Annotated in this window: 111 protein-coding genes, 1 tRNA gene, 2 pseudogenes and 1 riboswitch (2 of these 115 cut by a window edge); of the genes and pseudogenes, 66 read left to right on the top strand and 48 right to left on the bottom strand. The window is 72.0% G+C overall.

Going from position 1 to position 110732, the window contains the following annotated elements:
• Nucleotides 1–828, top strand: the 3' portion of a protein-coding gene (locus ACNAVT_RS03120; protein WP_416292575.1) for a type VII secretion protein EccE. The gene continues 345 nt to the left of window position 1, outside the view; 828 of the gene's 1173 nt are visible here — the last part of the coding sequence; its start codon lies off the left edge, out of view; the stop codon is at nucleotides 826–828.
• On the opposite strand, the gene eccD is transcribed toward ACNAVT_RS03120, so the two are convergent.
• Complete coding sequence (gene eccD / locus ACNAVT_RS03115; RefSeq protein WP_416292573.1) at nucleotides 812–2209, bottom strand: type VII secretion integral membrane protein EccD; 1398 nt, start codon at nucleotides 2207–2209, stop codon at nucleotides 812–814. The two genes, ACNAVT_RS03120 and eccD, sit on opposite strands and share 17 nt — an antisense overlap.
• 172 nt (nucleotides 2210–2381) lie before the next feature.
• Between eccD and eccCa the strand changes: the two genes are divergently transcribed.
• The 3 genes from eccCa to ACNAVT_RS03100 all read left to right on the top strand — a co-directional run bounded on the left by eccCa (nucleotide 2382) and on the right by ACNAVT_RS03100 (nucleotide 7192).
• The gene (gene eccCa / locus ACNAVT_RS03110; RefSeq protein WP_416292571.1) at nucleotides 2382–6344 is read left to right on the top strand and encodes a type VII secretion protein EccCa; all 3963 of its coding nucleotides are present in this window, start codon (nucleotides 2382–2384) and stop codon (nucleotides 6342–6344) included.
• A 229-nt stretch (nucleotides 6345–6573) separates the two neighbouring features.
• Nucleotides 6574–6882 carry a WXG100 family type VII secretion target gene (locus ACNAVT_RS03105; RefSeq protein ID WP_416292569.1) on the top strand — a complete coding sequence of 103 codons (309 nt, stop codon included), beginning with the start codon at nucleotides 6574–6576 and terminating at the stop codon, nucleotides 6880–6882.
• 28 nt (nucleotides 6883–6910) lie between these two features.
• Nucleotides 6911–7192, top strand: a complete 282-nt coding sequence (locus tag ACNAVT_RS03100; protein ID WP_416292567.1) for a WXG100 family type VII secretion target — start codon at nucleotides 6911–6913, stop codon at nucleotides 7190–7192.
• Nucleotides 7193–7306: 114 nt separating this feature from the next.
• Here the strand turns inward: ACNAVT_RS03100 and mycP are convergent, their stop codons facing one another.
• Nucleotides 7307–8548 carry a type VII secretion-associated serine protease mycosin gene (mycP, locus tag ACNAVT_RS03095; protein WP_416292566.1) on the bottom strand — a complete coding sequence of 414 codons (1242 nt, stop codon included), beginning with the start codon at nucleotides 8546–8548 and terminating at the stop codon, nucleotides 7307–7309.
• A gap of 125 nt (nucleotides 8549–8673) precedes the next feature.
• Nucleotides 8674–9015: a helix-turn-helix transcriptional regulator gene (locus ACNAVT_RS03090; protein ID WP_416292564.1), complete on the bottom strand. Its 342-nt coding sequence runs from the start codon at nucleotides 9013–9015 to the stop codon at nucleotides 8674–8676.
• 221 nt (nucleotides 9016–9236) lie between these two features.
• On the opposite strand from ACNAVT_RS03090, the gene ACNAVT_RS03085 reads away from it, so the two are divergent.
• Nucleotides 9237–9899, top strand: coding sequence for a carbonic anhydrase (locus ACNAVT_RS03085; RefSeq protein ID WP_416292853.1), 663 nt, complete (start codon nucleotides 9237–9239; stop codon nucleotides 9897–9899).
• 65 nt (nucleotides 9900–9964) lie between these two features.
• Here ACNAVT_RS03085 and ACNAVT_RS03080 read toward each other — a convergent pair whose 3' ends face one another.
• A complete protein-coding gene (locus ACNAVT_RS03080) occupies nucleotides 9965–10984 on the bottom strand; it encodes a coiled-coil domain-containing protein (RefSeq protein WP_416292562.1) in 1020 nt (339 codons plus the stop codon).
• A gap of 5 nt (nucleotides 10985–10989) precedes the next feature.
• Nucleotides 10990–11120: riboswitch (cyclic di-AMP (ydaO/yuaA leader) on the bottom strand.
• Between the two features lie 154 nt (nucleotides 11121–11274).
• On the bottom strand, nucleotides 11275–12588 hold the full coding sequence (locus tag ACNAVT_RS03075; protein ID WP_416292561.1) for a YibE/F family protein: 1314 nt from the start codon (nucleotides 12586–12588) through the stop codon (nucleotides 11275–11277).
• A gap of 198 nt (nucleotides 12589–12786) precedes the next feature.
• Here ACNAVT_RS03075 and ACNAVT_RS03070 point away from each other — a divergent pair, with 198 nt between their 5' ends.
• A complete protein-coding gene (locus ACNAVT_RS03070) occupies nucleotides 12787–13218 on the top strand; it encodes a DUF6153 family protein (protein WP_416292559.1) in 432 nt (143 codons plus the stop codon).
• 85 nt (nucleotides 13219–13303) lie between these two features.
• Nucleotides 13304–13933: a DUF305 domain-containing protein gene (locus ACNAVT_RS03065; protein ID WP_416292558.1), complete on the top strand. Its 630-nt coding sequence runs from the start codon at nucleotides 13304–13306 to the stop codon at nucleotides 13931–13933.
• Nucleotides 13934–14035: 102 nt separating this feature from the next.
• On the opposite strand, the gene ACNAVT_RS03060 is transcribed toward ACNAVT_RS03065, so the two are convergent.
• Nucleotides 14036–14335: a metal-sensitive transcriptional regulator gene (locus ACNAVT_RS03060; protein WP_416292556.1), complete on the bottom strand. Its 300-nt coding sequence runs from the start codon at nucleotides 14333–14335 to the stop codon at nucleotides 14036–14038.
• A gap of 153 nt (nucleotides 14336–14488) precedes the next feature.
• On the opposite strand from ACNAVT_RS03060, the gene ACNAVT_RS03055 reads away from it, so the two are divergent.
• The 9 genes from ACNAVT_RS03055 (at nucleotide 14489) to ACNAVT_RS03015 (ending at nucleotide 20674) form a co-directional block, all read left to right on the top strand.
• Nucleotides 14489–14698, top strand: a complete 210-nt coding sequence (locus ACNAVT_RS03055; RefSeq protein WP_416292554.1) for a heavy-metal-associated domain-containing protein — start codon at nucleotides 14489–14491, stop codon at nucleotides 14696–14698.
• A 35-nt stretch (nucleotides 14699–14733) separates the two neighbouring features.
• On the top strand, nucleotides 14734–15693 hold the full coding sequence (locus tag ACNAVT_RS03050; protein WP_416292552.1) for a hypothetical protein: 960 nt from the start codon (nucleotides 14734–14736) through the stop codon (nucleotides 15691–15693).
• Between the two features lie 14 nt (nucleotides 15694–15707).
• Entirely contained in the window at nucleotides 15708–17960 is a 2253-nt protein-coding gene (locus ACNAVT_RS03045) for a heavy metal translocating P-type ATPase (RefSeq protein WP_416292550.1), read from the top strand.
• A 141-nt stretch (nucleotides 17961–18101) separates the two neighbouring features.
• Nucleotides 18102–18275 (top strand): CsbD family protein, encoded by a 174-nt coding sequence (locus ACNAVT_RS03040; RefSeq protein ID WP_416292548.1) that lies wholly within the window; start codon nucleotides 18102–18104, stop codon nucleotides 18273–18275.
• Nucleotides 18276–18445: 170 nt separating this feature from the next.
• A complete protein-coding gene (locus ACNAVT_RS03035) occupies nucleotides 18446–18868 on the top strand; it encodes a YbaB/EbfC family nucleoid-associated protein (RefSeq protein ID WP_416292546.1) in 423 nt (140 codons plus the stop codon).
• The gene (locus tag ACNAVT_RS03030) at nucleotides 18868–19191 is read left to right on the top strand and encodes a hypothetical protein (RefSeq protein ID WP_416292545.1); all 324 of its coding nucleotides are present in this window, start codon (nucleotides 18868–18870) and stop codon (nucleotides 19189–19191) included. The genes ACNAVT_RS03035 and ACNAVT_RS03030 overlap by 1 nt, the downstream gene beginning before the upstream one ends.
• Nucleotides 19192–19194: 3 nt before the next feature.
• Nucleotides 19195–19689 carry a hypothetical protein gene (locus ACNAVT_RS03025; protein ID WP_416292543.1) on the top strand — a complete coding sequence of 165 codons (495 nt, stop codon included), beginning with the start codon at nucleotides 19195–19197 and terminating at the stop codon, nucleotides 19687–19689.
• A gap of 7 nt (nucleotides 19690–19696) precedes the next feature.
• Entirely contained in the window at nucleotides 19697–20215 is a 519-nt protein-coding gene (locus tag ACNAVT_RS03020) for an EndoU domain-containing protein (RefSeq protein WP_416292541.1), read from the top strand.
• A 15-nt stretch (nucleotides 20216–20230) separates the two neighbouring features.
• Nucleotides 20231–20674: a hypothetical protein gene (locus ACNAVT_RS03015; RefSeq protein WP_416292539.1), complete on the top strand. Its 444-nt coding sequence runs from the start codon at nucleotides 20231–20233 to the stop codon at nucleotides 20672–20674.
• Between the two features lies 1 nt (nucleotide 20675).
• Here ACNAVT_RS03015 and ACNAVT_RS03010 read toward each other — a convergent pair whose 3' ends face one another.
• From ACNAVT_RS03010 to ACNAVT_RS02985, 6 genes are all read right to left on the bottom strand, one after another.
• Nucleotides 20676–21920 carry an RNA polymerase sigma factor gene (locus ACNAVT_RS03010; RefSeq protein ID WP_416292537.1) on the bottom strand — a complete coding sequence of 415 codons (1245 nt, stop codon included), beginning with the start codon at nucleotides 21918–21920 and terminating at the stop codon, nucleotides 20676–20678.
• Entirely contained in the window at nucleotides 21917–22279 is a 363-nt protein-coding gene (locus tag ACNAVT_RS03005) for a YciI family protein (RefSeq protein ID WP_416292852.1), read from the bottom strand. The genes ACNAVT_RS03010 and ACNAVT_RS03005 overlap by 4 nt, the downstream gene beginning before the upstream one ends.
• A 102-nt stretch (nucleotides 22280–22381) precedes the next feature.
• Nucleotides 22382–23635, bottom strand: coding sequence for a DUF2786 domain-containing protein (locus tag ACNAVT_RS03000; RefSeq protein ID WP_416292535.1), 1254 nt, complete (start codon nucleotides 23633–23635; stop codon nucleotides 22382–22384).
• An 84-nt stretch (nucleotides 23636–23719) separates the two neighbouring features.
• Nucleotides 23720–24181, bottom strand: a complete 462-nt coding sequence (locus ACNAVT_RS02995) for an ATP-binding protein (RefSeq protein ID WP_416292534.1) — start codon at nucleotides 24179–24181, stop codon at nucleotides 23720–23722.
• Between the two features lie 112 nt (nucleotides 24182–24293).
• Nucleotides 24294–25049 carry an SAM-dependent methyltransferase gene (locus ACNAVT_RS02990; RefSeq protein WP_416292532.1) on the bottom strand — a complete coding sequence of 252 codons (756 nt, stop codon included), beginning with the start codon at nucleotides 25047–25049 and terminating at the stop codon, nucleotides 24294–24296.
• A gap of 138 nt (nucleotides 25050–25187) precedes the next feature.
• The gene (locus tag ACNAVT_RS02985) at nucleotides 25188–25370 is read right to left on the bottom strand and encodes a hypothetical protein (RefSeq protein WP_416292530.1); all 183 of its coding nucleotides are present in this window, start codon (nucleotides 25368–25370) and stop codon (nucleotides 25188–25190) included.
• A 179-nt stretch (nucleotides 25371–25549) separates the two neighbouring features.
• On the opposite strand from ACNAVT_RS02985, the gene ACNAVT_RS02980 reads away from it, so the two are divergent.
• From ACNAVT_RS02980 to ACNAVT_RS02945, 8 genes and pseudogenes are all read left to right on the top strand, one after another.
• Nucleotides 25550–26584 (top strand): poly(3-hydroxybutyrate) depolymerase, encoded by a 1035-nt coding sequence (locus ACNAVT_RS02980; protein WP_416292528.1) that lies wholly within the window; start codon nucleotides 25550–25552, stop codon nucleotides 26582–26584.
• Between the two features lie 84 nt (nucleotides 26585–26668).
• Nucleotides 26669–26890 (top strand): hypothetical protein, encoded by a 222-nt coding sequence (locus ACNAVT_RS02975; RefSeq protein WP_416292526.1) that lies wholly within the window; start codon nucleotides 26669–26671, stop codon nucleotides 26888–26890.
• Between the two features lie 317 nt (nucleotides 26891–27207).
• The gene (kdpF, locus tag ACNAVT_RS02970; RefSeq protein ID WP_073839165.1) at nucleotides 27208–27297 is read left to right on the top strand and encodes a K(+)-transporting ATPase subunit F; all 90 of its coding nucleotides are present in this window, start codon (nucleotides 27208–27210) and stop codon (nucleotides 27295–27297) included.
• Complete coding sequence (gene kdpA, locus ACNAVT_RS02965; RefSeq protein ID WP_416292523.1) at nucleotides 27297–28952, top strand: potassium-transporting ATPase subunit KdpA; 1656 nt, start codon at nucleotides 27297–27299, stop codon at nucleotides 28950–28952. The genes kdpF and kdpA overlap by 1 nt, the downstream gene beginning before the upstream one ends.
• A 20-nt stretch (nucleotides 28953–28972) precedes the next feature.
• Nucleotides 28973–31183: pseudogene (kdpB, locus tag ACNAVT_RS02960) on the top strand (potassium-transporting ATPase subunit KdpB).
• Entirely contained in the window at nucleotides 31183–32064 is an 882-nt protein-coding gene (locus tag ACNAVT_RS02955; protein WP_416292521.1) for a potassium-transporting ATPase subunit C, read from the top strand. Before kdpB ends, ACNAVT_RS02955 begins: the two are co-directional and overlap by 1 nt.
• 81 nt (nucleotides 32065–32145) lie before the next feature.
• Nucleotides 32146–34686, top strand: a complete 2541-nt coding sequence (locus ACNAVT_RS02950) for a DUF4118 domain-containing protein (RefSeq protein WP_416292519.1) — start codon at nucleotides 32146–32148, stop codon at nucleotides 34684–34686.
• Nucleotides 34683–35363, top strand: a complete 681-nt coding sequence (locus ACNAVT_RS02945) for a response regulator (protein WP_416292517.1) — start codon at nucleotides 34683–34685, stop codon at nucleotides 35361–35363. The genes ACNAVT_RS02950 and ACNAVT_RS02945 overlap by 4 nt, the downstream gene beginning before the upstream one ends.
• A 26-nt stretch (nucleotides 35364–35389) precedes the next feature.
• Here ACNAVT_RS02945 and ACNAVT_RS02940 read toward each other — a convergent pair whose 3' ends face one another.
• From ACNAVT_RS02940 to ACNAVT_RS02925, 4 genes are all read right to left on the bottom strand, one after another.
• The gene (locus ACNAVT_RS02940; protein WP_416292515.1) at nucleotides 35390–36139 is read right to left on the bottom strand and encodes a zf-HC2 domain-containing protein; all 750 of its coding nucleotides are present in this window, start codon (nucleotides 36137–36139) and stop codon (nucleotides 35390–35392) included.
• Between the two features lie 89 nt (nucleotides 36140–36228).
• Complete coding sequence (locus ACNAVT_RS02935) at nucleotides 36229–36798, bottom strand: sigma-70 family RNA polymerase sigma factor (RefSeq protein ID WP_416292513.1); 570 nt, start codon at nucleotides 36796–36798, stop codon at nucleotides 36229–36231.
• A 145-nt stretch (nucleotides 36799–36943) separates the two neighbouring features.
• Complete coding sequence (locus ACNAVT_RS02930) at nucleotides 36944–37351, bottom strand: RidA family protein (protein ID WP_416292511.1); 408 nt, start codon at nucleotides 37349–37351, stop codon at nucleotides 36944–36946.
• Nucleotides 37348–38193: an NAD(P)-dependent oxidoreductase gene (locus ACNAVT_RS02925; RefSeq protein WP_416292510.1), complete on the bottom strand. Its 846-nt coding sequence runs from the start codon at nucleotides 38191–38193 to the stop codon at nucleotides 37348–37350. Before ACNAVT_RS02925 ends, ACNAVT_RS02930 begins: the two co-directional genes overlap by 4 nt.
• 86 nt (nucleotides 38194–38279) lie before the next feature.
• On the opposite strand from ACNAVT_RS02925, the gene ACNAVT_RS02920 reads away from it, so the two are divergent.
• From ACNAVT_RS02920 to ACNAVT_RS02910, 3 genes are all read left to right on the top strand, one after another.
• Nucleotides 38280–39176, top strand: coding sequence for a LysR family transcriptional regulator (locus tag ACNAVT_RS02920; protein ID WP_416292508.1), 897 nt, complete (start codon nucleotides 38280–38282; stop codon nucleotides 39174–39176).
• Between the two features lie 480 nt (nucleotides 39177–39656).
• The gene (locus tag ACNAVT_RS02915) at nucleotides 39657–44030 is read left to right on the top strand and encodes an ExeM/NucH family extracellular endonuclease (protein WP_416292506.1); all 4374 of its coding nucleotides are present in this window, start codon (nucleotides 39657–39659) and stop codon (nucleotides 44028–44030) included.
• 320 nt (nucleotides 44031–44350) lie between these two features.
• Entirely contained in the window at nucleotides 44351–47455 is a 3105-nt protein-coding gene (locus tag ACNAVT_RS02910; RefSeq protein WP_416292504.1) for an ExeM/NucH family extracellular endonuclease, read from the top strand.
• 109 nt (nucleotides 47456–47564) lie between these two features.
• Here the strand turns inward: ACNAVT_RS02910 and ACNAVT_RS02905 are convergent, their stop codons facing one another.
• Nucleotides 47565–48827: an ATP-binding protein gene (locus tag ACNAVT_RS02905; protein ID WP_416292502.1), complete on the bottom strand. Its 1263-nt coding sequence runs from the start codon at nucleotides 48825–48827 to the stop codon at nucleotides 47565–47567.
• A 337-nt stretch (nucleotides 48828–49164) separates the two neighbouring features.
• On the opposite strand from ACNAVT_RS02905, the gene ACNAVT_RS02900 reads away from it, so the two are divergent.
• A tRNA-Arg gene (locus tag ACNAVT_RS02900) sits at nucleotides 49165–49240 on the top strand.
• Nucleotides 49241–49421: 181 nt separating this feature from the next.
• Here ACNAVT_RS02900 and ACNAVT_RS02895 read toward each other — a convergent pair.
• Nucleotides 49422–49826: pseudogene (locus ACNAVT_RS02895) on the bottom strand (tyrosine-type recombinase/integrase); the annotation flags it as partial.
• Between the two features lie 661 nt (nucleotides 49827–50487).
• Here ACNAVT_RS02895 and ACNAVT_RS02890 point away from each other — a divergent pair.
• Nucleotides 50488–50889, top strand: a complete 402-nt coding sequence (locus ACNAVT_RS02890; protein WP_416292500.1) for a hypothetical protein — start codon at nucleotides 50488–50490, stop codon at nucleotides 50887–50889.
• A gap of 101 nt (nucleotides 50890–50990) precedes the next feature.
• On the opposite strand, the gene ACNAVT_RS02885 is transcribed toward ACNAVT_RS02890, so the two are convergent.
• From ACNAVT_RS02885 to ACNAVT_RS02870, 4 genes are all read right to left on the bottom strand, one after another.
• Entirely contained in the window at nucleotides 50991–51725 is a 735-nt protein-coding gene (locus ACNAVT_RS02885) for an SDR family NAD(P)-dependent oxidoreductase (RefSeq protein ID WP_416292498.1), read from the bottom strand.
• Nucleotides 51726–52278: 553 nt separating this feature from the next.
• On the bottom strand, nucleotides 52279–52878 hold the full coding sequence (locus tag ACNAVT_RS02880; protein WP_416292496.1) for a hypothetical protein: 600 nt from the start codon (nucleotides 52876–52878) through the stop codon (nucleotides 52279–52281).
• 2034 nt (nucleotides 52879–54912) lie between these two features.
• Complete coding sequence (locus ACNAVT_RS02875; RefSeq protein WP_416292494.1) at nucleotides 54913–55179, bottom strand: hypothetical protein; 267 nt, start codon at nucleotides 55177–55179, stop codon at nucleotides 54913–54915.
• A 17-nt stretch (nucleotides 55180–55196) separates the two neighbouring features.
• A complete protein-coding gene (locus tag ACNAVT_RS02870; RefSeq protein ID WP_416292492.1) occupies nucleotides 55197–55496 on the bottom strand; it encodes an RNA polymerase sigma factor in 300 nt (99 codons plus the stop codon).
• A gap of 153 nt (nucleotides 55497–55649) precedes the next feature.
• On the opposite strand from ACNAVT_RS02870, the gene ACNAVT_RS02865 reads away from it, so the two are divergent.
• From ACNAVT_RS02865 to ACNAVT_RS02850, 4 genes are all read left to right on the top strand, one after another.
• Nucleotides 55650–56690 (top strand): alpha/beta fold hydrolase, encoded by a 1041-nt coding sequence (locus tag ACNAVT_RS02865; RefSeq protein WP_416292490.1) that lies wholly within the window; start codon nucleotides 55650–55652, stop codon nucleotides 56688–56690.
• A gap of 117 nt (nucleotides 56691–56807) precedes the next feature.
• A complete protein-coding gene (locus ACNAVT_RS02860; protein WP_416292488.1) occupies nucleotides 56808–57488 on the top strand; it encodes a VOC family protein in 681 nt (226 codons plus the stop codon).
• On the top strand, nucleotides 57485–58081 hold the full coding sequence (locus tag ACNAVT_RS02855; protein ID WP_416292487.1) for a GNAT family N-acetyltransferase: 597 nt from the start codon (nucleotides 57485–57487) through the stop codon (nucleotides 58079–58081). The genes ACNAVT_RS02860 and ACNAVT_RS02855 overlap by 4 nt, the downstream gene beginning before the upstream one ends.
• Before the next feature lie 194 nt (nucleotides 58082–58275).
• Nucleotides 58276–59052 (top strand): HAD-IIB family hydrolase, encoded by a 777-nt coding sequence (locus tag ACNAVT_RS02850; RefSeq protein WP_416292485.1) that lies wholly within the window; start codon nucleotides 58276–58278, stop codon nucleotides 59050–59052.
• A 101-nt stretch (nucleotides 59053–59153) separates the two neighbouring features.
• On the opposite strand, the gene ACNAVT_RS02845 is transcribed toward ACNAVT_RS02850, so the two are convergent.
• A complete protein-coding gene (locus ACNAVT_RS02845; RefSeq protein WP_416292483.1) occupies nucleotides 59154–59999 on the bottom strand; it encodes an SDR family oxidoreductase in 846 nt (281 codons plus the stop codon).
• 124 nt (nucleotides 60000–60123) lie between these two features.
• Here ACNAVT_RS02845 and ACNAVT_RS02840 point away from each other — a divergent pair, with 124 nt between their 5' ends.
• Both ACNAVT_RS02840 and ACNAVT_RS02835 read left to right on the top strand, forming a co-directional pair.
• A complete protein-coding gene (locus tag ACNAVT_RS02840; RefSeq protein WP_416292481.1) occupies nucleotides 60124–60477 on the top strand; it encodes a winged helix-turn-helix transcriptional regulator in 354 nt (117 codons plus the stop codon).
• A 121-nt stretch (nucleotides 60478–60598) separates the two neighbouring features.
• Nucleotides 60599–62389: an adenylyl cyclase gene (locus tag ACNAVT_RS02835; RefSeq protein WP_416292479.1), complete on the top strand. Its 1791-nt coding sequence runs from the start codon at nucleotides 60599–60601 to the stop codon at nucleotides 62387–62389.
• Between the two features lie 69 nt (nucleotides 62390–62458).
• Here the strand turns inward: ACNAVT_RS02835 and ACNAVT_RS02830 are convergent, their stop codons facing one another.
• The 3 genes from ACNAVT_RS02830 to ACNAVT_RS02820 form a co-directional block, all read right to left on the bottom strand.
• Nucleotides 62459–63052, bottom strand: a complete 594-nt coding sequence (locus ACNAVT_RS02830) for an ATP-dependent Clp protease proteolytic subunit (RefSeq protein WP_416292477.1) — start codon at nucleotides 63050–63052, stop codon at nucleotides 62459–62461.
• A 137-nt stretch (nucleotides 63053–63189) separates the two neighbouring features.
• Nucleotides 63190–63774 carry a helix-turn-helix domain-containing protein gene (locus ACNAVT_RS02825; protein WP_416292476.1) on the bottom strand — a complete coding sequence of 195 codons (585 nt, stop codon included), beginning with the start codon at nucleotides 63772–63774 and terminating at the stop codon, nucleotides 63190–63192.
• A 94-nt stretch (nucleotides 63775–63868) separates the two neighbouring features.
• Entirely contained in the window at nucleotides 63869–65053 is a 1185-nt protein-coding gene (locus ACNAVT_RS02820) for a hypothetical protein (RefSeq protein WP_416292475.1), read from the bottom strand.
• 184 nt (nucleotides 65054–65237) lie between these two features.
• Between ACNAVT_RS02820 and ACNAVT_RS02815 the strand changes: the two genes are divergently transcribed.
• Nucleotides 65238–66251: a potassium channel family protein gene (locus ACNAVT_RS02815; RefSeq protein ID WP_416292473.1), complete on the top strand. Its 1014-nt coding sequence runs from the start codon at nucleotides 65238–65240 to the stop codon at nucleotides 66249–66251.
• Nucleotides 66252–66297: 46 nt separating this feature from the next.
• Nucleotides 66298–67017: an alpha/beta fold hydrolase gene (locus ACNAVT_RS02810; protein ID WP_416292472.1), complete on the top strand. Its 720-nt coding sequence runs from the start codon at nucleotides 66298–66300 to the stop codon at nucleotides 67015–67017.
• Here the strand turns inward: ACNAVT_RS02810 and ACNAVT_RS02805 are convergent.
• Both ACNAVT_RS02805 and ACNAVT_RS02800 read right to left on the bottom strand, forming a co-directional pair.
• The gene (locus ACNAVT_RS02805) at nucleotides 67014–68048 is read right to left on the bottom strand and encodes a 2-oxoacid:ferredoxin oxidoreductase subunit beta (protein WP_416292470.1); all 1035 of its coding nucleotides are present in this window, start codon (nucleotides 68046–68048) and stop codon (nucleotides 67014–67016) included. The genes ACNAVT_RS02810 and ACNAVT_RS02805 overlap by 4 nt on opposite strands.
• Nucleotides 68041–69888: a 2-oxoacid:acceptor oxidoreductase subunit alpha gene (locus ACNAVT_RS02800; RefSeq protein ID WP_416292469.1), complete on the bottom strand. Its 1848-nt coding sequence runs from the start codon at nucleotides 69886–69888 to the stop codon at nucleotides 68041–68043. The genes ACNAVT_RS02805 and ACNAVT_RS02800 overlap by 8 nt, the downstream gene beginning before the upstream one ends.
• A gap of 290 nt (nucleotides 69889–70178) precedes the next feature.
• On the opposite strand from ACNAVT_RS02800, the gene ndhC reads away from it, so the two are divergent.
• Nucleotides 70179–70556, top strand: coding sequence for an NADH-quinone oxidoreductase subunit A (gene ndhC, locus ACNAVT_RS02795; protein ID WP_416292467.1), 378 nt, complete (start codon nucleotides 70179–70181; stop codon nucleotides 70554–70556).
• A gap of 28 nt (nucleotides 70557–70584) precedes the next feature.
• Here the strand turns inward: ndhC and folP are convergent, their stop codons facing one another.
• Nucleotides 70585–71454: a dihydropteroate synthase gene (gene folP / locus ACNAVT_RS02790; protein WP_416292465.1), complete on the bottom strand. Its 870-nt coding sequence runs from the start codon at nucleotides 71452–71454 to the stop codon at nucleotides 70585–70587.
• A gap of 150 nt (nucleotides 71455–71604) precedes the next feature.
• On the opposite strand from folP, the gene ACNAVT_RS02785 reads away from it, so the two are divergent.
• From ACNAVT_RS02785 to ACNAVT_RS02765, 5 genes are all read left to right on the top strand, one after another.
• Nucleotides 71605–72312: a DivIVA domain-containing protein gene (locus tag ACNAVT_RS02785; protein WP_416292464.1), complete on the top strand. Its 708-nt coding sequence runs from the start codon at nucleotides 71605–71607 to the stop codon at nucleotides 72310–72312.
• Entirely contained in the window at nucleotides 72309–72803 is a 495-nt protein-coding gene (locus ACNAVT_RS02780) for an SRPBCC family protein (RefSeq protein WP_416292462.1), read from the top strand. Before ACNAVT_RS02785 ends, ACNAVT_RS02780 begins: the two co-directional genes overlap by 4 nt.
• 44 nt (nucleotides 72804–72847) lie before the next feature.
• Nucleotides 72848–73432, top strand: a complete 585-nt coding sequence (locus tag ACNAVT_RS02775; RefSeq protein WP_416292460.1) for a DNA-3-methyladenine glycosylase I — start codon at nucleotides 72848–72850, stop codon at nucleotides 73430–73432.
• A gap of 54 nt (nucleotides 73433–73486) precedes the next feature.
• Nucleotides 73487–74107 (top strand): hypothetical protein, encoded by a 621-nt coding sequence (locus ACNAVT_RS02770; RefSeq protein WP_416292459.1) that lies wholly within the window; start codon nucleotides 73487–73489, stop codon nucleotides 74105–74107.
• A 64-nt stretch (nucleotides 74108–74171) separates the two neighbouring features.
• The gene (locus ACNAVT_RS02765) at nucleotides 74172–74924 is read left to right on the top strand and encodes an SDR family NAD(P)-dependent oxidoreductase (protein ID WP_416292457.1); all 753 of its coding nucleotides are present in this window, start codon (nucleotides 74172–74174) and stop codon (nucleotides 74922–74924) included.
• Nucleotides 74925–74956: 32 nt separating this feature from the next.
• Here ACNAVT_RS02765 and ACNAVT_RS02760 read toward each other — a convergent pair whose 3' ends face one another.
• Both ACNAVT_RS02760 and ACNAVT_RS02755 read right to left on the bottom strand, forming a co-directional pair.
• Nucleotides 74957–75748 (bottom strand): enoyl-CoA hydratase/isomerase family protein, encoded by a 792-nt coding sequence (locus tag ACNAVT_RS02760; RefSeq protein ID WP_416292455.1) that lies wholly within the window; start codon nucleotides 75746–75748, stop codon nucleotides 74957–74959.
• Between the two features lie 3 nt (nucleotides 75749–75751).
• Nucleotides 75752–76573 carry a PaaX family transcriptional regulator C-terminal domain-containing protein gene (locus ACNAVT_RS02755; protein WP_416292454.1) on the bottom strand — a complete coding sequence of 274 codons (822 nt, stop codon included), beginning with the start codon at nucleotides 76571–76573 and terminating at the stop codon, nucleotides 75752–75754.
• Nucleotides 76574–76762: 189 nt separating this feature from the next.
• Here ACNAVT_RS02755 and ACNAVT_RS02750 point away from each other — a divergent pair, with 189 nt between their 5' ends.
• Together ACNAVT_RS02750 and ACNAVT_RS02745 are read left to right on the top strand one after the other, a co-directional pair.
• Nucleotides 76763–76930 carry a DUF3117 domain-containing protein gene (locus ACNAVT_RS02750; protein WP_013283866.1) on the top strand — a complete coding sequence of 56 codons (168 nt, stop codon included), beginning with the start codon at nucleotides 76763–76765 and terminating at the stop codon, nucleotides 76928–76930.
• A gap of 144 nt (nucleotides 76931–77074) precedes the next feature.
• On the top strand, nucleotides 77075–78535 hold the full coding sequence (locus ACNAVT_RS02745; protein ID WP_416292450.1) for a leucyl aminopeptidase family protein: 1461 nt from the start codon (nucleotides 77075–77077) through the stop codon (nucleotides 78533–78535).
• A 42-nt stretch (nucleotides 78536–78577) separates the two neighbouring features.
• Here the strand turns inward: ACNAVT_RS02745 and ACNAVT_RS02740 are convergent, their stop codons facing one another.
• Nucleotides 78578–79165: an O-methyltransferase gene (locus tag ACNAVT_RS02740; protein WP_416292448.1), complete on the bottom strand. Its 588-nt coding sequence runs from the start codon at nucleotides 79163–79165 to the stop codon at nucleotides 78578–78580.
• A 286-nt stretch (nucleotides 79166–79451) separates the two neighbouring features.
• Here ACNAVT_RS02740 and ACNAVT_RS02735 point away from each other — a divergent pair, with 286 nt between their 5' ends.
• A complete protein-coding gene (locus ACNAVT_RS02735) occupies nucleotides 79452–80765 on the top strand; it encodes a S1C family serine protease (RefSeq protein WP_416292850.1) in 1314 nt (437 codons plus the stop codon).
• Nucleotides 80766–80837: 72 nt separating this feature from the next.
• Nucleotides 80838–81266, top strand: a complete 429-nt coding sequence (locus ACNAVT_RS02730) for a preprotein translocase subunit TatB (RefSeq protein ID WP_416292446.1) — start codon at nucleotides 80838–80840, stop codon at nucleotides 81264–81266.
• Nucleotides 81267–81404: 138 nt separating this feature from the next.
• Here ACNAVT_RS02730 and ACNAVT_RS02725 read toward each other — a convergent pair whose 3' ends face one another.
• From ACNAVT_RS02725 to ACNAVT_RS02715, 3 genes are all read right to left on the bottom strand, one after another.
• Nucleotides 81405–82550 (bottom strand): Mrp/NBP35 family ATP-binding protein, encoded by a 1146-nt coding sequence (locus tag ACNAVT_RS02725; protein ID WP_416292444.1) that lies wholly within the window; start codon nucleotides 82548–82550, stop codon nucleotides 81405–81407.
• Between the two features lie 175 nt (nucleotides 82551–82725).
• Nucleotides 82726–83334 (bottom strand): DUF1003 domain-containing protein, encoded by a 609-nt coding sequence (locus ACNAVT_RS02720; RefSeq protein WP_416292443.1) that lies wholly within the window; start codon nucleotides 83332–83334, stop codon nucleotides 82726–82728.
• Nucleotides 83327–84613, bottom strand: a complete 1287-nt coding sequence (locus tag ACNAVT_RS02715) for a magnesium transporter MgtE N-terminal domain-containing protein (RefSeq protein WP_416292441.1) — start codon at nucleotides 84611–84613, stop codon at nucleotides 83327–83329. The genes ACNAVT_RS02720 and ACNAVT_RS02715 overlap by 8 nt, the downstream gene beginning before the upstream one ends.
• 32 nt (nucleotides 84614–84645) lie before the next feature.
• Between ACNAVT_RS02715 and ACNAVT_RS02710 the strand changes: the two genes are divergently transcribed.
• Together ACNAVT_RS02710 and ACNAVT_RS02705 are read left to right on the top strand one after the other, a co-directional pair.
• Entirely contained in the window at nucleotides 84646–85515 is an 870-nt protein-coding gene (locus ACNAVT_RS02710) for a PhzF family phenazine biosynthesis protein (protein WP_416292439.1), read from the top strand.
• Between the two features lie 16 nt (nucleotides 85516–85531).
• Nucleotides 85532–86059, top strand: a complete 528-nt coding sequence (locus ACNAVT_RS02705) for a hypothetical protein (protein WP_416292438.1) — start codon at nucleotides 85532–85534, stop codon at nucleotides 86057–86059.
• Between the two features lie 15 nt (nucleotides 86060–86074).
• Here the strand turns inward: ACNAVT_RS02705 and ACNAVT_RS02700 are convergent, their stop codons facing one another.
• Nucleotides 86075–86776, bottom strand: coding sequence for an HAD family hydrolase (locus ACNAVT_RS02700; RefSeq protein ID WP_416292436.1), 702 nt, complete (start codon nucleotides 86774–86776; stop codon nucleotides 86075–86077).
• Nucleotides 86777–86884: 108 nt separating this feature from the next.
• Between ACNAVT_RS02700 and ACNAVT_RS02695 the strand changes: the two genes are divergently transcribed.
• Nucleotides 86885–87841, top strand: coding sequence for a DMT family transporter (locus tag ACNAVT_RS02695; protein WP_416292434.1), 957 nt, complete (start codon nucleotides 86885–86887; stop codon nucleotides 87839–87841).
• Between the two features lie 56 nt (nucleotides 87842–87897).
• On the opposite strand, the gene ACNAVT_RS02690 is transcribed toward ACNAVT_RS02695, so the two are convergent.
• Both ACNAVT_RS02690 and ACNAVT_RS02685 read right to left on the bottom strand, forming a co-directional pair.
• Nucleotides 87898–88641: a GNAT family N-acetyltransferase gene (locus tag ACNAVT_RS02690; protein WP_416292432.1), complete on the bottom strand. Its 744-nt coding sequence runs from the start codon at nucleotides 88639–88641 to the stop codon at nucleotides 87898–87900.
• Nucleotides 88642–88886: 245 nt separating this feature from the next.
• A complete protein-coding gene (locus ACNAVT_RS02685) occupies nucleotides 88887–89711 on the bottom strand; it encodes an SDR family NAD(P)-dependent oxidoreductase (RefSeq protein WP_416292430.1) in 825 nt (274 codons plus the stop codon).
• A gap of 127 nt (nucleotides 89712–89838) precedes the next feature.
• Between ACNAVT_RS02685 and ACNAVT_RS02680 the strand changes: the two genes are divergently transcribed.
• On the top strand, nucleotides 89839–90795 hold the full coding sequence (locus tag ACNAVT_RS02680) for an HpcH/HpaI aldolase/citrate lyase family protein (protein WP_416292428.1): 957 nt from the start codon (nucleotides 89839–89841) through the stop codon (nucleotides 90793–90795).
• 63 nt (nucleotides 90796–90858) lie between these two features.
• On the opposite strand, the gene ACNAVT_RS02675 is transcribed toward ACNAVT_RS02680, so the two are convergent.
• A complete protein-coding gene (locus tag ACNAVT_RS02675) occupies nucleotides 90859–91422 on the bottom strand; it encodes a DUF4190 domain-containing protein (RefSeq protein ID WP_416292427.1) in 564 nt (187 codons plus the stop codon).
• A 117-nt stretch (nucleotides 91423–91539) separates the two neighbouring features.
• On the opposite strand from ACNAVT_RS02675, the gene ACNAVT_RS02670 reads away from it, so the two are divergent.
• Nucleotides 91540–92430 carry an SDR family NAD(P)-dependent oxidoreductase gene (locus tag ACNAVT_RS02670; RefSeq protein ID WP_416292426.1) on the top strand — a complete coding sequence of 297 codons (891 nt, stop codon included), beginning with the start codon at nucleotides 91540–91542 and terminating at the stop codon, nucleotides 92428–92430.
• A 3-nt stretch (nucleotides 92431–92433) separates the two neighbouring features.
• Here ACNAVT_RS02670 and ACNAVT_RS02665 read toward each other — a convergent pair whose 3' ends face one another.
• On the bottom strand, nucleotides 92434–92889 hold the full coding sequence (locus ACNAVT_RS02665) for a DUF4190 domain-containing protein (RefSeq protein WP_416292425.1): 456 nt from the start codon (nucleotides 92887–92889) through the stop codon (nucleotides 92434–92436).
• A 175-nt stretch (nucleotides 92890–93064) separates the two neighbouring features.
• Between ACNAVT_RS02665 and ACNAVT_RS02660 the strand changes: the two genes are divergently transcribed.
• The gene (locus tag ACNAVT_RS02660; RefSeq protein ID WP_416292423.1) at nucleotides 93065–94261 is read left to right on the top strand and encodes an acyl-CoA dehydrogenase family protein; all 1197 of its coding nucleotides are present in this window, start codon (nucleotides 93065–93067) and stop codon (nucleotides 94259–94261) included.
• A 175-nt stretch (nucleotides 94262–94436) separates the two neighbouring features.
• On the opposite strand, the gene ACNAVT_RS02655 is transcribed toward ACNAVT_RS02660, so the two are convergent.
• Nucleotides 94437–95069 carry a hypothetical protein gene (locus tag ACNAVT_RS02655; RefSeq protein ID WP_416292422.1) on the bottom strand — a complete coding sequence of 211 codons (633 nt, stop codon included), beginning with the start codon at nucleotides 95067–95069 and terminating at the stop codon, nucleotides 94437–94439.
• Between the two features lie 120 nt (nucleotides 95070–95189).
• Between ACNAVT_RS02655 and ACNAVT_RS02650 the strand changes: the two genes are divergently transcribed.
• Nucleotides 95190–95804, top strand: coding sequence for a TetR/AcrR family transcriptional regulator (locus ACNAVT_RS02650; RefSeq protein ID WP_416292420.1), 615 nt, complete (start codon nucleotides 95190–95192; stop codon nucleotides 95802–95804).
• Between the two features lie 7 nt (nucleotides 95805–95811).
• Here the strand turns inward: ACNAVT_RS02650 and ACNAVT_RS02645 are convergent, their stop codons facing one another.
• Nucleotides 95812–96219: a CoA-binding protein gene (locus ACNAVT_RS02645; RefSeq protein WP_416292419.1), complete on the bottom strand. Its 408-nt coding sequence runs from the start codon at nucleotides 96217–96219 to the stop codon at nucleotides 95812–95814.
• Between the two features lie 53 nt (nucleotides 96220–96272).
• Complete coding sequence (locus ACNAVT_RS02640) at nucleotides 96273–98345, bottom strand: intein-containing Rv2578c family radical SAM protein (RefSeq protein WP_416292417.1); 2073 nt, start codon at nucleotides 98343–98345, stop codon at nucleotides 96273–96275.
• A gap of 91 nt (nucleotides 98346–98436) precedes the next feature.
• Here ACNAVT_RS02640 and ACNAVT_RS02635 point away from each other — a divergent pair, with 91 nt between their 5' ends.
• Nucleotides 98437–98856, top strand: a complete 420-nt coding sequence (locus ACNAVT_RS02635) for a thiol-disulfide oxidoreductase DCC family protein (RefSeq protein ID WP_416292416.1) — start codon at nucleotides 98437–98439, stop codon at nucleotides 98854–98856.
• Between the two features lie 35 nt (nucleotides 98857–98891).
• Here ACNAVT_RS02635 and ACNAVT_RS02630 read toward each other — a convergent pair whose 3' ends face one another.
• The 3 genes from ACNAVT_RS02630 to trxA form a co-directional block, all read right to left on the bottom strand.
• Nucleotides 98892–99809 carry an MFS transporter permease gene (locus ACNAVT_RS02630; RefSeq protein ID WP_416292414.1) on the bottom strand — a complete coding sequence of 306 codons (918 nt, stop codon included), beginning with the start codon at nucleotides 99807–99809 and terminating at the stop codon, nucleotides 98892–98894.
• Complete coding sequence (locus ACNAVT_RS02625) at nucleotides 99806–100246, bottom strand: hypothetical protein (protein ID WP_416292412.1); 441 nt, start codon at nucleotides 100244–100246, stop codon at nucleotides 99806–99808. Before ACNAVT_RS02625 ends, ACNAVT_RS02630 begins: the two co-directional genes overlap by 4 nt.
• Before the next feature lie 163 nt (nucleotides 100247–100409).
• Nucleotides 100410–100772, bottom strand: a complete 363-nt coding sequence (trxA, locus tag ACNAVT_RS02620; RefSeq protein ID WP_416292410.1) for a thioredoxin — start codon at nucleotides 100770–100772, stop codon at nucleotides 100410–100412.
• A gap of 544 nt (nucleotides 100773–101316) precedes the next feature.
• Between trxA and ACNAVT_RS02615 the strand changes: the two genes are divergently transcribed.
• The 11 genes from ACNAVT_RS02615 to ACNAVT_RS02565 all read left to right on the top strand — a co-directional run bounded on the left by ACNAVT_RS02615 (nucleotide 101317) and on the right by ACNAVT_RS02565 (nucleotide 109629).
• The gene (locus ACNAVT_RS02615) at nucleotides 101317–101832 is read left to right on the top strand and encodes a MaoC family dehydratase (protein WP_416292408.1); all 516 of its coding nucleotides are present in this window, start codon (nucleotides 101317–101319) and stop codon (nucleotides 101830–101832) included.
• Between the two features lie 91 nt (nucleotides 101833–101923).
• Nucleotides 101924–102385 carry a hypothetical protein gene (locus ACNAVT_RS02610; RefSeq protein WP_416292406.1) on the top strand — a complete coding sequence of 154 codons (462 nt, stop codon included), beginning with the start codon at nucleotides 101924–101926 and terminating at the stop codon, nucleotides 102383–102385.
• A gap of 99 nt (nucleotides 102386–102484) precedes the next feature.
• Nucleotides 102485–103108: a TrmH family RNA methyltransferase gene (locus tag ACNAVT_RS02605; RefSeq protein ID WP_416292404.1), complete on the top strand. Its 624-nt coding sequence runs from the start codon at nucleotides 102485–102487 to the stop codon at nucleotides 103106–103108.
• Between the two features lie 75 nt (nucleotides 103109–103183).
• Entirely contained in the window at nucleotides 103184–103870 is a 687-nt protein-coding gene (locus tag ACNAVT_RS02600) for a DUF6758 family protein (protein ID WP_416292848.1), read from the top strand.
• A 112-nt stretch (nucleotides 103871–103982) separates the two neighbouring features.
• Nucleotides 103983–104141, top strand: coding sequence for a hypothetical protein (locus ACNAVT_RS02595; RefSeq protein WP_007455302.1), 159 nt, complete (start codon nucleotides 103983–103985; stop codon nucleotides 104139–104141).
• Between the two features lie 6 nt (nucleotides 104142–104147).
• On the top strand, nucleotides 104148–105023 hold the full coding sequence (locus ACNAVT_RS02590) for a PH domain-containing protein (protein WP_416292402.1): 876 nt from the start codon (nucleotides 104148–104150) through the stop codon (nucleotides 105021–105023).
• A 105-nt stretch (nucleotides 105024–105128) separates the two neighbouring features.
• The gene (locus ACNAVT_RS02585; protein WP_416292401.1) at nucleotides 105129–105800 is read left to right on the top strand and encodes a SigE family RNA polymerase sigma factor; all 672 of its coding nucleotides are present in this window, start codon (nucleotides 105129–105131) and stop codon (nucleotides 105798–105800) included.
• Entirely contained in the window at nucleotides 105797–107062 is a 1266-nt protein-coding gene (locus ACNAVT_RS02580) for a hypothetical protein (protein WP_416292399.1), read from the top strand. The genes ACNAVT_RS02585 and ACNAVT_RS02580 overlap by 4 nt, the downstream gene beginning before the upstream one ends.
• Before the next feature lie 55 nt (nucleotides 107063–107117).
• Nucleotides 107118–107996 carry a PHP domain-containing protein gene (locus tag ACNAVT_RS02575; RefSeq protein WP_416292398.1) on the top strand — a complete coding sequence of 293 codons (879 nt, stop codon included), beginning with the start codon at nucleotides 107118–107120 and terminating at the stop codon, nucleotides 107994–107996.
• A 28-nt stretch (nucleotides 107997–108024) separates the two neighbouring features.
• Nucleotides 108025–108639: a MarC family protein gene (locus ACNAVT_RS02570; protein ID WP_416292397.1), complete on the top strand. Its 615-nt coding sequence runs from the start codon at nucleotides 108025–108027 to the stop codon at nucleotides 108637–108639.
• Between the two features lie 144 nt (nucleotides 108640–108783).
• Nucleotides 108784–109629, top strand: coding sequence for a PD-(D/E)XK nuclease family protein (locus ACNAVT_RS02565; RefSeq protein WP_416292846.1), 846 nt, complete (start codon nucleotides 108784–108786; stop codon nucleotides 109627–109629).
• A gap of 10 nt (nucleotides 109630–109639) precedes the next feature.
• Here the strand turns inward: ACNAVT_RS02565 and ACNAVT_RS02560 are convergent, their stop codons facing one another.
• Together ACNAVT_RS02560 and ACNAVT_RS02555 are read right to left on the bottom strand one after the other, a co-directional pair.
• The gene (locus ACNAVT_RS02560) at nucleotides 109640–110494 is read right to left on the bottom strand and encodes an oxygenase MpaB family protein (RefSeq protein ID WP_416292396.1); all 855 of its coding nucleotides are present in this window, start codon (nucleotides 110492–110494) and stop codon (nucleotides 109640–109642) included.
• Nucleotides 110495–110557: 63 nt separating this feature from the next.
• Nucleotides 110558–110732 carry the final stretch of a Fur family transcriptional regulator gene (locus ACNAVT_RS02555; protein ID WP_416292394.1) on the bottom strand. The gene runs 254 nt beyond the window's last position, so only the last 175 of its 429 coding nucleotides appear in the window; its start codon lies off the right edge, out of view — the gene reads right to left on this strand; its stop codon occupies nucleotides 110558–110560.

The following is a 110732-nucleotide window of genomic DNA, read 5'->3' as shown; positions in this document are numbered from 1 at the left end:
GCACTCGCCCCGGAGCTGACCGTCGTCGAGTTGACCGAGCGCGGCACCCGGCTCGGCATCGGCCAGGACGACCGGGGCTGGTTCGCCGCGGTCGCGCTCACCGGCCGCCCCGGCGCGCCCGCCGGTTCCGTCGAGGCGGCGGTGGTGGACCGCGCCCTCGCCGTGCTCGCCGACTTCACCGGCCCGGTCACCCAGACCCAGGTCGCCTCGCACACCCTGGTCTGGTACCCGGCGCCGGGCGCGCCGCCGGCGGCACACCGGAGCGTCTGGGTGGCGCTGCGGCTGTCGGTCTCCGACGCCCGTGCCGAGACGGTGAGCCGGGGCGGCGGCCTGCGCGGCGTGCACCGTACCGTCGCCGCCGGGATCGGCCGGCTCGGCAAGGCACTGAACGCCGCCGGCCTCAGCCACCGCGTCCTGGGCCGGGACGAACTGCACACGGCGGTGGTCTCCGGAGCCGGGCTCGACCTGGCCCCGGAGTCGCCGGTGGAGAGCTGGACCAGCCTGAGCGGCGGTGGCTGGACGCAGCGCTGCCTGGCCCTGCGGGTACGGCCCAACGGGTCGCTGAGTGCACTGGTGGACGCCGTCACGGCGACCTCCGCGCCGTCGCACACGGTCGCCGCGGTGGTGCTCCCCGGCGGGCGCCGGGTGCCGCCGCTGCTGCGGGTGGCGGCGATGGACAGCCACGCCGCAGCGCTGGTGAAGGCCGTCCGGGACGTGGCCGGCCGGTCCGGCGTGCCGGCCCGGCCGCTGGACGGGCAGCACGGTCCCGGTGTCTACGCCACCGCGCCGGTGGCGACCGCGATGGGCACGGTCACGGTCGAAGGTTGACGATCCAGCCGTAGGCGCCGCCCACCCAGACGGCCAGCGGCACCAGGGCGACGATCAGCAGGATCTCGACGATGTCCAGGAGGCGGCCCCAGACCGGCGAGATCCGCTTGCCCGCCACGGCGAGGCCGTAGATCAGGCTGATCACCGCCGCCACCAGCAGGCCGCCGAGGATCAGCCCGAGCCGGACCGGGAGCGCCCCGGCGCCGAAGGTGGCGGCGGCGGCCAGCCCCAGGCCGACGGTGCCGGTGAGGAGCACCGGGGTGCGCTGCCCGCGGCCGATGAACGGGCGGGCCCGCAGCAGCGACAACAGCGCCAGGACCAGGCAGAGCAGCACCGCCGGCGGCCGCCCGTTGCCGGCGAGCACCACCTGGCCGCCGAGCACCAGCAGCGAGACCGTCCACAGCAGGCCGGTGAGGAACGCGTCGGCGCGCTCGCTGTTGCGCAGCACCCGTGGGCCGTCCACCGACTCCGTGTCGGTCTTCAGGTCGTCCGGGCCGGTCGGGATCGACGGCACCGGCAGCCGGGCCAGCCGGTAGGCGATCATCGGCAGCGCCGGCAGGGCGGCGAACGCGAGGGTCGAGATCACCGCCGCGGCGGCCGCCGCGTCGAGGCCGAGGGCCAGGCAGAGCAACGCGCCGCAACCGACGGCCACGCCCACCGCGACCGCCCCGAGGAACAGCGGCAGCCGGTCGCCGACGGCGAGCGCCGCGACCGCGCCGAAGAGCACCACCGCGGTCGCGGCCAGCAGCACGTGCGGGCTGGCCAGGTCGGCCAGCTTCCGGTCCCCGGCGAGGACCAGCAGGCCGCCGATCGCGGCGAAGCCGAGGCCGCCCATGGCCAGCACCGCGCCGGTCCGGCTGTCCCCGACCGCCCGGGACAGCACGGCGGCGCACACCACCAGGGCGAGCGCGACCACGAGCGCGGCCAGCGCGCCGGGCAGCTGCGGCGGACCGGCGAAGAGCGTCGCCGCCGCGCCGGCGATCAGGGCCGCCCCGGTGAAGAGCACCGCGAACGCGCGGGTGGTGCCGACCTGCCACGTGCCGGGGCGCTGGCTCGTCGCCGTGGCGACGGCGTCCACCACGTCGTCGAAGACGATCTCGGGGGCGGCGGCGGCCCGCGGGTTGAAGTAGAGCACCTCGCCGTCCCGCACGCCGAGCTGAGCGGCGGTACGGCCACCGTCCAACGGCTGCCCGCCGAGCCGGGACAGGCTCCACCCCCCGTGCCGCACGCCCTCGTCGGCGAGGTCCTCACCGGCGTACCTGAGCAGCGTGGGCAGCAGATCGGCCAGCGGGACGTCCGACGGGAGCGCCAGGTCCATCCTGGTCCGTGGCGCCACGATGGTGATCCGGCTCAGCCCGCCGGTCGCGGTCTTCGTCGCCACTGTGGCCTCCTCGTGCTCGCCTACGATCCACCTCGGCCGGCGGCGTCGCCCCGACACGGGTCCACGGCGCCTCCGGGAGATTACCTACGATGGCGGTCGCACGGGTTGCCCACCCGACGACTCGGGTGAGTTGGCCGACCACGATCAGGGCCGCTTCTGGGGAGGAGACGCCGTGAGCACGGTGGTGTTCCGCCGACTTCCGCGTCAACCGGGGCCTGCGCTCCCGCGCGGCGAGGTGCTGCTGGAGTCCCCGCCCGAGCTGCCCGAGCAGCAGCCGCGCGGCATGGGCCAGGTGCTGATGATCCTGCCGATGCTCTGCGGTGTCGGCGCGATGGCCTTCCTCTACGCCGGCCGTGGTGGCGGCATGATGACGTACGTCGCCGGCGGTCTGTTCGGCGTGTCCATGCTGGGCATGGCGATCGGCAGCCTGGGCAACGGCGGCAAGGACAAGGCCGAGCTGAACGCCCAGCGGCGCGACTACATGCGCTACCTGGCCCAGATGCGCAAGCGCACCCGGCGGGCCGCCGAGCAGCAGCGCGCCGCGATGACCTGGCGGCACCCGGCCCCGGACGCGCTCTGGTCGATCGCCGCCTCCCGGCGGCTGTGGGAGCGGCGGATCACCGAGGACGACTTCGGCGAGGCCCGGATCGCGCTCGGCCCGCAGCGGCTGGCGGTCGAGATCGTGCCGCCGGAGACCAAGCCGGTGGACGACCTGGAGCCGATGAGCGCGATCGCGCTGCGCCGGTTCGTCCGGGCCCACTCCAGCGTGCCGGACCTGCCCACCGCGCTTTCGCTGCGCGCGTTCAGCCGGATCGTGCTCCGTGGCGACCGGGAGCCGGTGCTCGACCTGGCCCGGGCCGCCCTGGGCCAGCTGGTCACCTTCCACGCCCCGGAGGACCTGATCGTGGCGGTGGTGGCCGCGCCCGACCGGCAGCCGGTGTGGGACTGGGTGAAGTGGCTGCCGCACGCCCAGCACCCGAGTCGTACGGACGCGGGGGGCGCCCGCCGGATGGTCTTCGCCAGCCTCGCCGAGGCCGAGGCGGCGCTCGCCAGCGAGCTGAACGGCCGCCCGCGGTTCGCCCCGGAGGCGAAGCCCCTCACCACCGCCGCGCATCTCGTGGTGGTGCTCGACGGGGGTGAGGTCTCCCCGACCTGCGCGCTGATGGGTCCGGGCCTGCTCGGCGCCACGGTGATCGACCTCTCCGGCACCGTGCCCCGGGACGCCGGTCGCTGGCTGCTCTGCCTCGACACCGGCGACGGCAAGGGGCTGGACCTGGTCCGGGGCACCACGTCGTCCCGGCTCGGAGCGCCGGACCGGCTCAGCATGGCGGGCGCCGAGGGGCTGGCCCGGCAGATCGCCCCCTACCGGCTCTCCCAGCAGCAGGCCAGCGCCGAGGAGCCGCTGGCCCGCAGCATGGAGCTGCCGGACCTGCTCGGCGTCGGGGACGCGGCCGCGGTGGACGTGCGACAGACCTGGCGGCCGCGCAGCCACCGCGACCGGCTGCGCATCCCGCTCGGCGTCGGGCCGGACGGCAACGTGGTCGAGCTCGACTTCAAGGAGTCGGCGCACGAGGGCATGGGCCCGCACGGCCTGGTGATCGGCGCGACCGGCTCCGGCAAGAGCGAGCTGCTGCGTACGGTCGTGGGGGCGCTGGCCGTGACGCACTCGTCCGAGGAACTGAACTTCGTCCTGGTCGACTTCAAGGGTGGCGCCACCTTCGCCTCGCTGGACGCGTTGCCGCACACCAGCGCGGTGATCACCAACCTCTCCGACGAGCTGCCGCTGGTCGACCGGATGCGCGACGCCCTGGCCGGCGAGATGAACCGCCGCCAGGAGGTGCTCCGGGCGGCCGGAAACTACGTCTCCCGCTACGACTACGAGAAGGCCCGGGCGGCCGGCGAACAGCTGGAACCGATGCCCAGCCTGCTCATCATCTGCGACGAGTTCAGCGAGCTGCTCGCCGCCAAGCCGGACTTCATCGACCTGTTCGTGATGATCGGTCGGCTCGGCCGGTCGCTCGGCGTGCACCTGCTGCTGGCCTCCCAGCGGCTGGAGGAGGGGAAGCTCCGAGGACTCGACACCCACCTGTCGTACCGGATCGGTCTGCGGACCTTCTCGGCGGTGGAGAGCCGGATCGTGCTCGGCGTGCCGGACGCGTACGAGCTGCCGAACGCGCCCGGCCACGGCTACCTCAAGACCGACACCACCACCATGCTCCGGTTCCGGGCCGCGTACGTCTCCGGGCCGTACCGGGCGCCCGGGCAGGTGCAACGCTCCACCCGGGCGCAGGTGCAGCGTCGGATCGTCCCGTACGGCATCGACTACGTGCCGGTGCCGGCCCTGCCGAGCCCGGCGGAGACCACGCCGGAGCCCGAGCAGGCGGGCGACGGCAAGGCCGTGGCCATGCTGGACGTGCTGATCGACCGGCTCAAGGGGCGGGGCCGGGCGGCGCACCAGGTCTGGCTGCCGCCGCTGGCCGAGCCGCCGAGCCTGGGCGAGCTGCTGCCGCCGCTGAGCGTGCACCCGACGTTCGGCCTGTGCACCGCCAACTGGCCGGGGCGGGGCCGGCTCACCGTGCCGGTCGGCATCGTCGACCGCCCGTACGAGCAGCGGCGCGACCCGATGATGGTGGACCTGTCCGGCGCGGGCGGCAACGTGGTGATCGTCGGCGCCTCGCTGAGCGGCAAGAGCACCATGCTGCGCTCGATGCTCGCCTCGCTGGCGCTCACCCACACCCCGCGCGAGGTGCAGTTCTTCTGCCTCGACTTCGGCGGCGGCGCGCTGCGCAGCCTGGAGGGGCTGCCGCACATGTCCGGGGTGGCCGGCCGGCGGGACACCGAGGCGGTCCGGCGGACCATCGCCGAGGTGGTCGCGATCATCGACGACCGGGAGCTCCGGTTCACCCAGCACGGCATCGACTCGGTGGCCAGCTACCGCCGGCGCCGGGCGGCCGGGGAGTTCGCCGACGACCCGTTCGGCGACATCTTCCTCGTGGTCGACGGCTGGAACACCCTGCGCCAGGAGTACGAGGAGCTGGAGCAGACCATCACCAACCTGGCCAACCGGGGGCTGGGTTTCGGCGTACACGTGGTCGTCACGGCCGTGCGGTGGGCGGAGATCCGGATCAACATGCGGGATCTGCTCGGCACGAAGCTGGAGCTGCGGCTCGGCGACGCGGCCGAGTCGGAGATCGACCGGCGGGCCGCGCAGAACGTGCCGGTCGGTACGCCCGGCCGTGGTCTGACCCACGACAAGCTGCACTTCCTCAGCGCGGTCTCGCGGATCGACGGCAAGCACGACATCGACGACCTGGCCGAGGCCTCGGTCGCCCTGGCCGGGCACGTCGCGGCGAACTGGCCGGGCAGCCCGGCGCCGAAGGTTCGGCTGTTGCCGCGCAAGCTGCCGGTCAGCGAGCTGGCGAAGGTCGTCGACCGCGCGGTCCCGGGAATTCCGATCGGCGTCAACGAGTCGGCGCTCGCCCCGGTCCATCTGGACCTGGCGAGCGAGCCGCACCTGACCGTGTTCGGCGACGCCGAGTGCGGCAAGACCAACCTGTTGCGGCTGATCGCCCGGGGCATCGCCGAGCGGTACACCCCGGCCCAGGCCCGGCTGGTCATCGCCGACTACCGCCGCGGCCTGCTGGGCGCGGTGGAGGGTGACCACCTGCTCGACTACGCGCCGTCCAACCAGGTGTTCAGCCAGGGGCTGGGTTCGATCCGCAGCGCGTTGCAGAACCGGCTGCCCGGCCCGGACGTGACCACCGCCCAGCTGCGCGACCGGAGCTGGTGGAAGGGCCCCGACCTCTACATCATCGTGGACGACTACGACCTGGTCGCCTCCGGCGGCAACAACCCGCTCAGCGCGCTGCACGAGCTGCTGCCGCAGGCCCGGGACATCGGCCTCCACCTGATCATCACCCGTCGGGTGGGCGGCGTGGCCCGCGCCCTCTACGAGCCGGTGCTGCAACGCCTGCGCGAGCTGGACTCGCCAGGTCTGCTGATGTCCGGCAGCCGGGAGGAGGGTGCGGTCTTCGGCAACCTGCGCCCGAGCCCGCAGCCGCCGGGCCGGGGCACCCTGGTCCGCCGGCGGGACGGCCAGCAGCTGATCCAGACCGCCTGGACGGAGCCGTCCTGAGGCTGGGCGACGAGTCCGGACGGTTCGCCGTCCAACTCGTACGGTCCGCCCCGAAACGCGTTGTGGATCCCGGGTTGCCGGGAGACGACGATACGGATGGCAGGGCTGCACAGGTTGGATGTCGTCCGCTACCGTTCGGTTGAAGTGTCCGTCGGTGGGGTGTGTACGCCTTGCCGCGGGGGAGGGCGCGGCGGATCCGCCGCCACAAGATGACGGAAGGGTGTGAAGCATGGCGTTCGAGGTCAGTGCAGCGACTCTGCACACCGCCGCGAGTGACGTGCGGTCCACGCGCAGCGACGTCGACGGTGAGCTGAAGAAGCTGTGGAACGTCGTCGACGACCTGGCGATGGCCTGGAAGGGCCAGGCGTCCACGGGCTTCCAGCAGCTCATGACGCGTTGGAGCGAGGACACGAACAAGCTGCTGACGGCGATGGACAACATCGCTGACCTGCTGGACAAGTCGGGCACGACGCACCAGGTCAACGACGAAGAGCAGCAGCAGATGCTGGACAAGTTCCACGCTGCTCTCAACCCGTGATCCGCGAAGACAGGCAGAGGAGGAACTGATGAGCATCAAGGTTGACTACGCCGTTCTCGAGAGCAGCAACCAGCAGATGCAGGCCATCTCGCGGACCATCGACGAGAAGCTGGACACGCTGCGCTCGATGCTGACCAAGCTCGAGTGGGAGGGCCAGGACCGCGTCGCCTACCAGCAGCACCAGGCCCAGTGGGACGCCGCCGTGCGGGACATCAACAAGGTCCTGAACGAGATCGGCACGGCCGTCGGCATCGCCCGCGAGAACTACATGTCCACCGAGATGAGCAACTCGAAGGTCTGGGGCAACTGACCCGACCGACCTTCTGCGGCTCCGTTCCGGCTCGGCCGGGTCGGGGCCGCAGTGCGTTACGGAGGCCGTCGCGGCCGGTGCCGATGGCCGCCGGCACCGCGCACCAGGGCGGGATCAGGCGTCCAGCTCGGCCGGGCGACGCCCGGGGCGCCAGCCGCGCCGGCGGCCGAGGACCAGGATCGGCCGCAGCGCCAGCAGGCCGCCAGCCACGAGCGCGCCGACCACGGCCACCCAGACGGCCACGGTGCGTTGCCAGGCCAGCGGGTCGGCCGGCGGGGCCGGCTTCGGCATCGCCCCGAGCGGCGGGTCGGTGCGCGTCCCCAGCAGGCTGGTCACCGCCCGGTACGGGTTGACCATCCCGTACCCGACCTCGGCGTTGTGCCCGTCGGGCGGGTTGTCGGCGGTCCGGGTAAGCCGGTAGGCGACCTCCTTCGGGGTGATCTCCGGGTGGGCGGCGCGGACCAGCGCGGCCACCCCGGAGACGTACGCGGTGGCGAAGCTGGTGCCGCCCTGCTCCTCGGCGAGATACCCCGACCCCTGCGGTGCCGGACCGATGATGTTCAGCCCGGGCGCGGCGATGTCCACGTAGTCGCCGCTGATCGAACTGCCGACGTGTCCGCCGTTCTCGTCGATCCCGGCGACGGCGATGACCCCCGGGTACGCAGCGGGGTATCCGGGGCGGTCCTCGCGGTTCTCCTGCCGGTTGCCGGCGGCAGCCACCACGATCACTCCCTTGCCCACGGCGTAGTCGACGGCGCTCTTGAGCTGGGGGTGGTCCAGCGTCGTCACCAGGGACAGATTGATCACGTCGGCCCGGTGGTCGGTCGCCCAACGGATCGCCTGGCCGATCTCCACCGGGATCGACTCGTCGAAGCTCTCCTTGTTGTCGGCAAACACCCGGATCGGCAGGATCCTGGCCTCGGGTGCGATCCCGCTGTACGGCGAGCCGGTGCCCTCCCTGCCGGCGATGATGCCGGCGACCAGGGTGCCGTGGCCGACGAGGTCGCACTGTCCGTTGAAGTTGGCGAGGTTGTTGACGTCCGTGCCGGGAAGCACCCGGCCACGCAGCAGGGGGTGGCTGGGCGACACGCCGGAGTCGATGACCGCCACGGTGACGCCCTCGCCCCGGGTGACGCGCCAGGCCGCGGAGGGGTCGAGCCGATCCAGCGCCCAGGGTGCCTCGGTGGGGGCGGAATCGCCGGCCGGGCCGCACTTCGGCGCGGCTGCGGCGGGTGCGGGCGCGGCCAGCGCGCCGCCGAGCAGCGCCGCGACCGCGGATCCACAGAGGACGGACCGGAATCGGTGCCCGGCACGGACGCTCACCGTCGTCCCGTCCGGCCGCAAGCTGTCGCGCACGCGCTGAGATTACCGTCGCCGAGGCCGACCCATGGGGACGGGAGGGTTGGTGCACGCCCCGTGGGGTCGACGGTGGACGGCCCGCCGTCGGCACTCGGCACGGATCGGCAACTCGGGCGTGGCCGTCAGGCGTCGACGCCGGGCCCGGTTGCCGGCTCGGCGGTGAAGAGGGCCAGCAGGGCGCCGACCTGCTGGTCGGCCTCCGCCGGGTGACGGAAGTGGCCGCTCGGATTGATGGTGTATTCGTTGCGCCGCCCCACCCGGGTGCGGCGCAGGTAACCACCGGCTTCCAGGTCGGCGACGATCGCCTGGGCGGCCCGCTCGGTCACCCCCACCTCGTCGGCCACGTCCCGCAGCCGCGCAGTCGGGTTGCGCGCGATGGCCAGCAGCACGTGCCCGTGGTTGGTGAGGAAGGTCCAGTTCCGGCCGCTCCCGTTCTCGCCCGCTGTCGTCGCCATGGTGGTCATGGTATGGCCCCCGGGTGTGCTTCCCCTGCACCCGGCCTGATGGCTCCGGTTCCGCCCGACCGGGGCCGTGCGTAGAGGTGGTCAGGGGTCCGTCAACACATGAAATGCATATCACGTAAATCTTGACGTATCTTGACCTGCGTGTGACGGTGGTTTGCGAGGCCGTGTCCGCCGCCGGCCGGGCTGACCAGGTCGTTTCCCGCGAGGACGAGGTGACTGCATTGACGCCGCCCAATCCCGGACAGGCGCTCGCCGAGCTGTACGCCGGCAACAACCGTTTCGTCACCGGCGTACCTCGTCATCCCAATCAGGATGCCGGCCATCGGACCGCCGTCGCCGACGGCCAGCACCCCTTCGCGGTGATCGTCGGCTGCTCCGACTCCCGGCTCGCCGCCGAGATCATCTTCGACCGTGGGCTCGGCGACCTCTTCGTGGTCCGGACCGCCGGCCACACCGTCGGCCCCGAGGTGCTCGGCAGCGTCGAATACGCGGTCACCGTGCTCGGCGTCCCGCTGGTCGTGGTGCTCGGCCACGACTCCTGCGGGGCGGTGCAGGCCGCCCGCGAGGCGACCGCCACCGGTACGCCCCCGCCAGGGCACCTCGGTGCCCTGGTGGACGCCGTCGTGCCCAGCCTGCGCCGGGCCGCCCGGGAGGGCGTCGCGGACGTGGACGGGATCGTCGACATCCACATCGCGCAGACCGTGGAGGCGCTGCTGGCCAGGTCCGCCGTGCTCGCCGAGCGGGTGGCCGCCGGCCGGTGCGGGGTGGTCGGCATGTCGTACCGGCTCAGCGCGGGCGCGGTGCGGACGGTGGCCGAGGTCGCGGCCGGCACCCCGACCACGACGATGCCCAACCAGGTGCCGCCCACGGCCGTCTCCGGCTGACCCCGTCTTCGACGACGAGGGCCGCCCCGCGCGGTCGCGGGACGGCCCTCGTCGTGCCACGTCGACTAGAGCAGCGACATGTGTACGTGGTCGGTGTGGTTGGAGGGCCCGCTGTAGGACTTCCAGCCGGTCGCCGGGAACCAGATCTGCCGGTTCCAGATCACGTAGTAGATGCCCAGGCGGTCGGCGTTGCGGATGAGGAAGGCGGCGACGTTGTTGCCGTACATCCGCATGTCGTCGTTGTGCCAGGGCGCGAATCCGCTCTTCTGCAACGAGAAGTCGCAGGCCCTGCCCTTGGGATGCTCCCACGGGCCGCCGGGCCGGTAGCAGCCCGCGAAGCGGTTGAAGCCGGCTCGTCGGACCTCCTTGTAGGCGTGCAGGGTGCGTGGGGTGATGTAGCCCGAGGTGGTCGGGTCTTTCGCAGTGCGTGACTCGGGCTTCCAGTCCCCGTCGGCGGTCCGACCGGGACCGATCCGGGCGACCGGCGAGGTGGCCGAGACCAGGCCGCCGGTGAAGCCACGGCCGCCGACCAGCGCCAGCGCCTTCTCCACCTCGGCCTTCTCGCGGGCCATCGTGTTGTACTGCTTCTGCTGCTCGCGTACCTCGGCGTCGAGCGCGAGCTTGGCCTGCTCCGCGCGGGTCCGCGCCGCGTTGATCTCGGCGAGCTTCTGCGCGTTGACCATGTTCATCTCGTCCAGGGCGGCGGCTCGCTGGACGAACGAGTCGGGCGAGCGGCTCTCCAGCAGCACGGCCAGCGCGCCGATGCGGCCGGTACGGTACGACTGCGCGGCGAGCTGACTGACCTGGGGCCGCAGCGCGTCGTAATCGGCCCGCGCCGACTGGATCTCGAGGGCCAGTTGGAGTTGGCGCTTCTTCGACTTCTCCAGCTTCGCCTTGGCCTGGAGGTAGCCGCGGTTCGCGGTGCTGATGGCTTCGGTGATGAGCGGAGGATCGTCGTCCTCCTCGTGCCCGGACGGGGTGGGGCTGGGGGGCGCGGCCATGGCCGGGGTCGGCCCGGCGACGATGGCGAAGGCGGCGAGCACGGCCACCACAGGTGTCAACCAGCGGCGCAGGGGTGCCGTCAACAAAGTTCCCTTCCGTTGACCGCCGACCGGGTTAGCTGCCGGGTTCGGGACGGAAGTGGCCCCTACCGCTGGCGCGGATTCACCCCAGGTACCTGGTTCCCCGGCTCGCCCGCAGGCGATTGGGCGGTGGCACCGCAGGCGCCGCAGCGCGCCTTCGGCGGTGACCGGCAGTGAGGTTACCCGAGAGCACTCGCCGCGAGCTACGTCCGGAAGCCGACCAATAGCGCGATTCCGCCGTAGCCCTGCGTGACCCGTGTCGCGTTCGAAGTCGGTGGTCACGCTGCGGAGTTTCACCATGTGACCTCCGTGCTCCTCTCCGGGCCGTGCCGGCCGGCGACCGCCCCGCCGAGCGCCTCCAGCGCGTCGTTCCGTTCCACCGTCGGTCGGGCAGCCGGCGGCCTCGGCGGCTCGGTGTCCACCGCGCGCCGGCCGGCGGTGGTGACCAGCGCGGCCAGGCCGGTGGTCAGCGGTACGGCGGCGATCAGACCGATCGTGCCGACCGCGCTGCGGACGATCTCCTGAGCCATGAACTCGCTGGTCAGGATCTCGCTCATCGGGCGCGAGTCGGCGATCAGCAGGAGCAGCAGCGGCAGCGACGCGCCCGCGTACGCCAGCACGATGGTGTTGACCGTGGAGGCGATGTGCGCGCGGCCCACCCGGGTGGCGGCGCGGTAGAGCTGCCTGCGGGACAGCCCGGGGTTCGCGTGCGCCAGCTCGGTGACCGTGGCCGCCTGGGTGACGGTGACGTCGTCCAGCACACCCAGCGAGCCGATGATGATGCCGGCCAGGAGCAGCCCGTGCAGGTCGACGTCCTGCTGGAACATCGACAGCGTGGTGGCGTCCTCACTGCCGAAGCCGGTCAGGTGGGTGGCCGCGGTGGCCAGGGCGCCGAGGACCCCGGTCAGCACCAGGCTCCCCAGGGTGCCGAGCACCGCCACTGAGGTCTGCGCGCTGATCCCGTGGGTGAGGTAGAGGACCACGAACATGATCAGCGCGGAGCCGACGATCGCCACCAGCAGCGGTGGCTGGCCGGCACCGATCCCGGGCAGCACGAAGCCGAGCAGGACGGCGAAGCTCGCGACCAGACCACCCAGCGCGGCCAGCCCGCGCCAGCGGCCGAACGCCACGATGGCGACGGCGAACAGCACGGCCAGCCAGACCAGCGGCGTACCGCGCTGGTGCTCGGCGATGTGGTAGCTCTTCGTGGTCGGATCGGCCGGGTCCGTCAGCTCGACCAGCACGATCCGGTCGCCGACCTCGACCCGGGGCGCCCCGGGGCCGGCCGGGACGGGCGCCTCGACCTGCCGCCCGGCGTCCGGGCCCTGCTCGGCGGCCACGGTCACCGTGCCGCACGGGCCTGTGGAGCCGCCCGGGCCGCCCTCCGGCGTGTCCGGTGTCGGGGGGCAGGGCTCGGTCACCACCCGGGTCACCGTGCCGTGGTAGCGCGGCAGGTCCGCGTCGCCCGCCGGCTGCCGGGTGTCCCGGGGCCAGAGCACGAGCGCGGCGACCACCGTGACCAGGAAGAGCGGGACCACCGCCGCCACGAGGATCCGTCGTACCCGGGGCGGGGCGGACGGAGCGGGACGGGTGTGGTCGGCGCCCATGGCGTGTCTCCCAACGATTCACAACGGGATGCGTGGCACCGGCCCGGTCGGATGGCCGGGCCGGCGAAGGCGCGCGGCACACGGCGCCGGGGGTCGTCGCCGGGAATGGTAGCGAGGTCGGGGCAGGGCCCCTGGCGACGATCGGCCACCCGGCCGTTCCGTCCGGCCCGGCCGGCCGCACCCATTACCGTGGTCGACATGGGTACGCAGACGGCGATGACCGGACGGTGGGTCCGGCTCCTGCTGCTGCTCTGCACCCTGGTCGGGCTGACCGCCATGCACACTCTCGGTCACGGCGCGCACGCCTCCGCCGGCCACGCCATCGCGCACGGCGAGGGGCACCCGGTCGCGGGCTCGGTCGGCGTGGTCGAGGACTGCTCCGGCGACGGCTGCCACGGGAGCGCCCTGCCGCTGCGCGACCTCGGCGGCGATCCCTCCGGGTGGAGCGTCTGCCTGGCGGTGCTCGGCGCGTTCGCCGTCGCGCTGCTGGTCGCCGTGCTGCTGCGGGCCCGGTCGCGGGTCGCCGCCCCGACCCTCGGTGGCCCGTACCGGGCCGCTGCCGGGCCGCGCGCCCCGCCGCCCCGGCCGTACGGGCTGCGCCTGGCGACGGCGTCGGTGCTGCGCAGATAGGACGCCCCGGCGCGGGTGAACCGGAGGAGCCGGTGACCCGCGTCCGCCGTTCGCTGCGTCCGTTCCGACACCGAAAGGTTCAACCGTGTTCACTCGTACCCTCGTGCGTCGGGCCGCCCTGGCCGGCGCGACCGTCGCCGCCGCCTTCGCCCTGGCCGCCTGCGGCGGCACCGACCACTCGACCGCCCCCGGCGGCCACGGCACCGGCGCGGCGGGCAGCGGCTCGCCCTCCGCCGGCGCCTCGTTCGGGGACGCGGACGTGATGTTCGCCCAGATGATGATCCCGCACCACCAGCAGGCCGTGGAGATGGCCGGGCTGGCCGACGGCCGGGCCGCCGACCCCGAGGTGAAGAAGCTGGCCGCGCAGATCAGGGCGGCCCAGGCGCCGGAGATCGCCACCATGACCGGCTGGCTCGCCGCCTGGGGCCGGCCGGCACCGTCGGCGACCGCCGGTCACGGCAGGCCGGGAATGGACCACGGCATGCCCGGGATGATGTCCGACGCCGACCTGGCGAAGCTCGAGGCGTTCACCGGCGTCGACTTCGACCGGCAGTTCCTGACCATGATGATCGCCCACCACGAGGGCGCGATCACCATGGCGAAGGACGAGCTGGCCCGGGGCGTCAACCCGGAGGCCAGGGCGCTCGCCCAGCGGATCGTCGACGCCCAGCAGGCCGAGATCGACGCCATGAAGAAGCTGCTCGACCGGCTCTGAGCCGGCAGGGTCGGGTGCCCGGGCCGCGTGTGACCCGGGCACCCGACCGCGGGATCGGGCGAGCCCCCCGCACGACGGCCGCGGACGGGTCGAACGCCACGGTCAGCCGCGCTTCATCAGCCGGCCGACGGCGGCCATCATCTCGGTGGCCATCTCGTCGGCGCGGCCCTCGCGGGCGCCCTCGTGCATGCAGTGCCGGGCATGCCCGTCGAGCAGGCCGAGGCCGACCTTGTCCAGGGCGGCCTGGATGGCGGAGATCTGGGTCAGCACGTCGATGCAGTAGCGGTCGTCCTCGACCATCTTCTCGATGCCGCGGACCTGGCCCTCGATACGGCGGAGCCGCGCGAGCAGCTGGTCCTTGCTGGCGGTGTAGCCCCGGGTCGGGGTCGTCGGTGCGGTCATGACGTCCAGGATAGCGTACCCCTCGGGGGTATGGTACGTTCCTCGTTGTTGGCGGGTACCCCCACCGGGTACCGGTAGCAAGGAGTGGCAGCCGTCTCTCGTCCAAATACCCCTCCGGGGTATAGGCTGAGGGTCGGCGAGAGGGGAGTTGCGATGGTCACCACGACGTACCAGGTGCAGGGCATGACCTGCGGGCACTGCGTCAACTCGGTCAGCACCGAGGTGAGCGCGATCCCGGGCGTCACCGACGTCCAGGTCGACCTGGCCTCCGGCCAGGTCACCGTCAGCAGTGAGGGCCCGTTGGACACGGGCGCCGTCCGTGCCGCCGTCGACGAGGCCGGCTACGACCTCGTCGGGGCGTGACGGGTCCACGGACCCGAAGGAAACGAGGTGCCATCATGAACACGGCGACAAAGCTGAGCGGCTTCGCCCTCGGCCTCGTGGCGGTGTTCGGCGCGGCGTACGGGGTCGGTCACCTGGCCGGCCCCGTCACCCCCGCCGCCGAGACCCGCCACGACACCACCGAGCCCGGCCACGGCGAAGGTGGCCACCCGCCCGCCGCCACCGGCCACCTGCCCGGCGGGCTGCTCGTCTCCGACCGCGGCTACACCCTGCAACCGGTGGCCGCCCCCACCGGCCAGTTCGCCTTCCGGATCACCGGCCCGGACGGACGGCCGGTCACCCGTTACGACGTGGCGCACGACAAGCGCATGCACCTGATCGTCGCCCGCCGCGACCTCTCCGGCTTCCGGCACGTGCACCCGGAGCTGGGCGCCGACGGCACCTGGCGGGTCGCCTCGCCGCTCACCGGGCCCGGCGTCTGGCGGGCGTTCGCCGACTTCACCCCGACCGGTGGCGAGCCGCTGACGCTCGGGGTCGACGTCACCGTCCCCGGTGCCCTGGCGGAGCGGCCACTTCCGGCGCCCGCCACCAGCACCACCGTCGACGGCTTCACCGTCACGCTGACCGGGGCGCCGCAGCCTGGCCGCACCAGCCAGCTCACCCTGACCGTGAGCCGGGACGGCCGGCCGGTCACCGACCTCCAGCCCTACCTCGGGGCGTACGGGCACCTGGTGGCGTTGCGGCAGGGCGACCTGGCGTACCTGCACGTGCACCCGGAGGGCGCGCCCGGTGACGGGCGGACCCCGGCCGGGCCGGCGGTCACCTTCTCCGCGGAGGTGCCCTCGGCCGGGACGTACCGTCTCTTCCTGGACTTCCGGCACGGCGACGCGGTGCACACCGCGGAGTTCACCGTCGTGGCCGGTGACCAGGCCGCCCCGGCGTCGGACGCGCCGGCCACCACCACCGCACCGACCCCGGACGCCGGACACGGCGTCCCCGGTCACGGGCACAATTGACCGGAGGTGCCGCGATGACATCGACCGCCAAGTCCCTGCCGGTCGCGCCGAACCAGATCGAGCTCGCGATCGGCGGCATGACCTGTGCCTCCTGCGCTGCCCGGATCGAGAAGAAGCTCAACCGGATGGACGGCGTCGAGGCCACGGTCAACTACGCCACCGAGAAGGCCACCGTCCAGTACGCCGAGGACGTCACCCCGGCCGACCTGATCGCCACCGTGGAGAAGACCGGCTACACGGCCGTCGTACCGCCGCCGCCCGCACAGGCGGCCGAGGTGACCGCCGAGCCGGTGGACGAGCTGCGCGGACTGCGTACCCGGCTGTGGACGTCGGTCGCGCTGGCCGTGCCGGTGATCCTGCTGGCCATGGTGCCGGCCTGGCAGTTCACCTACTGGCAGTGGCTGTCGCTGACCCTGGCCGCCCCGGTCGTGGTCTACGGCGGGCTGCCGTTCCACCGGGCGGCCTGGGTCAACCTGCGGCACGGCGCGGCGACCATGGACACCCTGGTGTCGCTCGGCACCCTCGCCGCGTTCGGCTGGTCGCTCTGGGCCCTGTTCCTCGGCGACGCCGGGATGCCCGGCATGACCCACCCGTTCCGGCTCGACATCACCCGTACCGACGGGGCCGGCAACATCTACCTGGAGGCGGCTGCCGGGGTGACCGTCTTCATCCTCGCCGGTCGCTACTTCGAGGCCCGGTCCAAGCGGACCGCCGGCGCCGCCCTGCGCGCCCTGCTGGAGCTGGGCGCGAAGGACGTCGCGGTGCTCCGGGAGGGCCGGGAGACCCGGATCCCGGTGGACCAGCTCGCGGTGGGGGACCGGTTCGTGGTCCGGCCGGGCGAGAAGGTCGCCACCGACGGCGTCGTCGAGGAGGGCACCTCGGCGGTGGACGCCAGCATGCTCACCGGCGAGTCCGTCCCCGTCGAGGTCGGGCCGGGCGACGCCGTCGTCGGCGCCACCGTCAACGCCGGCGGTCGGCTGGTCGTCCGGGCCACCCGGGTCGGCAGTGACACCCAGCTCGCCCAGATGGCCAAGCTGGTCGAGGCGGCGCAGACCGGCAAGGCTGCCGTGCAGCGGCTCGCCGACCGGATCTCCGGGGTCTTCGTACCGATCGTGATCGCCCTGGCCGCCGGCACGCTGGGCTGGTGGTTCGGCACCGGCGCGGGGACGACGGCCGCCTTCACCGCGGCGGTGGCCGTCCTGATCATCGCCTGCCCATGCGCCCTCGGCCTGGCCACCCCGACCGCGCTGCTGGTCGGCACCGGGCGCGGTGCCCAGCTCGGCATCCTGATCAAGGGACCGGAGGTGCTGGAGTCCACCCGCCAGGTCCACACCGTGGTGCTGGACAAGACCGGCACCGTCACCACCGGGCGGATGACCCTGGTCGACGTGCTCCCCGCCCCCGGTCAGGACGCCGACGAGCTGCTGCGGCTGGCCGGCGCGTTGGAGGCCGCCTCCGAGCACCCGATCGCCCGGGCGATCGCCGACGGGGCGGCGGAGGCGGGGGCGCTGCCGGCGGTCACCGGCTTCGCCAACACGGAAGGCCTCGGCGTGACCGGTTCGGTCGACGGCCGGGCCGTGGTGGTCGGGCGGCTCCGGCTGCTGCGGGAGCGGGGTCTCGACGTACCCGACGAGGTCGTGCGGGCCGCGACCGACGCGGAGGCCACCGGCCGGACGGCGGTCCTCGCCGGCTGGGACGGCCAGGCCCGCGGGGTCCTCGCCGTGGCCGACGTGGTGAAGCCGACCAGCCGGGCCGCCGTCGGGCGACTGCGTGAGCTCGGCCTCACCCCGGTGCTGCTCACCGGCGACAACACCACCGTCGCGCGGGCGGTGGCCGCCGAGGTCGGCATCGACGAGGTGATCGCCGAGGTGCTGCCGGCCGACAAGGTCGACGTGGTGCGGCGACTCCAGGCCGAGGGGCGGACGGTCGCGATGGTCGGCGACGGCATCAACGACGCCGCCGCGCTGGCCCAGGCCGACCTCGGGCTGGCTATGGGCACCGGCACCGACGTGGCGATCGAGGCGTCCGACCTGACCCTGGTCCGGGGCGACCTGATGGCCGCCGTGGACGCCATCCGGCTCTCCCGACGGACGCTGCGCATCATCAAGGGCAACCTGTTCTGGGCCTTCGCCTACAACGTCGCCGCCCTGCCGCTGGCGGCCGCCGGCCTGCTCAACCCGATGATCGCCGGTGCCGCGATGGCCTTCTCGTCGGTCTTCGTGGTGGCGAACAGCCTCCGGCTGCGGCGCTTCCACCCGGTCGGCTGAGCTGCGGAATCCGCCGCCGGTCCCGGTCCGTCCGGGGCCGGCGGCGGCAGGTCGGGACATCCTCGGTGAGGTCCCCGGGGGTTGAGCCCCCCGCTGCGGGGTACCTCATCTGCACAGGAAGGCAGCTGAATGGAGGTTCCCATGGGCATCGACGACAAGATCGACAACACCGCCGAGAAGACCGCTGGCAAGGTCAAGGAGGGCGCCGGCCGGGCCACCGACAACGAGCGCCTCGAGGCCGAGGGCCGCACCGACCAGACCAAGGCCAACCTCAAGCAGGCCGGTGAGAAGGTCAAGGACGCCTTCAAGAGCTGACGTATCGCCAGACCACGCCGGGCCGGCACCACGCCGGCCCGGCGTGCTGCGCGTGGACCGCGTGTCTGCTGTCCCTGTCGGACACTGGATGTCGGCCCACCATCGGCCACCGTGGTTCGCGTCGGCCGCTTAGGATGCGAAGCGACCTCGACCCCGGAGGGAGCCACCCCATGGCCCACCCTGTCGACCCGTCCGGCCTCGGGCGAGTGCTGTCCGAGACGATGTCCGCGCTCGGGCAGTTCACCGGCGGCCCCGACTCCGACGCGCCACCGCCTGAGGGCCACGGCGAGGCGGCCGACGGGCTGGTCCAGGTGACGGTCGGTCCACCCGGGCGGATCACCGCGCTCACCCTCGACGCGCGGGCGATGCGCATGGCGAGCGAGTCACTCGCCGAAGAGATCACCGAGGCAGTCAACGCGGCGTTCGCCGACCTTCAGGAGAAGGCCACCGCCGCCGTATCCGAACAGGTTGACCTCGGATCGCTGGGCGACCGGCTGCGCAAGATCCAGGAGGACGCCGGCCGGCAGCTCACCGCGTTCACCGACGCTCTGGTGGAGGCGCAGGACCGGCTCGCCCGGCAGGGCGGCAAATGATGGCGATCGAGGTCGACCCGGACGGGCTGAGCGGGTCCGGTCGCGCGCTGGAAGGGGTTGCCGACCGGTTCGGCCAGGCGATCTCGGCGTTCCAGGCCGAGCTGGCCGCCTTCGGCCGGCCCTGGGGCTCGGACGACATCGGCTCGCTGATCGGGGCCGCCCACGACGAGGTGTCCGCCTTCGCGTTCGAGTGCTTCGACAGCGCCCTCCAGGAGATCGCCGCCGCCGGAACGGATCTCACCGGCATGGCCATCCAGTACGCCGAGATCGAGGCCGCCATCAAGGAGGGCTTCGACGGCCTGCACCAGGCCCTGGGCGGCTGACCGATGGGCCTCGAACTCCCCGGGGAACTGCGCTCGCTGCTGGGCATCCTCGGCTACAGCTGGCCCGAGGCGGACGAGGCCAAGCTCTTCGAGATGGGCAACGCCTGGATCCGCTTCTCCGGCACCCTCGCCGGCGTGGTCACCGAGGCGAACACCGGGGCCACCGCCGTCTGGTCCGGCCACATCGGTCAGGACATCACCGCCTTCCAGTCCTGGTGGAACCGGGAGGACAGCCCCGCCGACAGCCTGCGCGACGGGGTGACCGCGGCGGTGCTCACCGGCACCGGCCTGATCATCTGCGCCGCGATCGTCCTCGCCTTGAAGATCGCCGTGATCGTGCAACTGGTGCTCCTGGCCATCGAGATAGCGCAGGCGATCGCCACGGCCGCGGTCACCTTCGGCGCCTCGCTGCTGGAGATCCCGATCTTCCAGCAGCTCGCCCGGACCATCGTCGGCAACCTCATCCAAGAGGTCCTCTGGAAGCTCATCGACGGGTGACGCGGGGATGAGCGGAGGCAAGGCCGGCGGCCGGTTGATGCGGGCCGCGTTGCGCTTCCTGAAGCGGACCAAGGGACGCAGCCGCCCCGACCGGATGAACCCGCACTTCACTGAGCACGTGATCGGCGGGGGGCATGTCAAGCCGGGCATGCCCAAGGGAACCGGTTATCACTACCGCCCTGGTGGGCAGGACTTCCCGGGGCGCAGGCTGCAGCCGGGGACCATCGTCAGGGATCCGAGGACCGGGGCGTACCGCGCCAAGCCGGAGTTCTTCGATCCGACGATCAACCCGCCGCACGGGGCATGGAAGCCGAAGAAGGGACCCAACGGGGGGGAGAGCTCGTTCTTTCCCGACGACTGGACGCCTGCCCAGGTGGACAACGCCATCAGTGGGGCCTTCCAGAACGCCAGCCCCGTGCCGGGCACCAACAACAAGGTGTGGCGTGGGAAGCACAAGGACCTCGTGATCGAGGGCTTCTACAATGGCTCGGGCGGGTTCACGCACGGTTGGCCTATCGTCCCCTGATCCGAAGGACCTCTGTTGGCGTTCATCAGTTTCTCGCTCGACGAGTACCGCCTGCCGTTGTTCGAGGTGACGGATCAGCGGTACCGAGTGCTCGGCGCCTGGCTGATCATCGACATCTCGGTCTACCAGTCGGTCTGTCTGGACGCGCTGGCGATGATCGACGACGTGTCGCACGGCCGGGCGCTGGAGGACGAGTGGGACAGCGACAAGTACGACGTCAGCTTCACCGCCCACGGCGTCGAGTTCCAGAGCGAGTGGGCCGAGGATGAACGGGGCCGCTACTCGCTCGACGAGGTGCGCGAGGCGGTCGAGGCGTACTGGCGGTTTCTGGTGAGCCGCCCGGACAATCCCGAGCTCATCCGCGAGTACCGGCCCGATCTGCCGCTATGGCAGGCCGAACTGTTGCAGTGGGAAGAGCGATGGGGGCGGCCGCATCCGTACCGGGGGCGGCTGTTCTGAATCAACGGTCGGCGGCCAGGCGCGCGGCGCGTACCTCCAGGTAACGCTGCTCGGGCAGGCTGGTGGTCGCCCGGGCGGCGGCCAGGTACGCGGCCCGCGCCTCGTCCCGCTCGCCGGCCAGCTCCAGCAGGTGGGCGCGGACGGCGGCGAGCCGGTGGTGCCCGGCCGTGCGTTCGTCGGCGTCGAGCGGCGCCAGCAGGGTGAGCCCGGCCCGCGGACCGTCCACCATGGCCACCGCGGCGGCCTTGTTGAGGGTGACCATCGGGTTCGGCGCGATCCGGGCGAGCACCCGGTAGAGCGCGACGATCTGCCGCCAGTCCGTCTCCGCCGCCGTCGGCGCCTCGGCGTGCACCGCCGCGATCGCCGCCTGCACCTGGTACGGGCCGGGCGGTGACCAGGTCAGCGCCTCGGTCACCAGCGCGACCCCCTCCTTGATCTCGTTCCGGTCCCAGCGGGTTCGGTCCTGCTCGGCCAGCGGGACCAGCTCCCCGCCCGGGCCGGTCCGGGCCGCCCGGTGCGAGTCGGTGAGCAGCATCAACGCCAGCAGTCCGGTGATCTCGCCGTTGTCGGGGAGCAGCCGGTGCAGCTCCCGGGCCAGCCGGATCGCCTCCCCGGTCAGCTCCGCCCGGTGCAGTTCACCGCCGCTGGAGGCCGTGTAGCCCTCGTTGAAGATCAGGTAGAGCACATGCAGCACGGCGCGCAGCCGTTCGTCGCGGTCGGCGGCCGAGGGCAGTACGAAGCGGGCGCCCGCCGCCTCGATCCGCTGCTTGGCCCGGCGGATCCGCTGGCTCATCGTCGCCTCCGGCACCAGGTACGCCCGGGCGATCTCCGCGGTGCTCAGCCCGCCCACGGCCCGCAACGTGAGCGCCACCTGGGCGGAGCCGGTCAGCGCCGGATGGCAGCAGAGGAACAGCAGCTTCAGCGTGTCGTCCCCGGTGGGCGTCTCCTCGTCGGCGGGCGGCGCCACCGCCGCGTACGCCGGCTCCCGGACCGCCACCGCGACCTCGCGGTCCCGGCGGGCCCGCTCGCTGCGCCACTCGTCGGTGAGCCGGCGGGTCGCCACGGTGACCAGCCACGAGCGGGGATGGTCGGGGATCCCCTGCTCCGGCCACTGGGTGGCGGCGGCGAGCAGCGCCTCCTGCACGGCGTCCTCGCAGGCGTAGAACTGGCCGTGCCGTCGGACGAGCACGCCGAGGACCTGCGGCGCGAGGGCGCGCAGCAGGTCCTCGACGACGAGGGGTGTCACATCTCCGTCCCGGCCTGCTCCATCACCGGTCGGACCTCCAGCACCCCGACTCCGCGCCGCACGTCCGGCCAGCTCGCGGCGATCTCGGCGGCCCGCTCCGGGGTCTCGCAGTCGACCATCAGGTAGCCGGCGAACTGCTCCTTGCTCTCCACGAACGGCCCGTCGGTGATCTCGGCGCCGCCACCGGCGCCGGCTCGGACCGTCCGGGTCTGCGACGGGTGGGCCAGGGCGTCGCCGCCGACCAGCTCCCCGGACTCGGTCAGCTCCTTCATGATCTCGTCGACCTCGCCGAAGATCGCGTTCCGCTCCTCCTCGGACAGCTCCTCGACGAAGCCGGGCCGGTTCCAGATCAGCAGCATGTACTTCACGGTCCACTCCTCGGGTACGGGCCACCGGCGGTGGCGTCTCTCGCAGACGGGTCGGAGCTGGGACGTCCGATCCGACATCTTCCCCGAGAAAAGTCAGCGACCCCGCCGTAGCGGCCGGCGCGCCGGGGAGCCGACGTCGAGCGAGGCCCGATCGGCGGCGGAGGTGCCCGACGTCCAACCCTCGGCGTCGCGCACCTGGAGCCGGTGCCGGGTGACGCCGGGGAAGAGGTGGTCGACCCGTTCCCGGACCGCGTCCGAGCGGGCGGCGAGCACGGGGAGCAGCCGGTCACCGCCCCGTTCCCCGGCGGCCTCCCGGCCCGCCGCCGCGGTGGCCGCCTGCAGCCGCTCGCCGATCCGCAGCGCGAACGCGTTGAGGAAGGACTCGTCGTACCCCTTCGTGCGCCGGCCGCTGCCCGGGCGGCGCTCGCCCCGGCCGCGCAGCATCGCCGCGGTGGCCTGCACCAGCAGCGAGGTGTGCAGCAGCTCGACCGCCACCAGGTCGGCGGGGAAACCGAGCACGGTGGCGAAGCCGAGGTCGTCGGACCACACCGACTCGCACCGGTTCGCCGCCGCCACTTCCTGGATCAGCAGCGCCTTCGCCGCCGCGTACGGGGCGTCGGTGCCGAGCCGGACGCCGCCCGGCCGGTCCGGTCGTTCGGCGGTCGCGTCCAGCAGCGCCGCGTCGATGCTGTGCCGGGCCATCAGCTCCTGGGCCTTCCCGGTGAGCGCCTCCGCCTCCGCCGGGAAGGTGGTCGACTCGGCCTTGGCCAGTAGCGCGCGTACCCGGTCCAGCATCCGTGAGCCGGCGGCCGGGGCGGCGGCGCGCGGGGCGGCGGCCGGGTTGCCGGGCGGCGGGCGGAGCACCGCGATCGGCGGCAGCCCCTCGACCAGCACGAGCGCGTCGACCGCGTCCCGCAGTGCGGTGATCCGGTCGCCCTCGGCGCGGCGGTCCAGCCAGCCCGCGTCGGCGTCCCAGCGCGTGCCGAGTTCGGCGAGCTGGTCGTCGAACCACTGCGGGACGGTGCCGGACTGCTCCCGGCGCTGGGCGGCCAGCACGTCCCGGAGCAGCCGCGCCCCGCGCGGCGCCAGCCGCCGGGTCGCGATCCGGTCCAGGTCGACCGGCTGCCAGCCGCGGGGCCAGAGCCGTCCCACGCCGCGGACCAGGCGGGTGAGCAGTGCCGCGTCGATCACCGGGCCACTGCCGACCACCAGCCGGTCCAGCGCCCGCTCGGCCTCCCGTACGTCGGTGCCGCGCGCCGCCGCGAGGGCGGCGGCGAGTAGCTGCTCGGCGTCCGGCACCGGTCGGTCCTCTTCTCCGTGGTCGTCTCCGGGCGGCGGATCGCGCACCCGCCCGAACGGTACCGGCGCGTCCGTCCCGCCCGCCCGTGAGCGCCCTCACCACCGGCGCCGTGGACCCGGCCGAAGGGGTGATTACTGCGCGGTACGTGGCACGCGTCGCCCTCCGGCACAGCGCGGAAACGAGGCCCAGATGTTCTTGGTGCGCCCGGTGGCGTACCAACCGACCGCCAGGGAGACCGACTGCGCCAGCAGCAACCCGCGCCCGCCGGCGTCGAGCGGGCGGGTGTCGACCAGTTCGGGGACCCTGCCGAGGTCGTGGTCGGCCACCTCCAGGATGAGGCAGTCGTCGGCGGCGAGCAGGGTGACGATGGTCGGCGGGAGGCCGTGCCGCAGCGCGTTGCTCGCCAGTTCGGTGGCCACCAGGACGACCAGGTGCGGGATCTCGTCGAGCTCGTCGCCCTGGGCCAGGCCGTGCCGGGCCAGGGCCTCGCGCAGCGAGGCGCGCAGGTCGCGCAGCTCGGCGGGATTGCCGAGATCCCACCGCTCCAGCTCGGCGGCCCGCGGCGGTGGCGGCGAGGTGCGCAGCTGTCCCATGCTTCTGCTCTACCCTGCACAGCCCGCTGCTACGCCGTCCGGCTGTCCGCGACCGGCGCCGGCAGCGCTGGCGGGTCGGCTCCCCCGCCGCCGGGGGAGCCGACCCGGACGGTCAGCGGCGGAGCAGGGCGAAGACGCCCCAGCCGAGATACTCCCGCTGGTAGCGGACGTACCGCAGCGGGTCCTCGGTCAGTTCCCGGCGCAGTTCCCCGGCCAGTTCGTCGTCGGGGTTGGCGTCCAGCCAGCGGCGCAGGTTGAGCCAGTGCGCGGCCGCGTACCGGTCCCAGCTGTCCTGGTCGGCGAGGACGATCTCGACCAGGTCCCAGCCGCACTCGCCGAAGAGCCGGACCAGCCCGGGCAGGTCCTGGAACTCGTCCCGGGACCGGGCGTGGGAGCCGGTCACCGCCTCCTCGTCGGGCGGGTCGAGTCGCCAGTACGGCTCCCCGACCAGGACCATCCCGCCGGGGCGCAGGCTGCGGCAGAGGATCTCCAGGGTGCCGGGCACCCCGTCACCGATCCAGGTGGCGCCGACGCAGGCGGCCAGGTCGACCGGCTCCTCCGCGACGTACGTCGCGGCGTCACCGTGCAGGAACCGGACCCGGTCGGCGACGCCGAGCTCGGCGGCGCGCTCCCGGGCGGCGGCGGTGTTGACGGTGCTGATGTCGACCCCGGTGCCGGTCACGCCGTGGTCCCGGGCCCAGGTGCACAGCAGCTCGCCCTTGCCGCTGCACAGGTCGAGGATCGACGCGCCGCGTTCGAGCTTGATCGCCCGGCCCAGCGTGGCCAGCTTGCCGGCGTCGAACGGGTTGATGATCCGGAGGTCGCCCTCGCGGATGGTGAAGCTACGTGGCAGATCCAATGCGGTCACTCCAGTAGGTGGGTGCGGATGTCGGAACGGGCTGACGCAGGTCGGTTCGGCTCAGCGCGGTCGGCACGGGCACCAAAACACCCTCTTCGCGGTCTCGGAGTGACGTCGCGGGAAGGCTAGTCGTCCTCCTTCGGACTCTCAACGGAATACCTCGTGGGGCGGTGGTCGGGACGTGAGGAGTCGCTGATGGTGCGAGCGGAGCAGGGTCGCACCCCGGAAGGGATGCCGCAGCGAGGCGTACTCCGTACGGCCCCGCCCACATCCCGCGAGGGCGGCGACGAGTACGGCGGCCACGGCGGCGGCGAGCCGGAGGCGGCGCATCCGACCACCGTAGGTCCAGCCGTACGCCGCCGCAGCGCAAGACGTCGGGCTCGTCCGGTGGGTGACCCACACGGACGGCGACCCGGAGGTGTCGGCCGCGCGGATATCTGCTGTGGTCGATATCACGTTAGCTTCTGCGCACGCCGGCGACCGTGCCGGTGAGTCGACGGGAGAACGCGATGAAGACACCGTGGAAAGCCGCCGCCACCCTCGCCGCGGCCCTCCTCCTGGTCCTGCCCGGCGGCACCGCCGCCCGGGCGGCGGGCACGCCGTCCACCAAGACCCCGGTCGCCGGCTCGCTCCGCACCTACCCGGTCTCCGCCGTGTACGTAGCCGGGGTCTCCTCCGGCGGGTACCTGGCCACCCAGCTCCAGGTCGCCTACTCGGCGCGGATCCGGGGCGCTGCCGTCTTCGCCGCCGGCCCGTACTACTGCGCCCAGTACAACGTCGCCCAGGCGCTCTACGGCTGCGGCGACAACATCTACCCGACGTACGTGTCCACCCTGGAGGGCTACACCCGTACCTGGGCGTCGTACGGCTGGGTCGACCCGACCGGCAACCTCGCCGGCCAGCCGGTGTACGTCTACCACGGCGCCAACGACAACACCGTCAAGAAGTCCGTCACCGATGACCTGGTCCGCTACTACCAGGACTTCGGCGCCAGCGTCCGCTACGACAGCGGCAGCGCCGCCGGCCACGCCTGGGTCACCCCGTACGGCACGGTCGGCTGCACGGCGACCGCCTCGCCGTTCCTCAACGACTGCGGCACCGACCCGGAGGGCAGCTTCCTCGGCAAGCTGCTCGGCTCGGTGTCCGCGCCGAACACCGGCCCGCTCGGCGGGACCCTCATCCGGTTCAGCCAGGACACCTTCGCGGTCAACGGCTGGGCCAACGGGCTGAGCATGGACGCCAACGGCTTCGCGTACGTGCCGAGCACCTGCGCCGCCGGCCAGACCTGCCGGCTGCTGGTCGCCCTGCACGGCTGCGCCCAGGGGTACGCCAAGATCGGCACCGCCTTCGTCGATCGGGCCAACCTCAACCAGTACGCCGACACCAACCGGCTGATCGTCCTCTACCCGCAGGCGGTCGCGACCGGGGTCAACCCGAACGGCTGCTGGGACTGGTGGGGCTACCTCGGCGCCACCAACTATCCGATCAAGGGTGGCCTCCAGGTGGAGACCATCATGAACATGGTCCGTCGCCTGGACGGCTGACGAATCCACGGTCCGGTTCCCCGCCCCGGCTCCGACGTACCGGCAAAGGCCACCGGCAGTGGCCCGGTGGTCGGCGGGTTCGAGGTGGCTGGCGCACTCGGCCTGCTCGTCTCCCGGCTCGCCCGGTACGCCGCGCTCGGTCTCGTCGTCCTGCTGACCGGCGCGGTGGTCACCAACCTGGTCATCCTGCGCACCTGGCCGCTCAGCGCGCTGGTCCTGCTCGCGGTCGCCGCCCTGGTGGCGGTGGTCCGCTGGCGGCGCGCGTCGGCCGGTTCCGGGCGCCCTCGCAGCGTGAAACCGCGGTGAAACCGCGCTGATCGGCCGCCGGCACGCTCACCGGCAGGACGACGACAACCCCATCACGGCCGGCCATCGGGTGACCGGATTCACCTCCGAGAGGGCCGCCGTGAAAAGCGCGTCAAGAAACGGCGGGCCGGCGTCACGGTCCCGTTATGGCCCCTGTCCGTCGGGCCGGTACGGGGTTGTGATTGCCCGGCGCGACCGGGAGGCGGTCGCGGGGAACGTCCGCAGGAGGAGTCAGCCGTGTCTGACCTGGGGTTCGTGCTGTTGACGGTGGCGCTGTTCGCGGCGCTCGCCCTCGTCGTACGAGGGGTGGAGAAGCTGTGAGCGCGGTGAACGCGGTCGGTCTGGTGCTGGCGATCGGCCTCGGCGTGTTCATGGTCGTCGCCCTGCTGTTCCCGGAGCGCTTCTGATGACCACGGCAACAGCCGGCATCGTCTTCATGCTGTCCCTGGTGGTGGCGCTCGTCGCCGCCTTCAAGCCGTTCGGTGACTACATGTACCGGGTGGTCTCCGGCACCCGGCAGTCCCGCGTCGAGCGGGGAATCTATCGCCTGGTCGGGGTGAACGCCGCCGCCGAGCAGACCTGGGGCGTGTACGCCCGCAGCGTGCTCGCCTTCTCGGCCGTCTCGATCCTGTTCCTGTACACGTTCCAGCGCCTGCAGAACCACCTGTGGCTCTCGCTGGGTTTCGACGCGGTGGTCCCGCACGGCGCCTGGAACACCGCGGTCTCGTTCGTGACCAACACGAACTGGCAGTGGTACTCGGGCGAGTCGACCATGGGCCACCTGGTGCAGATGGCCGGCCTGGCGGTGCAGAACTTCGTCTCCGCCTCGGTCGGCATCGCCGTGGCGGTCGCCCTGGTCCGCGGGTTCGCCCGCAGCCGGAGCGGCGAGCTGGGCAACTTCTGGGTCGACCTGACCCGGATCACGCTGCGGATCCTGCTGCCGATCGCCGTGCTCGGCGCGCTGGCGCTGATGATCGGCGGCGCGGTGCAGAACCTGTCCGGCGGCACCGGCGTCACCACGTTGACCGGCGGCACCCAGCACCTCACCGGCGGCCCGGTGGCCAGCCAGGAGGCCATCAAGGAGCTGGGCACCAACGGTGGTGGCTTCTACAACACCAACAGCGCCCACCCGTTCGAGAACCCGACCACCTGGACGAACTGGCTCGAGATCTTCCTGATCCTGGTCATCCCGTTCAGCCTGCCCCGGGTCTTCGGCCGGCTGGTCGGGCAGAACCGGCAGGGCTACGCGATCGCCGCGGTCATGGCGATCCTGGCGCTGGCCAGCGTCACCCTGATCAACGTCTTCGAGTTGGCCGGGCACGGCACCGTGCCACAGGCGGTCGCCGCCGCCATGGAGGGCAAGGACGTCCGGTTCGGCGTTTCGGACTCGGCGACCTTCGCCGCCGCCACCACGCTCACCTCGACCGGTGCGGTGAACTCGTTCCACGACTCGTACACCTCGCTCGGCGGGATGATGACGCTGGGCAACATGATGCTCGGCGAGGTGGCCCCCGGCGGCGTCGGCTCCGGCCTCTACGGCCTGCTGGTCCTCGCCGTGATCACCGTGTTCGTGGCCGGGCTGATGGTGGGCCGCACCCCGGAGTACCTGGGCAAGAAGATCGGTTCCCGCGAGATCAAGCTCGCCTCGCTGTACTTCCTGATCACGCCGGCCCTGGTGCTGGTGGGTACCGCGGCGGCCTTCGCGACCGGCAACAACTCGACCGCGTTGAACGTCGGCCCGCACGGCCTCTCCGAGGTCCTCTACGCGTTCACCTCGGCGAGCAACAACAACGGCTCCGCGTTCGCCGGCATCACGGTCAACACGCCGTGGTGGAACACCGCGCTCGGGCTGTGCATGCTGCTCGGCCGGTTCCTGCCGATGATCTTCGTGCTCGCGCTGGCCGGTTCGCTGGCGCGCCAGAAACCCACCCCCACCTCCGAGGGCACCCTGCCGACCCACCGACCGCTCTTCGTCGGGATGGTCGTCGGCGTCACGGTGATCCTCGTGGCGCTGACCTTCCTGCCCGCGCTTGCGCTCGGCCCCCTCGCAGAGGGGCTGTGACCATCATGAGGAACGAGGACATGTCCGTCACGCCTGTGACATCCGGTGGCACCGGCGAGCAGCCGGTCGCCGGCACCCCGGCCACCCAGGGCAACCGGGTCGGCGGGGGCCTGCTCGACCCGAGGCAGCTGATCCGGTCCCTGCCGGACGCGCTGCGCAAGCTGGACCCGCGCACGCTGTGGCGCAACCCCGTGATGCTGATCGTCGAGATCGGCGCGATCTACACCACCGTGTTGGCCGTCGCCGACCCGTCGGTGTTCGCCTGGGCCGTCACGGTCTGGCTCTGGCTCACCGTGATCTTCGCGAACCTCGCCGAGGCGGTCGCCGAGGGCCGCGGCAAGGCGCAGGCCGCGACGCTGCGGCAGGCGAAGAAGGACACCATCGCCACCCGACTGATCGGCTGGACCCCGGGTGCCCGGGCCAACGGGTACCGCGACGAGGCGGTGCCCGCGCCGGAACTGAAGCTGGGCGACATCGTGCTGGTCGAGGCGGGCCAGGTCATCCCGGGCGACGGCGACGTGGTCGAGGGCATCGCCAGCGTCGACGAGTCCGCCATCACCGGCGAGTCGGCGCCCGTCATCCGTGAGTCCGGCGGCGACCGCAGCGCGGTCACCGGCGGCACCCGGGTGCTCTCCGACCGGATCATCGTCAAGATCACCCAGCGACCGGGCGAGAGCTTCATCGACCGGATGATCGCCCTGGTGGAGGGGGCGAACCGGCAGAAGACCCCGAACGAGATCGCGCTGAACATCCTGCTCGCCGCGCTCACGATCATCTTCCTGCTGGCCGTGGTGACCCTCCAGCCGCTGGCGATCTTCTCCAAGGGCTACCAGGCGGCCGCCCCTGACACCGGTGCGATCACCAACGCCGGGGTCACCGGGGTGGTTCTGGTGTCCCTGCTGGTCTGCCTGATCCCGACCACCATCGGGGCGTTGCTCTCGGCCATCGGCATCGCCGGCATGGACCGGCTCGTCCAACGCAACGTCCTGGCCATGAGCGGCCGGGCCGTCGAGGCGGCCGGCGACGTGAACACCCTGCTGCTCGACAAGACCGGCACCATCACCCTCGGCAACCGGCAGGCGGACGAGTTCCTCCCGGTCACCGGCGTGACCGCGGACGACGTCGCCGACGCGGCGCAGCTGTCCAGCCTCGCCGACGAGACACCCGAGGGTCGCTCGATCGTGGTGCTCGCGAAGAACGAGTTCGGGCTGCGTGAGCGCGAGCCCGGGCTGATCCCGCACGCCGCGTTCGTGCCGTTCACGGCGCAGAGCCGGATGAGCGGCGTCGACCTCACCCCGGACAGCACCGACGACGGCGGTGCCGGCGCACCGGCCCGGCGGATCCGTAAGGGCGCCGCCGCCGCCGTGATGAAGTGGGTCCGCGAGAACGGCGGCCACCCCACCGAGCAGGTGGGGCAGCTCGTCGACGAGATCAGTGGCATCGGTGGCACGCCACTCGTCGTCGCCGAGCACGTCGAGGGCGAACCGGCCCGGGCGCTCGGGGTCATCCACCTGAAGGACATCGTCAAGACGGGGATGCGTGAGCGCTTCGACGAGATGCGCCGGATGGGCATCCGCACCGTCATGATCACCGGCGACAACCCGCGTACGGCGAAGGCGATCGCGGACGAGGCCGGGGTGGACGACTTCCTCGCGGAGGCCACCCCGGAGGACAAGCTCGCCCTGATCAAGAAGGAGCAGGAGGGCGGCCGGCTGGTCGCGATGACCGGCGACGGCACCAACGACGCGCCCGCCCTCGCCTAGGCCGATGTCGGGGTGGCGATGAACACCGGCACGTCGGCCGCCAAGGAGGCCGGCAACATGGTCGACCTCGACTCCGACCCGACCAAGCTGATCGAGATCGTGGAGATCGGCAAGCAGTTGCTGATCACGCGGGGTTCACTGACGACGTTCAGCATCGCGAACGACGTGGCGAAGTACTTCGCGATCATCCCGGCCATGTTCGCCGGCATCTACCCGGGTCTGGACGCGCTGAACATCATGCGGCTGGCCGGCCCCGAGTCGGCGATCCTGTCCGCGGTCATCTTCAACGCGATCGTCATCGTCGCGCTGATCCCGCTGGCCCTGCGCGGCGTGCGCTACCGCCCGTCCAGCGCGTCGAAGCTGCTCAGCCGCAACCTGCTGGTGTACGGCCTGGGCGGCATCATCGTGCCGTTCATCGGCATCAAGCTCATCGACCTGCTCATCCAGTTCGTCCCGGGGATCTCGTGATGCGCCTCCCTAACTGGCTCGCTCAACACCTGGCCGCGCTGCGCGCGCTGCTCGTCTTCACCGTCCTGCTCGGCTTCGCGTACCCGCTGGCCCTGGTCGCCGTGGGCCGGATTCCCGGCCTGCAGGGCAAGGCCGACGGCTCCCTGGTCACGGTCGACGGCCGGACCGTCGGCAGCACCCTGATCGGACAGTCGTTCACCGACGCGGACGGCAACCCCGTGCCGCGCTACTTCCAGTCCCGGCCGTCGGCGGCCGGCGCCGGCTACGATCCCACCGCCACCGCGGCCAGCAACCTCGGCCCGGAGAGTGTGGTCGACACCATCGCCAGCAACCCCGACGACTCGAAGCACAGCCTGCTCACCCAGGTCTGCGCCCGGAGCAGGGCCATCGGCGAACTCGACGGCGTCGACGGGCGGCGGCCCTACTGCGCCCCGGACGGGGTCGGCGCGGTGCTGGCCGTGTTCCGTGCCGACGGGCTTACCGGCCGGATCACCCGGGTGGTCAGCGTCAACCAGGTCGCCCCGGCAACTCCCTTCCTCGCCAGCTACCAGGGGATGCCGGTGGAGCTGGCCCAGCCCGGCCACGACTACGTCGCCGAGGGCGGGGTGGTCATCCCGATCCGGGGTGACGCTCCGGCCGATCCGGCGGTGCCGGCCGACGCGGTCACCGCCAGCGGCAGCGGCCTCGACCCGCACATCAGCCCGGCGTACGCGCAGATCCAGGTGGCCCGCGTGGCGCGTGAGCGGGGCGCGGACCCGGCGGCGGTCCGGCGCCTGGTCGAGGAGCACACCACCGGGCGGGCGCTCGGGTTCATGGGCGAACCGGCGGTCAACGTGCTCGACCTCAACCTCGCCCTCGACGAGAAGTTTCCCGTCCGCTGACTGAGTCCAAGGAGGGGCCTCCTTCACCTCGCGGGGCGTCAAGAGGGCCTCTCCTGCCACCGATCGGGGAGGATGGTGACCGTGCCAAGGGGAGAACTTCGCATCTACCTCGGGGCCGCCCCCGGTGTCGGCAAGACCTACGCCATGCTCGAGGAGGCCCAGCGGCGCGCCGAACGCGGCACCGACGTGGTGATCGGCCTGGTCGAGACCCACGGGCGCCCGCACACCGCGGCGATGATCGGGGGGTTGGAGGTCGTACCCCGCCGCGCGATCACCTATCGGGGTGCCGGCTTCACCGAGATGGACCTCGACGCCGTCCTGGCCCGCCGCCCCGAGGTCGCGGTGGTCGACGAGCTGGCCCACACCAACGTGCCCGGCAGCCGCCACGACAAGCGCTGGCAGGACGTCCAGGAGCTGCTCGACGCCGGCATCAGCGTGCTGTCCACCGTCAACATCCAGCACCTCGAGTCGCTCAACGACGTGGTCGCGCAGATCACCGGCACCACCCAGCGGGAGACCCTGCCCGATCAGGTCGTCCGGGCCGCCGAGCAGGTCGAGCTGATCGACATGACCCCGGAGGCGCTGCGCCGCCGGATGGCTCACGGCAACATCTACCGCCCTGACAAGATCGACGCGGCGCTCGGCAACTACTTCCGGGTCGGCAACCTCACCGCCCTGCGCGAGCTGGCGCTGCTCTGGCTCGCCGACAAGGTCGACGAGCAGCTCGACGAATACCGCGCCCAGCAGGGCATCTCCGCCACCTGGGAGGCCCGGGAACGGGTGGTGGTGGCGCTCACCGGCGGGCCGGAGGGGGAGACGCTGATCCGTCGGGCGGCCCGGATCGCCGCCCGCAGCAAGGGCGCCGACCTGCTCGCCGTGCACGTGGCCCGCAGCGACGGCCTGGCCGGGGCGGACCCGGCTCAGCTCGCCCGGCAGCGGGTGCTGGTGGAGAGCCTCGGTGGGACGTACCACCACGTGCTAGGCACCGACATCCCGGCGGCCCTGCTGGATTTCGCCCGTGGCGTCAACGCCACCCAGCTCGTGCTCGGCGCGAGCCGGCGCGGACGCTTCGCCCAACTGGTGTCCCCGGGCGTCGGCGTCACCACCACCGCCCTGTCCGGCCCGATCGACGTCCACCTGGTGACCCACGCCGAGGCCGGGCGCGGCCGGCGCGGCGCGGCGATGCCCGCCGCGCTGTCCCGGCGGCGCCGGCTGCTCGGGTTCGCGCTCGCCGTGTTCGGCATGCCCGCCCTGGCCGGGCTGCTGCTGGCGCTGCCCAACCTCATGCTGACCAACGACATCCTGCTCTTCCTCGCCGGCGTGGTCGGCGTCGCCCTGGTGGGTGGGCTGTGGCCGGCGCTGGTCGCCGCCCTGGGCGGCTCCCTGCTGCTCAACTGGTTCTTCACCCCGCCGTACCACACGCTCACCATCGCCGAGGCGGACAACCTGCTCGCACTCGGCGTCTTCGTCGGTGTCGCGGTCGCGGTGAGCTGGGTGGTCGACGTGGCCGCCCGGCGTACCCGCGAGGCGGCGCGGGCCTCTGCCGACGCGCAGACCCTGGCCACCGTCGCCGGCGGCGTGCTGCGCGGCGAGCGACCGCTGCGGGCGCTCCTGGACCGGCTGCGGGAGACCTTCGCGCTGCGCGCGGTGAGCGTGCTGGAGCTGGTCGCGGAGGCCGAGGGACGCCCGGGCCGGGCACAGGAGGAGGCGGCCTGGCGGGTGGTGGCCGGCGTCGGCGAGGCGCCGCCGGGTAGCCCGGGCGCTGGGGAGACCGCCGTGCCGGTGGACGAGCGGCTCACCGTGGTGCTCTCCGGCCGTCGGCTGGAGGCCGCCGACCGGCGGGTGGTCGAGGCATTCGCCGCCCAGGCCGCCGTCGCGCTGCGCCAGGAACGCCTCGCCGAGGAGGTCGCCACCGCCCGGCCGCTCGCCGAGGCCGACCGGATGCGCACCGCGCTGCTTGCCGCGGTCAGCCACGACCTGCGTACGCCGCTGGCGTCCGCGAAGGCGGCGGTGAGCAGCCTGCGCAGCCATGACGTGGAGTTCGGCGCGGACGATCGCGAGGAGCTGCTGGCCACCGCCGACGAGTCGCTGGACCGGCTCGGCCGGTTGGTGGCGAACCTGCTCGACATGAGCCGGCTCCAGGCCGGCGTCCTCGGCGTCACCGCCACGGCGATCGGGCTGGAGGACGTCGTACCCCGGGCCCTGGACGAGCTGGGGCCGGCGGCCGCCGACGTCACCACCGACATCCCCGCCGACCTGCCGGCCGCCACGGCCGACCCCGGCCTGCTGGAACGGGTGCTGGTCAACATCGTGGCCAACGCCCTGCGGCACAGCCCGCCCGGGCAGCCGCCCACCATCACCGCCAGCGCCCACGCCGGGCAGGTCGAGCTGCGGGTCATCGACACCGGCCCCGGCATCCCTGAGGACCAGTGGGAGCACGTCTTCCTGCCGTTCCAACGCCTCGGCGACCGGGACAACCAGACCGGGGTCGGCCTGGGGCTCGCGCTGTCCCGGGGGCTCGCGGAGGCGATGGGTGGCAGCATCACCCCGGAGACCACGCCGGGCGGCGGGCTGACCATGGTGTTGCGGCTGCCCGCCGCCGAGCAGAGGGGTGCGGAGTGACCCGGATCCTGGTCGTGGACGACGAGCCGCAGATCCTGCGCGCCCTGCGGATCAACCTGCGCGCCCGGGGCTACGACGTGCAGGTCGTCGAGACCGGTGCGGCGGCGCTGCGAGCCGCCGCCGGCCACCCGCCCGACCTGGTGGTGCTCGACCTCGGTCTGCCCGACCTGGACGGCGTCGAGGTGATCCGGGGCCTGCGCGGCTGGACCACCGTGCCGATCATCGTCCTCTCCGGCCGGGCCGGCAGCGAGGACAAGGTCTCCGCCCTCGACGCCGGTGCCGACGACTACGTCACCAAGCCGTTCGGCGTGGACGAGCTGCTCGCCCGGATCCGCGCCGTCACCCGCCGGCTCGGCGGTGCCGCGCCCGGCGCCCCTTCGCTACGGGTCGGCCGGCACACCGTCGACCTGGCCGACCGGACCGTCATCCGCGACGACGGCGCCGAGGTCAAGCTCACCCCCACCCAGTGGGCCATGCTGGAGAAGCTGCTGCGCAACCCCGGCAAGCTGGTCAGCCAGCGCCAGCTGCTGCACGACGTGTGGGGCCCGGAGTATCACCACGAGACCAACTACCTGCGGCAGTACATGGCCCAACTACGGCGCAAGCTGGAGGACGATCCGGCCCGCCCCCGGCATCTGATCACCGAGCCGGGGATGGGCTACCGCTACCGCCCCTGAACGGATCGGCACCGCCCCGGCGGCGGTCAGGCCGCCCAGCGATCGGAGGCACGGGCCGAGCCGGGATACGGCGGCAGCAGCCGCAACCCTGGGGACTCGGGCTGCTCCGGGGCGGGCAGGTGCCAGCGCGGCTCGGCCGGGCGGCCCCGTTGCGCCGGGCCGCCGGGCCGCAGCCGGGGGCGGGACAGCGCGACGACGATCACGTATCCGGCGACCAGGAACCCGTGGCTGATCAGCCGGGTGGTGTCCACCCGCCCGGTGGCCAGGTCGTTGACCGACAGCAGCACCAGCGTGCCGACGAACGCGGACAGCATCGGCACCAGCCCCGTCGGTGTTGTGCGCCGGGCCGCGACGAACAGGAAGCCGGCACCGACGGCGACGTTCCACGCCGCCGACTCGTGCCACAGGTGCCCCGACGCCAGCGCACCGGTCGTCGTGTGGTCGTGGACGCCGGTCGCCCCCTGGCCGATCTGCGCCAGGCCGAGGACGAGCTGCAGCGTGCCGATCAGACCCAGCACCGTCCGCAGGGTGAGTGCGATCCGCTCCCGGCGGCGCGGAGCCGGCGCCGGGAGCGCGGCGAGGATGACGTCGGTGAGGTCGTCACCGGTCACACTGACCGACAGGCGCGCCCGGCGGGTCACCGCGGCGGCCCGGTCGTACCAGGCCCGGCAGTCGCCGCACCCGTCCAGGTGGGCCTCCGCGGCCACCCGCTCGGCGGCGGTCTCCTCCCCGTCCAACTGCGCCGACAGCACCTCGCGCCACTGCTCACACCCCATGTACCGATAGTCGGCCCGAGGGTGGCGTGAGTTCCCGCGGACCTCGCACGATCTGTCGCCTCGGCGCAGGTCACCCGGGCTGAGCCGGGTTACCCCGCGGCGCCGCCGTCCCGCCGCGCGCCCTCCCCGGACCGGCCGGCCGTGGCGGCGACGAGGTCCTCCCGGGCCCGGGCCACCCGGGAGCGGATGGTGCCGATCGGGCAGCCGCACACCTCCGCCGCCTCGGCGTAGGACATGCCGAGGATCTGGGTGGCGACGAAGGCCTCGCGCCGTTCCGCCGGCAACGCCGCGATGAGCTGCTCCAGCACCACCTGCCGGTCGAAGCCGCCGTGGTGCGCGTCGGGGGCGTCGTACCCGTCAGCCATCGGCACCGTCCGCGGGCGCGACGTCGCGGCCCGCGTGTGGTCCACCGCGACCCGGCGGGCGATGGCGAGCAGCCAGGTCCGCGCCGAGGACCGCCCGGCGAACGACGGCAGCGACCGCGCCGCGCGCAGGAAGGTCTCCTGGGCCAGGTCCTCGGCCTCGGACGGTGAGACCAGCGCGGCGAGGAAACGCCGGACCTGCTGCTGCGTCGCGCGGACGAACCGGGCGGCCGCGTCCCGGTCACCCTCGCCGGCGGCCAACGCCCACGCGGTGACCTCCGCGTCGTCGTCAGCCATCGGGCACCTCCGCTTCGGGCCGTTGGAGGATATGCACCCGGCCGCAATCACGACAAGTTGTAGTAGTAACCGATCGACAGCGTACCGCAATCGGCGCTGGCCACGGCTCCGTCGGTCGCCCTCGTCGTCGGTCGGGTGCCGGCGTTCAGCCGGTGGTCACGGCGGCAGTCACCTCGACCTCCAGCACCGCGCCGTCCAGGAACAGTCGGTTCACCTCCACCGTGGTGCTGGCGGGCTTGGCGTGCGGGAAGTACCGACTGCGGACTTCGGCATAGCCGGCCAGGTCACCGAGGTCGGTCATGAACGTCCGGACGTGCATGACGTCGGCGAACGTGGCGCCGTGTGCGGCGAGCAGGCCACCGACCAGCTCGAAGATCCGCTCGGACTGCGCCCGGACGTCGCCGGGCGCCACCACGGCGCCGTCGTCGTCGACGCCGACCTGGCCGGAGAGTAGCAGCAGGGCGCTGCCCGGCAGGTCGAGGCGGGCGACGTGGGCGAACCGGTCGCCGAACGGCGCGGAGACGGTCGCGGGGTTGTCCAGGGTCACGATCACGGCTGCTCCTTGTCGTGGGTGGTGGTGGGGCGGACACCGGTGAGGGCGGCGATGTCCTCGTGCGGGTGGGGCGCGGCCGCCAGTGCCGACGCGGCGGCGTGCAGGACGGGCGCGGGAACGTCGCCGAGCGCGTCGAGGGCGAGCCGGGCGTCCTTGGCGGCCAGGGCGACGGTGAACGCGGCATCCGTGGCGGTCGCCCGGGCGACCGCGCCGCGCAGCGGTCCGACCTCGAGCGCCTCGATCGCCGTACGCCGGTCCACGCCGACTGCCGCAGCGACCGCCAGCGCGTCGGCGGTGGCCGTGACGGCGGTGACCAGAGCGGTGTTGAGCACCAGTTTCAGCGCGGCGCCGCTGCCGAGGCCCCCGCACCGGCGGACCGTGCCGAGTAGTTCCAGCACCGGGGCGACCCGGTCGACGGCCGCCTCCGGGCCGCCGGCCAGCACCACGAGCCGACCCGCCTCGGCCGCGCCGGCGCTGCCGGCGACGGGCGCGTCCACGAGCGGTACGCCCGCCGGCAGCAGCCTGGTCAGCTCAGCCACGGCCCGAGGGCCGATCGTGGACATCTCGACCAGATGGGTGCCGGGCCGCAGGTCGGCCGCGGCCGGGTCGGCGCCGAATAGCACCTCCCGAACGGCGGTCGCGTCGGTCAGCATGGTGATCACCACGTCGGCGTCCCGGACGGCCTCGGCCGGGGTGGCGGCGGCCCGCGCCCCGGCCGCGACGAGCGAGCCCGTCCGGCCGGGGGTGCGGTTCCAGACCGTGAGGCGCTGCCCCGCGGCTAGCAACCGGCGGCCGACCGCCGCGCCCATCGTGCCCGTGCCCAGCAGTGCGATGACGTTCATGGCCGGAACGCTAGGTGGCGCACAATCATGCCACAAACGAATGATCAGCATTACTGCCATGCGCACACGGAATGTCAACATGGGGCATGCAGCCGCACGCACTCCAGGTCTTCCGCGTCGTCGCCGAGCACGGCTCCATCACGGCCGCGGCCCGGACCCTGCGTTACACCCAGTCGGCGGTGTCGCGGCAGATCGCCGCCCTGGAGGCCGAGGCCGGCTGCCCCCTGTTCGACCGGCTTCCGCGCGGTGTCGCGCTGACCGAGCAGGGCCGCTGTCTGCTCGGCCACGCCGAGGTGGTGCTCGACCGGCTCGACGTCGCCCGGCGCGACCTGGCCGCGCTCCGCGACCTGAGCGCCGGCCGGCTGCGGGTCGGCGCGTTCCCGACGGCGGTAGCCGCACTCGTGCCGCGTGCGCTGGCCGCGTTCCGGTCCGCCCACCCGCAGGTGGCACTGTCCCTGGTCGAGGGCCTGACACCCGGGCTGATGGACCGGCTGCTCGCCGGGGACGCCGACGTGGCCGTGGTGAGCGCGGCACCCGACCAGCCTCTCGACAGTGACCGGTTCGATCTGCACCACCTCGTGGACGAGGTCCTGTTGGTGGCGGTGCCCCGGGCGCACCGGCTCGCCCGCCGGCGGACCGTCCGGCTGCGTGAACTGGCCGACGACGCGTTCATCGCCGGCTCGGCCACCGCCGAGGAGACCCTGCTGCGGGCCACCCTGCCGGCGGGCTTCCGGCCGCGGATCGACATCGTGGCCGCGGAGTGGACCGGCAAGCTGGGCTGTGTCGCGGCCGGGTTGGGCGTCGCCCTGGTGCCCGCGCTGGCCGTCCGGGCCGCCCCGCCCGACCTCGCCCTGCTCCGCCTGCACCCCGACGACGCCTCGGTCCGGCGGGTCTTCGCCGCCACCGTCGCCGGTCGCAGCCGACCGCCGGCGGTGCAGCGGTTCCTCACCCATCTCGACGAGGTGGCCGCCGGGTTGGAGTGAGTCAGGTGGAGCAGGGCTGGCTGCCGGACCGCTGACCAGCGGACCGGCATTCCGGTCGACCACGAGTCTGGCCGCTGTGGACTGCACGGGTAGTCGGCGGGCGTTCACAGCCCCAGGCGTACGGGATTGGCAAATCGTGCCGTGGAGTTGGACCTCCTGCCCCGCGACAGTGAGGTATCCCCCACCCCCCGGCAGTTGCAACCCCGCCCTCTGTCACGATCATTCAACCCCGGCACCCGTATGATCACGGGCGTCACCCCTGGCGTGTTCCGAGTCGTTCGGTGGCGCGAGCGAATAATCGAAGCTTGCAAATATTTGCTCGCCTGCGTCCGTTTTATCGCTCGGCGCACCTTTGTCTGGCCTTTGTTGCTTTCGGGCCAACTGGCCAGCTTGCTCCGTACATCTGGCGGCTCCTGCAAAGACACCATTTGCGTTTAGGTTCCACCAGTCCACTCCCCCCCCCTCGGAGGTCCAGCTTTTATGCTCCGACCCAAGCGCCGACACCCGGTTTGGGTGTTGGGCGTACTCGCCACCAGCGGGGCGCTCGCTCTGAGCAGCAGCGCCACCGCCCTCGCCGCTGAGTCGGCGACACCATTCATCAGCGAGATCCACTACGACAACGCCGGCACCGACGTCGGTGAGGCGATCGAGATCGAGGCGCCGGTCGGCTTCGACCTGAGCGGCTGGCAGATCGTTCTCTACAACGGCGGGAACGGTGCGGCGTACAACACCCGTACGCTGAGCGGCGCCGTGCCGGCGGCTGGCGTCGTCGTCGCCGACTACCCGGTCAACGGCATCCAGAACGGTGACCCCGACGGTGTCGCGCTGGTCTCCCCGACTGGTTCGGTGGCGGAGTTCATCACCTACGGTGGAACGTTCGACGCGATCGGCGGCCCGGCCAACGGGTTGACCGGCACCGACATCGGGGTCAAGGAGAGCACCGCCACCCCGGTCGGCTACTCGCTGCAGAAGATCAACGGCACCTGGAATCAGCCGGCGACCAACACCTTCGGTGTCCGCAACGGCGCCGGCAACCCCGACCCGGGCCCGGACCCGGACCCGGGCATCGGCTGCACCGTCACCGTCGACCACACCATCGCGGAGGTCCAGGGCACCGGCAGCGCCACGCCGCTGTCGGGCACCCAGGTCACCGTCGAGGGCATCGTGACCGCCGACCACCGCACCGGTGGCTACAACGGCATCTACGTGCAGACCGCCGGCAGTGGCGGAGACCGTCCGGTCGCCGCCGGCACCGCCTCCGACGGCATCTTCGTCTACCTGACGACCAACACCGCCAACCACCCGCCGGTCGCGATCGGCGACCGGGTGCGGGTCAGCGGCACCCCGAGCGAGTACAGCGGCCTCACCCAGCTGAACATCGCCGCCAAGAGCGACGTGCAGATCTGCGCGCACGGCGCGGCCCTGCCCGCCCCGGTCCCGGTCAGCCTGCCGCTGGCCGACGGCGCCCGCGAGTCGGTCGAGTCGATGCTGGTGGCGCCGGTCGGCCAGTACACCGTCTCCGACGTGTACAACACCAACCGGTACGGCGAGGTCGTCCTCGCCGCCGGTGACCGTCCGGCCCTGAACTCGACCGACCTCGCCCGCCCGGGCTCGGACGCCGCCAAGCAGGTGATCGCCGACAACAAGCTCCGCCGGATCCTGGTCGACGACGGCAAGACCACCAACCTGGCCACCGCCGGGCTGCTGCCGCCGTACATCTCCAAGGCGAACCCGCTGCGGATCGGCGACTCGGTCGAGGCGTTCGGGCCGTCGGTGCTGTCCTACGGCTTCAACGAGTGGCGCCTGCAGCCGACCACCCCGGTCAGCGCGGACACCCCGGCCGCCGACCGGACCAGCTTCAAGGCCACCAACCCGCGTACGCCCGGGCCGGCGAACGTCGGCGGGGACGTGCGGGTGGCGAGCTTCAACGTCCTCAACTACTTCGTGCACTTCGGTGGCGACGCTCGCGGCGCCGCTGACGCGGCCGGGCTGGCCAAGCAGGAGGCGAAGATCGTTGCGGCGATCAGCTCCCTGGGCGCCGACGTGGTGGGTCTCGAGGAGATCGAGAACTCGGTCCGGTTCGACCCCAACGACCCGCAGCAGGCGCTGAAGCGGCTGGTCAACGCGCTCAACGCGAAGGACGGTGCGGGGACCTGGGACTACGTCCGTACCCCGGCCGAGCTGCCGGGCCCGGACCAGCAGGACTTCATCACCACGGCGATCATCTTCAAGCCGGCCAAGGTCCAGCCCAAGGGGCCGGGTCGGTCGATCAACGACGAGACCGTCTGGTTCAACGCCCGCGAGCCGATCGCGCAGACCTTCACGGCGGGGAAGACCTCCTTCACCGTGGTCGTCAACCACCTCAAGTCCAAGAGCGGCACCGGGACCGGCGACAACGCCGACGCCGGTGACGGTCAGGGCAACTGGAACGGCGACCGGGTCCGGCAGGCCAAGGCGCTGACCGCGTTCGTCGACCAGGTCAAGGCTGACAGCGGCACCGACGATGTGCTGCTGCTGGGTGACTTCAACGCGTACACCCAGGAGGACCCGATGCAGGTCCTCTACCAGGCCAAGTTCAAGGATCTGAACAACACCGGCAAGGCCACCTACGCCTTCGGTGGCGAGTCCGGCTCGCTCGACCACGCCCTCGCCTCGCCGTCGCTGGCGTCGCGGATCACCGGGGTCGACGTGTGGCAGATCAACTCGGTCGAGTCGTTCGCCTTCGAGTACGACGGTCTGGCCGCCTTCTACGAGCCGACCCCGTACCGGGCCAGCGACCACAACCCGGTCGTGGTGGGCATCAGCACCAGCGCGAAGCCGGTCAACCTGCAGCTGCTGGGCATCAACGACTTCCACGGCCGGCTGGAGTCCCCGGCCACCGTGGGTGGTCAGCCCGTCGGCGGCGCCGCTCAGCTCGCCGGCCTGGTCGGTCAGCTGCGGGCGCAGAACCCGAACACCGCGTTCATCTCCGCGGGTGACAACATCGGCGCGTCCACGTTCATCTCGGCGATCGACGGGGACACCCCGACGATCGACGCCCTGAACAAGGCCGGCCTGGTCGCCTCGGCGGTGGGCAACCACGAGTTCGACAAGGGCATCGCCGACCTCACCGGCCGGGTGTCCGACCGCGCGGCCTTCCCGTACCTGGGCGCCAACGTCTACCGGGGTGACACCCGGGTGCTGCCGGCGTACTCGGTCAGCACCATCGGTGGGGTCCGGGTCGGCTTCGTCGGCGTGGTGACCGAGCAGACCGCGTCGCTGGTCAGCCCGGACGGCATCGCCGGCCTGAGCTTCCACGACCCGGTCGCCGAGGCCAACCTGGTGGCCGGCCAGCTCAAGGACGGCAACCCGGACAACGGCGAGGCCGACGTGGTGGTGCTGCTCGCGCACGAGGGTGCCGCGACGGAGAACATCACCTCCGCCGAGGCGCTGGCCAACGACCCGGTCTTCGGCAAGTTCACCCGGGTCAACGCCACCATCGACGCGATCTTCAGCGGTCACACCCACCAGCCGTACGCGTTCAGGCTCCCGGTCCCCGGATCGGACAAGCTGCGTCCGGTGGTGCAGGCCGAGGACTACGGCATGCGGCTGGGCAAGGTCAACCTGACCTTCGACCCGAACACGAACTCGGTGACCACCTCCGACGCGCAGCTGGTCGACGTGGTCGGCGCGCCGCAGGACCAGGCCGTGGCCGACATCGTGGCCGCCGCCAAGGTCAAGGCGACTGAGCTGGGCAAGCAGAAGCTCGGCTCGATCACCGCGGACGCCAAGCGGGCGTACACCAACGGCAACGAGGACCGGGGCAAGGAGTCGGCGCTGGGCAACCTCATCGCCGACGTGCAGCTCGCCGGCACCAAGGACGCCGGCCGGGGTGGGGCGCAGATCGCGTTCATGAACCCCGGTGGCCTGCGGGCCGACCTGCTCTACCGGACCGACGGCACGGTGACCTACGCCGACGCCTTCGCCGTCCAGCCGTTCTCCAACGATGTGGTCACCAAGAGCTACACCGGTGCCCAGATCAAGCAGGTGCTGGAGGAGCAGTGGCAGCCGGACGGCGCGTCCCGCCCGGTGCTGTGGCTGGGTGTGTCGAAGGGCTTCACCTACACCTACAACCCGGACGCGCCGAAGGGCTCGCGGATCACCTCGGTCAAGCTCAACGGCACGCCGCTCAACCCGTCGGGCACCTACCGGGTCACGGTGAACTCGTTCCTCGCCGCCGGCGGTGACAACTTCACCACCCTCGGCAAGGGCACCAACCCGGCGACCACCGGCGACAACGACCTCACCATGCTGGTGAGCTACTTCGCGGCGAACTCGCCGGTCACCGCGGACACCCAGCCGCGGTCGACGATCGGCCAGGCCGGTCCGCAGTGCACCACGACGATCACCGGCAAGTACAGCAAGGCGCTGGTGGTCAGCGCGGGCCTGACCTGCCTGGAGAACGCCACGGTCTCCGGCGCGATCACGGTCAACCCGGGTGCCTCGCTGGTGGTCACCGGCGGCACCATCAGCGGCCCGGTGTCCGCCACCCGCCCGGTGCTGTTCGACATCTCCGGCGCGACGGTGTCCGGCCCGATCACGGTCACCGGTGCCACCGGCGACCTGAGCATCGTCAAGGGCAAGGTGAGCGGCCCGGTGTCGATCACCAACAGCACCGGTGGGGTACGGATCGACACGGTCACCGTCAGCGGTCCGGTCACCCTCACCGGCAACACCGGCAGCCAGCCGGTCGTTGTCGCCGCGAACACTGTCAGCGGGACGCTGGGTTGCTCGGGTAACACCCCGGCCCCGGTGAACGAGAGCCGGCCGAACAGCGTGAAGGGCACGGCCACGGGCCAGTGCGCAAAGCTGTAGTCCGGATGCGATAACCGGTCCGCGGCCGGAGCCGATCAGGCTCCGGCCGCGGATCGTTTTGTGGCAGGCATCCGCTGATCGGGGCACCAACGCCGGAACTCGGACCGGATATCCCAGTCGACAGTCGGATTGCCGGGGGCGAACGGGGCGAATCGTCGGGCGGGGTCTTTACGACTGACGTCAATTCCGCGAAGTTGTCTGAGGCTGTCATACGGCGTTCAGCTTTCGTCCGCCGATGGGTCGACGTCGGACGCTTACCGTCCGCACGTCGGCCCGCAGCATGTCGGAGCCGAATCACGACTATCTGGAGGTCCGGGTAGATGCCCCGTGCGCTCATCCGGCGAGTCACCGTCGCCTTGTCCTTGTCCATGACCGGCTTGGCCGGTCCGTTGCTCGCTGCCCCGGCGTCCGCCAGTCCGGCCGGGACGGGCCTGGTCATCAGTGAGACGTACGTCAACGGCGGCTCGTCCGGCGCGAGCTACCTCAACAAGTTCATCGAGCTCTACAACCCGACGTCGAACGCCGTCCCGCTCAGCGGCAAAACCCTGCAGTACCGCGCGCCCACGAGCACCGTGGTGCCGAGCGGTGCGCAGGTGTTCGCGCTGTCGGGGGCGGTGGCCGCGCACGGCCACTTCCTCATCCAGCTGCCGAGCAACGCCGCCCCCACCAATCCCGGCGAACCGCTGCCCACGCCCGACCTGAGCACCGGCAACAGCGTCAACCCGGGCGCGGGCGGTGGCACGCTCTACATCGCGGCCAGCGGCTCCGGCGTGCTCCCCACCGACAGTTCGGTCATCGACAAGATCGGCTGGGGGACCAGCAACTCTCCGGAGGGGACCGCCGCGACCGGTAACTCGCTCGTCCTGAGCTATCAGCGGGACGCGGCCGGTACGGACACGGACAACAACGCCGCCGACTTCCGCACCGCCACCCCGACGCCGCAGAACGCGGCGTCCGACGGCGGCACGACCCCCGTCACGGTGACGGACCCCGGCACCCAGAACGCGACGATCGGCACCGCGATCGCGCCGCTGACCCTCGGCGCCACGGGCGGCACCCCGCCGTACACCTGGACCGCGACCGGCCTGCCCGCAGGCCTGGCGATCTCCACGGACGGGGTCGTCACGGGCACCCCGACCGCAGCCGGCACGTCGTCGGTGACGGTCACTGTCACCGACTCGGAGGGCGCGAACGCCTCGGCGTCGTTCAGCTTCACCGTCGCGGCCACCACGACGGTCCTGTCGATCGCCGAAATCCAGGGCACGAACACCGACACGTCGCCGTACGCCAACAAGGAGGTGACGACCGAGGGCGTCGTGACCGCCACCTACACCACCGGCGGATTCAACGGCTTCTTCATGGAGACCGGCGGCGCCGGCGGCACCGAGGCGGAGGACGCCACGCCGGGCGCCTCCGACGCGATCTTCGTATTCGGTTCGGCCGCGGCCAGCCAGGTCAACATCGGCGACAGCGTCCGGGTCACCGGCACCGTGCAGGAGTACCAGGGCCTGACCGAGATCACCTTCCCGACCGTCACGAAGCTCGCCAACCCGCTGCCCCCCGTCAAGCCGGACGTGATCCCGTGGTCCGCCCTCACGACGGACGCCCAGAAGGAGGCACACGAGGGCGAGCTGATCCTGCCCCAGGGCGACTTCACCGTGTCGGACAACTACGACGCGAACTGGTACGGCTCCTTCACCCTCGCCGCCGGTGACACGCCGCTGCGCCAGCCCACCGACGTCGGACCCGCCGGCAGCGCCCAGGCGCAGGCCGTGGTCACCGAGAACGCCGCCCGGACGGTGACCCTGGACGACGGCGCGAGCACGAACTACAGCGGCAGCGCGAACACCGGCCAGCCGCTGCCGTGGTTCACGCCGGGCAACCCCGTCCGCGTCGGCTCGAAGGTCACCTTCCACCAGCCGGTGGTCCTCGAGTACCGGTTCTCGCTGTGGAACTTCCAGCCGGTCCGGCAGGTGAGCGACGACGGCGCCGCGGTCGCGACCTTCTCCGACACCCGTGCCCTGAACCAGCAGCCGGCCGCCGTCGGCGGTAACGTCCGCCTGGCGACGTTCAACGTCCAGAACTACTTCCCGACGACCGGGGAGGCGTACGTCGCCAAGGGCCTGGGTACCTGCACCTACTACACCGACCGGGCCGGCAACCGCATCACGGTGAAGAGCTGCACCGGCCCCGGCAACAGCGCAGGCCCGCGCGGCGCCGCCAACGACGCCAACTTCCAGCGGCAGCAGGCGAAGATCGTCACCGGCATCAACCGGCTCGGTGCCAGCATCGTGTCGCTGGAGGAAGTCGAGAACTCCGCGAAGTTCGGCCAGCCTCGGGACACCGCGCTCGCCGGCCTCGTCGACGCGCTCAACGCCGCCGCCGGCTCGACGGTGTGGGCGTACGTGCCCTCGCCGGCCGACGACAAGCTGCCGCCGCTCGGCCAGCAGGACGTGATCCGTACGGCGTTCATCTACAAGCCGGCGGAGGTCGCGCTCGTTGGGGAATCGGTGGTGCTCACCGGTGACTCGGGCCCCGGCCAGCCGTTCTCGATCGCCCGCCAGCCGCTGGCTCAGGGCTTCAAGAAGGCCGGCGCGATCGACGCCGACGCGTTCCTGGTCGTCGCCAACCACTGGAAGTCGAAGGGCAGCGGGACCCCGCTGTACGACGGCGACCTTGAGAACACGTCCTCGCCGGCGGTGAACCAGGGCTCGTTCAACGCGACCCGGGTGCGCCAGGCGCAGGACACGAGCGCGTTCGCCACGCAGGTGGCGGCGAGCCTGGGCACCAACCGGATCTTCCTGGTCGGCGACTTCAACGCCTACACCCAGGAGGACCCGATGCAGGTGCTGTACGCCAACGGCTACACCGACCTGGGTGCCACCCTCGACCCGTCGGAGTCGACGTACGCCTACAACGGTCTGCACGGCTCGCTCGACCACGTGCTGGCCAACGCGGCCGCCCGCGCGCTGGTCACCGGGGCGGACGTGTGGCAGATCAACGCCCAGGAGGCGGTGGCCTACAACTACAGCCGCTACAACTACAACGCCACCCTGCTGTTCAACGGCAGCGACCCGTTCGCGGCGGCGGACCACAACCCGGTCGTCGTCGGGCTGAACGCGCCGGTGACGCCGGCCGTGCCGGCCTGGAGCGCCTCGAAGGTGTACAACACCGGCGACAAGGTCTCCTACCAGGGCTCGACCTGGCAGGCGCTCTGGTGGACCCAGAACCAGACGCCTGGTGACCCGTACGGCCCGTGGCAGCAGATGGTGACCGCCGCCGACGGTACCGCCGTCTGGACCCCGTCACGCATCTTCGACACCGGAGACACGGTCGTCTACCAGGGCAAGAAGTACGTCGCCCAGTGGTGGACCCGCAACCAGGTCCCCGGCCAGCCCTACGGCCCGTGGAAGAGCGTCGGCTGATCCGGCGATAGTGCGATCGGGGCCGCCTTCCGCGTGGGAGGCGGCCCCGGTCGTCGTTCAGGCCACGATCTCCTCGCCCAACCCCGTGGGCCGGCCAACCTGAGCGAGGTCAGTCTGCTGTCGGGGCGGGAACCTGCCACAAAGCACTGATCGGCACGGCGCGGAGTCTGTCGCCGAACGGTAGCGTGGAGGTTCCTGTGTAGAGGACGATGCCGGCGATGAAGTCGTCGCCGAGGCGGTCGGCGAGTCGGCGTAGCCCGCGGAAGTCGTCGGGGCCGACGGTCGTGGCTGCTTTGACTTCGATCCCAACCACGTGGCCGGATCTGTTCTCGAGCACCGCGTCGACTTCATACCTGCTCTGGTCGCGGTAGTGGGACAGGTCAGCAAACTGCTCGGACCAGGTGAGCTGGCGGCAGAGCTCGGACAGGACAAATGATTCGAGCAGCGGGCCGAACGGGGCACCCGGCCGGAGCAGTGCCCGGGCGTCGGTCGCGATCTCGTTGGCGGCGATGCCCGAGTCGACGAAGATCAGTTTTGGCGCGGCGGTGGCGCGGGTGCCCAGGTTTCGGGACCAGCCGGGGATCCGCTTGACCAGGAAGATCTCTTCCAGGGCCTGGAGGTAGCGTGCGATCGTCGGCCGGCTCAGTCCGAGTGCGGATTCGAGGGAATTGGCGGCGATGATGGTCGCGGACCTGGCCGCGAGTAGACGTACCAGTTTGCGTAGCTCGCCCTTGCGCCGGATGTCGGACAGCTGCTGGACATCGCGATCGATGAGCGCTTGGACGTACGCGTCGAGGAACCGTTGGCGGCGCCGCGAGTCGGCGCGGGTCGTGGCCTCGGGCAGGCCGCCGCGCACGATTCTGGCCGCGTAGTCGGCGCGGGTCACGTCCGACTCGTGTCGCAGGTCCGGGCCGAGCGTGAAGATGGCGTCGACGAATCCGTCCGGCTTTCCGTCGAGTTCGCCTTGGGAGAACGGCCAGAGCTCGACGGTTTCCATCCGGCCGGGCAACGCGTCCGGGGCAGCCACCATGCCGAACAGCCGCGATGATCCGGTGAGCAGATACCGGCCGGGACGAGGGTCCTCGTCGACGGCTGCCTTGATGGCCAGCAGCAGCTCAGGAGCGCGCTGGATCTCGTCGACGACCAGCAGTTCGGAGGAGTCCACGAAGCCGACCGGGTCGGCGATCGCTGCGGCCCGGTCCTGGGTGCGGTCGAGATCGCGGCGCTCGGCGAGACGATCGCCGGCGACGATGCGAACCAGGGTGCTCTTGCCGGCTTGACGTGCTCCGCTGACCAGTACGACGCGGGTGTCGGCCAGGGCAGCGTCGACCCGCGCGGCGGCGCGGCGTGGGATCAGGCGCGGTGCGGGCACGGGTCATGATATCCGGTGCGGTTTCGATCTGCGGGGAGAATCGCTTTCGATCTGCGGCCAACCTATGTTCGATCTGCGGGACCTGGGTGTGCGATCTGCGCGCCGTCGACCGCGGGGTGTTCACAGTCCGGCAGCATGCACTCGGGTAGAGACTCCTCCAGCGGATGCCAACCGTGTCAACGCGGGTCACCGCGGCCAACCGCTGTTCGCAACCTGGGATTCGTGTGCTCGGGGTGTGGCCCTGGGCTGGGAGAACAGGGGTACGGGTGACGTGGGTGAACGTGGGCCACTCCCTGCCACCCCAGGTGAACCCCAGGTCGCTAGACTAGGCGCTCGCGCCCTCGTAGCTCAGGGGATAGAGCAACGGTTTCCTAAACCGTGTGTCGCAGGTTCGATTCCTGCCGGGGGCACCAGGTCACACCCTTGATCCACGATCACTGCTCCGCTTTCCGAGGCTTGCGCGCCCGATCGCCTCGCCACCTTTGCCCTGCTCGCGTCCAAAAGCTGAGCGACCTCAGCGTCTCGCCCATCGACGGCACGGGCGTAGTGGCGGGTCGTCACGCTGGCATTGGCGTGCCCGAGCCGGCGAGCGGCCACCAGGACGCCGTGGGAATCCGCGACCCAGCTCGCGTGCGTGGCCCGCAGATCATGAGGCGTCACGTCGCCCAACCCAGCCGACCGGGCTGCAGCCAGGAACCGGCGGCGGAAGCCGTGGTAGCTCTGCTGCCGCTCGCGCGTGTGCGGCTGCCGACCAGGGAAGACGAACACGTCCGGTCCCTCGGGCAGCGTCGCCAGGTGCTCCCCGAGCAACTGCACCACGAACGCCGGCACGGCCAGCTCCCGCCGCTGGTGATTCTTCGGAGTGTCGATGACCGGCCCGCCAGAGAGCTGCGCCACCGCCTGGGCGACGGTCACCCGGCCCGCCCGGATGTCGACGTGGCGACGGCGCAGCGCCAGCGCTTCCCCGATCCGCAGACCGCCGTAGGCCAGCAGCAGCACCAGGACCCGATCCGGAACGTCGCAAGCGGCGGCGAGCTTGTCGACCTGGGCGACGGTCAGGATGGGCCGGATCAGACTCCGGCAGCCGAGGCAGGCGCACCGACCGGCACGGACTCGACCCAATGATCTCGTTGTCCACGGCAGCCCGCATGATCTGCGCCAGCAGCCGATACGCCTGCCGCACCTGCGAGGCGCTGAGCCGATCGGACAGCTCACCCACCCACCGTGCCACCATGATCGGTCGCAACGAGGTCAGCGGCATCGCGCCGAACGCCGGCAAGACGATCCGGTCGAGGACCGAGACCGGTAGGTGTGCCGGGTCTTGGGCTTCCACGACCGGTTTGCCGAAACAAACCACTGCTCTGCCCACTCACTGACTGTCGTCCGCTGGGCATCCGGCAGCACCCACCGATCACGGGCAATGTCCGCCTCCGCCATTGCGAGAAACTGCTCAGCCTCACGGCGGGTGCCGAAGGTGCGAGGCGCGGCGTGATCCGACCCGTCCGGTCCCCGGTAGCGAGCCTGCCAGCGCCCGGAGGGCAGTTGCCGAACGCGGCCGAAACGGCGCTTCTTCGCGGGTGCCATCACGCCACCACCCGGCCGTCTCGCCAGGTCAGTTCGCGCATGGGTTCGACCATGCCGGCGACCTAGAGGCGGCAGGTTGGCCGCCGACGAAACGTCCTGTCATGCCGAGAAGAGTCGTCTACAGTCCGAGGCCTGGTCGATGATCGGAGTGCTGTTTCGTATGACAGACCGAATGGCGGCAGTCACCGAACTCTGGGAGGAGCACATGCAGGCCGCCTTCCCTGGCCGGCTGAGAGGTGCTGACGTGGCTGGCGTCGAGATGGTGATGCTTGATGCGGGTGTGGCGGGCTGCGTCAGTACCTGGCTGCGCAAGGGCGGAAACATCGATGACCAGCGGTGGGACTATCTTGCGACGTGCGAGCAGCAACTCATCCGGGTCATCCCGGAGTTGAACGGCCATGAGGCCGCCTACTACCAGAGACTGTTGGACATGACGATATTGGTCCTCGACTCGCCGGGCGACCGACCGTCCGGCTGATCGGTGTTCACGCATCTGCCGCGATCAGCGCGCCACGCAGTGTCACTACAACAGATCAAGCCAGCGCCCGGTAGCCGAAAAGCGGATGCCCCAACGCGGGTCTACGGGGCGTGCGCGACAGGCTGATCACCTCCCCACATCTCCACCACGGTTCCACCGACTCCCGCTTTGATGAGATTCAAGACGACGGAGACAACCTCGGCCGGAGGAATCAGCGGGCGAGATGCCGCACGTTCGTCGGCACTCATGCGCTCCCACTGGGCCTGGGCTCGGCTCAGCCCGATCAAGTCCGGCGCTACGCACATCATCCGGACCCCGTGGCTACTTTCCAAGCTGGCCAGACTGGCGGTGAAGCGAATCAGACCAGCCTTGGCGGCCCCGTACTCGGGCGAGCCGTAGGACGAGAAGCCAATGCCACCGCTGGAGGCGATGTTGATGATCGCGCCACCACCTTGGTCTCGCATGGGGTCCAGAACGAGCTGGCTGAGCAGCATCGGGGCGGTGAGGTTCAGGCTGATCGTCGCGGCCCACTCGGCAGCCGTCGCCTGCGGATACTGTCGCTGCGGGGTCCAGCCGCCGGCATTGTTGACGAGCACGTGAGGACCGCCGAGCTTCTGCGCTGCCGCCACGATGCGGTTCATGTCGCCACGCTCTCGTACGTCGGCGCCTAACGATTGTGCCGGCATTCCGCGCGCCTCGATCAAGCCTTCACACGCCTGCGCGGCGCGCTCATCGAGATCGGCTACGACGATGCCATAACCGGCGTGGGCAAGGCCAAGCGCGATGTCGCGTCCCAGTCCATTGCCGGCGCCTGTAACGATCGCGGTGCGAACCATGATCTCGCTCCCCCTGAAGTCGCCCGTCGTGGTCGGCTCTTCCTACCCGCGGACTTGCCATCTGAGACGCAAGCGGACACGGCCGATCGCGAGCCCCTCGGTGCCAACTGACCGGTTTGACCAAGCATCCGGATCTGCGACACCTCAGCGCGCTGAGGTGTCGCAGATCGGCTGGCGAACACGTGCCGCACGTCAGTCGACGGAGGACACCACGTCGGCCACGCGCACTGCCGAATTCCGCTTTATCAGATCAAGGCGGCCCGCAAAGCGGGCCGCGCCGGCCCGGCCCCGGCCTGCTGGCGACCTTCGGCCGGCATCGGCCGGGCCGGCCGGCCACGCTCAGGGACGACACGATCAGAAGACCTCGGGGCTCCGCCCCGAACCCCGGCCCTCCTCAGAGATGCCGCCGCGGATCACCTCGCCGGGCACTACAAGGGCTACCAGCCTCCCGGGACGGGGACCAGGTCGTTCGTCCGGTGGGGCGCTCCACCTGGTCCCCGTCCCGGGAGGCTGGACGGTCGGAGACTGCCCGACGAGGAGATCCGCTTCAGCGCTATCCACCGCGCTTCTCCATCTCACGGTAGTGCGCGCACATCGGCTCAGTCCTAACGTGCCAGATGCTCCCCAGCAGGGCGACGGGGTAGCTGACCTCTCTGATCTGTCGATCGCCGGTCTCGACCGAGAATCGCATCGACAACGGCTCACTCCCGAACGCGGTCGCGCATTCGAGGCGCAGCTTGACATCGATCCAGCCGGTACCGCCGGGGCGTAGCAACCGAGTCTTGCCGGTGTCACGGACCAGGGCACCCGGTAGTTGCCCCGTCGCCGCGCGAACCGTAATCGGCGCAGGGCCAGCGTTGGTCACTGCCAGTTGCGCGTCCATCTGGAGAACGCCGGGGACGTCCGAACCCCCGCCAGCGATGGATGCGGGGAAGGCCACGAGTGCGACTGAAGCATTTCGCTCCCGCTCCTCCCGTGAGTCCCGCAGCTCGTTGACACCAAAACCACCAAGCACAACGCCGACCACAAAGGCAGCGACGAGCCGGACGCTCATCTTCCGTCTGGCCAGGAGGCGGTCAGGAACGACGTTGCCCACCGTCGCCGACTGGTGGTTGTGCTCATCCAGGTCAATCACTTCACGCTCCGCCGACATGGCGTCAGCCTAGGGCGCTCCCTGACCGCACGTCGCCGGTCGTACAACCGCCTGTACAGCCAAGCCCGCCCGCTTACGCCGACGCTGGCCGACAACGACGGACGTGCTGACCAGCAGCGCCACCACCTGACCAGCCATCCGCGATCTTCTTCTAATCCCCGGGCCGGTCGTGCCCGTTGCGTGCCCGTTCGGACGGGTGCCGAGGGTCAACGGCGGTCAGCTCCTGGACGTGGCTCCCGGCATGACGGCGCAGGCCAAGCCAGGTCACTGCCGAGCGACTCCCGGCCGTGTCCACACTTCCTAAACCGTGTGTCGCAGGTTCGATTCCTGCCGGGGGCACCTCGAAGATCAGCGAAAAAGCTACCTGAGCTGGCAATACGCACAGGGCTCGATTGGCTGGCCTATGCAGCCGTAGGTCACTGGATGCGGCCGATTGTCGTAGGTCGCGGAATATACGCGGAATGATCTTGAGGGTGTCTGCCCAGGTCACCCGAGGTTCCCGGGGCAAGATCCGGAATGGCGGCCATCGTACGGGCCAGGCCACGCCGCACAACGCCTCGTCGAGCCGGCCGTTGACGGTGGCCTCTTCTCCATCGATGCACTTGGCGTAGACCTTGAGCAGGACGTCGACGGAGTGCCCGGCCCGCTCGGCGACCTCGGTTGCCGGCACGCCAGCGTAAAGCCACAACGAGACGGCAGCGTTGCCCAGCTCATCGACGGCTGATCATTCTTTCACACTGAAGAAGTCGGCATCGCGACGTGACGTCGTGGGCATATCTGCTGTTATGGCAGGGGTCGTTGCATCTTTCGGGTTGGCAGATGGGTTACTGCCGCGTGTGTCATGACGCCGAGCCAGCTTCCTGCGAGAAGCCCGATCAGCGCCGCCCAGTTTGCCCCGGCACTGGGCTGGAGCAGCGTGTTGATCGCCAGCCCAGCCGAGACCCCTGCCGCTGCGCCAGCGCTGAGAGCCCACCATCGATGCCGCACTCCCGCGATGTGCACTTGAAGGTAGGGCGACACAGTCATCAGGAGCACGATGGTCGGCGGGGTCGAGGGCGTCAACAGCACGAGGCCCGTGCCGAGGATCGCCCCGGGGATGAGACACACCAAACCGAGAACGAACGCATAACTCAGGTCAACCGGCGCGTGGCTCATGTCCGGCTGGCGTCGCCAGTTCCGCCTCCATCTGTCGGTGAATGTGCGCCCGGCTGCCAGGCTGTTGTCTGACGCGACCGCGTTGACCGGTGGAGAAATGCCGCTTGGGCCCGTCGTCTCGTCTGGAGCGGAAGGCGGCTCCGGCGTAGCCATGAGGCCGATCTTTGCGCATCATGGTTGACCCTGGGAAGGGCGGGCGCGATCATGCCAGCAGCGCTCATCCGGTGGCAGTCCCTGACGTGCCCGTTACATGCCCGCTCGACCGGTCACCACCGACGGCGACCGTGATCTCCCCGTCGACGAAGCTGCCGTCTGCGCACGCCGAAGAGGTGCGGCCGAGGTGGCAAGATCCGGGACATGCACGGAATGATCAGCTGTACCGCCGACGAGCAATAGCTGTCTGTCCTGCTTGGAGGCCTGGCCGAGCGGCTCGCGTTACTCCACTCCTAAACCGTGTGTCGCAGGTTCGATTCCTGCCGGGGGCACCAGGTCACATCGTTGATCAACGATCACTGGTTCGCCTTCCGGGACTGACGTGCTCGCTGCGTGCCCGATCGCCTCCCTCGCCTGGCTCGGCGCCCCGCGCTGGGCGTGGAACGTCGGGGGCGAGGGTGCGTTGGGCCTGCTCGCCAGCGCGGATGTGGGCCCACTGCCAGAACGACGGTGGCGCGGTCCTCCGCGCGGTCCAGAAGCACGCCGGCGACCCAGTAAAACCCGAGGGTCGCGACGAAGCTCACCAGCCCGAGCCCAACTTCATCCGGAGCTGAAGTCGGCGGAGTCGTGCCCTGCCGGAACGAGGGAGCGAGGGTGCCACGGCGTGGATTGTGGCCCAGGCGCGCACCGGGTAGATCCGCTTCCGCTGGTCTCAGCCAACGATGGTTAGTTGGTCTGGCCCGGCGCGTCCACGATCTTGCCGGTGACCCGGATCAGTTCCCCCTCGACCTCACCCGCCTTCAGCTTGACCCCCTCAGGCGTCGTGTGGTCCTTGACCACGATGATCCGACTTCCGAGGAACTCTTGGGTGGCCGGGTCGAGCAGAATGTCCAGGTGCTGCCAGCCGTCCTGCATGCCGACGGCGATCGCCGGGCGTCCGTCGAAGTCGACCGGCTCGGCGGACTGGGTGACACCCGGGATCATGGCCAGCACCCGAAGCAGCGTCGCCTTCACCTTGGACGGAAGGACGGGCCGGCGATCAGGTTCGACGCGATGCCGAACAACCAGGGCCGGGCGCTGTGGTGCGTGGTGTCATACCGCTGCCAGTGGTCGAACGCGACCAGAGACGTCTCCGCCGCCACGCCGTCGGCCAAGGCGCGGCCCAGCCGCCGGCTCGCGTAGCCATGGACCGCCGGGTAGTAGCGGTCGAAGATGGCGCCGAACAACTCCGGATCCCCGTGCATCCGGCTGATGATCTCGGCGTCGGTCTGCCCAGTGGCGGTGTGCACGTCTCGTGACACCACACCCATGAGTCCTCCTTCTGTCCGCACCCCCCGTACGCGGCGAGGGCCCATTCCTACTTCGCCGATGGCGACGGGAGTGTTCGCGGAGGACCCTGCCGCTGCCCCCTTGTGGCTCTGGCCGTCCGCAGTCGGTCCACAAGAGGGCGACGGGGTGGGGACGTGGCGAGCGATGCCTACCCTCTCGGCCATGGGATCTATCAAGCCGTGGCACCTGTTCGTTCTGACGATCTGCTGTCTCTTGCCGACCGTTGCGGCGATCATTGGTGGGGTCTGGGCGGCTCGCCGGTCTCGTGGCCGTCGCTGAGCGACGAGACCGACAGTCGAGGCTTCCTGCCCGACCGGCCAGAGCCCCGGACACGGAGACCACGCCGGCCCGGGGTGGTGACGGGAGATCGCGCCATACGCGGAAGGCCTGAGACTGCCATGAGCCCCGCAAGATCACCTTCTGCGCCCCTGTACTTCACCGAGCGCGGATCGGGGCCGCCCCTCCTGCTCGTGCACGGGTTGATGGTCACCGGCGAGATGTTCGAGCCGGTGATAGGGCATTTCGCCGCCCGGCATCGCGTGATCGTTCCCGACCTGCGCGGCCACGGGCGGAGTCGGGGACTTCCGCCGCCGTACACTCCGGCGCGGCTCGCAGCCGACCTGTCGCGGCTGCTCGACCATCTGGGCATCGACTCCACCGCCGTGCTCGGCTACTCGCAGGGCGGTGCGATCGCGCAGCAACTGGCCCTCGACTTCCCCGACCGATGTGACCGCCTGGTGCTCGCCTGCACCTTCGCGTTCAACATGGCGACCCGTCGCGAAAAGATTGAGGGCCATCTCCTGCCGCTGGTGCTCCGAGTCGTCGGCATGCGGCTGTCGGCGAAGTTGGTCTTCTCGCGGGCGGCTTCGCAGCTCGGCACGGAACGTGCCGACTGGCTCGTCGGCATCATGGCGGACCAGAACCGCGACCTGATGGTCGCCGCCTGGAAGGAGACGATGGCGTTCGACAGCAGACGCCGGCTTGCGGAGATCGCTTGTCCGACGCTCGTCATCGCCGCTTCGAACGATCGGGCTGTACCGATCCACCACGCGCAGATGCTCCACGACGGCGTCGCTGGTTCTCAGCTGATCGTCATCGACGATGCCGACCACGCGCTCATCTGGACGCACTCCGACGAGTTCGAGCGTGTGACGGACGACTTCCTCGGGGCCTGAGCGGGCATGGCCGCAGAGGGCACGGTTCTTCCCGGGCGCGGGCACCAGGCGGCGCAGGCGCGGATGTCGGGAGTTCGGGCGACACTCGACCGAGCCGCACGATCGAGGAGAGAGACATTGACCGAGCGGATCACACCGACGCAGTTCCACGCGGCCACGGGTGTCGAGGACTGGGGCGTGCTGAGCGACGGGGCGTGCACCTGGTTCCGTACCGGCTCGTTCGCGGCCGGTGCCCGGCTCGTGGGGGCGATCAGCGAGCTGCCGGGCCTCGACGACCATCGGCCCGACGTCGACCTGCGGTCCACCGGCGTGGCCGTACGGCTGGTCACGATCACGCCGGACCACTACGGGCTGACCGGGCGGGATCTCGACCTGGCCCGGCGGATCTCGGCGCTGGCGCGCGAGCTGGGCGTACCCGCCGACCCGTCGGCCGTGCAGAGCGTGCAGGTCGCCGTCGACGCGCTGGTCGGGCCAGGGGTGGCGGCGTTCTGGCGCGCCCTGCTCGGGTACGACCACCGCGCCGACAACCCGGAGGACCTGGTCGACCCGAACGGCCGTGGGCCGGCGTTCTGGTTTCAGCAGATGGACGCGCCGCGCCCGCAGCGCAACCGGGTCCACATCGACGTCTGGGTCCCGTACGACGAGGCAGAGGCGCGGATCGCGGCGGCGATCGCGGCCGGCGGACGCCTGGTGAACGACGCGTACGCCCCGTCGTTCTGGGTGCTGGCCGACCCGGAGGGCAATGAGGCCTGCCTCGGCACGGCCGGCTGGCCCGGCTCGGCGGGCGACGCGGAATGACGGACATCGACGTGGTTGCTGCCAACCAGGCGAGTTGGGACGACCTGCAGACCGTGTTCGGCGCCCGGGGCGAGGCCGCCCGCTGCCAGTGCCAGTGGTTCAAGATCCGGGACCGGGACTGGGCGTCGATGCCGGTCGAGGCGCGTGCCGAGGCGCTGCGCGACCAGACCGACTGCGGCAATCCGGGGTCCGACGCCACCAGCGGGCTCGTCGGCTACCTGGCGGGCGAGCCCGTCGGGTGGTGCGCGGTCGAGCCGCGCACCGCGTACCTGCGCCTGCTGTCCGCCCGCGTGCCCTGGACGGGCCGCGACGAGGACCGGACCGATCCGGGCGTCTGGGCGCTGACCTGCTTCGTCACCCGGGTGGGTTACCGGCGCCAGGGCGTCAGCCGGGCGCTCGCCCGGGCCGCCGTCGACTTCGCCCGGGAGCGTGGCGCCCGCGCCGTCGAGGGTTATCCGATGATCCTGCGGCCGGGGCAGGAGGCCGTCTGGGGCGAGCTGTACGTGGGCAGCCGGAGCATCTTCGCCGACGCCGGATTCGTCGAGGTCAGCCGGCCGACCGCCCGTCGCGTGGTGATGCGGATCGACTTCTGACGCCGTGGCGGCCGCAACTCGTCGAGGCCGGCCATCGACGCAGAGTACCGAACCGGCAGATTCCCATCCGGACCCGCTGTTACGCTCCGCGAGGGAGGACTGCGTAGCGTGACGCTCGGGGCTCACGGGTGCCGGAGGGGCACCGTCGGTACCCTGCTAGTCCTGGCCTGCCCGCGACGACATGGTGGTACTTGATGAACGATCTTCGAGTGGTGGCGTTCGACCTCGACGACACCCTGGCGGTTTCCAAGTCCCAGATCGATCGTCGGATGGCGGAACTCCTCGGCCACCTGCTCACCGAGGTGGACGTGCTGATCATCTCCGGTGGCCGGTTCGAGCAGTTCGAGGCGCAGGTGCTGGCCCACCTCGAGCTGACCGAGGAGCAGCGCCGGCGGCTGCACCTGATGCCGACCTGTGGCACCCGCTACTACCGCTGGCAGGACGGCCAGTGGCGACTGGTCTACGCCGAGGACCTGAGCGAGGCGGACAAGGCGCGCATCGTCGCGGCGCTCACCGAGTCGGCGAAGGCGCTGGGCCTCTGGGAGACGAAGACCTGGGGGGACATCGTCGAGGACCGGGGCAGCCAGATCACCTTCTCCGCGCTGGGCCAGTCCGCCCCGCCGGCCGAGAAGTACGGCTGGGACCCGGACGGCAGCAAGAAGAAGCGGCTCCGGGGCGCGGTCGCCGAGAAGCTTTCCGACCTGGAGGTGCGTGGCGGCGGCTCGACCTCGATCGACGTCACCCGCAAGGGCGTGGACAAGGCGTACGGCATGCGCAAGCTGCTGGAGTGCCTGGACCTGAAGATCGACAACGTGCTCTTCGTCGGCGACCGGCTGGACCACGGCGGCAACGACTACCCGGTCAAGGCGATGGGCATCCAGTGCTACGCCGTCACCTGCTGGGAGGAGACGGCCGACTACGTGGAGGCTCTCGTCGACGGCCTGGTCAGGCGGCGCACGGAGCCCGCGTAGCCGTCGCCGGCTCGCCCGCCGGCGAGCGCAAACTTCGGGGAGGTCGGGGCCACCGGCGCGTGCCGAGGCCCCAACCTCACCGATCAAACCGTGGGCGAACGTCAGAGCGCCGCGCGGATCGCCGCGGCGAGTGTCGTCGGCGCGCGGCCGAGCAGCTTCGCCAGGGCGTCGCCGACCTCCAGCTCGCCCTGGGCGAGTCCGCGGTCGCCGTCGGCGAGCGCGGCCGCGTACCCCTCCGGCAGGCCGGCCGCGACCAGCAGCTCGGTGTACTTGTCGACCGGCAGGTCGAGGTACGACACGGCGGTGCCCTTCTGCCGCGAGATCTCGGCGGCCAGCTCGGTCATGGTGAACGGCGCGCCGCCCAGCTCGTACACCTGGTTGGTGTGGCCCTCGGTGGTGAGCACCACGGCGGCGGCCTCGGCGAAGTCGGCGCGGGTGGCCGCGCTGACCCGGCCGTCACCCGCCGCGCCCGCCACACCGTGCCGGAGGTACGTGGGGAGCTGGGCGGTGTAGTTCTCCAGGTACCAGCTGTTGCGCAGGAAGACGTACGGCAGGCCGGACGCGCCGATCGCCTTCTCGGTGGCCTTGTGCTCGGCGGCGAGCACCAGGCTGGAGGTGTCCGCGTTGGCGATGCTGGTGTAGGCGACCAGCCCGACGCCGGCCTCCTCGGCGGCGGTGATCACGTTGCCGTGCTGCACCGTGCGGCGGCCGACCTCGCTGCCGGAGACGAACATCAGCCGGTCGGCGCCGGCGAACGCGGCCCGAAGCGAGTCGAGGTCGTCGTAGTCGGCCCGCCGGGTGACCACCCCACGCCCGGCCAGGTCGGCCAGGCGGTCGGTGTCGCGGCCGAGCGCCACGATCTCGCCGGCGGGTACGCCCCGCCGTAGCAGCGCGGAGACGATCAGGCGGCCCAGGTGGCCGGTGGCGCCGGTGACGACGATGGACATGGAAACTCCCGTGGTGCTTCTCGGAGGGAACTGTCACCGGGGACCAACGGGAACAGCGGTAGGCTACTTCCCGTTGGAGAGTAGGCACCTTAAAGTTCGGTACGCACCGAAAGAGAGTGATGCTGTGCAGGCGGACCCGTTCAACCGGAACTGCGGCAGCCGGAAGGTCCTCGACCGGATCGGCGACCGCTGGAGCGTGCTGATCGTGCTCACCCTCGCCGCGGGCGACAAGCGCTACGGCGAACTGGCCGAGCGGATCGACGGGATCAGCCAGAAGATGCTCACCCAGACCCTGCGCGGCCTGGAGCGCGACGGCATCGTCACCCGTACCGTGCACGCCAGCGTGCCGCCCCGGGTCGACTACGCGCTCACCGACCTCGGCCACAGCCTGCTCGACCTGGTCGCCGGCCTGGAGGCGTGGGCCACCACCCACCTCACCGAGGTCGAGGCCGCGCGCGCCCGCTACGACACCCGCTGAGGTTCCGGAACCACGCGCCCTGGCGCGATCGGCGTCGATGGGGTAGGAACAGGGCAGCCCGGCCTGAGAGCGCTCTCTGGCCCTCGTGGTCGGCCCCTATCCCACCACAGAAGGCAGGCAGATGAGATCACTCGACCACTCCCGCCGCCGCTTCCTCACCCTCACCGCCGCCTCGGCGGCCTCCCTCACCGCCCTCGGGCTCCCGGCCCGCTCGGCCGCGGCCGAGCCCACCGTCCGCGACGCCGCCGACCCCGACTTCGGCCCGAACGTCTTCGTGTACGACCCGTCCACCCCGACCGAGGAGATCCAGTCCACCCTGGACCGGCTCTTCGCCGCCCAGGAGCGCAACGAGATGGGCGCCGACCGGTACGCCGTGCTCTTCAAGCCCGGCCGGTACGAGGTCAACGCGAAGCTCGGCTACTACACCACCGTCGCCGGCCTCGGCGCCCACCCTGACGACGTGGAGATCCACGGCGCGGTACGCGTGATCGGCCAGCCCGACCCGAACTCGCAGGCCGGAATCTCCGCCCTCACCAACTTCTGGCGCTCGGTGGAGAACCTCGCCGTCACCCCGACCGACTGGTCGAACCAGTGGGCGGTCTCCCAGGCGGCTCCGATGCGCCGGGTGCACATCAAGGGCATCCTGTGGCTGGAGCCGGGCAACGGCGGCTACTCCAGCGGCGGCTACATCGCCGACTCCAAGGTGGACGGCATCACCATCAACGGTTCCCAGCAGCAGTGGCTGACCCGGGACAGCGAACTCGGCGGCGACTGGACCAACGGGGTCTGGAACCAGGTTTTTTCCGGCGTGGTCGGCGCACCCGCGCAGGGCTTCCCCAATCCGCCCTACACCACCCTGCCCACCAGCCCGGTGACCCGGGAGAAGCCGTACCTCCTCGTCGACGACGCGGGCCGCTGGCGGGTGGCCGTACCCGGGCTGCGGCGTGACACCGCCGGCACCACCTGGGGTGCGGGCCCCCGGCCGGTGCCCACACTGCCGCTGACCGACTTCTTCGTCGCCAGGCCCACCGACTCGGCCAAGCGGATCAACCAGGAGCTGTCCCAGGGCCGCCACCTGCTGCTCACCCCGGGCGTCTACCACCTGGACCGGGCGCTGCGGGTCAAGCACCCGGACACCGTCGTGCTCGGCCTCGGCATGCCCAGCCTCGCCCCGACGACCGGCGACGCGGCGCTGCGGATCGAGGACGTGGACGGCGTACGGATCGCCGGGGTGCTGGTCGACGCCGGGCCGGTCGAGTCGGAGGTTCTGGTCGAGGTCGGCAAGCGCAACAGCCACCGGTCGCACGCGACGAACCCGATCTCGCTCCAGGACGTCTTCTTCCGGATCGGTGGGCCGTTGGCCGGCAAGGCGGCCACCAGCCTCGTGGTGAACAGCCGGCACACCCTGATCGACAACATCTGGGCCTGGCGGGGCGACCACGGCAAGCCGGGCACCATCGGCTGGACCGTCAACACCGCCGGCACTGGGGTGGTGGTCAACGGCGACGACGTGACCGCGTACGGGCTCTTCGTCGAGCACTACCAGCAGTGGCAGACGGTGTGGAACGGCGAGCGCGGGCGCACCGTCTTCTACCAGAGCGAGCTGCCGTACGACCCGCCGAGCCAGGCCGCCTGGCAGAGCCCGACCGGGCAGGGCTGGGCCTCGTACAAGGTCGCCGAGCACGTACGCGAGCACGAGGCGTGGGGGCTGGGCGTGTACTCGTACTTCAACCAGAAGGTGGACATCCGCTGCGATCGGGCGATCGAGGCGCCACGTCGGGCCGGTGTGCGCTTCCACGACGCGATCACCGTCTTCCTCGACGGCAGCGGCGGCATCGAGCGCACCATCAACGAGGCCGGCACCCCGGTCGTCGGCTCGTACGGCACCAGCCCCGTGGTCAGCTACCCCTGACCTGGGCGGGAGCCCGGCGGCCGGCGGGATCAACCCGCCGGCCGCCCCCGATTCCGGGCGCCCCGTGGGTCACGCCGGGAGCTGCTCCGCCTGGGCGATCACCTGGTCGATCAGGCCGTACTCGCGGGCCTGCTCGGCGGTGAACCAGCGGTCCCGGTCCCAGTCGCGCTGGATCTCCTCCAGCGCGTGCCCGCTGTGCTCGGCGATCAGCTCCTGCATGGTCCGCTTCACGTGCAGCATGTTCTCCGCCTGGATGGTGATGTCGGCGGCCGTGCCGCCGATCCCGCCGGAGGGCTGGTGCATCATGATCCGCGAGTGGGGGAGCGCGAAACGCTTCCCGGCCGTGCCGGCGCAGAGCAGGAACTGCCCCATCGAGCCGGCCATCCCCAGCGCCAGGGTCGCCACGTCGTTCTTGACGTACCGCATGGTGTCGTAGACGGCCATCCCGGCGCTGACCGAGCCGCCGGGCGAGTTGATGTAGAGGAAGATGTCCCGCTCCGAGTCCTCGGCGGCGAGGAGCAGGATCTGCGCGCAGATCTGGTTGGCCGAGACGTCGGTGACCTCGGTGCCGAGAAAGACGATGCGCTCCTTGAGCAGCCGCTCGAAGACCTGGTCTCCGAAGGACGGCTGCCCCCCGTCCAGCATCCAGATGCCGTACCCCATGACCTGACCACCCTCCGTGCCGCCGGTGGGCGACGAAACCGCCCGGCAACCGGCGGTCTCCAGCCTCCGGCGGGCGGTGACCCCGGGCCCAGGGTTTCTGCCGGCGGCAGATCCGCCGTGGGCAGAACCGCCCGGGCCTACGCGGCGGTCAGCCGCCGCCGGCCGGCCCGGGCCCGCTGGCGGGCCAGCGCCACCGAGGTACGCGGACGACGGCGCGCGGCCGGCGGGGACGGGATCATCCAGACCCGCGTGCCCGTCCCGAGGATCGTCGGCGACGCGTACCCGATCGCGGGGCCCACCGGCGCCGGCATGGTGGCCGGCAGCCGCAGCGACCCGCCGAGGAGCGGGGTCGGGGTGGCTGGACGCCGGGTGACGTGCAGCCGCGGCCCACCGCCGACCCGCAGCTGCGGGCCGGTGCGCTCGCCGCGCACCACGGGTGCCCGGTCCAGCCGGGCCAGCACCATCCCGGAGGCCACCGGCGCCCGCCGTTCGACCCGGCGCAGCTCGTCGCGGGCCTCCTCCAGCAGATCGGAGAGGTGGATCCCGAGCGCGCGGCAGATCGCCGCCAGCACCTCCGAGGAGGCCTCCTTGCGGCCGCGCTCCACCTCTGAGAGGTACGGCAGCGAGACGCCCGCCGCCTGGGCGACCTCACGCAGCGTGCGGCCCTGCCGCAGCCGTACCCGGCGGAGCACCCCGCCGATCACGCGTCGCAGCAACGACATGCGGCCCTCCTCGCGGTCGTCGTCCCCCGGGTCCCATCATGCCGCGTTCGCCCGCGGCACACCGGCCCGGTCCGCCCGACCGGGCCGGCCCCGGTCACCGCCAGACGACCGCGCGCGGGTGCCAGCTCGGCGAGAGGTAGTCGGCCTCGCCGACGATCACGCCCTGGTCGTTGACGTTGATCGCCCGGCTGCCCACCGCCTCGGGCGGCAGCGGCAGGAGCTGCGACGCCGACGACGGGTCCGGCCAGACCATGGCCCGGCTGCCCCGGCCGTCCGTGCCGACCACCAGGTCCGAGTCGTTGACCGCCTGGGCGGTCGGGGAGGGGGAGGAGCTGGCCAGCCGGCACATCGCCGTGCCGTCCCAGAAGAACGCGCCGGACTCGCCGGTCGCGGTGTTGCTGGTGCCGACCACGTGGCCGAGGTCGTTGATGCCGTTGGCGACGCTGGTGGCGCCGCCGAGCGTGCCGAGCGTCCGGGTCACCCCGTGCTGCCAGACGAATGCCTGGTTGACGTCCGGCGCCGGGTCGTTCCAGTCCTGCCAGCCGTGGGTGCCGGCCACCATCCCCGCGCTGTTCACCGCAGTGGCGCTGGCCCCCGGGGGCACGTCGATGGTGACCTGGGTTTCGCCGGTACGGACGAAGGCCCGCCGGCCGGCGAAACCGTCGGTGACGTGGTAGACGCCGACCACCCGATCGCCGGCCGTGTCGTACGCGATCGAGGTCAGCCCCTTCACGCCGAGGTCCTGGATCCTGCCGTCGACCCAGGCGACCGCGTGGCTGTCGCCCTGGGCGTCCTGGCTCGTCCCGACGATCCGGCCCTGGTCGTCGATCGCCTCGGCCTGGCTGTTCGGGCCGCCGAGGGTGCCGAGGTCCTCGATCTGGCCGTCCACCCACCGCACCGCGTGCCAGTAGCCGGTGGCCAGCTTGGCGGCGCCGACCACCACTCCCTGCGCGTTGGCGTCCCTCGCGGTTGAGCCGAGCCCGTCGACAAGCGAGGGCAGCAGGACGACGGTCCGGTCCGCCGTCGGCATCGGTGTCGGCGTGGGTGGGGGTGTCGTCGTGTCCGTGGGTGAGGCGGTCGGTGTGGGTGAGGTGGTCGGTGTCGGTGAGGAGGTCGGCGTGGGCGTGGGACTGGACGTCGGTGTGGGTTTGGGTGTCGTCGTCCGCGTCGGCTTCGGCTTGGGCCCCTTCGCGGGCGCGTCCGCCAGCGCGGGTGGCGCGGCGGCCAGCAGCATCCCGAAGAGCACCGCCCCCGTGGTCAGTGCCGTACGTGTCCGCATCCGGTTCTCCCTCATCAGGACGGGTGAAGTGCCCCGAGTCTCACCCGATGCGACGCGGATAAATGTGACGAGATCCTTACCGCTGGTGCGGCGATCGCGGCGACCACCCACCCGGAGGGCCGGAACGCGTCGTACCCGTTATCTTTGGGCACGTGCGAGCGACGATGGCGGAGCGGGACCGACGGTGATCCATTTTCCGGCGCACCGGCGGGCGCCGTTGCGTGCCCTCAGCCTGCGCGTGTTCGCCGCCGTGGCCCTGGTCTGCGCCACGGTGGCGGTGGTATGGCTGGACCGGGACGGCTACCACGACGCGAACGAGGACGGGATGACCCTCCTCGACTGCTTCTACTACGCGGTGGTCTCGCTCTCCACCACCGGCTACGGCGATGTCACGCCGGCCAGCCAGTCGGCGCGGCTGGCCAACGTCCTGTTCGTCACCCCGGCCCGGGTGCTCTTCCTGATCATCCTGGTCGGCACCACCCTGGAAGTCCTGACCGATCAGTACCGCAACGGCCGTCGCACGACCCGGTGGAGGAGGACCGTGAAGGACCACGTGATCATCTGCGGCTACGGCACCAAGGGCCGCAGTGCCGTCTCCGCGCTGCTGGAGAACGGGATGGACAAGTCCCGGATCGTGGTGGTGGAGCGGAACGGCGCCGCGCTACGGCAGGCCGCCTCGGCCGGGTTGGTCGGCATCGAGGGCTCGGCGACCCGCTCGGCGGTGCTGGAGGAGGCACACGTACGGACGGCCAAGGCGGTGATCATCGCGACCGACAGCGACGACGCCTCGGTGATGGTGGCGCTGACCGCCCGGCAGCTCACCGCCGGCCAGGTCCGGATCATCGCCGCCGTACGCGAGGCGGAGAACGCGCCGCTGCTCAAGCAGAGCGGCGCGCACCACGTGATCGTCTCCTCGGCGACCGCCGGCCGGCTGCTCGGCCTCTCCACCTCCGCCCCGCCACTGATCGACGTGGTGGAGGACCTGCTCACCCCCGGGCAGGGCATGGCGCTGGCCATGCGCTCGGCCGAGCGCGACGAGGTGGGCCGGTGCCCGCGCGAGCTGGACTCGCTGGTCATCGCCCTGGTCCGCCGGGGCAAGGTGGTGACGCTGACCGACCGGGCCGGCGCCGAGATCGAGACCGGCGACATGATCGTGTACGTGCGCGACGACCGACCCCAGCCGGCCACCACAGGCTGAGCCGCAGGGGCGGCGGCGACCGGCGATTGCTGGTAGAGACGACGTCGTGGAGACGATCATCCTGCTGCCGTCGCTCGCCGCCACCAACCGCACCTGGCGCCGCCAGGTGGATACGCTCGGTGCGGACCACTCGGTGCTGGCTCCGGACCTGCCCGGCCACGGAAGCAGTCCCGGGCCGTTCACCCTCGAGCGGGCGGTCGCGGACGTGACCGGCCTGATCGACGACGTGCCCGGCCCGGTGCACCTCGTGGGGCTGTCGCTGTCCGCCACGGTCGCCGTGCTGGCCTGCCTGGCCCGCCCGGGGCGGCTCGACAGCCTGGTGCTCTCCGGCGGCATCGCCGCCCCGCCGCCCGCACTGGCGGTGCAGCGGGCGGTTGCCACCCTGCTGCCAGGGCGTGTCATGGCGCGGCTGGCCGCCGGCCTGCTCGCTCCGGCTCTCGGCGGGCTGCCGGAGCGCGAACGAGCGCGACTTGTCGGCGAGGCGACCGAGGACTTCCGGGCCGTCGGCCGCCGCACCTACCTGGACGCCCTCCGGGAACTCGCCCGTACGGACCTGCGTCCGCGGCTCGGCGAGGTGGCCACGCCGACCCTGGTGCTCTGCGGGTCACGCGACAAGGCCAACCTGCGGGGCGCCCGGGAACTGGCCGACGGGATTCCCCGGGCGCGGCTGGAGATCGTCCCCGGTGTCGGGCACCTGTGGCACCTGGAGCAGCCGGAGCTGTTCTCCCGGACGGTCGGAGACTTTGTCCGGGAGAACAGGCACTAGACGATCGTCCAGGTGTCGCCGCTGGCGAGGAGACCTGCGAGCTGCTGCTCCGGGGTTTCGTCGACCTTCGCCTTCGCGGTGGCGACCTGCTCCTGCACCACCCTGTCGTAGCTGGGGCGGGTCACCGAGCGGAACACGCCGATCGGGGTGTTGCGCAGGTCCAGGCCGGGCAGCCGGGACAGGGCGAAGGCGTACGCCGGGTCGGTGACGCCCGCGTCGTGGACCACGATCTGGTCGGCCGGGGTGGTGGCGGTGTCGCGCACCTCCAGCCCGAAGCCGCCCGGCGGGTGGACGACGCAGTGCTGTCCGTCCTTGCCGAAGGTGATCGGCTGTCCGTGTTCGAGCCGGATCAGGTAGTCGTCGCGGGTGTCCGGCTCCTTGAGCTGGTCGAACGCGCCGTCGTTGAAGATGTTGCAGTTCTGGTAGATCTCCACGAACGCCGAGCCGGTGTGTTCGGCCGCGGCCCGCAGCACCGACTGGAGATGCTTGCGGTCGGAGTCGATGGTCCGGGCCACGAAGGTGGCTTCCGCGCCCAACGCCAGGGACAGTGGGTTGAACGGGGCGTCGGCGGAGCCGACCGGGGTCGACTTGGTGATCTTCCCGATCTCTGAGGTCGGCGAGTACTGACCCTTGGTCAGGCCGTAGATCCGGTTGTTGAACAGCAGGATCTTCAGGTTGACGTTGCGGCGCAGCGCGTGGATCAGGTGGTTGCCGCCGATGGACAGCGCGTCGCCGTCGCCGGTGACCACCCAGACCGACAGGTCCGGGCGGGTGACGGACAGGCCGGTGGCGATCGCCGGGGCGCGGCCGTGGATGGAGTGCATCCCGTAGGTGTTCATGTAGTACGGGAAGCGGGAGGAGCAGCCGATCCCGGAGATGAACACGATGTTCTCGCGGGGGATGTTCAGCTCCGGCATGAACTGCTGGACGGCGGCGAGGATCGCGTAGTCACCGCAGCCGGGGCACCAGCGCACTTCCTGGTCGGACTTGAAGTCCTTGGCGGTGAGCTTGAGGGCGACGGGCTCAGACATTCTTGCAGACCTCTTCCAGCATCGTCTCCAGCTCGGCGGCGGTGAACGGCAGGCCCCGGACCTGGTTGTAGCCGATCGCGTCGACGAGGTACTTGGACCGGATCACCTGGGCGAGCTGACCGAGGTTCATCTCCGGGATCACCACCCGGTCGTAGGCGCGCAGCACCTCGCCGAGGTTGGCCGGCATCGGCGCCAGGTGCCGCAGGTGGGCCTGGGCGACGGACAGCCCCCGCTGGCGCAGGCTGCGGCACGCCGCGCCGATCGGCCCGTAGGTGGAGCCCCAGCCGAGCACCAGCACCCGCGCGTCGCCGTCCGGGTCCTCGACCTCGAGGTCCGGCACCGGGATCGTCTCGATCCGGGCCGCCCGGGTACGGACCATGAAGTCGTGGTTGGCCGGGTCGTAGGAGATGTCTCCGGTCTTGTCGGCCTTCTCCAGCCCGCCGATGCGGTGCTCCAGCCCCTTGGTGCCCGGGATGGCCCACGGCCGGGCCAGGGTCTCCGGGTCCCGCAGGTACGGCAGGAACGTTGCGCCGTCCTCACCGTTGGGGGCGGTGGCGAACTCGACCCGCAGGTCGGGCAGCGACGCCACGTCGGGCAGCAGCCAGGGCTCGGAGCCGTTGGCGACGTAGTTGTCCGACAGCAGGATCACCGGCGTGCGGTAGGTCAACGCGATCCGCGCCGCCTCCAGGGCGGCGTGGAAACAGTCCGCCGGGGACTTCGGCGCGATCACCGCGACCGGCGCCTCGCCGTGCCGGCCGTAGAGGGCCATGTTGAGGTCGGCCTGCTCGGTCTTGGTCGGCATGCCGGTGGACGGTCCGGCCCGCTGCACGTCCACGATCACCAGCGGCAGCTCCAGCGCCACGGCCAGGGAGATCGTCTCGCTCTTCAGCGCCACGCCCGGGCCGCTGGTCGTGGTGATCCCGAGCGACCCGCCGTACGAGGCGCCCAACGCCGCACCGACCGCCGCGATCTCGTCCTCGGCCTGCATGGTGACCACGCCGAACCGCTTGTGCTTGCTCAGCTCGTGCAGGATGTCCGATGCCGGAGTGATCGGGTACGCCCCGAGGAAGACGGGCAGCCCGGAACGGACCCCTGCGGCCACCAGGCCCAGCGAGAGCGCGGCGTTGCCGGTGATGTTCCGGTAGGTGCCCGGCACCATCCGGGCCGGCTTCACCTCGTATCGCACCGAGAAGTCCTCGGTGGTCTCCCCGAAGTTCCACCCGGCGCGGAACGCGGCCACGTTCGCGGCGACCAGCTCGGGACGGGCGGCGAACTTCCGCTCGAGGAACCGCAACGTCGACTCGTACGGGCGCGAGTACATCCAGCTCAACAAACCGAGCGCGAACATGTTCTTCGCCCGCTCGGCGTCCTTCTTCGACACCGCCAGCTCCGCCAACGCGCCGATCGTCATCGACGTCAACGCCACCGGGTGGACCACGTAGCCGTCGAGGGAGTCGTCCTCCAGCGGGCTGGACGCGTAACCCACCTTCGCCAGATTCCGCTTGGTGAACTCGTCGGTGTTCACGATGATGTCCGCCCCACGCGGCAGGTCGGCCAGATTGGCCTTGAGCGCCGCCGGGTTCATCGCCACCAGCACGTTCGGCGCGTCGCCGGGGGTCAGAATGTCGTAGTCGGCGAAATGCACCTGGAAACTCGACACGCCGGGCAGGGTGCCTGCGGGGGCCCGGATCTCGGCCGGGAAGTTGGGCAGCGTGGAGATGTCATTACCCAACTGCGCCGTCTCCGAGGTGAACCGGTCACCGGTCAGCTGCATGCCGTCCCCGGAGTCCCCCGCGAACCGGATCACCACCCGGTCCAGCTGACGGATCTGCTTGGTCACGCCCGCACCTCGCTTCGCTCGGCGCCGTCGTACGGGCGGCTGAACCTGATGGTGACCCCGCCTTGCCCGGCCACGTGCCCTCCTAGACGCGCTGTCGCCGCCGGCCGTCCGTCGCTGGCCCGGCCCGCTCCATTTCTCACGTCAGAGCCTACGTCGACCCCTTAGGGCAACCTTGGTGGAGGTCCGACGTATGAGACCTGATCGGGCCACTGTATGCCCGCTTTTGCGGCGTTTAGTGACCCTCGCTCGTAATTCACGTCACCGCACGAGGGAACGGTAGGCTCCCGACCGTGACCGGTTACCTCGGCTCGTACGCCACGCTCGGTCTCCTGCTGCTCGCCGCCGTGCTCTTCTTCGTCACGGCGTTCTCGGCGAATCGGGTGTTACGCCCCGGCCGTCCGGCCGAACCCTGGGGAAAGCGGGCCAACTACGAGTGCGGTCTCGACCCGGTCGGTGGCGACTGGGCCCAGATGCAGATCCGCTACTACGTCTACGCGTACCTGTACGTGCTCTTCGCGGTGGAGGCGGTCTTCCTCTTCCCCTGGGCGCTGGTCTTCGACCGGCCCGGTTTCGGCGTGACCACCGTGGTGGAGATGGCGGTCTTCGTCGCCGTGGTGGCGCTCGGCATCCTCTACGCCTGGCGCAAGAACATCCTCCGCTGGACCTGACGCCGGCCGCGCTGGAGTTGTCGTCGGCTCAGGCCAGGCCGCGGCGGGTCAGCGTCGGCGGCCGATCACCCTTGATCGAGGCCACCATGTCCAGCACGCGGCGGGTCTCGCGGACCTGGTGGGCGCGGAACACCCGGGCGCCCAGCCAGGCCGACACGGCGGTGGCGGCCAGCGTGCCCTCCAACCGCTCCGGCACCGGTAGGTCCAGCGTCTCGCCGATGAAGTCCTTGTTCGACAGGGCGACCAGCAGCGGCCACCCGGTGTCGGTGAGTTCCGTCAACCGCCGGGTGATCTCCAGCGAGTGCCGGGTGTTCTTGCCGAAGTCGTGCGCCGGGTCGATCAGGATCCCGTCCGGGCGTACGCCGAGACCGACCGCGCGCTCGGCGAGCCCGGCCACCGTCGCGACCACGTCGGTCACCACGTCGTCGAACGCGGCCCGGTGCGGTCGGGTCCGGGGGGTGAGGCCGCCCGCGTGCGAGCAGACCAGCCCGGCGCCGGTCTCCGCGGCGACCCGGGCCAGCGCGGGATCCGCCCCCGACCAGGTGTCGTTGAGCAGGTCGGCGCCGGCCGCCACCGCCTCCACCGCCACCTCGGCCCGCCAGGTGTCGATCGAGATGACCACCTCGGGGAAGGCGGCCCGGACCGCGGCGATGGTGTCCACCGTCCGGCGGATCTCCTCGGTCACGTCGACCTCGTCGCCCGGCCCGGCCTTCACCCCGCCGATGTCGATGATCTCCGCGCCGTCGGCCACCGCCCGCTCGACCGCGCGCAGCGCGCTGTCCTGGGCGAAGGTGGCGCCCCGATCGAAGAACGAGTCCGGCGTGCGGTTGACGATCGCCATCACCAGCAGCTCACCGGGGGAGAACGTCCGCCCACCGAGCCGCAGCGCCCCGGCCATGTACGCCTCCTGATCCCCGGTCGTCCGCCGGCCGCCCCCGACGCTATCCGGTCCCGCCTCGGCTGCCCCGCCCGGTACGCCGGGTTGCGAATCATGATCGGAGCGGGTGGAGGGCTCGCCCGATGCCGGCCCGCGTGCCACGATCTCCCCATGGGTCAGGTTTTGCTCCTCTTGGTCGTCGCGCTGACCGTCGCGGCGGTGGTGTTCGGGGTGACGGTGCTGGTCTCCGGGCGCGATCCGGGCCTGGTGCCGACCGAGCCGGACGGGCGGGCCGTGCCCCTGCCGGGCAGCCGCCCGCTGCACGAGTCGGACGTCGCCGAGGTGCGCTTCGACACCGCGCTGCGCGGCTACCGGATGGCCCAGGTCGACCAGGCGATGCGCCGGGCCGCGTACGACATCGGCTACAAGTCCGAGCTGATCGGCGTGCTGGAGGCCGAGGTCGCCGCGCTCCGCGAGGGGCGGACCGAGGAGGCCGACGCGCTGCGCCGCACCCGGGCGGAGGCCGCCGGAGCGGCCCCCGCCGGCACCCCGGCCGACGCGGTGCCCTCGTCCGCCGACCGCCCGGCCGACGCGCCGGCCGCCGAGGCCGGGGTGGCCGACGCGCCCGCCGCGGCCGCAGTCGAGGACGAGACGGTGCCCGCCGCGGACGCGCCGGCGACGCCGGCCGGTCCGCTCGCGCCGGTCGCCGCGTCCGTCGACCAGGAGGCGGACGACCGTCCGCTCTCCCTGCGTTCGCCGGCGGACCCCGCCTCCACCGCGTCGGCCGCCGAGTCCACCGACCAGAACGACCCCGGCGTCGAGGCCGACGCCGACGGTGACCGGGAGCGCGGCGGGGTGGTCCGGTCGGAGTCGGCGTGACCGGCCCGGAGGGCGACGGATTCGCCGAGGCGGCCCAGCCCGGTGCCGCGGAGGTCAGCGCGACGGTGATCGTCAACGCTCCGGCCCCGCGGGTCTTCGCCGCGCTGACCGACTGGGAGCGGCAGTCCGACTGGATCCCGCTCACCACCGTCCGGCTGGTCGAGGGGGACGGCGGCGAGGGGAGCCTGGTCGAGGCGGTCACCACGCTCGGCCCGGCGGTGCTGCGGGACGAGATGCGGGTGGTTCGGGTGGACGCTCCGTACGAGGTCGGGGTGGTGCACTGCGGCAAGCTGCTGCGTGGCCCCGGCGTGCTGCGTTGCACCCCGGTGGAACGGGGCCGGACCCAGGTGGTCTGGCACGAGTGGTTCCACCTGCCCGGCGGGACCGCCGGCCGGGTGGCGTGGCCGGTGCTCTGGCCCGGCTCGAAGTTCAGCCTCACCCAGGCGCTGAAGAAGTTCGCTCGGCTGGTGGAGCAGGGCCGGCTGCCCTGACCGGTGCGCGCTGCCTGTCGGTGGGCTGGCCTACCGTGTACGCCGTGACTGACCTGGTGACCGGCGCCGACGGGCTGCCCCGCTGCGCCTGGGGGGCGAGCACCCCGGACTACGCCGTCTACCACGACCGGGAGTGGGGCCGGGCGCTGCGCGGCGACGACGCGCTCTACGAGCGGCTGACCCTGGAGGCGTTCCAGTCGGGCCTGTCGTGGCTGACCATCCTGCGCAAGCGTCCCGCGTTCCGGCTCGCCTTCGACGAGTTCCGGATCGAGAAGGTCGCCGGCTACGGCGAGGCCGACGTCGCCCGGCTGCTCGCCGACGCCGGGATCGTGCGCAACCGGGCCAAGATCGAGGCGGCCGTCGCCAACGCCCGCGCCGCCCTGGAGTTGCCCGACGGCCTCTCCGCCCTGCTCTGGTCGTACGCGCCGCCGCCCCGGCCGGCCCGGCCGCAGTCGTTCGCCTCGGTGCCGGCGCTCACCCCGGAGTCCACCGCGCTGGCCAAGGCGCTCAAGAAGCGGGGCTTCCGTTTTGTCGGCCCCACCACCGCGTACGCGCTGATGCAGGCCACCGGCATGGTGGACGACCACCTCGTCGGCTGCCACGTCGTTGTCGAGCCGGTCGGGCCGTGACCCGGCGGTAGCCGTGCCGGGACCGGCACCGGCCGGGCGTGATGGGATTGGCCAATGACCGACACCGAGCTCCGTACGAGCGGGACGATCGAGGGCACCACTCCCGGCGCCTGGGCGGTGCTGCTGCCCGCCGAGCGGTACGAGGCCGAGCGGCTGGTGCACCACGACACGCTGGAGCTGACCGGCCTGGACGGCCGGGCCCGGCCCCGGCCGGGTGACCCGGTCGCGGTGCTGGTTGACGAGCCGCTGCGGCTGGTGGCCCTCGGTCGGGTCGCCCTGGCCACCACGGAGATCCGGGAGGACCCGGATGACCCGCAGTCCGAGGCCGGCCCGGGGACGCTCGTGGTGACGTACACCCGGCGGGCGCTCGACGAGCCGGTGCCGGTCGGCGGCCTGGCCCTCGACGGGCCGGTGACCGGGCTCGACCCGGCGGTCTGGCGGGAGCTGGCGGCCCGGCTGGGCCCGCCCCCGGCCCGTCGGTCCTGGCTGGTCAGCCTCGACCTGCCGATCGAGGCGGCCTCGCCCGCCGAGGCGGTCCGGATCTTCTGGTCGTACGTGCAGGAGCTGGGCCCGCGGGAGTTGCCCGCCTTCGTCTCGCCCAGCGGCGACGAGCTGGCCATGCAGGCGTTCGTGCTCGGCGTCGAGGCCAACCAGGATCCGGAAGAGGACGACTGACCCTCCCCGGCCCGGTTACCGTGCCGGAAGGGGCCGGCGACGGCCGGCCGCGCGAGGGGGGCGGATGCGGTTCCAGGACAAGGTCGCGTTCATCACGGGCGGTGCGTCCGGGCTCGGCGCGGCGGCCGCCCGCCGCTTCGCCGGCGAGGGCGCCAAGGTGGTGATCGCCGACATCGACGCCGAGGGCGCCGAGCGGGTGGCCGCGGGCCTGCCCGACGCCTACGCGGTGCGGGTGGACACCGGCGAGGCCACCTCCGTCGAGCAGGGCATCGCCGACGCCATGCAGCGGTACGGCCGGATCGACGTCATCTTCAACAACGCCGGCATCGACGGCCAACAGCAGGCGCTGCACGAGATGGACGTGGCGAACTGGGAGCGGGTCCGCCGGATCAACGGCGACGGGGTCTTCTTCGTCCTCCGCTACGGCATCGACGCGATGTTGCGCGGCGGCGGGGGCGCGATCGTCAACACCTCGTCCACCACGGCGCTGGCCGCGCAGGAGAACATCTCCCCGTACACCTTCACCAAGGCCGGCATCGTCGGCCTGACCCGCTCGGCGGCGATCGAGTACGCGGCGCGCGGCATCCGGGTCAACGCGGTCGCCCCGACCGTGGTGATGACCCCGCTGGTGGAGCACTTCATCGACACCGCGCCCGATCCGGGGCAGATGCGCCGGCAGATGGAGTCGTTCAACCCGAAACCCGGCATCCCCACCCCCGACGACGTCGCCGGCGTGGTCCTCTTCCTCGCCTCCGACGACGCCGCCTGGATCACCGGCCACACCATCCCGATCGACGGCGGCTACGTCGCCCGCTGATCCCGCCCCGCCCGCCGAGCACGCCCCGGACGTCAGTGGCCCGCGAAGGTGGGCTTCTGCTTGTTGACGAAGGCCAGGGTGGCGGCCTTGTGGTCGGCGGTGGCGCCGCAGATCGACTGGGCCCGTGCCTCGGCGGCGAGCGCGTCGGCGAGGGTGCCGGCGTCGGCGATGGAGAGCTGGCGCTTGATCGCCCCGTACGCGACGGTCGGGCCGGTGGCGAGCCGGGCGGCCAGCTCCTGCGCGGTCGGCAGCACCTTCTCGTCGTCGTCGACCAGGCGGGTGAGCAGGCCGAGCCGGCAGGCCTCCTCGGCGCCCACCGGCTCGGCGAGCATCAGCAGCTCGACGGCCTTGGCGTGGCCGACCAGCCGGGGCAGCGTCCAGGAGGCGCCGGTGTCGGCGGCGAGCCCGACCCCGGCGAAGGCCATCAGGAACTTCGTCTTCGGCCCGCCGATCCGGAAGTCGGCGAGGAACGCCAGCGAGGCGCCGGCCCCGGCGGCCATGCCCCGGACCGCGGCGATCACCGGCTTGGGCAGGTTGGCCAGCCGGGCGGCGATCGGGTTGTAGTGGGCCCGCACAGTGCCCAGCGGGTCGGCGTCGCCGGACTCGAGGGTCTGCACGTGCTCCCGCAGGTCCTGCCCGGCGCTGAACGAGCTGCCCGCGCCGGCCAGCACGACCGCCCGGCAGGACCGGTCGGTCTCCAGCTCGGCCAGGGTGTCCCGGAGCGCCTCCTTGAGCGCCACGTCGAGCGAGTTCATCGCCGTCGGGCGGTTCAGCGTCAGGGTGACGACGGCGTCGGTGCGGTCGACGAGCAGCGGCTCGGTCACGTTCTAATGACCCTTCTGTCGGGCTAGGCGGTTGTTGCTGGCGTCGAGGCACTGCTCGACGTACCGGTCGGCGGCCGGCCGGAGTCGGGCCGCGTGCCGGTCGAAGAAACTGGCCGCGCTGCTGCCCGGCCAGCGCTCGGGAAGTAGCGCCGGGGGCAGCTGCGGGTCCTGGAAGAGGAAGGTACGCCACGCGTGCACGAGCCGGAACCGGACCGCGTACGCGTCCTCGTCGCTGCTGCGCACGGTGACGCCGGTGAGGAGCGGCTTCTGCTCGGTGACGAACCGGTCGTACGCCCGGCCGATCTCGGCCAGGTCCCAGGCGCGGCGGACCACCGCCATCGCGCCCGGGGTGCCGGCGGCGTGGGCGGCGGTGAACCGCTCGTAGTGCACGCCCGCCTCGGCCAGCAGCACGTCCACGTCCTCACCGGGCCGGGTCGCCACCCAGGTGCAGTCGTCGAGCGTGCCGTAGCCGAGGAAGGTCAGGTTGGCGGCGAGTCGCTGCCGGTCCCGTCGGGAGGTGGGCGCCTCCAGCACCAGCAGGTCGAACCGGCCGTCCCAGCTGTGCCGGCCGGTGCGGTAGATCCGGGCCGCCGCCTCGTCGAGTCGTCGGGCTGCTTTGGGGGTGATCGAATACCCCGGCCCGGAGGCGAGTCGGAGCGGGTCGAGCCAGCCCTGGCGGACCATCCGGGAGACCGCAGTGCGTACCGCCGGAGGGGCGATTCCGAGCGGTGCCAACAGCTTGACCAGGGCGGCGACCGGTGCGCGCCCACCCCTGGCTCGGAGGTGGTCGCCGTACAGGTCGAAGAGTGCCGACCGTGCCTGCATGACCGCACATTGTGACAGGCCTACCCAAGATATGCTAGGTGCTGTTACATCAATGCCGCTTCGGTTTGGGTCCGGCGGTGTTCATCAGGGAAAATCGTTGTCGACGCCCCCGTGATGGCTGCGGGTGGTTATGGCGAAGTGGCTGTGGGGCAACCCACCGACCCTGATGTAGGTCTGAGGGGAGACAACATGGCGGCGATGAAGCCGCGGACGGGCGACGGTCCGCTGGAAGTCACCAAGGAGGGCCGGGGCATCGTCATGCGGGTCCCGCTGGAGGGTGGTGGCCGGCTCGTCGTCGAGATGACTCCGGACGAGGCCACCGCGCTCGGTGACGCGCTGAAGGCGGCCGCCGGCTGATCGAGGAGCGGTCCGCGCGACGCGCGTCGCGCGAACGGTTCGTCCTTCCCTGAGCCACCGGCCCGGCCGGTGGCTCAGGGTCTTCGCCGGCCTGAGAGCGGCGAAAAGTCCCGCTTCAAGAATTTTCCGGAGGTACGGTCCAGCGTGCTGGCCATTCGTCTGGTGAGCGAGCCCGTGCGGCTCGACACCCTCGTCCTGCCCGTTCGTCCAGAAGGGCCGGATGCCCCGGCCGTGCTGGTCCCCACCGGCTCGCCGCCCGCCGACGACGTCCGGGCCGAGGCGGCCGCGCTGCTTCCCGCGGCCCGGCTGAGCGGCGACGCCGGCGAGCTCCGGGAGCACCTGCGCCCGGGCGGCACGCCGTCGCGCCTGGTGCTGCTCGGCGTCGGCGCGGGCGACGAACACGCCTGGCGCACCGCGGGAGCGGCGCTGGCCCGGGCCGCCAAGGATGAGACGTACCTCACGGTGTCGCTCCCGGCCGATGCCGCGGCCGCGCTGCGTGGCCTGGTCGAAGGACTGCTGCTGGGCTCCTACCGGTTCCGGATGACCGAGGCCGGCGGGACGCCCGCGCTGGCCGAGGTGGACGTCGTGGTGAGCGACCCGGACGCGCTCGCGGCGACCCTGGCGACGGCCCGGACCACCGCCGAGATGACCCGGCTGGCCCGCGACCTGACCAACACCCCCTCGTCGATCAAGAACCCGGGTTGGTTCGCCGCCCAGGTCCAGGCTGCGGCGGCCGACTGCCCCGACCTGCACCTTCGGGTACGCGAGCCCGCGGAACTCGCGGCGGAGGGCTTCGGCGGCATCCTCGCCGTCGGTGGCGGCTCGGCCAGCGGTCCCCGCCTGGTCGAGCTGGACTGGCGGCCGGCGGACGCGCGTACCCACGTGGTGCTGGTCGGCAAGGGGATCACCTTCGACACCGGGGGCATCTCCATCAAGCCGGTGCCGGCGATGAAGCTGATGCGCAAGGACATGGCCGGCGCCGCCGCGGTGGTCGCCGCGACGCTGGGCGCCGCCGCGCTGCGGCTCCCGGTCCGGGTCACCACGCTCGCGCCGCTCGCCGAGAACATGGTCAGCGGCTCGGCGTTCCGCCCCGGCGACATCATCCGCCACTACGGCGGCCTGACCAGCGAGAGCACCAACTCCGACGCCGAGGGCCGGCTGGTGCTCGCCGACGCGATGGCGTACGCGGCGCGCGAGCTCCGGCCCGACCTGCTGGTCGACCTGGCCACCCTCACCGGTGCCAACGCGGTCGCGCTCGGCAAGCGACACGGTGCCCTCTACAGCGAGAACGACCAGCTCGCGACCGACCTGCTGACCGCGATCGAGGCGGCGGGCGAGCGGGCCTGGCGGATGCCGCTGCCGGACGACTACGTCGAGTACCTGGGCAGCGAGGTGGCGGACCTGCACAGCTCCCCGGACCGGGGTGCCGGCTCGGTGGTGGCCGCGCTCTTCCTCCGCGAGTTCAGCGGCGACCTGCGCGACCGCTGGGTGCACGTGGACATGTCCGCCCCCTCCTGGTCCGAGGACGCGCACGCCGAGCTGACCCGGGGCGCCACCGGTTGGGGCGTACGCGGGCTGCTGCGCTGGCTGGCGACGCTGGGCTGACCGCGCGGGCTGACCCCGCGCCCGGCGGCGGCCGGCGCGGGGTCAAGCCTTCACGGCGGCGAGCAGGCCGTGCCCGACCGGCAGCAGCGCGGGGACCCAGTGCTCCGACTCCCGGATCCCCTTGATGGTCTCCCGGACGATGACCGTCTCCATGTCGCGCGCGGCCGGGTCGCCGATCCGGCCGCCGGCGAGGGCGCCGTTGAGCGCGAGCACCCCACCCGGCCGCAGCAGCCGCAGCGCGGCGTCCACGCAGGCGGTGAAGCCGGCCACCTCCGCGTCGACGAAGACCAGGTCGTAGGCGCCGTCCGCGAGCCGCGGCAGCACGTCGAGGGCGCGGCCGGTGATGATCCGGGTACGCCCCGGCGGGAAGCTCGCCTCCGCGAAGATCCGCCGGGCGATCCGCTGGTGCTCCACCTCCACGTCGATGGTGGTGAGCACCCCGTCGGGGCGCATGCCGCGCAGCAGCCAGAGACCGCTGACCCCGGTGCCGGTGCCGATCTCCACCACCGCGCGGGCGTTCCCGGCGGCGGCGAGCAGTCGCAACGCGGCCCCGGCCCCCGGTGTCACCGCGTCCACACCCACCTCGTGGGCGAGACTGCGGGCCGTGCGCAGCACGAGATCCTCGGTCACGTACGACTCGGCGAACTGGAGCGCCTGGGCCGTCGCGTTGCCGGAGCTGGCGACCGTGGCGATGGGACACCTCCGGGCGGCGGGAGTGGTGCGAGGGGCTGGTTCGGGGTATGAGCCTAGAGGCGGGATGCGACGGGCGCAGCCGCGAGTCGGCTCCAGGACGATCACGGCGGGCAACCCCTGACTCCACTCCGGGCATTCGTGCAATCCTGGACGGTGTCCCGGGTGGCTCGGTCGGCTTCGCCGGCCCCGTCGGGACGTGCGGGACGGACTGGGAGGCACCGACGTGACCGACGGCTGGGACTGGCGCCAGCCCGGCGGGACCTCGGCACCGGCGGGAGGGCCGGTGCCCGGGAGCCCGCCGCGGGCCCCTCAGGGCGCCCAGGGCGCCGGGGGCGGCACGACCTCACCCTGGTGGTCCGACGCGCTCGCCGACCCATGGCGCGATCCGTACGCGCCCGCCGCGGTGGTGGTTCCCGCCGCCCCGGTCGGCGGCGGCAGCGAACCCGAACCGGTCAGCGACCCGGACGCGCCGGGCCGGCCCCGGCTACGGCAGGTCGTGCTGATCTCGCTGATCACGGCACTGCTGGCCGGTTCGCTCGGCAGTGCCCTGACGTACGCCTTCCTGCGCGGTGGCGCCAACCTCCCCATCCTCGGCGCGCAGTCCGGGCAGGCCCCGCCGCTCGCCCAGCGCAGGCCCGAGTCGCTGGCCGGCGTCGCCGAGAAGGTGCTGCCCAGCGTGGTGACCATCCGGATGGCGAGCCTGGGCGGCATCAGCGAGGGCTCGGGCTTCGTGGTCAGCGGCGAGGGGCACATCGTCACCAACGACCACGTGGTCTCCGGTGGCACCGGCAAGGCCACGGTGATCTTCAATGACGGCAGCTCGGCACCGGGCACCGTCGTCGGCCAGGACCCGGAGTCGGACATCGCGGTGATCAAGGTGGCGCGTGCCGGACTGAAGCCGGTGGAGTTCGGCGACTCGGAGGCGCTCGCCGTCGGCGACCCGGTGCTCGCCATCGGCTCGCCGCTCTCGCTCGCCAACACCGTCACCGCCGGCATCGTCAGCGCCCTGGACCGGACCATGCAGGCCGGCGAGCCGGGCGGCCCGACGCGCTACTACGCCGCGATCCAGACCGACGCGGCGGTCAACCACGGCAACTCCGGGGGCCCGCTGGTCGACGCCGCCGGCCGAGTGGTCGGCGTGAACTCGACGATCAAGTCGCTGGTCGCCGACGGGCAGGAGGCCGGAAACATCGGGCTCGCCTTCGCCATCCCGATCAACCAGGCCAAGCGGGTCACCCAGGACATCATCGGCACCGGCAAGGCCCGGCGTACGGTGATCGGCGCGCAGGTGGGCGGCACCGGCGTCACCGGTGGCGGCGTACGCCTGAACGCGGTGGAGCCGTCCGGTCCGGCCGCCGCGGCCGGGCTGGAGGCCGGCGACGTGGTGCTGCGGCTGGACGGGCACCCGATGGCCGACCCGGCCGACCTGGTGGCAATGGTCCGCAAATACGCCCCGGGCTCGGTGGTGACGGTGGAGTACCGGCGGGGGTCGACCCGGCAGAACGCCTCGGTGACGCTCGCCGCAGACGCGAAATGAGCACCGGTCACCCCCTCCCGGACGGCCCTGTGACGTGCGTAGTCTTGCCGTGACACGGACGAGGAGGCGGGAGTGTTCGAGAACCTGAACTGGTGGGAGATCGGTGCGCTGCTGCTCCTGGCGCTGCTGATCTTCGGGGACCGGCTGCCCACCGTGATCAACGACGGGCTCCGGATGGTGCGCAACCTGCGCAACATGGCCCGGAACGCCACCGGCGACCTGAGCCGGGAACTGGGCACCGACATCCAGCTGGAGGACCTGCACCCGAAGGCGTTCATCCGGAAGCACCTGCTCAGCGAGGAGGACGAGCAGGCCATCCGGAAGCCGCTGCAGAGCATGTACGACGACCTGCGGTCGGACGTCACCGGCGTGCACGACGAGCTGAAGGGTGTCGCCAAGGCGGCCGACCTGCGCACCAACGGCACCCGCCCGCCCACCGCCACCGGCGCAGCCCCGTCTCCCGCCCCCACCCCCCGCCCCAGCTTCGACGACGCCACCTGACCCCGCGTCGCCCCCACACCTCGGCCGGGCGCAGATACAGAGAAAGAGTGGCCATTCGCCGTGGAATGGCCACTCTTTCCGTGAATCAGCGGATCTTGAGCGGGGCGCCGCGGGTCGGGCGGGCGGCCGCCGGGTGGGTCAGCGGGCGGAGGGCTTGAGGCCCAGGGGCTTGCCGAGGAGGGACTCGCGGCGTACGGCGAGGCGGTCGGCGACCTGGGCCAGCGCCTTCGCCGCCGGGGCGTCCGGCTGGGCCAGCACGATCGGGGTGCCGGCATCGCCGCCCTCGCGGACCCGGGTGTCCAGCGGGATCTGCCCCAGCACCGGCACCTGGGCGCCGATGGTCCGGGTCAGCGACTCGGCGACCGCCTCGCCGCCGCCGGCCCCGAAGACCTCCATCCGGGTGCCGTCCGGCAGCTCCAGCCAGGACATGTTCTCGATGACGCCGACCACCCGCTGGTGGGTCTGCAGCGCGATCGCGCCGGCCCGCTCGGCCACCTCGGCGGCGGCGGCCTGCGGGGTGGTGACGACCAGGATCTCCGCGTTCGGCAGGAGCTGGGCCACCGAGATCGCGATGTCGCCGGTGCCCGGGGGCAGATCCAGCAGGAGGACGTCCAGGTCACCCCAGTAGACGTCGGCGAGGAACTGCTGCAGCGCCCGGTGCAGCATCGGGCCGCGCCAGACGACGGCCGCGTTGCCCGGGGTGAACATGCCGATCGAGATGACCTTCACGCCGTGCGCCTGCGGCGGCATGATCATGTCCTCGACCCGGGTCGGGGCGCCGTCGGCACCGAGCATCCGAGGCACCGAGTGGCCGTAGATGTCCGCGTCGACCACGCCGACCGACAGGCCGCGGGCGGCCAGCGCGGCGGCCAGGTTGACCGTGACGCTCGACTTTCCGACGCCGCCCTTGCCACTGGCGACCGCGTACACGCGGGTGCGGGACCCGGGCTGGGCGAACGGGATGACCGGCTCGGCGGTGGCGCCGCCGCGCAGCTTGGACTGGAGCTCCTGGCGCTGCTCCGGGCTCATCACGCCGAACTCGATCTCGACGCCGCTCACCCCGGGCACCGCGCTCACGGCGGCCGTGATGTCGGTACGCAGCTTGTCCTTCAGCGGGCAGCCGGCCACGGTGAGCAGCAGCTCGACCCGGACGACGCCGTCGTCGCCGACCTCGGCGGAGCGGACCATGCCGAGCTCGGTGATCGGCCGACGGATCTCCGGGTCGTTGACGGTGGCCAGGGCGGCCTGGATCGCGTCGGAGACGGTGCTGACGGGTGCTGACATGCCCGCCATGCTACGTCGGTGGTCATCGGCGACCGCCGCTGGCGGGGGCCGGTGTGAGGGAGTCGATGCCCCGACCGGGGGGGTGGACGGGTGGTGCGCGAAGTGGGACGATCGAGACGAACGCCGCTCGCCTGGCCCCTTGAGGCGCGCGGCGTTCAATAATTTCCGCCCCGGCTCAGTCCTCGAAGCGCCCGTCGCCGGAGTGGTCGCCGTCCACGTCGTCGCGGGGCTCGTCGAGCGGCTCGCCGCCGCGCCGCCGGGCGCCCTCCCGCTCCTGCTGCCGGCGCTCCCGCTGCTGCCGGCGCTGCGCCGCCTCGTCCAGTTCCTCGGCCAGCCGGGCCAGCTCGGACCGAAGGAAGTCGCGGGTGGCCACCTCGCCCATCGCGATGCGCAGCGCCGCGATCTCCCGGGCCAGGTACTCCGTGTCGGCCTTCTGCATCGTCGCCCGCCGTCGGTCCTCGTCCAACGCGATCCGGTCCCGGTCCGACTGTCGGTTCTGCGCGAGCAGGATCAGCGGGGCCGCGTACGACGCCTGGATGGAGAGGACCAGGGTGAGGAAGGTGAACGTGTACGGGTCGAAGCGCAGGCTCTCGGGGGCGAAGGTGTTCCAGACGAACCACACGCCGAGGACCAGCGTCATGTAGACGATGAAGAGCGCCGTGCCCATGGCCCGGGCGATCCCCTCGGCCCACCGGCCGAAGCTCTCCTGGTCGACCCGGGGCAGCCGGAGTCCCCGGGGGACACGCGGCTGGTCCAGCCGCTCGGTTCGTCGTTGCTCAGCCATCGGTGCCGTCCACCGTCTCCTCGTCGGGGCCGGACGCGGCGGACACGGCGTCCCGGTCCCGCCAGTCGCGTGGCAGCGAATGGTCCAGCACGTCGTCCACGGTCACCGCGCCCACCAGCCGGTTGTTCCGGTCCACCACCGGCATGGCGACCAGGTCGTAGGTGGCCATCCGGCGGGTGATCTCGGGCAGCGGGGTGGTGGGCCGGAGCGGGTCGATGTCGTTGACCACCACCCCGCCGAGCAGGTCGGCCGGGGGCTCGCGGAGCAGCCGCTGGAAGTGGACCATGCCCAGGTAGCGCCCGGTCGGTGTGGTCAGCGGCGTGCGGGCCACGAAGACCTGCGCCGCGACCGCGGGGGAGAGCTGCGGCTGCCGGATGCGGGCCAGCGCCTCGGCCACCGTCGCGTCCGGCGGCAGGATCACCGGCTCGGAGGTCATCACGCTGCCGGCGGTGCCGGAGGCGTAGCGGAGCAGTTGGCGTACCGGGCTGGCCTCGTCCGGCTCCATCAGGTCGAGCAGCACGTCCTGCTCGGGCGGGGGCAGCTCGTTGAGCAGGTCGGCGGCATCGTCCGGGTCCATCTCCTCCAGCACGTCGGCGGCGCGTTCCCGGTCCAGCGCCGCCAGGATTTCCACCTGGTCGCGCTCGGGCAGCTCACTGAGCACGTCGGCGAGGCGCTCGTCGTCCAGCGCCGCCGCCACCTCGTTGCGCCGGGCGTCGGGCAGGTCCTGCAAGGCGTTGGCCAGGTCGGCCGGACGCATGTCCTCCAGCACGGCCAGCAGGTTGGCCGTACCCCGGTTGCCGTCGATCCCGCCGAGGCCGCGTACCCGGTCCCATTCGACCTGGTGGAGGTGGCCGCGGCGGGTGAGCCGGCCGGTCTGCTCGCGGACGGCAACCCGCGTCAGCGACCACTCGCCGGTTCGGCCGCACTCCATCGCCACGTCGACGACCGAGCCGGCCTGCCCGCTCTCCAGCTGGACCCGGCGGTCCAGCAGCTCCTGGAGCACGAGCACCTCGTTGGGGCGCTTCTCGAACCGGCGCAGGTTGAGGGTTCCGCTGCCGAGCACGACCGCGTCCGGGTCGATCGAGATGATCCGGTTGATGGAGAGGAAGATGCGCCGCCGCATCGGCATCTCGGCGACCAGGCCCACCACTTCGGGCGGACGTTGGGTGGTCCGCATCCTGGCGACCGCGTCGCGGACCCGGCCCACCTGGTCGCCGTTCGGGTCGAAGACGGCGACTCCGGCGAGTCGGGCGAGGTAGACCCGGTTGGGCGTGCTCACGGCACCAGCCTAAGGGCCTAGTGTTTATCAACATGTCGACCTTGGCCTACGAGATCGTGGACGTCTTCACCGACCGCCCGTTCGCCGGCAACCCGCTGGCCGTGGTGTTCGGCGCGGAAGGGCTGGCCACCGAACAGATGCAGGCGCTCGCGCTGGAGTTCAACCTGTCGGAGACGGTGTTCGTGCTGCCACCGACGCAGGCCGGCGCGACGTACCGGGCGCGGATCTTCACCCCGGTGGAGGAACTGCCGTTCGCCGGGCACCCGAGCGTGGGTGCCGCGGTGACCGCCAGCCGACGCGGGATGTTCGACGCGGGCAGTGTCACCCAGGAGTGCGGTGCCGGGGTGCTGCCGATCGAGGTGAGCGGGGCCGGTGCGATCCTCACCGGCGGTACACCGACCCTCGGCCCGGAGCTCGACCTGGAGCCGCTGCTGGAGCTGGTCGGCCTCACCGCCGCCGACCACGCCGGGCCGGCGCCCCGGGTCGCCGGTTGCGGCCTGGAATTCCCCTACCTGTCGGTACGCCCCGACGCGGTGGCCCGGGCCAGGGTGAACCCGGCGGCGGCGGAGCGGTACGGGGTGGAGCACGTCAGCGTCTTCTCCTGGGACGCCGACACGCACACCGCGCACGCCCGCGTCTTCGTGCCGGGGCTCGGCGTGCCGGAGGACCCGGCGACCGGCTCGGCCGCCCTCGGCCTCGGGGTCTGGCTGGTCGCCAGCGGGCTGCTGCCCGGCGCGGGCCGCTCGGAGTATTCGGTTCGCCAGGGGATCGAGATCAACCGCCCGTCCTCGCTGGCCTGCACGGTGACCGCCGTCGGTGGAGTGGCGGTGGGCGCGACGGTCGCCGGTCAGGTGATGCCGGTGGCCCGCGGCGAGATCGCCGTTCCACCCTTCGTCGGCTGAGCCGTAAGGAGGGGCGATGCGGGAGGATACCGGGGTGAGCGAGGACGAGCAGGCCACCACCCCCCTGGTGGACGAGGCGGTGAAGAAGGCCGCCGTGGCGTGGGTGTCGGTGGCCGGCGGGCCGGCGTACGCGCTGTGGTGCCTGCCGCTCGACGGCGCGCTCCTGGTGATCACCGGCCCGGGCGAGCAGTCCGCCCCAGGGCTCGCCGACGCGGACGCGGCGAAGGTGACCCTGCGCGGCGACCACGGCGGCCGGATCGTCACCTGGCCGGCCCGGGTGACCCGGCTGCGGCCGGGCACCGAGGAGTGGGACGGCGCCGCGCCGCTGGTCGCGGCGAAGCGCCTCAACGCTTCAGGCCCCGCCGCCGATCTGGTGCGACGCTGGGCCGCCGAGGGTTGCGCGCTGAACCGGCTCAGCCCGGCCGGCACCCCGGTCGCCGGGGCCGACCTGCCGGCGGAATCGCTGGCCGAGCGGCCCCGGGAGGCCGCGGTGGTCAGGGCCACCCGGGCACCGTTCCGGCTGCACAAGGTCCGCCGCCGCTGACCATCCGTCCCGCCGTCAGGGGAGTGCGCAGGTGACCGGGTCGAGCAGGTCGAGCACGTCGGTAAGCGAGGTCAGCACCGGGCCGTGCCAGGACCGGTCGGCGTTGAAGACCATGTGCTCGGCCAGGTCCGGGGCGGCGAGCCGGACCGCCGTCATGCCGGTCCGCTCCGCGCCGGTGAGTTCCTGACTGCCCCCGTCGCCCACGTAGAGGCAGTCGGCCGGGGCGAGGCCGAGCCGGCGGCAGGCGGCCAGGTAGAGCGCCGGGTCCGGCTTGCAGCACCCCACCTGCACCGAGAAGACGCGTACGTCGAGCAGCGGCGCGATCGGCAGCTGGGGCAGGAACGCCGGCAGTTCGTGGGTGCAGTCGCTGACCAGCCCGGTGCGTACGCCCTGCTGGCGCAGCGCGGCCAGCACCGGCACCGCCTCGTCCCGCAGCCGGGTGTCGCTGCGTACCGCCCAGTGGCGGGAGACGACGGCGGCGCTCACAGCCCGGGCGGAGGGGCGGACGCCGGCCTGGTCGCAGACCCAGCGCAGGGTCGCCTCGGCGTTGCCGAGCAGGCCGGTGGCGCGCTGGTAGTAGGTGCGGTCGAGCACCTCGATCAGGGTGTCGACCGGGCAGCCGAGCAGCTCGGCGGTGGCCTGGTGGGCGGCGCCACGTTGGACGCCGCGGGTCAGCGTGCCGAAGAAGTCGAACAGCACCGCCTGGTAGCTGGACATGGGGGAGTGCCTCCGGACGTCGAGGGGAGAAGTCGCCGGGACGTGCCTGATGGTAACGGAGTGCTGACGGTCGGTGGTGTCCCCGGGTTCGTGTGAGGATTGCTCTCCGTGCCGTCCGCTCCGTTCCGCCCGCCGCTCGACGCGCTGACCCTCAGCGCGCTCGTGCTGGCCGTCACCGCCGTCTCCTCGTCCGCCCCGCTGGTCGCGTTCGCCGCCGCGCCGGCCCTCGCCATCGCCTTCTGGCGGAACCTGCTCTCGGTGGCCGTGCTCGGTCCGGTCTCGCTGACCCGCCGGCGGGCGGAACTCCGCGCGCTGACCGTGGGCGCCGGCCGGCGGGAGGGGCTGTACTGCGTGCTCTCCGGGGTCGCGCTGGCCGCCCACTTCGCCACCTGGATGCCGAGTGCGCAGCTCACCACCGTCGCCGCGGCGACCGCGCTGGGCGCCACCCAGCCGGTGTGGCAGGGGTTGATCGCCCGCTGGCAGGGGCGGCGGCTGCCACTGGCCGTCTGGGCGGGGATCGGGGTGGCGGTCCTCGGCGCGGTGCTGGCCACCGGTGCCGACTTCACCGTCTCCGGCCGGGCCTTCGCCGGTGACCTGCTCGCCATCGTGGGCGGCATGTTCGCCGCGGTCTACACCGCCTTCGGTGAACGCGCCCGAGCCACCATCAGCACCACCACGTACACCACCATCTGTTACGGGGTCTGCGCGGCGATCCTGCTGGTGGTCTGCCTGCTCGGCGGGGTACGCCTGCACGGCTGGGCCCCCGGCACCTGGCTGGCGATCCTCGGCCTGGTGGCCGGCGCCCAACTGCTCGGCCACTCGATGTTCAACTACGCCCTGCACCGGGTCTCCGCCACCACGGTCAGCGTGCTGATCCTGCTGGAGGCCCCGGGGGCGGCCCTGATCGCCTGGGTCTGGCTCGGTCAGCTGCCCCGCCCGCTCGCCCTGCCCGGGCTGGCCCTGCTGTTGGCCGGCGTCGCCGTCGTCGTCCTCGGCGGCGCCCGGGCGGGTCGCCGTGTCGAGCCGGTTCCCGTCCCCGCCGACGCCGCCTCGCTCTCCGACTGACGCGCCGCCCGCCGCCGGCCGAGCCCGTCCGTGTGTGAACTGAGGGGAGGGGCCGGTCAGACGTCGTGGACCTCCAGCACGCGGGTTGCCGGGGCGAGGTCGCCCAGCTCGGCCCGGTCCGGATCGGCCAGGAACCCGTCGTAGCCGCGCCGCGAGGCGAACCTGATCACGTGCACCTCCGTCCGCCCGTCCCCGGTACGCAGCCGGCGTTCCAGCCGTCCAGCGTGCCGCCCGAGCAGGGCGAGCACCGCGTCCTCGTACCGTCGGCCGGCCTCGGCCTCGTCGTCGGCACCCAGGTCGACCAGGGCGACCACCCGGAGCACCCCCGCCGGGTCGTCGACCAGCGACTTCCAGAACTGGTGGTCGACGTGGCCGCCCGGAATGCCGTCCCGGATCCCCGTATCGGTGTAGCCGTGCCGCCGGTAGAAGGTCGGCGCCTGGAACGAGAAAGACGCTACCGAGATCTCGGTACAGCCGCGCCGGCGAGCCTCCTCCTCGGCGGCCCGCAGCATTCGCCCGCCCCAGCCGCGGTGCCGCTGATCGGCACGCACCCACATGGTGTTGATGCCGGCCCGGCCGCCCCACGTCCAGCCGGTCAGCCCGGCGACCAGCCCGCCGTCGGCGTCGACCACCCGTACCGACAGGCCGGCCTCATCCTCGGCGCCGGTGGCGGCATTGTTGTGAGCGGTCAGTTCCCGCTCGATCTGGGCCGTCAGTTCCGCGTCCTCGTCGCCCAGCCGGAGGCTCGCGCCGTCGGCGTGCTGTGCGGTGCCTGCGCTGATGTCGTGTCCCGTGGCCATGGTGCAGTCTGGCAACGGTCTGGCTCCGCGCACCAACCCTTTTGGAGCGGGCGGGGAATGACGTCGTAGTTGTCTACCAACTTGATGACGTATACGGATCACCACCCGGGGTCGCCTCGCGTACCGCGGCTCGCTGCCGCCGCGGGCCTGAATCGTCTACGTCATCAAGTTTGTAGCCACACGCGGAGACAAGCATGCTCCGGCTACACGGGCGATGAGCGCGCGAGCGTGGCAAGGCCCGCGCCTCACCCGTCGAGGCCGACGGCTTCCGCGCTGGCGGTCCAGAGCCGGGCGGCGAGCGCCGGGTCGCTCGCCTTGGACAGCGGCCGGCGCAGCCGCCGGTCGCGGTAGTAGCCGCCGCCGACCAGCCGGTCCGGGTCCTGGTTGGCGAGCCACACCAGCGTTTCCGCCCCCTTCTCGGGGCTACGGAAGGGCAGCAGCCGCATGCCGAGGGCGACCAGCGGGCTTTCGTTGCCGAACCGGGTCCGCACCACGCCGGGGTGGAACGAGTACGCCGACACCTCCGGCCAGCGTCGGGCCGCCTCCGCGGTGAAGAGGATGTTCGCCTGCTTGCTGGTGCCGTACGCGCGCATCGGGCGGTAGCGGTGCAGCGTCACGTTGAGATCGTCCGGGTCGAGGGCGCCGCTGCGGTGCGCGCCGGAGGCGGTCACCACCATCCGGCCGATCCGGTCTCGCAGCAGGTTGCTGAGCAGGAACGGGGCGAGGTGGTTGGCCTGCAGGGTCAGCTCGAAACCGTCGATCGTGGTGACCGGCTGGAGCACGATCGCGCCGGCGTTGTTGGCGAGCACGTCGATCCGGTCGTACGCGGCGCGCAACTGCTCCGCGAGCCGGCGTACGTCGTCCAGGACGGCGAAGTCGGCGCGGAAGAGCTCGGGCCGCTCGCCGCTGATCTCGCGGACCCGGTCCCCGGCGGACCGGAGCCGGGCCGGATCCCGGCCGACCAGTACCACGCGGTCACCACGGCTCGCCAGGTCGACCGCGGCAGCCAGTCCGATGCCCGAACTGGCCCCCGTCACCACCACGGTCCGACGCCCAGTGAGATCTTCCACAGGTCCATTCACCCCGGTCACGGCACGAGGTTACCGTGACGTCACCACGCCCTTTGGGATCGTTAAGTTTCGCGGATCTTATTCGGTCGGCACCGGCGTGCCGCCGGACGCTGGAAGGAGCGCATCCATGGCCGCTGTCGGTCGCCCCCGCCGGTCCTGTCTCGCGGTACCCGGTTCCAGCGTCAAGATGCTCGGCAAGGCGCAGGGTCTCCCCGCGGACCAGGTCTTCCTCGACCTGGAGGACGCGGTCGCCCCGCTGGCCAAGCCGGAGGCCCGCAAGAACATCGTCGCCGCGCTGAACGAGGGCGACTGGGCCGGCAAGACCCGGGTGGTCCGGGTGAACGACCTGACCACGCCGTGGACGTACCGGGACGTCATCGAGGTCGTCGAGGGCGCCGGCGCCAACCTGGACTGCATCATGCTGCCGAAGGTGCAGAACGCCGCCCAGGTGCAGTGGCTGGATCTGACCCTCACCCAGATCGAGAAGACGCTCGGCCTGGAGGTCGGCCGGATCGGCATCGAGGCGCAGATCGAGAACGCCGCCGGCCTGGTCAACGTCGACGCGATCGCGGCCGCTTCGCCCCGGGTCGAGACGATCATCTTCGGTCCGGCCGACTTCATGGCCTCGATCAACATGAAGTCGCTGGTGGTCGGCGCGCTGATCTCGGACTACCCGGGCGACCCGTACCACTACATCCTGATGCGCATCCTGATGGCCGCTCGGATGCACGACAAGCAGGCCATCGACGGCCCGTTCCTGCAGATCCGGGACGTGGACGCGTTCCGCGAGGTGGCCAGGCGCTCGGCCGCGCTGGGCTTCGACGGCAAGTGGGTGCTGCACCCGGGCCAGATCGATGCGGCCAACGAGGTCTACTCCCCGGCCCAGGCCGACTACGACCACGCCGAGATGATCCTCGACGCGTACGACTGGTGCACCTCCGAGGCGGGCGGAAAGCTCGGCGCGGTGATGCTCGGCGACGAGATGATCGACGAGGCGTCCCGGAAGATGGCCCTGGTGATCGCGGCCAAGGGCCGGGCGGCCGGGATGACCCGTACCTCGTCCTTCACCCCGCCCTCGGACTGAACGCCGACCGCCCGTGGCGCCGGTGTCGGGCCGCCCCGGTATACCGGGACGACCCACCGTGCGTCAGAAGTCGCTGGTGGAGCTCGTGGTGCCCTGGCTGATGGCGAACACGATCACCACGACGTAGAAGGCGACCAGCAGCACCAGCAGACCGGTGAGGATCCAGCCGACGATGATGGCGGCCTTCGCCATCCCTTCGCCCTGCTCCCCGGTCTCGCGGATCTGCTTGCGGGCCACGTGGCCGAGGATCGCGCCGATCGGCGCGGTGATGCAGGAGGCGATGCCGACCAGCGAGAGCACCAGCGCCACGATCGCCATGGTGTTGGTCTTGGCCGACGGGTAGCCGTACCCCGGCGTCGGGTAGGCGGGCGGCGGGTAGCCGCCGGCCGCGTACGGGTCGCCGGCGGGGGGCGGGTAGCCGGGTGCCGGGTACGGGCCGCCCGCCGGCGGGGCGCTCGGCGACGTCGCGCCGGCGTACGGGCCGGTGGGCGCGTACGGGTCCGCCGAGGTGGGCTGGCTCGGAATCGGGCTGCCGCCCATCGGCAGGGTCGGATCGGCGGGCGGGCCCGAGTGCGGGCCGGACGCGGACGGGTCCTGCCAACCACCTGACGGTGGGGGATAGCTCATCAGATCATCTCCAGGAGCGTGCGGGTTCCGTCAGAGTAGCCAGTTGACCGCAACACCGAGAGCCCCCTTTCCGGGTGCCGCGTTGCCCGGAACGTCCATAGCGGGCAGGATCTCGGCATGGCCTTTGACGCGCGCGGCGGTCGGTCGCGACGGGACGTGAGCCGTCCGGCGCTGGTGCGACGCACCCGCGGCAGCCTTCCGGCCGGCTCCGCCGACCAGGACCAGCCGGCACCGGTCGCGGAGCCGGTCACCATGCGACTGGACGGCCGGGTCGCGCTGGTCACCGGTGCCGGCAGCCCCGACGGCATCGGGTACGCGACCGCGCGGCGCCTCGCCGATCTGGGCGCCCGGGTGGCGATCGTGTCCACCACCCGGCGGATCCACGAGCGCGCCGGTGAGCTGGGCGTCACCGGCTTCGTCGCCGACCTCACCGACGAGTCCGAGGTGGGCGCCCTCGCCGACGCGGTGGCCGAGCAGCTCGGCGACGTCGAGGTGCTGGTCAACAACGCGGGCCTGGCCAGCCGGGCGAGCCCGGAGGTGCTGCGGCCGGTGGCCCAGCTCAGCTACGACGAGTGGCGCGGCGAGATCGACCGCAACCTGACCACCGCGTTCCTGTGCAGCCGGGCGTTCATCGGCGGGATGGCCGAGCGGGGCTGGGGGCGCATCGTCAACCTGGCCGCCACCGCCGGGCCGGTCAACGCGCTGCCCACCGAGGCCGCGTACGCGGCGGCGAAGGCGGGAGTGGTGGGGCTGACCCGCGCGCTGGCGATGGAGATGATCGCCGACGGAGTGACGGTGAACGCGGTCGCGCCCGGCATCATCCACACCGCGGCGTCCACCATGGTCGAGATTAAGCAGGGGCTCGGCACCCCGGTCGGCCGTCCCGGCACACCCGACGAGGTGGCCGCCGCGATTGCCTTCCTCTGCTCGCCGGCCGCCTCGTACATCACGGGACAGATGCTGGTGGTGGACGGCGGCAACAGCGTCCGGGAGGCGCAGTTCCGCTGATCGTCAGCGGTAGTTGCCGTTCTCGGAGTGCGCCCAGATGGCCAGGCCGATCCAGCCGCAGCAGACGATCAACCCGATCGCGGTGAAGACGTAGCTGAGGATCAACCCCCAGGTGGCGAGCTGGTCGCCCTCCTCGCCGGTCTGCCGGATCTGCCGCTTGGCCAGGTGGCCGCAGACGATGCCGGCCGGGGCGAAGACGAAGGCGAAGACCAACGACAGGATCGCCAGCACGTTCGGCCCACCGCGCGGATGCGGTCCCTGGCCGGGCGGCCCGTACTGCCCGTACGGGGGCTGCGGGGCGTACGGCGGCTGCTGCCCCCACTGCGAGTGCTGCGGCTGTCCGTACGGCTGCCCGTAGGACGGCTGCTCATGAGAGGGCTGCTCGTGGGACGGCTGCCCATGGGACGGCGGTTCGTAGGGTGACGGCGGCTGCTCCGGCTCACCAGGTGGTTGACTCATGCCCCGCCCCCTCCGCCACAGGTCAACGGCCTCTCTTGCGGACGCTACCCGCAGCGGTGAACCTTTTCACAGCGGTTGTGTGGACCGGTCACCTTGGCCGCGCCGGGTCGCGGGGCCGATACTGACCGAGCGTTCAGTTACCCGTGAGTAGTGCGTCGATCCCCCGGAGGCTGAGATGGCCCGACTCGCCCAGACGCCCGGCCTGACCGACGTGCAGCGGTCAATCCTGGAAACCGTTCGGGAGTTCGCCGACAAGGAGATCATCCCGCACGCCCAGCGGCTGGAGCACGCCGACGAGTACCCCACCGACATCCTCGACGGGATGCGCGAGATGGGCCTCTTCGGCCTCACCATCGCCGAGGAGTACGGCGGCCTCGGCGAGTCCCTGCTGACGTACGCCCTGGTGGTGGAGGAGCTGTCCCGGGGTTGGATGTCGATCTCCGGCATCGTCAACACCCACTTCATCGTGGCGTACCTGATCTCCCAGCACGGCTCGGCCGAGCAGAAGGCAGGGCTGCTGCCGAGGATGGCCACCGGTGAGGTGCGCGGCGCCTTCTCGATGTCGGAACCGGAGTGCGGCTCCGACGTCTCGGCGATCAAGTCGAAGGCGGTCCGTGACGGCGACACCTTCGTGCTCAACGGCCAGAAGATGTGGCTGACCAACGGCGCGCACTCCTCGGTGGTGGCCACCCTGGTCCGGACCGACACCGGCGCCGACTCGGTCTACGGCAACATGAGCACCTTCCTGCTGGAGAAGGAGCCCGGCTTCGGCGAGACCGCGCCCGGCCTGACCATCCCCGGCAAGATCGACAAGATGGGTTACAAGGGCGTGGAGACCACCGAGATGGTGCTCGACGGGGTCAGGGTCCCCGCCTCCGCCGTCCTCGGCGGCGCGGAGAAGGTCGGGCGCGGCTTCTACCAGATGATGGACGGCATCGAGGTCGGCCGGGTCAACGTTGCCGCCCGCGCCTGCGGCATCTCTATCCGCGCCTTCGAGTTGGCCGTCGCATACGCGCAGCAGCGCCGCACCTTCGGCCAGCCGCTCGCCCGGCACCAGGCCATCGCCTTCAAGCTCGCCGAGATGGGTACGAAGATCGAGGCCGCGCACGCCCTCATGGTCAACGCCGCCCGGCTCAAGGACGCCGGCCAGCGCAACGACGTCGAGGCCGGCATGGCCAAGCTGCTCGCCTCCGAATACTGCGCCGAGGTCGTCCAGGAGGCGTTCCGCATCCACGGCGGCTACGGCTACTCCAAGGAGTACGAGATCGAGCGGCTGATGCGGGAGGCGCCGTTCCTGCTCATCGGCGAGGGCACCTCGGAGATCCAGAAGACCATCATCTCCCGGGGCCTGCTCAAGGAGTACAAGCTCTGACCGGCGCGCCGGTCACCTGCCGGCTGGCTGGGCGACCGGCTCCGGTGCGGTGACTGCCGACGGCATCGCCGGCCCGGCGAGAGACATGCCTGCAGGTTATGGCCCGTGCTCCACACTCGTCGCTCCTGATATTGGTGCGCGCCGGTCCTGGGCGGGCCGCTCGGCGTGCGCCGGCCTAGTTCTCCGGCCCGGCCAGTCGTATCGCCAGGTGCTCGCGGGCCCGGGCGACCAGGGCCGCCGGGTCGTCGGCGTAGAGGCGGATCTCGTGGACCGGCCCGCTCGGGCCCTTGGGGAGCCCTACCGAGAGCGGTTCACACAGGACCACGTCGACGGCGGTCTGGCTGCCGGTGCCGATGTTCAGGATCGTCCCCGTCTCGGCTTGCTCGACCTGGACGGTGCGGCTGGAGGGCAGTGACCGGTATCGGTGCTCGATCCGGGCGACGGCCGACCAGGGCACCAGAAGGTCGACCGAGATCCCGTTGCGCACGCGCAGTCCCGCCGAGCCTGCGACATGCGGGTGGATCCGCAGACTGGCGAAGAGACCGATCATCCAGAGCAGACCCCAGACGCCGAGGACGATCGCGGTGTGCCGCACCGACGGCCACGGGACGGTGTGCCGGAGGATCAGATCGAAGATCGGGATCTCGATCGCGGAGAGCGCGATGAAGGTGACGAGGATCGGCTTCACCACGCCGACGTAGCTGAACGACGCCGCCCCGGGCTCCACCGCCGGCGGCCGGCGGAGCAGCCAGCGGCCGAGGCTGAGCCACATGCCCACCTCGTACGCGACCACGCGACGCAGCAGCACGAGCGCAGCACGGTGCTTCCGCACAGGTCACCCGCCCTTCAGGTCTTTCCCATTGCAGTTGCAACGTAAACGGTGGGCGGTGAGCGTGTCAATGCAGTCGCATTGTGAAAACATGAGGGCATGCCGAAGCGGGTCGACCACCGGGAGCGCCGCGAGCTGATCGCCGACGCGCTGATGCGGGTCGCCGCCGAACACGGGCTGGAAGCGGTCAGCCTGCGACACGTGGCGGCGGAGGCCGGGGTCTCGTCCGGGATGGTGCAGCACTACTTCCGCACCAAGGACGAGATGATGACCTTCGCCCTGTCGGTGGTACGCGAGCACGGCGAGGCCCGGGTGACCCGGGCCGTCGCGGCGCTCGGTGACAACCCCGCCCCGCGGGCGCTTCTGCGGGCCATGCTGGTCGAGCTGCTGCCCCTCGACGAGGCGCGCCGGGCCGACGGCAGGGTGGCGCTGGTCTTCCTCGCGTACACGGCGGTGCGGCCGAGCGTCGCCGCGGCGCTGCACCAGGAGACCGCCGGCCTGCTGGCCTTCATCGCCGGGCAGATCCACGCCGCGCAGAGCACCCGGCCGCCCGACCGACGCGTGGACCCGGACCGGGCCGCCGTGGGCCTGCTGGCAATCATGGAGGGGCTCGGGATCTACCTGCTCGGCGGGCACTACCCGGCGGAGACCGCGCTCGCTGCCCTCGACACCCAGCTGGACCTGATCTTCGGGCCGGCGGAACCCGTCGGCTGAGCGCCGCTCACCCGAGCCGGGTCAACCCCGCGGCGGCTCGCTCGATGATCAGGCAGCGGTCCTCGACGTAGTCGATCCCCGCCTCTTCGGCGATCCGCCGCGCTTGCGCGGACACGATCCCGAGCTGCAACCACACCGCCGGGGCGCCGATCGCCACCGCCTCCCGGACCACCTCGACCGCGTCCCGGGCCGGGCGGAACACGTCCACCAGGTCGACCGGGTGCGGGATGTCGGCGAGCGACGGGTACGCCTTCTCACCGAAGAGCTCGTCCACCGTCGGGTTCACCGGGATGATCCGCCAGCCGTACCGCTGCATCTCCACCGGCACCCGGTGCGCGGCCTTGCCCGGGTCGCGGGACGCGCCCACGACGGCGATCACGGCGGAGTCGGCGAGGATCTGCTGGGCTGAACGCACCAGCCGAGCCTAACCGCGACCGAGGCCGACGGCCCGACGAGTGCCCGCTGGGATCAGACCTCGAGGAGGGAGAGCTGTTCGGGTGGTGGTGGTGGTGATGCGGCGGGCAGCCCGCGGTTGTCACCCCGCTCGCCTCGGTGCAGCCCGTGCCGGCGGGCCGCTATCCGCACCCGCGCGGTCAGCTCCCGCTGGTACGCCTGCGGCGCGTATGCCCCGGCCCGGTAGAGCTGCCGGTAGCGGGGGACCAGGTGCGGGAACTCACGCGCCAGCCAGTGCGCGTACCACTCGCGGGCGCCGGGGCGCAGATGCAACGCCAGCGGGGTGACGCTGCTGGCCCCGGAAGCGGCGATCGCCGCCACCGTGGCCTCGATCGACTCGTCGCCGTCGCTGAGCCCGGGCAGGATGGGCGCCATCAGCACGCCCACCTCGAACCCGGCGTCGGTGAGCTGCCGGACCGCGTCCAGCCGGCGGCGCGGGCTCGGGGTGCCCGGCTCCACCGCGTGCCACAGCTCTTCGTCGATGAAGCCGACCGAGTATGACAGCCCGACCCGGGTCACCTCGGCGGCCTGGCGCAGCAGCGGCAGGTCCCGCAGCAGCAGGGTGCCCTTGGTCAGAATCGAGAACGGGTTCGCGAAGTCGCGGAGCGCCTCGATGATCGGCGGCATGAGCCGGTAGCGGCCCTCGGCCCGCTGGTAGCAGTCCACGTTCGTGCCCATCGCGATGTGCGCGCCGCGCCAGCGCGGCGCGGCCAGCTCCCGGCGGACCAGCTCCCCGGCGTTGACCTTGACGATCACCTTCCGGTCGAAGTCCGCCCCGGCATCGAGGTCGAGGTACGTGTGGGTGTGCCGGGCGAAGCAGTTGTGGCTGACCACTCCGTTGGCGATGAAGTCGCCGGTGCCGGTGGTGATGTCCCAGAGCGGCAGCTCGAGGCCGAGGTCCTCGATGCTGACCACCCGCAGCTTCGCGCTGCATTTGAGCGCCGCTCCCGCGACGGTCCGTTTGCGGGTGATGGCCGGGTCGGTCAGGTGGAAGAAGCGTAGGCGGGAGGGCAGGCCGCCGGTCAGCCGGATCTGCCGTAACCGGTTGGGGCGGCCGGAATCCTCGACGACCCAACGGAAGCCGAAGTGGTCCAGGGCGTCGGCGGTCCGGCCAAGGATGTCGTCAGCACAGTTGCTGATCCGGAACACGCCGAGGCTGCAACTGCCCGCGGCGTCGAAGACGCCGGCGAGGAAGCCGAGCCGCCAGTCGTCCGTCGGCGCGTCCGGCCAGCGGACCAGCTCCTTGATCGCATCGATCTTCTGCATGCCCGATGCCCGGATGGCTTCCATCGCCCGTCGATTCGGCTTGGCCTGTCCGAAGGGGGCGCGCCTTGTCTCCACACCTGATTCCCTCAGGAACCGCTCGGTTCGATCGAGTGCCTCCTTGTCTGTCAATGCCAGGCGGAACTGGTGTGACCAACTGTTGCGAAGGGGGTGGACGCCGATAGTTCCGTCACCCCGGACCATGCCGCAGAGATAGCCCTGGCGGTAGTCGGCCGACTCCTTGGGTCCGGCTGCGAACCGACCGGTCCCGATCAACCGGTTGCTGGTGGTCAGGTAAGGCCGCTGCCCGGCACCGCCCATAGCACCGGTCACGTACTTCCAGCCGCGCTCGGTGAGGAAGCGGTGGTCACCGCTGGCGACCAGCGTGGTGCCGTCCTCCAAGGTGACCCGGTAGGCCCGTTTCACCGTTGACCACTTGTCGAGGACCGTGGTCACCACGTATCGCCGGTACGCGCCCTGCCGCTCGGTGCCGTAGATCCGGTCACCAGGTTCCAGCTCACTGATCGGCTTCGTGCGCCCGTCCGCCATGAAGATTGGCGTATCACCGGCGACGCAATAGACACATGCATGGCTGCATCCCCGATACGGGTTGATCGTCCATTCGAACGGCACGCGGGACTGGCCCGGCACCCGGTTGATGATCGACTTGGCGCGCACCTCGTAGAAGGTCATGCCGGCGAAGCCGGGGGTGTCGAAGGTGCGGGCGATCGCGCCGGGGAGCGCCAGCGGCAGGGGTGGAGTCGCTGGCGCTGCCCCGTCGGGAGTCCCCTCGTCCGGGGGAGCGGAGAGGTTGTCCCAGCGCATGGCATTCATTCGAACACGCGTACGAAGAGCGCGCAAGTGACTCGCCGGACATCGCGCGCCGGAGCGGGTCGACCGGGTGCAGGATGGGGGCATGGAAACGTCGACCTTCGTCTACGACGGCGACTGCGCCTTCTGCACCCGCTGCGCGCAGTTCATCGAGCGCCGGATCCCCACCGGCGCGCGGGTGCTGCCCTGGCAGTTCGCCGACCTGGCGGCGCTGGGCCTGACGGAGGCCGAGTGTGAGGAGGCGGTGCAGTGGGTGGGCGCCGACGGCTCCCGTGCCGCCGGCCCGGACGCCATCGCCAGGCTGCTCGGCGACAGCGGCCCGCTCTGGCGGGTCGCTGGTGCCGGCCTGCGCTTCCCTGCGGTGCGGGCCGCCGCCTGGCCGGCGTACCGGTGGGTGGCCCGCAACCGGCACCGGCTGCCGGGCGGCACGGCCGCGTGCGCCCTGCCCCAGGCGGCCCGGGAACGCCTCTACGGCCCGACCGGCCGCCCCGCCGCCGACTCCTGACCCGACCACGGCGAGGCTGGGCATCGATCAGGCGGTCAGGTGCTGGCGGCCTGGCCGACCGCGGGCTCGGTGCCGCCGAGCGGGGCGGTCGGGGTGGTGCCGCCGTCGGGCGTGCCGGAGGGGCCGCGACGACGGGCCAGCAGCCGTCGGGCCCGCACCACCGGGCGGACCTTCTCCAGGGGGAGGAAGCTGGTCATCGCCACCAGGTGCGGAGCGAACGAGATGGTGATCGTCGCGATGGTCACCAGGTGGAACGAGTAGAAGAAGCCGACGGCGGCCAGCCGCCAGCGCTCGGGCAGGAAGAAGACCAGCGGGCTGAGCAGTTCGAAGGCGAGGATGCCGAACTGGGCGACGACCAGCAGGTGCGGCACCTGGGCGATCAGGTCGGCCAGATCGGTGCCGCGCCGGATGATCGCCCGGGCCAGCACGGACCCGGTCGCCCAGTCGAGGCCGCCGAAACGGAACTTCGCCCAGGCCGCCAGGAAGTACGTGCAGATCACCGCGATCTGGCTGACCCGCAGGGCCCAGCCGCCCGCCTCGGTGCGGGTGGGATCGCCGTGCCGGGCCCGCCCGGCGGTGGGCAGGGCGGCCAGTGCGACGAGGAGCCCGAACCGGTCGTGGTCGACCTTGCCGTAGCTCATCGCGACGATCATCCACTCGAAGTAGAGCGCGAAGACCGCCCAGCCGAGCAGCCGGGGCGCCCGGCCGGTCGCCGCGGCCAGGGCGAGCGCCAGCAGCAGCCAGAAGATCACGCCGACCAGCGCCGGGGTGGGAGTGGGCAGCGGGAGCAGCCGGCCGATCAGCAGCGGCTGGTAGAGGTCGCCGGGCACGTCGACGCGGGTGCGTACCCAAGGGGTGAAGACGACCAGGTCGGCGGCGACGAAGAGGTAGACGAGGGTGCGGAAGGCGGCCACCCGGCCGCGCGGGACCGCCTCGGTCAGCCAGCCGATCACGGGGTGGCCAGCCAGCGTACGGCGGTCCGGTCGGTCCAGCGGCCGGTCGGGCGGCCGCCCTGGATGTCGTACCAGCGGACCACGATGCGGACCTCGACCAGCGCGGGGGCGGCGGGGTGGCGCTCGGCGTACGCCTCGGCGACCTGGCGCAGCAGGCCTGGATCGGCCGCGTAACGGTCCTGCTGGCCCTCGATCTCGGCGCGGCGGATGCCGGTGGCGTCCTGGCCGAGCGCGACGACCGCGCCGGTGCGGTCGATGCCCTCGACCCGGGTGTCCGGCGCCGGCGCGTTCGGCGGTTCGGAGGTGGAGTACATCCGGAACGGTCCGAACGGGAAATCGTCATCGGTGCCGCGGACAGTGCCGGCGAGGAGCAGCGCCAACCCGAGCACGGTGGCGCCCAGCCGGACCGTGCGCCCGCGGGTGGTCAAGGTCTCCATCGGCTGGTCACGATACGGGATCGGCGCCCCGGCGGGGTCCGTCCGTCGGCTACTCCGGGCCGGCCATTTCGTTGCCGGCGCCGGTCGGGCACACCGACGGCCCGGAGACGCCACCGGCCGGGCCCCGTGGTGGGGCCCGGCCGGTGCGGTAGTCGTTGGTGACTCAGTGTTCGTGCTTGGTCATCTTCTCGCGGACCTCGCCCATGTCCAGCTTCTCGACCTGCTCGATCAGGTTCTCCAGCGCGGACTCCGGCAGGGCGCCCGGCTGGGCGTAGACGATCACGCCGTCCTTGATCGCCATCACCGTGGGGATGGAGCGGATGTTGAACTTGGCCCCCAGCTCCTGCTCCGCCTCGGTGTCGATCTTGCCGAAGACGATGTCGGGGTGCTTCTCGGACGAGCGCTCGTAGACCGGGGCGAAGCGCTTGCACGGGCCGCACCAGTCGGCCCAGAAGTCGAGCAGAACGATGCCGTCCTGTTCGGTCACCTCGTCGAAGTTGGCCGTGGTCAGCTCAACCGTTGCCATTGCACTCTCCGATCAGCGCGGATTGCCTACATCCAGTGGAACCAGGGGCGACGCCCCCCAATTCCCGTGATGTGCGCGACGAAACGCTGTGCAGCGCCGCGGTCACGCTCAGAGGCATCGAGCACAATCTGTCCCGTTCGCCCCGGGGAGTGCAGGTGCACGTGCATTCGAGTGACGACCCGTGATGGGAGCGTTTCCATGGAGATCGCGGTGAGCGTGCACCACGGGCGGCAATTTGATGCTTGACAAGGCGCTATCCGGGCTGTAGAGATCGCCTTGGGAGTGGTCGCTCGTCACGCAGCGTGTTGTTACGAAAAGATAAATGTGACGCCCGTCTCTGTCGGCATGGCCTTGTCGTACGGCAGAATCTGTTGCATCAGAGCGTGGGCGGCGGGTGCCGGGGAGGGCCCCGCCGCTCATTGCGTCTCCCCCCGGGTCGGTCCGGATGTGACATTTCCTCGCCAGCAACGCCCTCGTCGCCGCCTTAACCGGCGGTAAGGCATGCTGTGCCGAACTCCATCGCCGCCCGTCGAAGGGGACAAGGATGCAGTTCGGTCGCTACTACGAGGAGTTCGAGGTCGGCGCGGTCTACCGGCACTGGCCGGGCAAGACGGTCACCGAGTACGACGACCATCTGTTCTGCCTGCTCACCATGAACCACCACCCGCTGCACATGGACGCCCACTACGCCGGGTCGGCGACCCAGTTCAAGCGCAACGTGGTGGTCGGCAACTACATCTACTCACTGCTCCTGGGCATGTCGGTGCCGGACGTCAGCGGCAAGGCGATCGCCAACCTGGAGGTCGAGTCCCTGCGGCACGTCGCCCCGACCTTCCACGGCGACACCATCTACGGCGAGACGACGGTGCTGGACAAGCGGGAGTCCTCCTCGAAGCCGGACCGCGGCGTGGTGGCCGTGGAGACCCGGGGCTACAACCAGGACGGCACCCTGGTCTGCGTGTTCCGCCGCAAGGTGATGGTCCCCAAGAAGGAGTACGTGATCGCCGCCGTGCCCGAGGGCGTCGATCCGGAGCGGCCCAGCTTCCCCGAGCCGCGCTGACGCCCGACGTACGACGCGGGCCCCTTCCGATCTGGTGCGGAAGGGGCTCATTTCTCGTTCCTGGGCATATGCTGACGCCGGAGGTCCCCCGATGAGCGAGCGCCGTGCCGCACCGCTGACCACCGCCGCCTACTCCGCGGCGGAGTGGGACCTGCTGACCGAGCTGCCGGGCCGGGTTCTCGTCGCCGCCGCATCGCCGGGACCGGGCCGCGCGCCGCGCGGGGTGGCCGCCGGGCTCGCCGGTCTGGACGCCGTGGCGGCCGGCCGAGGGTTCGACAGCGATCTGGTCCGGGCCGTGGTCTCCGCGATCTACGCCCGGCACGACGGCACCGTCGAGCGGGACGAGCGGCTCACCGACCTGGTCGACCTGCTCGCCGCATGCCGGGCAGCGGTCCGGGTCCTGCGGCGACGCGCCGACCCGGCGGACTCGGCGGCGTACCGGCAGTGGGTGGAGTCCGTCGCGGCCCGGGTCTGCCGGGCCGGAGAGACCGGGTCCAGCCCTGCCGACCGGCGCTTCCTCGACCGGGTCGCCGGCGCGCTCGACCTGCGCTGACCGAGCCCCGTCCGACGGCCGGCGCCGGCCGCTCGGCCGACCGGGTCGGAGAACCCTCGCGGAGGCGGGCGCCGGGTCGGGCCGTACGCTCTGGAAACCGTGACCGACGACCAGCTCGACGTGGGTGTGGGGCCGTGGCCCGGCGACCCGCCGGAGGACCCGCGGTACGACCCGGAGCTGCTCGCCGAGGGCGACCGGCGCAACGTGGTGGACCGCTACCGCTACTGGCGGCGGGAGGCCGTGGTGGCGGACCTGGACCGGCGCCGGCACGACTTCCACGTGGCCATCGAGAACTGGCAGCACGACTTCAACATCGGCACGGTGGTCCGCAACGCCAACGCCTTCCTCGCCGCCGAGGTGCACATCGTCGGGCGGCGGCGGTGGAACCGGCGCGGCGCCATGGTGACCGACCGCTACCAGCACGTCCGGCACCATCCCACGATCGAGGAGTTCGTCGCGTGGGCCGCGGCGCGGCAGCTGCCGGTGGTCGGCATCGACAACCTGCCCGGCTCGAAGCCGCTGGAGACCGGCGTGCTCCCGCGCCGCTGCGTCCTCCTCTTCGGCCAGGAGGGGCCGGGGCTGTCCGACGTGGCCCGGACCGCCTGCGACCAGCTCTTCTCCATCGCCCAGTACGGCTCCACCCGGTCGATCAACGCCGGGGTGGCCAGCGGCATCGCCATGCACGCCTGGATCCGCTCATACGCCGGGCCACCCCCGGACTGAACCGATCCGCCAGATCCGCCCGCTCCGCTTGACGCCCCGCTGGCGCGGGGTGACCGTGGAGACGTGAGCGTCGCGATGAGTTGTCCGAGGTGCGGAGGGTCGGTGCGGGAGCCCGACCTGATGCATGGTGAGTCCCGGTGCCTGCGCTGCGGTCCGGTGCCGCCGCTGCACGTACCCGCGCACATCGGGGCCGAGATCCTGGCCAGCGTGGTGGAGCGGGTCGCCGCCGACGCCGATCCGTCCGGCCGGTCGGGCGTACCGCTCTGGTGCCCGTGGCCGCTGCCCATTGGGTGGACGTTGAGCGGGGTGGCCTGGGCCGGCGACGACCGGGGCGGGATACGTGCCACCGCGGTGGCCTGCGCCGGCCCGGCCCCGCTCGACGGTGGACCGGCCGACCTTCTCTTCGTCGCCGAGGAGCCGGGCGTCGGGCTGGGTTCCCGGTTCGCCGGGCTGCCCGGTCCCGACCCGGGGCCGCAGGTCGCGGAGGCGCTGTCGGAGCCGGGCCCGGGTCACCCCGAGCGGGTGCCGCGCGCCAAGATCCGCGTCGGCGGTCACCCCACTCCACTGTGGCTCGTGCATTCGCCGACCGATCGAAGTGCGTACGCCGGCGAGGCTCGGGGAATGTGGCTCCATGCGATAGCCTGGCCGGCGAGTGCGGGTCATCTCCTCGCGGAAGAAGTCGTGCTGCACGACCTCACCGAGTGGACTCCGCCCGAACTCGTGTACGGCGCTCCGTCTCCGTATTTGCAGGGGCGGGCCTGACCGGCCGGCACCGTCGGCCGGAGACAGACGCAGAGATTCACTGTACGACACCATACTGATACTCTGGGTGCCACTGCGGTAAACCCGGCGCCGCGCGAGAGGATGGCCCGCTATGGTCAAGAAGGTCCTCACCTGGGCCGGCATCGCATTCTTGATCTTCTTCGTTGCGTACCGGCCGAACTCCGCCGCCGACGTCTTCAAGTCCCTCGGCGGCGGCATCATGGACATCGCTCAGGGCTTCGGCGACTTCTTCACCAGCCTCGTCGCCTAGTCTCCGATGGGAAGCCCCTCCGGTCCCCCGTTCGACCCCGACGATCCCGACTGGGAGCGCCGGGAGCGCGACACCGAGCCGATCCCGCGCATCGGCCCCGACGACGGCCCGGGCTACGGCCCCGGCCCCGGCTACGGCGACGGTCCCTCCCTTTCGGATGACGCCGCCTTCGGCGACGGGCCGGGCTACGCCGGCGAGGGCCGCTCCGGGCGTGCCTGGATCCGCGACCCGGAGGGCGGCTACCAGCCGCCGCAGATCTCCGAGGACGAGCTGGCCGGCCTGCGCGCCGGCGCCTCCGGCATGTCCCCCCGCCGGGTGCTGCCGCTGGAGGACGAGCCCAGCGCGCTGGTCGCCCGCTACCTCTTCCCCACGGAGCGCTACCGGGGTGAGTGGAAGCGGCACTGGATCCACCTCGCCACGCCGATCATCATCGGCATCGCCACCACGTTCGTCCTCGGCTACCTCTCCGGCTTCCTCGCCGGGCGCGACGTCGGGGCGCTGACCACCGTCCTGGTGCTGCTCTGGTTCGCCGTGATGGCCTGGGTCGCCTGGCGGGTCGCGGACTGGTGGTACGACCGCTTCATCCTCACCAACAAACGGGTGATGGTCGTCAACGGGATCATCACCCGCCGGGTGGCGATGATGCCCCTGGTCCGGGTCACCGACATGAAGTACGAGCAGTCGCCGACCGGCCGGGCGCTCAACTACGGCACCTTCGTGCTGGAGTCCGCCGGCCAGGAGCAGGCGCTCCGGGAGATCAAGAATCTGCCCAACCCGAACGAGCTCTACCTGCGTGTCGTCGAAGAGATGTACGAGCCGCAGGCCGTCGAGGCGCGGTTGGGCAAGGAGGCGGACGAGGCCAAGGCAGACGACGGGGCCTGAAACTTTTCGTCCGAACATCGGATGAACTGCGCACCATTTGCCGTCGACCCGACCCGCCGGGGCATGGCACCCTGCCATGCACAGGACAGGGTGCGGAGGTGAGCGGTGGCGAGCAGGGACCCGCTGGAGGAGGAGTTCCGCGAGTTCGTCGCGGCCCGTTCCAGCGCCCTGTTGCGTACCGCGTATCTGCTGGCGGGCGACTGGGCGACGGCCGAGGACCTGCTCCAGACCGCGCTGACCAAGACGTACCTGGCCTGGAAGCGACTCGGCGGGATCGAGGCCATCGAGCCGTACGCCCGCCGGGTCCTGGTCAACACCTCGACGAGCTGGTGGCGGCGCCGTTGGCACGGTGAACGCCCGACCGAGGTGCTGCCGGAGCGGGCCGGCGTCGACGAGATCGAGCAGCAGCTCGACCGGGACGCGCTCTGGCGGCATCTGCAGGCCCTCCCCGCCCGCCAGCGGGCCGTGCTGGTCCTGCGGTTCTACGAGGACATGTCCGAGGCGCAGACCGCCGCCCTGCTGGAGATCTCCCCGGGCACCGTGAAGAGCCAGACCTCGCGGGCGCTGCACACGCTGCGCCGCCGGCTGGGCTCCGAGGCCGCCCTCGGACTGCCCGCGGAGCAGGAGGAGGCGCCGACCCCGGCGCCCCGTACGCCGGCGCCGCGGGCGGTGCCACCGCCGGCTGTGCGTCCGCCGGTCCCGGCCCGGCCGGCCCCGGTCCCGGCCCGCCCGGCCCTCGTCCGCCCCGCCACCACCGTGCCGGTGGAGACCCGATGAGCCGTACGCCGAATTCCTGCGACAACCAGACGGGCCTGCCGAAGCGTCCAATGTCCGTGACCGACGACGAGCTGGAGCGGGCACTGCGGGACACCTTCGCCCGCCGTGTCGCCACGTCGCGGCCGCTCGCCGCCGACCCGGCCGGCATGGCCGTCCGGCGGGCCCGCCGGACCGGCCGCCGACGCGCGCTGACCGGGCTCGCCCTGGCCGGGGTGGCCACGGTGCTGGTCACCACCAGCACGGCCCAGCTCGGCGGGCCGGCCGGCCGCGGAGCGACGCCGACCGTCGTGCTCGGCGACCCGCACGGATACTCGCCCTCCCCGCTGCCCACCCCGTCCACCGTCCCGACTCCCACGACCGTGCCGGTCCGCGTCGAACTCGACGTCATCGTCGGCTCCTGGCTGTACACGAGCGGGGGCGAACGGTGGGAACTGACCGGGGTCAGTTCCATCGAGGGGGCGCAGCGCGTCCCCGACTACGGGGGCTGGCTGGTGACGTCGGTGGCCACCCCGGCCGGCCGTACCCTCTGGTGGGTGCCGCCCAACCACAGCGCGCCGCAGGTGCTGCTCGCCGGCGCGGACGCAGTCGCGGTCGCCGCGGACGGACGCCAGGTCGCCTGGCGCGACGGCCCGGACATCCTCGCCGCCGGCCTGGTCGGCGGCCAGCTCGTCGCGACCACCCGGACGGCGGCCCGGGAGGGGGCGGTGCCGGTCGGCTTCGCCGACAGCGCCGTCCTGATCCGGCAGCCCGATCAGGGCGGGTTCAGCGTCTGGCGTCGGCTGGCCGGTGAGCAGCCGGGCGCCGTCAAGCGGGACGTGCTGAACGTCTACGGCGTGAGACCCGACGGCCGGGTGGTCGGCCAGGTTTCCACCAGGACACCCCGGCGGACCTGCCTGGCCCTGCTCGACCCGGCACGGGACCTCGCCCCGACCCGCACCGGCTGCGGTCCGGAGCTCGCCGCCGACGGCCGTGGCGGGGTCTCCGCCGACGGGCGGTGGCTGCTGGTGAACGGCGCGCGGAGCGCACTCCTGGTCGACCTGGGCACGCTCGGGTCCAGCGTGTCGGCGCAGGCAGCCGGGCCGGCGGTGACCGGGGTGGTGACGTGGACCCGGGCAGGCATCGCGCTGCACGTCGACGCCACCGGCAAGCTGGTCCGGGTACGCCCCGACCGGGTGGCGGCCGGCGAGCGCCCCGCCGCCTCGCCGGTCGGCGGAGTCGCCCCGGAGGACCGACCGGTCGTGGTGGCCGACGTCCGCTCCTGAACCGGCGTTCCGCTCGAGCGGCCGGCGGCAGGGCCGGAGCGGTAGCGTTCGCGAGGTGACCAGCCCCGCCCGGATCGACCTGCACGCCCACTCCACCGCCAGTGACGGCACCCTCAGCCCCGAAGAGCTGGTCCGGGCCGCCGCCGACGCCGGCCTGGACGTCGTCGCGATCACCGACCACGACACCACCGCCGGCTGGGAGGCCGCGGTCCGCGCGCTGCCGCCCGGGCTCACCGTGGTCCGTGGCGCGGAGATCTCCTGCCGCTGGTACGGCGTCGAGCCGGCGATCCCGCTGCATCTGCTCGCCTACCTCTTCGATCCGACCGAGCCGGAGCTGGTCGCCGAGCTGGCCCGGGTGCGGCGGGCGCGGGAGGAGCGCGGCGAGCGGATCGTGCGGCTGTTGCAGGCCGACGGCATCAACGTGAGCTGGCGGGAGATCCTGGCCGGTGCGGGCGGCGGGACGATCGGCCGCCCGCACATCGCCCAGGCGCTGATCCGGGCCGGGCTGGTCGCCACCACCACCGAGGCGTTCGGGCCGGACTGGCTGGGCGAGCGGTACCGGCTGCCCAAGGAAGACATCGACGTGTTCCGGGCGGTGGCGCTGGTCCGGGCGGCCGGTGGGGTGCCGGTCTTCGCCCACCCCCGGGCCAGCCGCCGCGGGCGGATCGTGCCGGATGAGCTGATCGTGGAGCTGGCGGCGGCCGGCCTGGCCGGCCTGGAGGCCGACCACGAGGACCACACGGCGGCCGAGCGCGAGCACGTCCGCAGGCTCGCCGCCGAGCTGGGACTGCTGGTCACCGGGTCGTCGGACTTCCACGGGACGCACAAGACCGTCCAACTCGGTGCGCACACCACCGACCCTGAGGTGTACGAACGCCTCATCGCCCTGGCCGGCGGGGTGACCCCGGTCGCTTCGGGGCGACCCGCGTATTGATCCACTGCGACGCGGCTACCGTGTTCGGGTGGATCTCAAGCTCTTCGGCGCGGTCTTCGTGACCCTGCTGGTGATCGTCGACCCGCCCGGCATGCTGCCCATCTTCCTCGCGCTCACCGGGCCGCTGCCCGCGCGCGACCGGCACCGGGCCGCCTGGCAGGCTGTCGCGCTCGCGCTCGGGGTGATCGTGGTCTTCGCCGTGGCCGGCCAGACCCTCCTCGCCTACCTGCACGTCTCGCTCCCGGCGTTGCAGGCCGCCGGCGGACTGCTGCTGGTGCTGGTCGCATTGGAGCTGTTGACCGGCAAGGCCGACGAACCGAGCCAGCAGAGCACCTCCAACATCGCCCTGGTGCCGCTGGGCACTCCGCTGCTGGCCGGGCCGGGCGCCATCGTTGCCACCATGCTCTTCGTGCAGCAGGCCGGCGGGTTCACCGACTATGTCGCGATCGCCCTCGCGATCGTCGGGGTGATGGCCACGGTCTGGGTGGCGCTGCGCTTCTCCGGCGTGATCGTCAAGGTCCTCCGGCCGGGCGGCATCGAGGTGCTCACCCGGATCGCCGGCCTGCTGCTGGCGGCCATCGCGGTGCAGCTCATCGCCGACGCGGTGGCCGCCTTCGTGACCCACTTCCTCACCACGCGCTGACCCACCAGGCCCGCCGTCGCCGGGATGTCGTACCGGGGTGGCAGGATCTCAGGCGTGCGACGACCCTCCCCGACCGGACGACCCGCCGGCGGCCGGCCGCCCCGGCCCCGCGCAGAGCAGGCCGAGCAGCTCGGCTTCGAGGGGATGCCGGAGCGCCTCTTCGTCTGCACACCCAGCAAGCTCGGCGCCTACGCCGACTGCCCCCGGCGCTACCGCTACTCGTACGTCGACCGGCCCGCGCCGCCCAAGGGGCCGCCGTGGGCGCACAACTCGCTCGGCGCCAGCGTCCACACCGCCCTCAAGAACTGGTACGCGCTCGCGCCGGACCGTCGCCGCCCGGAGGTGCTGGGCACGCTGCTCAAGGGCACCTGGGTTCGCGAGGGCTACCGCGACGACGAGCAGGAGCGCGACGCCTTCCGCCGGGCGCTGGCCTGGCTGGAGTCGTACGTGGCGGGGCTCGACCCGGCCGACGAACCGGTCGGGGTGGAGCGGGTGGTCGCCGTCAAGACCGGCGTGCTCGCCTTCAACGGCCGCACCGACCGGATCGACTCCCGCCCCGGCCCCGACGGGCGGCCCGAGTTGGTCATCGTCGACTACAAGACCGGCCGCACCGGGCTGGACACCGACGACGCCCGCGGCTCGCAGGCCCTGGCCCTCTACGCGTACGCGGCCGAGCGGGTGTTCCGCCGGCCCTGCCGCCGGGTCGAGCTGCACCACCTGCCCAGCGGCACGGTCGCCGCGCACGAGCACACCCCGGAGTCGCTGCACCGTCAGCTGTCCCGGGCCGAGGAGACCGCCCGGGACATCATGGCCGCCGAGCGGGCGGTCGCCGACGGCGCCGATCCCGACGAGGCGTTTCCCCCCATCTCGGGGCCGCGCTGCGGCTGGTGTGACTACCGGCGTACCTGCCCCGCCGGGGCGCAGACGCCGGGCAAGGACCCGTGGGCGGCCATGGAGCGCCCGGCCGAACCGGTCTCCGACCCGGGCTGACCGAGGTGGATCAGGCGGCGGCGGTGAGCCGGGCCGCCCGCTCCTTGGCGGCCTGCCGCATCGGCCCCTCCCGGTAACGGCGCGGCAGCGCCGCGAGGGCCAGCCGCAGCGCGCGGACGCTGAGATCCGCCGACAACGCGGTGGTGGGCAGGCCCAGACCGCCGTACAACCGGCGCGCCCACGCCGGCAGCAGCGCCAGCGCGGTGCCGGCGATCCCCAGGTATGCCCAGCGCGGCGGGCCGAGGTGCAGGCCGAGCTTCACCGGCAGGCTGAGCTTCCAGGGGATCGGTGGGGCGGTCAGGAAGAGGGCGGTCTCCGCCGCCTCCTTCGTCATCCGCAGGTCCGGGCGGATCCGCCGGTAGTAGTCGGCCACCTCGGCGGCGGTGCCCGGCACGTCGGTCGGGTCCAGCCCGACCAGCGCCGCCGCTCGGCGCTGCTCGGTGTAGTAGCCGTCGACCTCGGCGTCGGTCAGGGTGAGTCCGGCCCGGCGGGCGGTGCTGACGAACGACTCGACCTCGGTGACGTGCACCCAGCGCAGCAGCTCCGGGTCGTCGATCCGGAACACCTCGCCGGTGAACGGGTCCCTGGCCCGCATCCGGGCGTGCAGTGTACGTAGCCGACGGCCCGCCGCCTCCGCCTCGGCCGTGGTGCCGTAGACGGTCGTCGCCACGTAGGTGGCGGTACGGATCAGCCGGCCCCACGCGTCGGTGCGGTAGCTGCTGTTCTGGGCGACTCCGGCCATCGCCAGGGGGTGCAGGGCCTGCAGGTAGAGCGAGCGCAGGCCGGCGACGATCAGGATCGGCTCCTCGTGCACCTTCCACGTGACCGATCCCGGGCCGAACAGGCCGAGGTCATCGGAGTTCACCGCCCAAGAGTGCCACGCGCCGGGCCGCCCAGCGCGCCCGTAGGCCCGGCTCGGGGGCGAGGATCAGTCCTCGGCGAAGCGGCGGGCCTGGCACGCGGGGCAGAGACCCCAGAAGGTCACTTCCGCCTCGTCCACCTCGAAGCCGTGCGCCGTGTTCGGATCGAGGCAGGGGGCGCTGCCGGTCGCGCAGTCGATGTCGGCGATGTCACCGCAGCTCCGGCACACCACGTGATGGTGG

Source organism: Micromonospora sp. SL4-19, assembly GCF_047921475.1.
GTDB lineage: Bacteria > Actinomycetota > Actinomycetes > Mycobacteriales > Micromonosporaceae > Micromonospora.
Note: the sequence above shows the minus strand (reverse complement) of the source record. Positions and strands in the feature narration are given on the sequence as shown.

What these genes read in the sequence shown, in the direction of transcription:
- ACNAVT_RS02820 (WP_416292475.1), bottom strand. Translation starts at nt 65,053, where the DNA reads ATGCGGACACGTACGGCACTGACCACGGGGGCGGTGCTCTTCGGGATG.
- ACNAVT_RS02635 (WP_416292416.1), top strand. Translation starts at nt 98,437, where the DNA reads ATGGAAACGTCGACCTTCGTCTACGACGGCGACTGCGCCTTCTGCACC.
- ACNAVT_RS03050 (WP_416292552.1), top strand. Translation starts at nt 14,734, where the DNA reads ATGAACACGGCGACAAAGCTGAGCGGCTTCGCCCTCGGCCTCGTGGCG.
- ACNAVT_RS02700 (WP_416292436.1), bottom strand. Translation starts at nt 86,776, where the DNA reads ATGTCCAGCTACCAGGCGGTGCTGTTCGACTTCTTCGGCACGCTGACC.
- ACNAVT_RS02590 (WP_416292402.1), top strand. Translation starts at nt 104,148, where the DNA reads ATGGGAAGCCCCTCCGGTCCCCCGTTCGACCCCGACGATCCCGACTGG.
- ACNAVT_RS02805 (WP_416292470.1), bottom strand. Translation starts at nt 68,048, where the DNA reads ATGTCTGAGCCCGTCGCCCTCAAGCTCACCGCCAAGGACTTCAAGTCC.
- ACNAVT_RS03055 (WP_416292554.1), top strand. Translation starts at nt 14,489, where the DNA reads ATGGTCACCACGACGTACCAGGTGCAGGGCATGACCTGCGGGCACTGC.
- ACNAVT_RS02830 (WP_416292477.1), bottom strand. Translation starts at nt 63,052, where the DNA reads ATGGGGTACGGCATCTGGATGCTGGACGGGGGGCAGCCGTCCTTCGGA.
- ACNAVT_RS02880 (WP_416292496.1), bottom strand. Translation starts at nt 52,878, where the DNA reads ATGTCGGCGGAGCGTGAAGTGATTGACCTGGATGAGCACAACCACCAG.
- ACNAVT_RS03025 (WP_416292543.1), top strand. Translation starts at nt 19,195, where the DNA reads ATGGGCCTCGAACTCCCCGGGGAACTGCGCTCGCTGCTGGGCATCCTC.
- ACNAVT_RS03030 (WP_416292545.1), top strand. Translation starts at nt 18,868, where the DNA reads ATGGCGATCGAGGTCGACCCGGACGGGCTGAGCGGGTCCGGTCGCGCG.
- ACNAVT_RS02690 (WP_416292432.1), bottom strand. Translation starts at nt 88,641, where the DNA reads ATGGCCACGGGACACGACATCAGCGCAGGCACCGCACAGCACGCCGAC.
- ACNAVT_RS02770 (WP_416292459.1), top strand. Translation starts at nt 73,487, where the DNA reads ATGACCGACACCGAGCTCCGTACGAGCGGGACGATCGAGGGCACCACT.
- ACNAVT_RS02615 (WP_416292408.1), top strand. Translation starts at nt 101,317, where the DNA reads ATGCAGTTCGGTCGCTACTACGAGGAGTTCGAGGTCGGCGCGGTCTAC.
- ACNAVT_RS02580 (WP_416292399.1), top strand. Translation starts at nt 105,797, where the DNA reads ATGAGCCGTACGCCGAATTCCTGCGACAACCAGACGGGCCTGCCGAAG.
- ACNAVT_RS03100 (WP_416292567.1), top strand. Translation starts at nt 6,911, where the DNA reads ATGAGCATCAAGGTTGACTACGCCGTTCTCGAGAGCAGCAACCAGCAG.
- ACNAVT_RS02995 (WP_416292534.1), bottom strand. Translation starts at nt 24,181, where the DNA reads ATGGGACAGCTGCGCACCTCGCCGCCACCGCCGCGGGCCGCCGAGCTG.
- ACNAVT_RS02850 (WP_416292485.1), top strand. Translation starts at nt 58,276, where the DNA reads ATGAACGATCTTCGAGTGGTGGCGTTCGACCTCGACGACACCCTGGCG.
- ACNAVT_RS02680 (WP_416292428.1), top strand. Translation starts at nt 89,839, where the DNA reads ATGGCCGCTGTCGGTCGCCCCCGCCGGTCCTGTCTCGCGGTACCCGGT.
- kdpA (WP_416292523.1), top strand. Translation starts at nt 27,297, where the DNA reads ATGACCACGGCAACAGCCGGCATCGTCTTCATGCTGTCCCTGGTGGTG.
- ACNAVT_RS02955 (WP_416292521.1), top strand. Translation starts at nt 31,183, where the DNA reads ATGCGCCTCCCTAACTGGCTCGCTCAACACCTGGCCGCGCTGCGCGCG.
- ACNAVT_RS02710 (WP_416292439.1), top strand. Translation starts at nt 84,646, where the DNA reads ATGTCGACCTTGGCCTACGAGATCGTGGACGTCTTCACCGACCGCCCG.
- ACNAVT_RS02835 (WP_416292479.1), top strand. Translation starts at nt 60,599, where the DNA reads ATGAGATCACTCGACCACTCCCGCCGCCGCTTCCTCACCCTCACCGCC.
- ACNAVT_RS02925 (WP_416292510.1), bottom strand. Translation starts at nt 38,193, where the DNA reads ATGAACGTCATCGCACTGCTGGGCACGGGCACGATGGGCGCGGCGGTC.
- ACNAVT_RS02720 (WP_416292443.1), bottom strand. Translation starts at nt 83,334, where the DNA reads ATGGCTGAGCAACGACGAACCGAGCGGCTGGACCAGCCGCGTGTCCCC.
- ACNAVT_RS02595 (WP_007455302.1), top strand. Translation starts at nt 103,983, where the DNA reads ATGGTCAAGAAGGTCCTCACCTGGGCCGGCATCGCATTCTTGATCTTC.
- ACNAVT_RS02565 (WP_416292846.1), top strand. Translation starts at nt 108,784, where the DNA reads ATGCCGGAGCGCCTCTTCGTCTGCACACCCAGCAAGCTCGGCGCCTAC.
- ACNAVT_RS03070 (WP_416292559.1), top strand. Translation starts at nt 12,787, where the DNA reads ATGGGTACGCAGACGGCGATGACCGGACGGTGGGTCCGGCTCCTGCTG.
- ACNAVT_RS02845 (WP_416292483.1), bottom strand. Translation starts at nt 59,999, where the DNA reads ATGTCCATCGTCGTCACCGGCGCCACCGGCCACCTGGGCCGCCTGATC.
- ACNAVT_RS02855 (WP_416292487.1), top strand. Translation starts at nt 57,485, where the DNA reads ATGACGGACATCGACGTGGTTGCTGCCAACCAGGCGAGTTGGGACGAC.
- ACNAVT_RS02610 (WP_416292406.1), top strand. Translation starts at nt 101,924, where the DNA reads ATGAGCGAGCGCCGTGCCGCACCGCTGACCACCGCCGCCTACTCCGCG.
- ACNAVT_RS03045 (WP_416292550.1), top strand. Translation starts at nt 15,708, where the DNA reads ATGACATCGACCGCCAAGTCCCTGCCGGTCGCGCCGAACCAGATCGAG.
- ACNAVT_RS03005 (WP_416292852.1), bottom strand. Translation starts at nt 22,279, where the DNA reads ATGCTGCTGATCTGGAACCGGCCCGGCTTCGTCGAGGAGCTGTCCGAG.
- ACNAVT_RS02920 (WP_416292508.1), top strand. Translation starts at nt 38,280, where the DNA reads ATGCAGCCGCACGCACTCCAGGTCTTCCGCGTCGTCGCCGAGCACGGC.
- ACNAVT_RS03020 (WP_416292541.1), top strand. Translation starts at nt 19,697, where the DNA reads ATGAGCGGAGGCAAGGCCGGCGGCCGGTTGATGCGGGCCGCGTTGCGC.
- ACNAVT_RS02670 (WP_416292426.1), top strand. Translation starts at nt 91,540, where the DNA reads ATGGCCTTTGACGCGCGCGGCGGTCGGTCGCGACGGGACGTGAGCCGT.
- ACNAVT_RS02660 (WP_416292423.1), top strand. Translation starts at nt 93,065, where the DNA reads ATGGCCCGACTCGCCCAGACGCCCGGCCTGACCGACGTGCAGCGGTCA.
- ACNAVT_RS02765 (WP_416292457.1), top strand. Translation starts at nt 74,172, where the DNA reads ATGCGGTTCCAGGACAAGGTCGCGTTCATCACGGGCGGTGCGTCCGGG.
- ACNAVT_RS03040 (WP_416292548.1), top strand. Translation starts at nt 18,102, where the DNA reads ATGGGCATCGACGACAAGATCGACAACACCGCCGAGAAGACCGCTGGC.
- ACNAVT_RS02650 (WP_416292420.1), top strand. Translation starts at nt 95,190, where the DNA reads ATGCCGAAGCGGGTCGACCACCGGGAGCGCCGCGAGCTGATCGCCGAC.
- ACNAVT_RS02675 (WP_416292427.1), bottom strand. Translation starts at nt 91,422, where the DNA reads ATGAGCTATCCCCCACCGTCAGGTGGTTGGCAGGACCCGTCCGCGTCC.
- ACNAVT_RS02870 (WP_416292492.1), bottom strand. Translation starts at nt 55,496, where the DNA reads ATGGGTGTGGTGTCACGAGACGTGCACACCGCCACTGGGCAGACCGAC.
- ACNAVT_RS03105 (WP_416292569.1), top strand. Translation starts at nt 6,574, where the DNA reads ATGGCGTTCGAGGTCAGTGCAGCGACTCTGCACACCGCCGCGAGTGAC.
- ACNAVT_RS02825 (WP_416292476.1), bottom strand. Translation starts at nt 63,774, where the DNA reads ATGTCGTTGCTGCGACGCGTGATCGGCGGGGTGCTCCGCCGGGTACGG.
- trxA (WP_416292410.1), bottom strand. Translation starts at nt 100,772, where the DNA reads ATGGCAACGGTTGAGCTGACCACGGCCAACTTCGACGAGGTGACCGAA.
- ACNAVT_RS02935 (WP_416292513.1), bottom strand. Translation starts at nt 36,798, where the DNA reads ATGGCTGACGACGACGCGGAGGTCACCGCGTGGGCGTTGGCCGCCGGC.
- ACNAVT_RS02985 (WP_416292530.1), bottom strand. Translation starts at nt 25,370, where the DNA reads ATGCGCCGCCTCCGGCTCGCCGCCGCCGTGGCCGCCGTACTCGTCGCC.
- ACNAVT_RS02640 (WP_416292417.1), bottom strand. Translation starts at nt 98,345, where the DNA reads ATGCGCTGGGACAACCTCTCCGCTCCCCCGGACGAGGGGACTCCCGAC.
- ACNAVT_RS02750 (WP_013283866.1), top strand. Translation starts at nt 76,763, where the DNA reads ATGGCGGCGATGAAGCCGCGGACGGGCGACGGTCCGCTGGAAGTCACC.
- ACNAVT_RS02785 (WP_416292464.1), top strand. Translation starts at nt 71,605, where the DNA reads ATGGGTCAGGTTTTGCTCCTCTTGGTCGTCGCGCTGACCGTCGCGGCG.
- ACNAVT_RS02910 (WP_416292504.1), top strand. Translation starts at nt 44,351, where the DNA reads ATGCCCCGTGCGCTCATCCGGCGAGTCACCGTCGCCTTGTCCTTGTCC.
- ACNAVT_RS02600 (WP_416292848.1), top strand. Translation starts at nt 103,184, where the DNA reads ATGAGTTGTCCGAGGTGCGGAGGGTCGGTGCGGGAGCCCGACCTGATG.
- ACNAVT_RS02625 (WP_416292412.1), bottom strand. Translation starts at nt 100,246, where the DNA reads ATGGAGACCTTGACCACCCGCGGGCGCACGGTCCGGCTGGGCGCCACC.
- ACNAVT_RS02940 (WP_416292515.1), bottom strand. Translation starts at nt 36,139, where the DNA reads ATGGGGTGTGAGCAGTGGCGCGAGGTGCTGTCGGCGCAGTTGGACGGG.
- ACNAVT_RS03035 (WP_416292546.1), top strand. Translation starts at nt 18,446, where the DNA reads ATGGCCCACCCTGTCGACCCGTCCGGCCTCGGGCGAGTGCTGTCCGAG.
- ACNAVT_RS02725 (WP_416292444.1), bottom strand. Translation starts at nt 82,550, where the DNA reads ATGTCAGCACCCGTCAGCACCGTCTCCGACGCGATCCAGGCCGCCCTG.
- folP (WP_416292465.1), bottom strand. Translation starts at nt 71,454, where the DNA reads ATGGCCGGGGCGCTGCGGCTCGGTGGGCGGACGTTCTCCCCCGGTGAG.
- ACNAVT_RS02915 (WP_416292506.1), top strand. Translation starts at nt 39,657, where the DNA reads ATGCTCCGACCCAAGCGCCGACACCCGGTTTGGGTGTTGGGCGTACTC.
- ACNAVT_RS02665 (WP_416292425.1), bottom strand. Translation starts at nt 92,889, where the DNA reads ATGAGTCAACCACCTGGTGAGCCGGAGCAGCCGCCGTCACCCTACGAA.
- ACNAVT_RS02705 (WP_416292438.1), top strand. Translation starts at nt 85,532, where the DNA reads ATGCGGGAGGATACCGGGGTGAGCGAGGACGAGCAGGCCACCACCCCC.
- ACNAVT_RS03090 (WP_416292564.1), bottom strand. Translation starts at nt 9,015, where the DNA reads ATGACCACCATGGCGACGACAGCGGGCGAGAACGGGAGCGGCCGGAAC.
- ACNAVT_RS02885 (WP_416292498.1), bottom strand. Translation starts at nt 51,725, where the DNA reads ATGGTTCGCACCGCGATCGTTACAGGCGCCGGCAATGGACTGGGACGC.
- ACNAVT_RS03075 (WP_416292561.1), bottom strand. Translation starts at nt 12,588, where the DNA reads ATGGGCGCCGACCACACCCGTCCCGCTCCGTCCGCCCCGCCCCGGGTA.
- ACNAVT_RS02980 (WP_416292528.1), top strand. Translation starts at nt 25,550, where the DNA reads ATGAAGACACCGTGGAAAGCCGCCGCCACCCTCGCCGCGGCCCTCCTC.
- ACNAVT_RS03060 (WP_416292556.1), bottom strand. Translation starts at nt 14,335, where the DNA reads ATGACCGCACCGACGACCCCGACCCGGGGCTACACCGCCAGCAAGGAC.
- ACNAVT_RS02755 (WP_416292454.1), bottom strand. Translation starts at nt 76,573, where the DNA reads ATGCAGGCACGGTCGGCACTCTTCGACCTGTACGGCGACCACCTCCGA.